Consider the following 115,343-nt stretch of genomic DNA (forward strand, 5'->3'; position numbering starts at 1 on the left):
ATTAGTAATGGTACTTTGAATTATAGCCTTACAGTAATACGAGAGTTGCTCCCTGAGTCATTTACTGCGTTCAGTATCCATGACCTGCGCAGGACAATGCGAACTCACTTATCAGCATTAGGTGTTGAGCCACAGATAGCTGAAAGGTGCTTAAATCACAGGGTAAAAGGTATTGAAGGGGTGTATAACCGCCATGATTACTTTGATGAACGAAAAGCCGCATTATCACAATGGGCTGATTTGCTTACAGCATTAGAAAGCGGTTCTGACTATAATGTTGTACCAATGAGTAAGAAAGCATAACAAGTTTAAACCGTATCTAGCTCGACGGGGCGAAAAGTGGGAAACCTTACCTATCTGATACGGTATTCTTTAAGGCGCGTTAAAGGTGACGTGATGAGCCATATAATTGAGATAGAAGATTATCCAAATGTAGATCACTGGCGCACAGTGCAAGAGTTTACAATCGAACAAGCCTCGCTATTACTAGCGGGTATTGACCCTATGGATTTAACAATAAATGAAGCAAGAAACAAAGGTCATGCTAGATGGAAGAATGCGCTTGGTTATGCTAGAGGAATGGAAACATCAATAAGGCGAGGTATTTTAACCGCTGTTGTTTGTTATGGTGAAAAGACCATTGATGCGCCGTGGGATGTTGAGATAGTCATTATTAGACCAACAGATAGAACTTATCCAATATCAATACATCATACAATAATCACTAGGGAATCTCTTTATGATTGGGCTAAAAAAGAAAGGGTACGCTTTTTTGCTCCTATAAGAGAAAAGGAACCATCAGTTATCACAGTAATTAACAGTGATGAGTTAATCGTGGAAGAATCACATATAAAATTACTACCCACCTTTAATCATAAATCTGATGGTTTAGAGCTTGTCGAGGAAGCTATTACCGAACTATGGTCTAATTATGATGAGAAAAACCCCGATACAGCACCGACAAAGAAACAAGTCATAGATTATTTGAGGAAAAGAGGGGCAAGTATTAACATGGCTGAGGCTATAGATTTAATTTTACGCCCCTTCGATTTAAGAAAGAAAGGCAGACCTAGAAAAAACTCACCAACCAATAACCACATTGATAATTAAAGATTTTTATTATTGGTGGGTGCTATTACTCAGAATTAAAATTAAAGTACCCACTATTACAACCTATTAAAAATATTAAAAAATTTTAAATATTCCCATCTATTATTAACTTTTCATTACGTTTTAATGTGTCTACACCAATTAGCAGAAGGTAGACACATGAAGAAGCAATCACCGAAGCGCAAACCTCGCGCTAAAATCAGTACACCATACCCTATGGACGGTTACGCCCGTCTACGTCATACAGCCGACTTTCTAGGTATTTCTGATGCTACTCGTTATCGCTGGGAGCGTGACGGTAAATTACCTAAGTCATTTGAGATTGAAAAAGGTTTTTTTGTCTATGATGCGAAAGAAATTCGCGCATGGGCTGAAGCTAAGAAATCACAAAGCGGGGTAGCATAATGGAAAAGAAAAACCGCCCTTGCGGAGGCGGCTTTGATATCAGTAATGATATTGGAAATTGCCCCGCCATTATAACCAAACGCACGCCAAAAGCACAGGAAGCATTTATTTATATTTCTGCTACTGGTGAATATGGTTCAACTGAAAACGATATTTTAAAACATTGTCGCTTATCGTCAGGCCGCAACTACTATTCAAAGCTAGAACGTACGTTAAATATTACCTTTGAACGTATCAGTGACCCAAACCCAGACGGTATTGGCTCACACTATCGTTATCGTATTCGCAACCAAACTGACGCACTAAAAATCATCAATCATATTAACTATCGTGCTTGGCACGGTAATTACAAAGGTTTGTCGCAAGAGCAAATCAATTCAATTTTGAGCTTATACCCGACCGAATAACGGAGTAATAAATAATGAAACTAAAAAATAACAGCTTAAGTGCTGGTGGATTCGCTCACCCTAAATTCAGCGACGAGCCTATTTTAATTCAACACAGAACTGAGCCGAGAATAGATAGCCGTCTGTTTGCTAAACGCATCGGAATTAAACATAAGAACCTTTTTGAATTAATTAAAAAGCATATAAAACAGTTACGAGAGTTCGGCTCACTGCCTTCGTTTGAAACGGAGTCAGTGAAAGAAGTTGGGGCGCGAGGGGTTAAATATCATCGGTATTATCTACTGAATGAGAACCAATTTGATTTTATGTGCCGTATTGTTCGAGGTCGTAACCATGAGCAGATGACACAATTCAAGCTGGACGTTACCAAAGCATTCAGCAAGAAACGCGCCGCTGAACCTATCCGCCGCGAATATTTGCCGCATTACCATGAGTCACGCGACGCGCTCAGAGACTTAGGCGCAGAGAAATATCATTACATCAACCTAGCCCGTACAGAGAACCGATTAACAGGCTTACTCACTGGCGAACGTGCCAGCGCAGACGAGCAACAATTAGGTTTATTAGTCTGTATGCAAAAAATCGAACAGGCAGCATTTCAGGACGCGATTGATTCGGGGTTATCAGCTACTCAGGCATTGCGTGAAGTCAGTAAACGCATTGAGCAGTTCGCTAGTTTAATGAGTCCTACAGTGCGGATTGGTGGCTAATATGATGAATGTCGTAGCTAATGCCTACCAAGAGAGTGATTCCCTACTGGCAGGTAATAACGTAAGTTCAACTTACACTAATCAGCCGATTACCGTAGCTTTAAACTACGGTATTACTGGCAACCAATCAGACAAACTTTCGTCTGGTTACTCGGTCAATATTTTGGCTCAGTGCTCAGCTAATATTTTAGCTCAGCAATTGGCTAAAACTTTAGCCGATGTATCAGCGAAAATTTACGCCAATCAATCACCCAAATTTACGGGATATCAATCTGGGAAATATTTCTCAGGTTATAAATCCGCTGGTATTTTGCGCTACTCAAATTTGAGTCACTCAAAAGATGGGAAATTTACACCATTTGCTAAAGGTGATTTTTCTCACCTTTCTAAAGAGGAGAATTATCCTCATTGGCAAGGTTTAATCGGGGTCACTACACAAGGCAGAATTGAGTTTTTTGAGTCCATAAAAAACGAAAGAATTGAGTTTTGTCAGTCCATAAAAAAGGGCAGCCAATTGGCTACCCTTGGGAACGTCGATATTAAATATCGAGCAAGTGAGAACTATGAGAATAGTATTCATCTTGTTATCGGTAAAGGTAATAACCTTGAGTTAATACAAAAATGTGCAATACATCACTTGCGCTTATGGGTGATTGTTGGCTATAGTAAAAAAGCACTAGCAAAATCTAGTGTCAGGATTTGCACCCTGAATCAGTTACTGGCGACACATGACGCGCCTTGCGTCTTTTTTTGTGTCAATGCCTACGCACACCTATTAAATGCGGTATTATATCGCGCTTATTCAATGGTGGCGTTGGTGAGGCAGCTTTCGGGCTGGCTGGATTCCAGTAACTCCAGTAGTGCAAACCTTGCCAACGTCATCACCCCTATAGAGATTTGCACCTCTGGTGATGACTCCTTAGTTAAGTTACTGGAGATCATCGTTATGATGGCAACCCCTACCCAAACTCAATTCAAATTTCTGTTTTTGAGCATTAAACGCTCAGATACTACCGCTAAACCTTGTCGCATTGCTGTTACAGCATCGAACGAACACGATGCAAGACTGATGCTTGTACGTGATTACATGCTGATATTCGCTGGTCGCTTACCTGCTATTGGAGGTAAACATCATGCGTAACCCTCAACCTAATGATTTCTACACTCACAAAAATAATGGCGAAACCGTCAGAGTTCTATCGGTTCAATTCAACCGTGTAACCTTTCAGCGAGACGGCTTTGATAGCCCTGTCATTGTTCCATTAAGCCAGTTCAGCAACGAATACACCTATGCAGGGAGGGCTTAATCATGGCAGATATCAATATTCATCAAGCCGCTGAAAAGGCGCATCAGGTTGAGTTAATTAACCTACTCATTGAATCACACCCTCACCAGTTACAAGACAGTGAAATATCCACTTTGGCTTCTCTTATGGCGAAGTTATCAGGTGATGTTTGTGTATTTCTTCAAGAGGAAATTGTGGCACAGGAGGCGAAAGCATGAGTATTTCACGCCTATCTGACGCATTGAACAAAATCCAACGCCTAGCAGAAGCCGCTTTGTCTTTATCGAACCAACGTGATGAAGCAGAACTTAAAATTCAGCTAATTGAAATTATCAGCAAGACAGCAGAAGAAGCCGTATCTGAGGGGGAAGCATGAGCAAGCCAATTCCATTAGACAAAACCAAACATAATGAGCCACCAAGCGATCATCTACTCGCTGTTGTCTTGGAGGTAACTGTTGGTCACTTATCTACCTTTGAAGAAATTGGGCATATCAACGAAGAACTCCAATCGTTACTAATCCCACTGCTAACGGCTGTAGAGAATGAAGCTGATACCGATACGCATTTTATGCTAAGGGCAGTTAACCGTCTTATATGCGCTCAGCAGAAAGAAATCAATCGATTGGCGGAGGTGATGAAATGAGACAAGTCACTATCAATGCCACCAGCCTAAGCCCATTCATGTACCAAGGTAAGCGAGTTGTCACCTTTGCCATGATTGACGAGGTACACCAACGCCCGAAAGGTACAGCAAAGCGCACATTCAACACGCATAAAAAGCACTTCATTGATGGGCTAGATTACTTTTTGCTCACTAAGTACGTAATACGTACCGAGTTACCCGAACTAGAGATAGGCGGCAAGGCGAAAGAGTTAATGCTTATCACTGAGTCAGGTTACTTGATGGTTGCCAAGCCATTTACTGATGATTTGTCGTGGCAGGTTCAACGCTCAATGGTTAACAGTTATTTCCGTTTATCTGAGTTTCCAGAAATTAAACACATTCAAATCCCCACGCTGGCGGAACTTGAAGCCATGCCAATTGGTGAGGCTCAGAACTTGATTAGCCGTTTAGAAGCTGACTCTTATCAAGGTCACGGTAGGCGCGGCAGTTATGCCATGAACCTACGTCGCAAGGAGAAGAAAGCACTTAAACCAATGGTAATGGCCATTGAACAAGCCTCACAGCTACACATTCAGGATATGGGGGATTATCGCTCATGAGAACGTTTCAAATCGCAGGGTATGGCACAACACCGAAAGGCTTAACGCTAGGTATTAGCAAACGTGTGATATCAGCCACCCAGAAAGACGCTCAATCGCAAGTGATGCGAGAAGCGCAACGAGACGGTTTAACCAGTATCCGAATTAACTATGTGCGTGAGGTGAAGTAATGACTCAGGAACAGAAACGCGAAGTGGAAATGTTACTAGAGCCGCACAAAGCAAAAGTATTAATGCTAATTACTTTACTTTCTACGTGGCTGGAAGCTGAAGAGTGTGGCGAAACCAGAAACATGATCTGGGCGGTGTTGATTGTTGTTTATTCGATTAGGGATGAAATGAACGAAACGGCAGGGAGCAAATAATGAGCTTATTTATCAAACGTAACGTTGCCAGTTTTGGTTATGGTGCCACAGGTGTATTGGTTGTTTATCGTGAGAATGGTCAGCTTAACGAGGTAATTAGCTACGACGATGCGCTTAAATCCCTTGATGCTGGTGATTTTGACACGGATTTGCTCATGGGGTTTGAGCTTGTATTGGCAATCTCAAAAGGTGAACGAGAACGCTTGTTTAACCCAACATTAGAGCAAACGTTGATTTTATGCCGTTGGGTAGTAGCAGCGTCATTTGTTCAAGAGTTAAGAGATAAACATGGCGTTATTGAACTCGACAATGAGCTAGGCGGCAAAGACATTGCCACGCTGTATTACAGCGATAACGGTTCGGGGATATCGGTTTATCCATCGGGCGAACGAGCGTTGTTAACTACGCATATGGAGGACTTTGTTTGTGAGCAATACGGGCAGGAAATGGGGCGGCAGTTAGTTATCAGGGCTTACATGGACTTTATCAATATGCAGCCAGAAGTGGGAAATCGTCTCTCTGAAAAAGGGCGAAAGGGGCTAACTATCTTGCATGATGGCCTTATGAAAATCGCTCGTTCTAGTGAAGTTGGCACTATGCCAGTGTTTCACTGATAGGGGGGATCATGATTAACAATTTAAACCATTTACTGGCGAACAAAGGAGCATTTCAATGAGCAACATTATTCCATTCAAAACCAAAGCGAACTCGCTTGATGATGCGCTGAAAGCCTTTGCCTTTGCCGTATTTAAAAGCCGCCCTAATGACTTTGAGGAATGTTACACCTACACGGAAACATGCCAAGGCCGTACTAACAAGCAACAAATTTCACCGATTGAGTACCTTTGTTTCTTAACTGAGGTTTGTTTTATTGAGCCGTTAATAGACCAGTTTGAAGAATACGAAACGGCCGCACTGGAAGCCTTAACCAAAGCGGTAGATTGTGGACGCCTTACTCTGGATGGCGAGGCGTTATATCAATCGATTTTAAGTGTGTCGCATGAAATGGCTGAACCTGCAGGAGGCGAAGAGGATGAAACCAATTGATGTTATCCGTGATGTGAAGCTGAAAGCTAACGGACAATGGCAAAACATATTATCTAACCTTGGGGCAGAAGTGCCCCTAAATACTCACACAGCTTGTCCTCATTGTGGCGGTAAAGACCGTTTTAGATTCGACGACAAAGACGGCAACGGCACGTTTATTTGTAGTCAGTGCGGCTCAGGGGATGGGTTGGACTTAGTTCAGCGTGTTCTGGGTGGTAGCGTGACAGAAGCCGCTTATGAGGTGGCTGGCATGATTGGAATTGATACCCGTTCAGATAATCCACCAGCCTACCGTAGCCATGAGGTAAAGGCGCAACAGGACGCATTGAAAGCGCAGCAAGCCCAGAACCAAGCTAACGAGCAGATAGAGAAGCATAAACGCTTTACAGAGCGATACAGCCGCACTATTGCCAATGCTAAACAGGGCGAGTCCGATTATCTCAAGGCGAAAGGCTTTGATAGTACCACCGTGACCCTATTAACCGATGGATCGTTGATTATTCCATTGATGGACGCTGACGGCACAATTACAGCAGCACAAACCATTAAACCTAATGGCGATAAACGGCTATTACTCGATAGTGCGAAGAATGGCAGCTATTACCCCATTAATGAGCCTGTAAACGTTTCTACGGTGATTATCGCCGAGGGATTAGCAACCGCCATGACGTGCCAGTTAATCCAGCCAGAAGCGCACACAGTAGCGGCAATTGATGCGGGTAACTTAATTCATGTGGCTAAAGTGATGAGGACTCAGTACCCAGAGAGCAAGATTATCATTGCGGGTGATAACGACATTAAGCCCGACCAATCAAACATAGGAAAGCTGGCGGCAGAAAAGGCAGCTAAGGCAGTCAATGGTATTACGGTTTTACCGCCTACCGAGGATAAAGCTGATTGGGATGATTACCGCCTATCACACGGCATTGAGGCAGCAATACAGGCATTTAATGAGGGGATTAACGCCATGCAGGAAGCAAACACAGTCATCATTAATACCACTAAGGCTAAAAAGAAAAAGCGCGGTATTGATACTGATACCGATATTGCCAAATTAGCCCCGAATCAATTGGCTATGTTGCTGATTGAGCGATACGGACAATTAGCCGTTAACACAGAGTCATTGACGGTATACACCTATAGCGGGGTGATGTGGGAGCCAATTAAAGATAGTGAGCTTTCCCGCGAAATGGCTGACTTTTTTATTGAGAATGAAACCCACTTTAGTATGAGGCGGATCACTGGTGTCATTGATGTATTGAAAGTCATTGCTGAACCCATGGGCGAGTCTGACATTGATTTAATCGGTTTCACTAATGGCGTATTGAACACGAAAACCCATGAATTTAGACCTCACAACGCTAACGATTGGTTATTACATCAAAATGGGATCACCTATACCGAACCCGCAGCAAGTGAAAATCTGAAAGATAACGCGCCAAACTTTACCGCATGGTTATCTCATGTATCGGGGGGAGATGAGGGAAAAGCAAGACGTATCAAGGCTGGATTGTATATGGTGTTTGCTAATCGTCATGACTGGCAATTGTTTATCGAGGCAACAGGCGTAGGCGGTAGTGGTAAAAGCGTATTCGCACATATCGCTGAGTTGTTAGCGGGGAAACACAACACATCAAGCGGTGATTTAAAGGCCTTGGACGATGCGAGAGGCAGAGCGCAATTTGTGGGTAAAAAACTGATTTTACTCCCTGACCAACCTAAATATGTTGGTGATGGTGCAGGGTTAAAGGCGATTACGGGCGGTGATCCAGTTGGCATTGACCCCAAATACGAAAAGCAATTTTCTATGGTGATGAAATCCGTTGTATTCATGACGGGCAATAGACCCATGCAATTTACTGAGCGTAGTAATGGCGTTGGTCGTAGGCGCGTTATTTTTCATTTCAATGAAACGGTGAGCGAGGATAAAAAAGATAAGAACCTGCCAGAAAAGATACAGGCAGAAATTCCTGTCATTATCCGTGACTTGCTGCGCGAGTTTCCAAACCCTGATACAGCCAATAAATTACTGATTGAACAAAGAGGCTCTGGTGAGGCGGTTGATGTGAAACGTGAAACTGACTCATTAATTGATTTTTGCGCCTATCTTGTCGCACTCGAAAGGGTTGAAGGCATGTTTATGGGTAACGCGAATATCTCACCACCCGCACCGAGAAAGTACCTTTATCATGCTTATATGGCCTATATGCAAGGGAACGGCAACAGGAACCCATTAACACTCACAACCTTTGGGCGTTCTATCGACGGTGCGCTCAAAGAGTTAGGAAAAAAATACATTAAAGATCGCTTTACTCAGGGAGTCAGAACAAACCTCGAATTAAACGAACTGGAAGCCGAGGACTGGCTACCACGAGTACCGACAAAATAACGTAAAAGTAAAGTTTTAAGTAAAACTGTTCATAGTGTTCATAAATGAAAAATAGGTATAGATATCAATAGGTAATTTATGAACACTTGATATTAAAGTATTCATTAAGTGTTCATGAGTGTTCATTGTTGATATGTAGACTCTACATAAGTCTTCATAGGTGTTCATTGAAGTGTTCATATTTAATTGATTGTTATATATGGAAAATAACTTTTTATGAACACATGAACAGTTAGCGCATAAAACTTTTCACACCTTGCAACGAAAAATAATTAAGAGCATAAAAAATGACAAATCAATCGGAAATAGCGAAACAAAATTACATTACTTCACTGGCTGGCTTGAAAGCCGAAGGCCTCAGCAGCGAGGAGGCAATAGCTTTTTTGCTTATTCGAGAGCTGCGAAGTGTAGCCACTGAACTAGAACGCTTAGAATCGACAATATCAGAGAGGCTGTAATCATGGATCAGAGAACAACATTAACGCTAAAGCGTAAAACGCCACAGGAAGCCCCTCAGCAACCGAAAAAGAAAAATAAGGCAGATATTCACGCGAAGAAGAAACAACACCGAATCGACCGTATAGCGCAGCATTGGACGCTATTCAGTGAGCCAGAAGTCAAGCCGCTAATGATTGGCATCAAGGAAGCTATGATTGCTGAGGTTAAAGATAAAGGGCTGGATATCCCAGAGAGCCACATTAAACAGGGATTACACTCATACATCAGCCGCAAGGCATATTTGAAAGCTCTTACTCTGGGTGGCAATCGTTTTGATATGTACGGGCAACCTAACGGAGAGGTTACGCCAGAACAACAAAGCATAGCGGAGCAAAAACTGATAGAGTGGCTAAAGAAATGATACAGGAGCCTTATGAAAATTATTTACAGAAGCAAAGGTGATCAAGATGTAATTGAATTGGCTTATACAGTCTTTGAGCTTGATAAAATTAAATATGCCATGCAAGCCGTCAGGCGTATCGCTGACGTTAATGTCAAAACTTCAGGATTTATTTTTAGACGCATGGTTATTACAGGTACGCCAGATCAAATCAAAATTGCTAGAAAGGCTCTGATTAGGCGTTACAGATAGTTATTAGTTGAACACCGCCAAAGCATAAGCCGAGGCGGTTATGTATAATTGGCCTTATCAACTAAAGGGATCATCAAATGAAAAAAATCATGATAACGGCTCTATTGGCTTTGTTTCTATCGGGATGTGATAACAGTCCGCCAGCACCTTATGGATTTAAGTGGGGGCAATCGGTGGAGGATATCCAAAAGTTAAACTTAGATGGGATAATATGCTATGAGGGGGCTGTTTGTAATGTTGAAGAAATGCCAGACCACGCCCGCGGACAGGCCGTGCTAATGTTTAACAAAGAATCAAAGTTAGTTGAAATACTTTATACAAATACGCTTGAAATCATGAATACCAGCGAAGAGCAGGCGCTTAATGAATATGAACGGGCAATCACCAATTTGACTGCGGTTTATGGTAGCCCAATACAAAATATAAAAAGATTGGATGATGCCTCTAATTTGTTTGGGTGCTTACAAAAAGCTGGCTGTGCTGAATTTGCCACCAAGTTTAATAAAGATGGATATGCCGTAAACTTGTATATGGTAGATGGTAAAAATGACGCCGTATTTATACTAACAGAGTATACAATCCCCAAAAAATGACTATTTAAAACTTAGAAATGAAAGCCGACCTTGAGTCGGTTTTTTGTTGTCTTAAATTTCAATTAAATCAAATTAAGTAGAAAATATTTCTATATTTATATCTTTTTATAGCAATATATTATTGTTTATTTTTCACTCTGAATTATAATTGTGGTGTATATAACAACAGGGTGGATAAATAATCATGGATAAGCAAAAAAGAACCTTCAAGGCAGTGTCAATTGAAAGCGACATAGTAGACCGTGTTAAAAAATTTAAAGAAAAACAGGGTGAAAAAGATGTTTTCATTCAACGAGCGCCTATTGGTCAATTAATTCAAGGTCTATTAAGTGATGCCTTACAGCGTGAGGGGTTCTAATGGAAAAGTTACAGCAGTTAGCAAGTACCATAGCTCAGATTTATGTTGATGGGCTAAAAGCGGAAACGGGAACAACATTAGTGACTTATAACGGCATTATAGGCGAGGTGATCCCTGAATTGCTGGCGGCAGGGCTATTTGATAATGCGGTGTATATCGTTAAAACGGATGGAGAGCAAATTGACGTTGAAGGTAAGGCGTTTAATTTACTGTCACCACTAATTAACCTTTCAACAAAGCCTTACTCACTAACAGAGCGTGCTTATGACGTGATTAATTTTTTAAATGCGAAAGCATTAAAAGCGCGAAATATTTTATCCAATAAAACGAATTGTAATTAATAGGTGATGATATGGCTGACAGTCAAAGTGTAGGTGGTATTCATTATGATGTAGACATGAATATTGAGGGGTTAGTCGGAGGTGGAAAGGCTGTAGAAAAAGAACTAACCAAGCTTGAGAAAGGGTTTGATGGGGCCAGTAAGGGGATTGCCCGATTAGATAAAGCAGCAATGGCAGTATCTAACTCATTAAAAATGCCCGAGCTAAATAGGCTATCCAGAGATATGGCTCAATTATCAGGGAAGATGGGGGCTAACTCCATCGCAACAGATAAGGCCATGCAGTCACATAATAGATTTACAGGTGTACTTAGCACCGTATCAAGCCAATTAAGCGCTGGATATATTGGTAATGTAGGTAGCGCTACGGCATCACTAATCAATCATACTAAAGCAGCCTTAGAAGCGACACAGGCGGAATTAGCGAACGCTGAAGCCAACAAGAAACAAGCTGAGACCTATCAAGCATCAGCGGCGCAAATGGTGTTAAATGCCAAAGAAGAAAAAGCAGCCGCACAATCAGCAATTGAACTCGCTAAAGATAAAGTGGCGGCAGCAGATAGCTTGACGATATCGTTAGAAAAACAGCGAGTAGAGCTAGAGCAGCAGGTAAAAGTCCAAAGGCAGATATTAAGGGACGCTAAAGAAACATATAAAATAGCGCCAAAAGATGAAAATTTTCAAGATGTTGTTGTCGCTAGAAATAAAATGATGGCTACCGAAAAGAAAATACAAGCCATCGGTAATCAGATAGACAAAGAGCAAGTTTCCGCATCACAGGCCCTGAAAAAAGCTAAAGAAGCAGAAATAGCGGCAAGCGCAAAAGTAACAGCCGCTACAGCGCTTGAACAGAAAGCTAAGGCGACACTGGCAACCGCCAATGAAGCAGTTGCTACAGCTAGCGCAAAAGCGACAGCGGCAACCAAAGCACAAGCTATAGCGATGAATGGCTTGCGTGGTGTAATGGCTTTGCTTGGCGGGCCTACTGGTTTATTTCTTTTGGCAGCCGCAGGAGTTTATGCTCTCTATGAGGCAATGACTGATGACACAGCAATAAAAGAGTACAACGCTAAAATCGATGAGATGATCACTAAGATTGACTCTCTGACATCTAAGCAGGCGGAGGTGGTATCGAGGGAGCTAGGCGTTAGGATAGCTAAAACAAAAGAGGAATTAGTAAAAAGCGTTAATGAAGTCAAAAAGCTAGAAGGTGCCCTAGAAAGGATGAATGCCATCCCCAATAAGAACTCGGATGTATTACAATCTATCAAGTTGGCTACTAAACAGTTAGGGGAATACAATCTTGTTATTGTTGAGGGAACAAGAAGAATAAGAGAGCAAGAAGCCCAACGAAAACAACTAAATAAAGTTGAAGCAGATAGGAAAGGACTTAAAGATGAACGCGTAGATGCGATGAACATCTTTAACGATGCTGCTAAAGGTGCTATTGAATCCAACAAAATGCTAGCTAAAACTATAGAGCTAGGCTCTCCTGCGCTGGCCAAGATGGAAATGGAAGTTTCCGCACTTGAACTAAGTTTATCTGCGGCTGGAATTAGCTCAGAAGAAGCTGAAACTCAAATTTCCAATTTAAAGCAAACATTAGAAGCTGGAAGGGCTGACAGCTTTGAATTAATGCTTCAAGGCATTGAGGAAAACGTCCAAGCCTTAAAGATAGAGATGGAAGAAGGCAAAGACGCTGCTATAGAGTATTTGGCTACTGTCCAAATGGCTAAGGCTGGCGTTAGCGATGATGGTATGCTTGATCGCTTAATTAGTGGATTAAGAAAGCAGCATGAACTTCAAACGCAAATATCTAACGGAAAGAAAAAAGGCAGTGGCGGCAAAAAAGATAAGGCAGGAGACGAGCTTAAACGCCAACAAAATGAAGTCGCCGCACTTAATAAAAGGTTTGAATTACTTAGCACTGGTGTAGCTGATGCTAATAGAGATATGGCTATGTTTGAAGCCGTCCAGAAGCTAGGCGCTAAGGCTACAGATAAGCAAAAAGAAGCCACTGAAAAAGAAGCAGCAGAAATATATGACCTTACTCAAAAGGTCAATGACTTCATCCAAGCGCAAGAAGCCACACCAGAATTAAAGCTGGCTCGTGAGTTCGGAGAGGAAGCTAAAACTATTCGCCGCATGTTTGATGAGGGATTCATCGATAAAGAAACGTTTACGCGATTAGGCCGTGAAGCAACTCAGGCATTTGAGCAGGGCATGTCTGATATTCGCATAGAAACAACCTCAAACAATATCATCACAGATATTGGTGAAAACCGCGCTAAATTCGACCCTATCCAAGCATTGGATAATGAAAACACCCGTAAGCTTGCAATGATGAAAGAGTATTACGATCAGGAACAGAAGCTACTGGATGATTCATACGCTAAGCAGCAAATGACCCACGAGCAGTACACAGCGGCTAAATCTGCAACCGATATGCAATATCACCTGTTAATCACAGCAATGGATAAACAATATCAACAGCAGCAATTAGCGGCACAATGGGAGCTAATGAGACAGCAGAACCTAGGCTATGAAATGTTAGCTTCAGCGGTTGATTCTCTGGCTGGAAATGCTTCAAACGTTATCACTGGGTTAATGACGGGTACTATGTCAGCGGCTGATGCTATGCGCTCGCTGGGTAATACGATTCTAAACAGTGTCGTTAACTCAATCGTGCAGGTTGGCGTTGAGATGCTGAAAAACTTCATCATAGAGCAGACTATTGGTAAGGCCTCTCAAGTTGCCAATGCCTTAGCAGCCAAAGCTGGTGGAGCAGCAGCATTAGCAGCATGGACGCCAGCAGCAATAGCCGCTTCAATTGCCACGGGTGGGGCCGCTTCAGCGACAGGGTTAGGCGCTTTCCAAGCATCAATGCTATCTGGTCAAGCTCTTTCTATCGGGTTAGCCGGTGCGAGATATAACGGTGGGCCCGTAAAAGGTGGTTCAGCCTATGAACTTGGTGAGAAGAACCTGCCAGAATTGATGCAAATAGGAAACAAGCTCATCGGCATACCCGGTAATAACGGGAGGGTGTTCAGTTATGACGAAATAACAGGCGCACCAGTGATACCCAAAGCGCCTACAGGTAAGCAGTATCTGAACCACAAGAATAATGAGCGAGCAATACAGAATAAAGATTTATTGGGTACTGGCAACGGTGGTGCTTCTCTTCAAGTGATAATTGAAAACCATGTGGCAAATGCCGCTATCGAACCAAGAATGGAAAAAGGGCTTACTGGTGAGGATGTGGCGAGGATCATTATCACTGATATGAATGAGAAAGGGCCTATACACCGCTCTGTAATCAACAACACAACAGCAGGGCCAAAGTTATAAAGTTAGCATGGGTGAGAAATCGCCCTTAACTTTGATGATTTAGATACCAGTACGCGCGAGGGGGAAATATGCAGAAAACAATCAAAAAGAAAACCAACCGTTATTTTAATGATGTGCCAACAACGCGCCTAATCGTGACGTGTGAGCAGTCAGTTATTGATATGGTAGATATTCACATTAGAGCCGATAGAGTGACTAGGGGCAATCGTGCGGAGTTTGTGAGGCAAGCAATCATTGAGAAGCTACAGCGCGAACTTTGATGATTTATGCAACATTACGTGCGCACGCGCGAGGCTGCAAATCTTTGACGATTTAGTGACACGTTAAGAATGATGATTTTCGGGCACGTTAGCAAAGATAGTTAGATAGTTTTTACACATCGTAGGACGGGAGTTTTTACACACGCTAGACGGAATTATCGGACACGTTAGCGGTTAGTTTTCGGGCATCGTAGCAAGAGTTTTCGAAGTCCATAAAAAGGGTTGAATTAGCGACAAATATAGACATTAAATCTTAACAATTCTTAACGTTTTTCTAATGCCAAAATCTTAAGAAATCCTAAGATTATTACTGGCTGAATGTTAACAATTGTAAACGTTCAGATGCTAACATTTGCTAACGTATTTCAGTGAATACCACCTCACGAAACCTCACGCATTAATCCTAACAAATCCTAACGTTTTAGACTGATTGATATGGCAGCTAACATACCGATAAATAGATAATATTTAGTGAAATATCACACTGCGAATTGATATCAAAATTGCGCACTAAAACTGCGCACAAAATTGCGAATTCGCAGTTGGCCATGAAGTGGAAATGTAGCGTTAAAGCCGCTTTCTGTCTGGTTTTGTTCAATGATGACCTGTTATCAATTGTTATGGTTCATTGTTGAGAAATGTTAAGGTTGTTCGCAATTTGCTACTACAGAAAACTACAGGTTGAACTTAGTAAAACTTAGTAATCATTTGCAGTTTGATATGTATCGGAATGTATCGGTAAATTGCGCACTAGATGATAAGTTTTGATAAGGTCTCGTGCGCAAGTAAATTACTATCTTTGATGTTAATAAACGCAATTACGGATGTTGATTTTATTTAAAAAAGATGGCGTAAATTCCATAAGCAGCTAAAGCAAGAAATAAGTAAAATACAAATTTAACTTTCTTTTGTGTGACCCTTTTATTGATAACGCAAGTTTCATCAAAAAAATAGTTAATAAATTCAGGCTCACTTATTCCAATATCACCGTCATTTAGCTCAATTGATTCCATATACTTTAAACTGGCTATTTTATCAGTTGAAGAGTTAGTATCATCTAATCTAACTTGGTCATTGATAAAAGCATTCCAAGCCATTATCCGAGACATTCTCTCCCCCGAAGTATGGCAAGACTCAATCTCTTGTAGGCGTAAACGATAGGCTTTATTTATTTTTTCAATCCCATAGATTTCAGTATTGTTCATTTTGAATCCCTTAAGTTGCTACAAGTAGACAAGTGACAGATGTTTGATATAAATATTTACTTATAACAATCAGAAACTCAACTTGTTCGAAATATCTTTGTGACGCTTCCACGCTGAATAAATATCCTTATCCCACGCTTTACCGCCTTTAGTTTGATAGCCAGCCTCGTTAATTCGTTCAGCGATAATGCGCCCGTTATCTATGCCCTCTGATAGCACCAAATTAACCACAGAAACGACAGCAGACTCATTATAGGTATACGGTGGGATATCTGCCTTACCAGCAATTAAAGATGCCACAGACGATTCTAGGCGTTCCACTAGCGATAACATACGAGCATCAGGATTACTGTCTGGTCGATTTAGTTTCTCTTTGATAGCTGAGACTATCCACGCTGTTTTATCAGTACCAGAGTTCGATACAGCATCATTAAACAGGGCTTGCAGTTCAGCAGGTAAACGAAAGGCAATAAGGTTAGATTTACTCATGATAATAGTCCGTTATTAACTCAATGAGTACTTATTATATCAGCGTATAACGTTGTTATACAGGTTAGAAAATGTAAAATTGCTGGTGGATTTAACGAGTAATTGTATAACTTAATATAACAAAATTAAGGTAACTCACTGTAAAACAAGTAAAGCGTATTATTGCGCCTTGTAACTGACTGAATACATGGCAAAGCTCAAATTTGAGCACAGTCTAATTTTACTAATAGAATCAATCAGCTCATTTTTGAGCCTGTATTTATCAATAAAAACAGTGCCCTCAAAATTGAGGAGGGTTAAAGATTGTGATTATGGCCATAGTCGGAAAGGGTGACAGTTGAAATGCTATCCTTGGTACTAAGGACGGCTTGAAATGAAGCTCTCATATAAAAACCACAAATTAGTGCCTTTAGCCAAAGTAGCTAAATATTAGCCAGTACAGCTAACTACTCGAAAATCACGGTGTAGCTATTTTGATATCAAAAAGAATCGCAGCAATAACGTACCAAAATGGTACTAATATAAACCACGGTGGTACTATGGTGTTGTTATAGTGATTCTAAGGTATCCGTTTTGGTATCCACAGAAAAGGCTATATTTTACTGGATACTCCATCCGCTGAATGTTGACAATTGTTGACATCAGAACCAGACAAAACCAGACATGGGAACCTGACAAAACCTGACATGAGAACAAAGTAAATGTTGTTAATTGTTGTGGTCGAAAACTTGTCAAAACTTGTCATCACGCCAAAGAAATTTATAAGCCCCGTCCAAAATCAAATAGGTACGCAGTAGGTACGCACTTAATTCTAACGATTCGTTATAATTAAATAAAATCATGATGTTGCATAAAAGTACGCAGAATGGTACGCAGCAAAACAAGGATAATAAGTTTGGACTAGTTTTGACGGATATAACTTGGTTGCTATCTTGACGGTTGCCACTCTGGTTGCCAGCAAAACAGCATGTTTTATGCTAGTGGATTGATGGGCTTTGATTGTTCCAATTCAGCACAATCAAGGTATAACGATAATCACAACACCTTTGAGGTATAGCCATGTTACAACGTGAAGCAATAGAAGCCGTTATGATGGAGTTAGCCCACCAGCAAGGGCAATCACTTAACGGACGCGATAGGTTAGCAATTAGAACAGGTGTAGCGCAGACAATGCAGGCTAAAGAGCGTCACAGGCGGAGAATGACAGCACCTACCTACCAATGGACGAAGCCAGCACCTAAACGATAATAGGTTGCCTTGATATCAAGGGTACTTAAGGCGGTTAAATAGGACTCCTTGAGATTAAGGAGTCATGAGGCTCTGAAATTGGAGGCTCGTCACTGGCTGGCAATATTCTAATCATGGCCATGAGATAAAAGTAACCACTTTGGTAACCACCAAAAGTAACCACAATGCAAATAAGCATTGCGATACCCACAGGACAATTTTGTCCTCTGAATATTAATTTCATACTGATAATAAAAACATCTCATAACGATAAATGTAATCATCTTAAAAGGATGGTCGTAATTAATTGGTAGATGTGAACTATATTTCATATAAAATATTCTACGCTTAGGACTTAAAGCCATAAACAAGAGTGTTATAAGCTATTAAATTGTGTCTGTGAGAAATATTATAAAAAAGGTGAAGCATTGTGAGCATATTAAAATCGATTTGGGATTTTTTTGGGCTTTATCAGACTAAAAAAATAAGAATTTTACATGCGTTAATTCTACTTTTGGTAATATCACAAATCATTGTGAGTAATTGGATGACGGGAACTAAGTCAGTAGTTGTTCCGTTTTTTGACGAGACTTATTTATTCACTTGGATTCATATCGTTTCAGGTTTTGTGCTTTTTTTCTTAACGTTCTTTTTAGTCGTGTTATGTTTTAACCAGCGAGGGTTTAGATATTTTTATCCCTATCTCTGGGGGGACTTTAAGCAAATCAAAGAAGATATAAACTCTCTTTTAGCTAAAAAGCTACCAGACAGCTCACCTAAAGGGCTTGCCGCGACAGTTCAAGGGTTAGGGTTAGGTGCTTTATCAATTGTTATTTTGTCTGGTATTGCATGGTTTATTCTATGGTTACAGCAGTCACCACTTGCTTTAGAGGCTAGAAGTATTCATAAATCACTCACAATTTTAATTGAGATTTATATTTATGGTCACGGTGGTTTAGGGATTATTCATTTTATAATTTGGAAAAAAAGTAAAAATAAATAGGTTTGCTTGATACCTCATTGGCAATATGGGTGATTAGTCGCCCATATTCATTAAATGATATTTTGTTGCAATCTGTAGATGCTAATAAGTTACCGTGACGCAAATATGCGTTACTTAGTAAATCAATAGGTTATCTACTCTGAACATGAATGACTAAAGCTAAAATAACGGTCCTATTTCGGCCCGTATAATGTGATTGAACGGTAAGGTTACGGTAAGGTTAAACGGGGATGTTACGGGGAGGATTAAGCCGATAACGGTGAGATTACGGTGAGGTTTCCACAATGGTTTCCAGTGAAAACGCACTTTAGGAAATGGAAACTAACACTAAGGTTACGCTAAGGTTTCAGGCGGTCAGTTGTATTTTGATTCCGTCGATTTAACGAAATTAAGTATAATCAATAACTTATAGTTACATACGGGATAATCCCGTATCATCATGGTTAAATTAACGTTTAGATCTACCCTAGAAATTGGAATTATTACCTAATATTCCAGAGTCCCATTAGCATTTTATTTTAACCGATGGCTTGTATTGTGATGGTATCAAGATGAATAAACCAGAAATGAGAAAAGTAAAACCAATCAGGATCACCACATCAGGAACGGTAATAAAAGCCCCTGAGAGAGTTAAAACAGCCACAGGTAAAGTTATGGCCACAATGACTATTCAGGCCGAGAGCGACAAGCGTAGCTCGTACCCATTAAAGATAGTAGCATTCGATATTAACGCGCTGGAGCTAATGACCTGCCAGAAAGGAAATAAAGTAACCGCGACAGGTCGCTATGAATGGTTTAATGGTTATCAGCTAACAGGGGCGCAGATAGTTAATTATTAGGTTTGTACTGGTTACTTTTGGAGAAAATATGTTTAAAACTGGAGTGATTAGAGGGAGCATTAAATCCCCTACGGTAAGAAAATCGGCGAGATTTCAGATATGGGAAAGGCTAGATAAAGGAGAGTCATTAAAAAGCATTAAAGAAAATCCCCCACTGATGCAAAATGGAGTAGCTACAAAAGACAGCAATATTGATATAGAGCATTATCAATGGGATGTTTGGTCTAAATTATAGAACAATACTAGATATTGCGTTTTATAAATATTAACAAATCACTTTCTTGTATAAAGTAAGTTGCTAATTTCGTAACTAGACATAAGGTTATAATATGCAATTATTTCAGTATGTAAAACTGCTATACCCTGAATTTGAAGTAAGTAAAACAAAGGTTCATTTAGCTAGATGGAATGGCAAAGACAACCCTTTAGATCAATATATAGAATCTAAGTTTGACGAATGGCAGTCATACCAAACGAGAAAAAATTTTGAACGTAAATTTGTTATATCTCTTATACAAGCAGGACGTTCTGGAAGGTGGCTTTTTGCTGGTTTGTATATTAGCGATGGATGTAATTCGTACGAAAAGAATGGAAAAACAAAGTATAAATATAACTTGGTGAAAGTCAGCTCCACAAGTGAGTATGAAGGGCGTTTATATGTTTATTCGGCATACAAGGCTAGAAATTCTTATCCTGAAGCAAAAACATTATCAGAAGATTTAGCCATACATGAGATAACACCGCAAAAAATAGGATTTAAGAAATTTCAAAGTTATAAGACAATCAACTTAACGCGAAACGAACTAGGTAAGATAATTGAAAATGACTTAAGTTCTTGGAAATTTGCTTTAAAATCTGTGAAAGGTATTTATGTCTTAACTGATACCAAGACGGGGCGTTTGTATGTTGGTAAAGCTGATGGGCAAAGTGGAATTTGGGGGCGCTGGTGTCAATATTATGATAATGGTCATGGAGGCAATAAGGGGCTGAAAGAAGAGTTTAACATTACAAATGAAGAAAGATTAAATGATATAAAATTTGCAATACTTGAAGTTCTAGATATTAATTCTAGTGAAGAAGATGTATATGAAAGGGAATCATATTGGAAAGAAATATTAGCTTCTCGTATTACTGGATATAATCTGAACTAGATAGTATTAAAAATAAGCAATTCTCATTTGTTGGCGTATATTTATCTCTGTTCTCTAATTAACCACATACCTTAAAGATAGCAACCTATAAAAATATTTTTCGGTTGCTATTGATCCGTTTGAAACGGAGTCCTGAAAAGATGGGCAGGGTTATTTCTGGTTGGTGTTTCATTATCTGCAATGATTGGGCTTACCATCCCAAATATAGCAATGTACTAACTTGGCATGCACGGCTTAGAATAGAAACATCGATTTTAACGGTTTCGTTTTTCTTGTACCTAAATTGTACCTAATTTAAAAGTGTTATGATTGCAGTTCATTTAAAACAATGACTTAAGATATAATTACATATTTAAGGTAAGAGTATGCAGCAGAAAGTAGTCAATATTGGTGATATCAATGTCGCGAACGACTTGCCGTTTGTGTTATTTGGTGGAATGAATGTATTAGAATCTCGCGATATGGCGATGAAAGTGTGTGAGCATTATGTCACTGTGACCCAAAAGCTGGGGATCCCTTACGTTTTTAAAGCATCATTTGATAAAGCAAACCGCTCATCAATCCACTCTTACCGTGGCCCAGGTCTTGAAGAAGGAATGAAAATTTTTCAAGAGTTGAAACAAACATTTGGTGTGAGAATTATTACTGACGTTCATGAACCTGCGCAAGCAGCTCCTGTTGCCGAAGTTGTTGATGTTATTCAATTACCGGCTTTCTTGGCTCGTCAAACGGATTTAGTTGCAGCCATGGCTAAAACAGACGCAGTAATTAATATCAAAAAACCTCAGTTTATCAGCCCAGGACAAATGGGAAATATCGTTGAGAAATTTATCGAAGGTGGCAACGATAAAATTATTCTTTGCGACCGTGGAGCAAACTTTGGTTATGACAACCTAGTTGTTGATATGCTTGGTTTTAATGTCATGGTTCAAGCATCAAAAGGCTGTCCTGTCATTTTCGACGTAACCCATGCACTACAATGCCGCGACCCGTTTGGTGCAGCATCTGGTGGTCGTCGTGGGCAAGTTGCTGAATTGGCAAGAGCTGGAATGGCGGTTGGGATAGCCGGGTTATTTCTTGAAGCTCACCCAGACCCAGATAATGCACGCTGCGATGGCCCATCAGCATTACCATTAGATAAGCTGGAACCATTCTTAAAGCAAATGAAAGCAATCGACGAAGTTGTAAAAGGCTTCCCTGAGTTAGATACGAGTCGCTAAGTTAGGCGGTTTATGCAACTCACTGAAGTCGTTTCTATGTTCGGCGCTGATTTGCAGCGCCGATATGGTGAAAAGATTTATAAAATTACCTTACATGGTGGTTTTAATTGCCCAAACCGTGATGGCACCCTTGGGCGAGGAGGCTGCACTTTTTGTAATGTGGCTTCTTTTGCTGATGAAAATCAGTCATCTCAAACTATTAGTGAACAAATTCACCAACAGATCACCCGAATTTCCCGCGCAAAACGTTACTTAGCTTATTTCCAAGCCTATACCAGCACTTATGCCGAAGTGAGCCTATTAAAACAACTTTATGAAGAAGCCTTACTGCAAGCCGATATTGTTGGATTATGCGTAGGTACCCGCCCTGACTGTGTTCCTGAGTCAGTGTTATCCTTGCTAAGCCAGTATCAACAGCAAGGCTATGAAATATGGCTTGAGTTAGGTTTACAAAGTGCCCATGATAAAACACTACATCGTATTAATCGCGGCCATGGTTTTGATGCATACCAACAGACGACACAAAAGGCTCGCAGCCTTGGATTAAAAGTTTGTACACATTTGATTTGCGGGTTACCCGGTGAAAATGCCCAAATGAATATGCAAACACTTGATAAAGTCCTTGAGTGCGGAACGGATGGTATCAAACTTCACCCTTTACATATTGTCGAAGGTAGTGTTATGGCCAAAAGTTGGCGGGCAGGGCGCTTGGCAACGCTTTCTCTCGATGAATATACTGAAATTGCAGGTGAAATGGTGCGCCATACTCCGGCTGATATTGTTTATCACCGTATTAGTGCCAGTGCAAGAAAACCCACATTACTCGCCCCGAGCTGGTGTGAAAACCATTGGGTGGGAATGAATAATTTATATCAATATTTCTTAAAATGGGGCGGGCAAGGCTCCGCACTTTGATATATTCAATGAGAATACATATGAAATCAACTTTCTATAAAGCTATTATCGTTTCGTCTCTAATTACGTTTTCTTTTCAAGCGATAGCTCAACTTGATATTACCCCAGAAGATAAACAGAAATTTGTACAAACTCACCAAAAAGCAACCAAGAAAGATGCTCAGGCCCAGTATCAGCTTGCCCAAATGTATTTTTCCGGTTTAGGTGTTCTTCAAAATCTTAATAGTGCGCGTTTATGGGCAAACGAAGCTGCAAAAAATGGTAATGGGGATGGTTATGCATTATTGGCAGATATCAATCTATTAAGTGATAGTTATTTTTCACAGGAATTGATTGATGCTCGTAAGTACGCGACGAAAGCTGTTGAAATGGGCAGTACGCGTGGCAAAATCAGTTTAGCAGAGTCATTGATAAACCCAATTGCGGGTAAAACGGATTATCAGCAGTCTATAGAACTTCTTAATGAGGTTAATGCGTTAAATAACCCAGATTATTTTATTGCGCCTATTTTGCTTGGTGTTATTTACTTAGATGGCAAAGGTGTTGCAAAAGACGAAAAGCAAGCACAACAATGGTTTGATAAGGCAAATGAGATGACTTATCCGGGCTATGCAGAGTGGATGGCAGCGTTTAAATTTTCTGAAGATAATACAGGTACGGTGACCATCGACCAAGTGAAAGCAAAAAAATTAAGGGAAATAGCCTGCGAAAAAGGAAAAAGTGCAGGGAATGAGATGTTTTGCTTCAGCGAGTGATACTAAACCGCCATGTAAAATAACATGGCGGTTTGGTTTGATACTTAAGTTAAGGTGTTGTTATTGGCTTTTCTGTGTCGATAGAACCCGCTTGTTCGATAGCTTTAACGGCTTCAAGCGCATGATCCATTGAATTATAAAAACTCAATACGCCTTCAATAGGTGCCACTTTTGCTCTCGCCAATGTTTTTAATGGCTGGAACGGAATATCACAAACTAAGATATGGGTATCTTTGCGAACGGCATCTATGAATTTTTCGAAAGCTTCTAAGCCCCCCGCATCCAATACAGGTACTGCGTCCCATTGCATAATAATAGTTTTATAGCCAGCGCTTTTGACACGTAACTCATCAAAAATACGTTCAGCAGCAGCGAAAAACAACGGGCCATTTATTCTTACGACTAAGCGGCTTTGTTCTTCATCTGTTTCTGCTAGTTGTGTTGAACGGGTCATATTGGCAATACGGCGCATAAACAATAATGATGCGAGAACAATCCCGACAGTGATGGCAATAACCATATCAAATAGAACGGTTAGAGACATACATAACACTAATACAATAATGTCATCTTTAGGAGCACGTTTAATTAGGTAAACGACCTTACCTGCAGCACTCATGTTCCAAGCCACAATCAATAATAATGCAGACATAGCGGCTAATGGCAGATAAGAGAGCATTGGAGCAAGAACCAATAATGTGAGTATCACCAGTATTGAGTGAATAATCGCAGAAATAGGGGATGTTGCACCTGCTCGAACGTTAGCTGCGGAGCGAGCTATTGCAGCGGTTGCGGTGATCCCACCAAAAAAAGGCGCTGCAATGTTCCCCACACCTTGGCCAATAAGTTCACTATTAGAATGGTGTTTGGTTCCCGTCATGTTGTCCAATACTACGGCACATAACAGTGACTCAATTGCGCCCAGTACCGCCATAGAAAATGCTGCAGGCATTAATGCGGTGATCATCGCCCAGTTAATTGGTGCACTTCCGGGGAGTTCCCACGGCAAAATAAACTGCGGTAGAATAGGGGGAATACCATTACCTTCAGTGCCATCAGGCAATAAATAGCTAAATTCAGAACCGATAGTCGCGACTTCCATACCAAATAATGAAAGCACCCACATGACGAAAGTCCCGACAATAAGGGCTGGCAAATGGCCAGGAAGTTTTAGTTTTAGTTTAGGCCAGAAGATAAGCACCAAAAGGGTTGAAAGCCCAATTAAAGTGTCACTGTATTGAAATGTGGGGAATGTATTGCCAATAGCAATTAGCTTATCAACATAGTTTTCTGGGACATGCGCCATTTGCAAGCCAAAGAAATCTTTAATCTGCATTGTGGCAATGGTGATAGCAATTCCCGAAGTAAAGCCTAAGGTGACAGAAACGGGAATGTATTCAATAAACTTACCAAAGCGAGCAAACCCCATCGCAAGAAGTATGATACCCGACATCAATGTGGCGACTAATAACCCACTCAACCCAAATTGTTGAGAGACTGGGTAGAGGATCACCACAAAAGCAGCTGTGGGGCCAGAAACGCTATAGCGAGACCCACCTGTTACTGCAATGATGATCCCTGCAATAGCCGCAGTATATAGCCCATATTGTGGTGGAACACCGCTAGCGATAGCCAAAGCCATTGCGAGGGGGATAGCGATAATACCCACGGTAATACCCGCGATTAAATCCTTAATAAAGCGGGTAGCCGTATATTTTTCTTTCCAACAAGAATCTATTAGCGCACTAAAAGGGCGCAACCTATTAATTTTTTTTGTACTCATTATACCCTACCAAATAACAGGGTGAAAAATAAACGAAAGATGTACCTATAAGGATACGCTTAGCAACCTGAAAAAAATCTGTTATGTATCAATGAATCTACAATTATCATAACGTTTTCAGTAACAAAAGTAAAAAAACGTTATATTATAAAGAAAAATAGTTAGAATATATTTTATATGGTTACGTTCCTGTTTTAGATGTGCATATAAATAATAGTCATTTTATTTTTTAATCGTAAATATAAATCATTATAAATAATAAATTGGTCAATACTTAATCGACTAAACTGCTATTATTGCTGCCAATAGCCCTATCCATTGAAGCAGCGCTATCCCAAGTGCTCGTGTGAAAAGGCGTTTAGTTCCAGACCATCTTTGTTGCATCGTACGATGTTTAATTTTGCTTGGAAATAAACAATTCAAAGCATTATCAAACTGTTCTGTTTCATTATGTGTGTAGATAATTTTAAAAAAGTGGTTATCTAACCAGAGACGATATATATAATACTGGCAAATTATAAATATAATTACATTGGCGAATAAAATATATTTAGAGTAATTAGAATAGAAAAACAAAGCGAATTGGCAAAATAGTGCCAATACAGACCCAGTAGCAAAATAACGCCAACTATGAGTCAAAATAGTGATGAGCTCACCTTGCTGTTTATTCATCAATGTATTCATTTTTCACTCGGTTTAGATGGTAATTGGTGTGCCAATCATTCAGTTGTTCTATCGTTGCTGTATTTAAAATAACTTGTGGGCGAGCTTGTTCAACTAACGTTACGGCATCTTCTATGTTTTTAGCATCGCCATGATGTACCAACCATGCAACAGCAACAGTCGCACTTCGTGAATAACCTAATTTGCAATGAATGTATACCGGACCCTGTTTTATCAGTTCATCCATAGTATGGACTGACTTTTCGATATCTTCCGCGCTTAGTGGTAACAAATCAATTTGCGGTTGGCTACAATATTTCAGTCCTTTGCTGTAAAAATTGCGAGGCCATTCGCAAGTCATATCTAAAACAGCTTGAGCTTGCAAAGCGTATAGTGGGCGGCCTCCCAAAACGATATGTTGATTAACAATACTGGGTTGTGCGCAGTGCTTAGCGAAGTAATGATAGGTTCCCCAAGCAATGAGCCGGTACGGTAGTAATAAAATAGCAGCAGAAGGGGAAATATTTCCTTCAGGTGTTTTTTGAAAGACGCTGGCGCCTGCCCCTAAATAGCCGAGGGTAATAAAAAAGAGGGCGATAGCGGGCCATAATAGTACCCAAGCAAATCCTTGGAAGATAAAAGCAAGAATAAAACAAGCAAGAGAACCTATTCCATAGTTTTTGCTCATTTTAAAACTGCGAGGGGACCCCGTGTAGTGCCATTGCCAACGAGTTTGTATAGGAAGCAAATAGCTAATTAATAGGCCAACTGCAAATCCAGTAACGACATCAATAAAATGGTGCTGCCATGTGGTCAACACTGAAATTAAAATTAAAATAGACCAGCTATGAATTAACCAGCGCCACTTTATTGGAGTATGGGCTCGAAAACGTAACCAGAGGATCCACAATAAAATAATATGTAATGAAGGGGCTTGGTTAAAAGGGAGGTCAAATAGTTCTAGGCTGTTAAACATCCAGCCAAATAGCCCATCAGTGGTTGGCCGAGGGAAACTAAACTTAAGTGGAAATAGCAAAAAACCAATACAGGCAACAAGAGAAGCTGTGATAAGCCGTAGGCCATGGATGGTTTGTTCTTTACGGGTCGTACAAATAAATAATGATAACCCATAGAATATGTCAATACTCCAATAGGGAATGATAGTCCAAGGAAGAAATGGAATATGTGTTTCCCAAGAAAAAACGACAGACGGAACCTGGTCTAACGTTGCAGTATACGTATTAACTTGGCCATAAGTTAAGAAGAAAAAAGGGGCTAAAAAAACTAACCATAGCAAACCAGACAATATTATTTTGTGTCGAGGTATAGTCTCTTGGGGCTCGCGGGTTGTAATCATCATCCTTTATTCTATTCCTTTAAATAGCAACAAACTGGTGGTGATATCAAAAAATAACTGGAAAAACAGAGAGTATTAAGCAGCATAGGTGCTTTACTCGCAATAAACAACGGGTATTAGCGATGGTTAAAATTAGTGATTGATGGCAATGGTTCACCATCAATCATTAACAACTAATTATTTACTGCCAATCATTCACTGCTAATCATTCGTTGCTAATTACATAGTATGTTGAATGCATTAACGTCGTCTGGCTATAGATACGCTGAATATCCCCCAGTTATCAATAGATTGATTCAATTTTTCAAAGCCCGCTTCTTCAACTAAGCTATCCATTTCACCTTGGCTGCGGCAACGCATAACCCATGCTTGACCACCTTGGTGGCTTGGTAGTACACGGGCAATCATCTCAACTTGGGGGTGCCATGGTTGGCAGGTATAAATTAATAGCCCACCAGATGGAATTGCCCGAGAAAGCCCATTTAATGACGCCTTTATCATTTCATTATTGGGGAACAGTTCATATAAGCCACTAACGATACCAATAGTTGGTGATGGTGAAACGGCAGCTAAATCATCAGCGTCAAAAGCATTGCCTTCAGTGAATTGAATTTTGTCCTCAAGGTAACGCTGTTTGATGTGTAGGCGGCCTTGTTCAACGTTGACAGGGCTATAGTCTCTTAGTAGGACAGATTCGACTTTGCCATAGTCATTGATTGCGTCAAAAATGTAACGGCCTTGGCCTGCGGCAATATCCATAATTCGCACAGGTGTCCCTTTATCAGTGAGGTCACGAATAGCCTGTCGAATGATATTTTCAATGTTAACTTTACGTTGGCGTATTCCTTGCCAGCCGATACTGTTGAGATACTGTCTATCAATAACACGGCCAAATAAGCCTTTACCCTGGGCTTTATCGCGGTATACGTAATCAAGGGTTGAGCCTGAATCAAACCCTTTGTCATAACCAATACGAATACCTTCAGAAGCTTTGCCTAGTGTACTCATTGATTTGCTCATAATTTTATAAGCAAGATTTTTAGGGCACCATTTAGGCAATGGAGTCATGAGTGAACGATATTTTTCAGCGCTGGCACTCCATATATCTTCATATTGATAATTATATTGGTAGCGCGGTAAGGCGAATAATTTGTCGATAAAATCACGGATTTTCTCTAGCGGGATATGACGATCTTTTTCTCCTAAAGTGTCGTGATAAAAACCGGGTAATATATGTTTTTCTTTTATTGGGGTATTTAATTTATCAAAAAATTGATGTTGAGGCCGATGGTGAACAACGTGGTCGCTACCTGAAATAAATAGTTGGGTGGGCAAAGTAATTGCGCCCGCATCAGCAACGATGCGATCAGCCGTTTTATACAGTTCAAGTAAAATATTGACGGCAATAGGGCGAGTAATCAATGGGTCGCGATTAAACGAATCAATGCGTTGTTCATCATGAGTGAGATACTTGGCTTTGACATACGAATTTACATAGAACAAGCCGCGCGTTTTTTGCATTAAAGCAAGCCCTGTTCGGGCAAATGGGACGTACAATTTAACTTTAAATGCAGGGGAGGCGAGTACCATCCCTCGAATTTTTGGGGCGTAGTCATGAACCCAAGCGGAGACAAGAACGGCACCAACACTTTGCCCGATAACAATGATATTTTCTAACGGAATAGTATATTCAGTGGAAATGTAACGTACAAACTCATCGACATCATTGATGGATGTGCTGAGTGAAGGGCTATAACCTCGAGGGCCATCATTTCTGCCATGTCCACGGGCATCCCATGCAAACATAGCATAGTCAGGTAGATTAAGTTCATCGACTAAATGGGCGACACGGCCGGAATGTTCGTGGCCACGATGAAATAAAATAACCGCTTTGTTGGTCGAAACCTCTGCTGGCCAATGTCGATAAAAAAGAGAAGTATGGTCACTGGTGGTAAATTGGGACTCAATAACGGGACGTTGCGTCAGATAATCTGTTTGAACGTTCATAATTCTTCCTTAATTATTATTCTCATGTGCAGATAATTCACAAAGAGCACGGCGAATACGGTTATAGCAAGTATAAAACAGCAACAAAGTTAAAAGGATAAACAGATAACTTACCCAACTAGACAATATGATCTGTGGAAAAATGCTAATGAGAAGCCCTAACGCACCGAAAAAAAATGCACGGTCACTTTTACCTATTGGGCCATCATAGCGGCGAGACGCACCAATAGCTTGAGCGATAACACCAATAAATTCAGTCAGTAGCGTAAGAAATAGAATGAATAAAATAAGCCAAAATACTTGAGGGAAAATAACCGCAAATGGCAAGTACAGAGCAATATCTGAAATGACATCACCGAGCTCATTCAATATAGCACCAAGGTGGCTTTTTTGGTTGTGCTCCCTAGCTAACATGCCATCAATCGCATTGAGTGCCATACGAATAAACAGAACGAAAGGTAATAAAATAAACAGGTGTGGATTTGGAATGAAAAGTAATAGCATTCCGCTGATAACAGATAGAAGTAAAGCCGCCAAAGTGACTTGGTTGGCGGTAACACCCGCACTAAATAGCTTATGAACAATTGGACGAAGAAGATCTTGAAATTTAGGTTTCAGATCGTAAATGGTCATTGAGTATTCCTTTCCCATCACTGCACTATGACGCAGCATTGGGATATATCAATACGCGATTGATTGATTTCTGCAATAAGAGCTATCTCAAGTTAGGAGATAATCAAAGGAAGCTACCCTATAATTTTAACGATAAAATTACGGCAATTACTTGAATAATCGAATAAAAAACATTTAGTGGCAGTGAAATAGAAGGGACTTATCAAAATTAAGGAAAAACAGATTAACCGATATGATACCCGATCACGCCAATACTTTTTGTTTATCAATTCGTGAACGCATTCGTTTGAATTGGCTAGGTGTCATTGTGGTCATTTCTTTGAATTTTCGACAAAAAGCGCTGTGATCAGCATATGCACATTTACTGGAAATTTCAGTAATTGAAAAATCATCTTCGAGCAGTTCAATAGCATGTTCCAGACGCATCTTTTGAATATATTGTTGGGGGGTTATCAAAAAAATCGCTTTAAACTGGCGGTTTAATTGAGAAAGCGAGAGGCCAGATATTTCAGCAAGAGTTGTCATTTTTATCGCAATATCAAAATGTTCACTAATATAGCGCTCAACACGGCTAAGCTGGTTATTCAGTTTAGGGCTGACCGATTTGACATCTTGTAAATCCACTGAAATTCCTGCAACCCCAATAACTTGGTTACGTGTATTAAAAATAGGAACCTTAGTTGTTAAGCACCATCCCAACAAGCCTGCTTTATACAGGTGCAGTTCAAGCTTATTAATGACGCTAATTTTCTTTTCCATCACTAAATAATCTTGAGAGCTATAGCTTTGGCCGAGTTCTGAATGAAAAATATCTTCAGCACCTTTACCTACTAAATGGTTAACACTATCGATTTTACAGCGGGTGGCTAAATTATCATTGGCCAAAACATACTTTGCATTATGGTCTTTCACAAAAAAGGTTACATTCGGCAAGGTATTAATGAGTGGCATAATCAAACCTAAATGGTTTAATAAAATATCAATATTATCAACGGGAAATAGCATGTTCTCCTGACTAATCAACAGCAATTTATTTAGATTGATCATGCCGCGCTCCGAAATATTAAATTAATTTTATTAATTCTGTTAAATATTTTTAGATTGTGCTGAAAACCGCATAAGTTTGTTAGAAAGATATCAAGAGTTGTTAACAAAAATCAAGCATTCTATTAACAATGATAATAGATAGGATGCTAACCAATGCAATCTCAATATACCAAAATTGAAGTTATCGACTCTCATACCGCAGGTGAACCAACTCGGCTTGTTATTGATGGATTTCCCGATTTAGGGCAACAAAGCGTGGCCGTTCGCTTAGATATTTTGCGTAATAGCCATGATATCTGGCGTCGTACAACGATTTTAGAACCTAGAGGTAATGACATTCTAGTGGGAGCCCTATTGTGTAAACCACAAAACCCAGCGGCAACAGCAGGCGTGATTTTTTTTAACAATCAAGGTTACTTGGGAATGTGTGGTCACGGCACTATCGGCTTAGTGGCCTCGTTGCACTTTATGGGGCATATCACTTATGGCAACCATCTTATCGAGACGCCAGTTGGAGATGTAACAGCACAATTACATCAAGATGGTAGCGTGAGTATTCAAAATGTGTATTCGTATCGTTATCGCAAAGCGGTACGAGTTGATGTCCCCGATCTCGGCACGGTTATTGGGGATATCGCTTGGGGTGGAAATTGGTTTTTTCTTGTTGAACAGTCGCCAGTTGCCATTGATTTCCAAAACATTAAATTACTGACAGAAGTCAGTTTAAAAATCAAGCAAGCCTTAGTTGACCAAAGTATCTACGGTAAAGATGGCCAAGAAATTGACCATATCGAATTATTCGGTTCACACCCCAATGCCAATAGCCAAAGTTTTGTGTTATGCCCAGGTGGCGCATATGACCGCTCGCCTTGCGGAACAGGGACTAGCGCTAAACTCGCCTGCTTAGCTGCAGATAAAAAGCTGGCGGCAGGGGAAATCTGGCATCAAGCCAGCGTCATTGGCAGCCAATTTCAGGCTAGTTTTCAACAGGCTGATGAAAACGGCATTATTCCGACTATTCGCGGGCATGCCTATATCAGCGGAAAAAATACCTTATTGATAGATGAACAAGATCCATTTCGTTTTGGGATCTCGGTGGCATAGGGGTATGAAATGGAACATAAATATCCAGTGATCGTGGTGGGTGGTGGCATTATTGGTTTGAGTATCGCACTGACAGTGCAAGCGAATGGCTCACAAGTGTTGCTGCTTGATAAACAGGAAATTGGCCAAGGTGCCTCATTTGGCAACGCAGGGCATATTGCGACAGAACAGGTTTTCCCGATTGCTGATCCGAGTGTTTTAACATCAATTCCAAAAATGCTCCTTGACCCATTGGGCCCTCTGCGTCTGGATTGGCGTTACTTATTACCGTTAACACCTTGGTTAATCAAGCTGTTAGGTAACATGCGCCATAAGCCCTTTACCCATATCCATCATACATTGATGACATTAAACAGTGCCGCTTTCGATTCATGGCAAGTATTTATTCAGAAATGGCAATTAAGTGATCTTGTCAAAATGAAGGGTTCACTGTTGGTGGCCGAGAAAAAAGAAACGCTCGATAAGTTAAGCCAGCACAGTGAGTACTTGCAAAGTGTTGGTATAGCTAATCAATTGATTGATCAAGATGCGCTACTAACACGCGAACCCGCTTTATCCGAAAGCCAAATCGGGGGCATTTTTTATCCAGATACCGGCCATGTTGTGGATTTATGTGCATTACACCAAAAGCTGACTGAGGCGTTTTTACACGCGGGTGGACAAGTATTAACCCACTGTGAAGTAACAGAAATTACATCGACGTCGAATCAACAAGCGGTATTGACAACGACCCAAGGCCAGTTCACAGGACAAAAAATTGTTATTGCAGGCGGCGCATTTTCCAAATCACTAGTGAGAATGGTTAGTCGCATCAATGTGCCGTTAGAAACTGAGCGCGGTTATCATTTGATGTTGCCCCATGAATTGGGACGATTATCAATACCCGTATCAAGTATGGATAGACGTTTTATTATGACGCCAATGTCTCAAGGGTTACGCCTCGCGGGAACCGTGGAGTATGCGGGGCTAAAGCGTCCAGCCAATATGCAACGCGCTCAACATTTTCTACCGTTAGCGCAGCCGATGCTGAAAACGCCATTGAACAGCCAACAATCTACACCGTGGATGGGATTTCGCCCATCAACGTCTGACTCTTTACCTGTGATCGACCATAAAGGTCCTTATATTTTTGCTTTTGGTCACCAACACTTAGGGCTAACCCAAGCAGCGATCACCGCAGATATCGTTAATAGTTTTATTCATCAGCAACCGACAAGTATCGATTGCATCCCTTTTTCCATTGAGCGATTTCTTTAATATTGAGGAGAATTCAAATGAATTTCCATGGCATTCTTGTTCCTTTAGTCACGCCATTTCATGATGATTTAACATTAAATATCAGTGCGCTTGCTGAGTTAACTGAAAAACTTATTGAGCGCGGAGTTACCGGTTTAGTGGTCTGCGGGACCACGGGAGAGTATTACGCATTAAATGAAGATGAACGTAAAACCGTGCTGTCTACGGTTTGTAAAATTGCAAAAGGGCGAGTGACACTAATTGCGGGTATTAACGACTTATCAACTGAAGGTGCCATTGCACGAGCGAAACAAGCTCAAGAACTGGGCTATGAAGGATTAATGTTATCGCCACCACCGTATAGTTTACCGGATCAGCAAGGGGTGTACGCCCACTATGAAAAAGTCGCAAAATCAACACCATTACCCATTATTATGTACAACTTCCCAGCTCGGATCGGTATTGAAATTGACATTGAAACGGTTATTAAGCTAGCTGAAATTGACAATATTGTCGCTATCAAAGAAAGCAGTGGAAGCTTTAGCCGAGCACTGCATCTATTACAAACACCATTCAAAAATTTTGAGGTCATTTGTGGTTGTGATGACCAACCAGTGGATTTCTTCTTTTGGGGTTCAAAAAGTTGGATAGCAGGAGCTGGGAATGTATTCCCAGCAGAGCAAGTTGCTATTTTTAATGCGGCGCAAGCGGGTGACTGGCAACTCGCTAAGCAGATTATGAATGAAATTTATCCTGCAATTTACTCAATGGAATCAGGGAACTATAACCAAAAAGCCAAAGCGGGTTGCTTGAATGGCACATTTAATGTAGGCCCGGTCCGTTTGCCTCTGTCAAATATAGCGTCTCAAGAACGCGATGAATTCATTAAATTGATTAAACGCTAGGGGGAAATATGACCATGACCCAACAGCAGGTATTTGAACGAGCAAAACAAGGAAAACTGTGGGCTGGCAATTTAATTGCAGGGCATGCAGAGCAGCAAAATAAATTAGAAAACCGTACCCCAATCGATAATAGCGTTATTGGTTTTATTACTGACGGTGATGCGAACGATATTAATGTCGCTGTACAGGTAGCACGTGACACGTTCAATCAAGGTGAATGGCGAGGGTTATCACCTCAAGAACGTAAAGCTATCATGCTTAAGTGGGCTAGTCTCATTGAACTGCACAGTGAAGAACTAGCGGCACTAGATTGTATAGATGCAGGTAAGCCTATCACTGAATGTTTAAATACTGATTTACCCGCAACCATTGAAACCTTTTATTGGTATGCCGAAGCGATTGACAAGCTGTTTGGCAAAATTGCACCGACAAGTCATCAAGAATTGGGGCTGATAGTGCACGAGCCTATTGGCGTGGTTGGGGCGGTGTTACCGTGGAATTTTCCTGCTCAAATGTTTGCATGGAAAGTGGCTCCCGCGCTTGCTGTAGGAAACTCGGTGATTGTGAAGCCTGCCGAATTAACCTCATTAAGTGCCTATCGTATGGTGGAACTGGCCTATGAGGCAGGTGTCCCTCAAGGTGCATTAAGTTTAGTTTGTGGATTAGGTGAAAAAGTCGGGGAAGCCCTTGGTCGCCATCATGATGTTGATATGGTGTCATTCACCGGCTCAACAGATGTGGGACGCTTATTTTTAAAATATTCCGCCGAAAGTAACTTAAAGGAAATTGTGCTCGAATGTGGCGGTAAAAGTCCTCAAGTAGTGTTTGAAGATGCAAACATTGACGCGGCAATTCCACATATTATGGCGGCTGCCTTTTGGAATATGAGTGAAAATTGCAGCTGCGGTTCTCGTTTAATTGTGCATGAAAGTATCAAAAAAACACTATTAGACAAGCTTGCTGTAGCGGTTAAAGAATGGAAAGTGGGTGACCCAAGGCAAGCGGATGTTTCAATTGGGCCAATGGTCGAACAGGCTCATTTTGAGAAAGTAAAATCCTTTTTAGATACCACGGTAAAAGAGGGAGGAACATTAATTGCGGGTGGGAAAATCCATCATGAATTAGGTGCTGGGTGGTACATCGAGCCGACAATTTTTGATGAGGTCACACCTGACATGTCGCTATTTAAGCATGAAGTTTTTGGCCCTATCTTAGCCGTTACATCCTTTAAAACAGATGATGAAGCGGTCGCTTTGGCCAATGACACTCAATATGGTTTAGCGGCTTCATTTTATAGTCAAAATATTCACCGAGCCATGCAAATTGCACAGCGCATTAACGCAGGCACTGTTTCAGTCAATGGCTTTAGTGAAGGTAATATCACAACACCGTTTGGTGGCTTTCGTCAATCAGGTTTTGGCGGTAAAGATAACGGCTTAGAGGCATTTGAACAATATACTCAAACCAAGGTTATCTGGTTTATCCATCAGTAAAAACGTTGACCTGAGTGCCCAAGTGGACTCAGGTTTTTTTACCCTGCAAATACAAATAAACAATTACAATAACGAAGGAGTACAAAATGGAAGCCATCGTTAATACAATCGTTGGTTACATCTGGGGTAATGCATTAGTGGTATTATCGCTAGGTGTTGGGCTCTATTTTACATTAGCGACTCGCGGTGTACAGTTTCGCTACCTTATTAAAATGGTGTGTTTGTTAAAGGAAAATAAAGCGTCAAAAGAAGGCATTTCCTCCTTCCAAGCATTCTGTTTAGCGTTGTCAGGACGTGTGGGGGTGGGGAATATCGCGGGGGTGGCGACAGCCATTGCCGCAGGTGGCCCCGGTGCGATTTTTTGGATGGTTGTCATGGGGTTATTAGGCGGAGCAAGTGCATTTATCGAATCCACACTCGCTCAAATATACAAACAGCGCTCTGATGACCAATACCGTGGAGGCTCCCCTTACTATATCGAGAAAGGGTTAAAATTGAAGCCATTTGCCATTATGGTGGCTGCCGTTATTTGCCTATCTTATGGTGTACTGGTTCCGGGTATTCAAGCCAATACCATAGCGGATTCCTTCCAATCCTCATTCAACTTACCCCCAATTGCGACAGGCGGCATTGTGACAGTGCTGATGGCATGGCTAATTTTTGGTGGTATAAAACGTATTGCGAGTGCAGCAGATAAGATTGTACCAATTATGGCTTTGGCTTATATCGTCATGATGGTGATCATCTTGGGTAGCCATTACGAACAAGTGCCGGCTATGTTCAGTTTAATTTTCCGCAGTGCGATGGGAATGGACGCTGTATTCGGTGGTATTATTGGTACGGCTGTTTCATGGGGTGTGCGTCGTGCTGTTTTTTCCAATGTGGCCGGTGCGGGTGAAGCCACATTTAGCTCTGCAGCCGCTGAGGTAAGCCATCCTGTAAAACAAGGGCTGATCCAAGCATTTTCGATTTATATTGATACTGTCGTTGTATGTACAGCATCGGGTCTGATGATCCTTGTCACGAATATGTATAACGTTTTTCCCGATGGTTCGGCAACGGCCTTAGTTGAATATGTCCCCGGGGTTGCAGCAGGAACCGCATGGACTCAGATGGCGGTATCAACCGTCTTTACTTCCGCAGGGTCAGGATTCGTCTCAATCGCTGTATTTTTATTCGCATTCACAACATTGATGGCTTATTACTATATCGCAGAAACCACAATTGTTTATCTTGATAGAAAATTGCGTTACCCCATTCTCAAATTGATACTGAAATTTGTATTTTTGATTATTGTTTTTATAGGAAGCGTGCAATCAGTCAGTTTAATGTGGAGTCTTGGTGATATCGGGTTCGGTAGCATGAGCTACCTCAATCTTATCGCCATTGTCTTCCTATCAAAACCTGCATTACGGGCACTGCGTGACTTTGAGCGGCAGGAAAAACTCGGTGTTGACCCAGTGTTTGACCCAAAAGTAGCAGGAGTAGAAAATGCAGAACTCTGGGAAGATATTAGCCGTGAATACCATGCACAAGGAGTAGGTATAGAACCGAAAGAGAAACAAAACAAAGGGATGGAATATCAAGAAAGAGAGGGTAAGAACTAGAAGAAAAATGGCGGTGAGGGAGGGATTCGAACCCTCGATACGTTGCCGTATACACACTTTCCAGGCGTGCTCCTTCAGCCTCTCGGACACCTCACCGTTTTTCTAAATCTGTTGTGGAGTAGGGAATAAAAACCTGCTCTGCAACGGGGCGCTACTATAGGGAAAATAGCGTCTTACGTCAACTCCCTATTTCTCCTTTTTCCGACTTTTGTTGCTGTTTAGCTAAATAAAAAACAATTTGATTATTATCTAATCTTAAATGTGACCGACTAAGGTAAATAATACTTTTGATGTTAATTTAAAACGGCAAGTCGTGGAGGTAAAAACCGTTAGCTAGTTAACAAAATTCTGATTGAGTAGCGTGTATAGGCTTGATTAACTTGAAAAGAAATGCCATTCGGCACACTCTGTTAGAAACCAAAGAGGAGTTGCCATGAATATTTTATTTTACCATCCATTTTTTGATTCAAAACAGTGGATTGACGGTATGAAAGCGCGATTACCACAGGTGAATATTCGCCAATGGGAAAAAGGGGATAACCAAAGTGCGGATTATGCCATGGTTTGGTTACCGCCTTATGAATGCCTTGCTGGCCGAAGTGATTTAAAAGGTATTTTCGCGTTAGGTGCAGGTGTGGATGCTATTTTAAAGCAAGAACAAGACAAACCTGGCACCTTACCAGCAGGCGTTCCTGTCATGCGTTTGGAAGACACGGGTATGGCGATCCAAATGGAAGAGTACGCTTGCGCGAAAGTGTTAAGCTATTTTCGTCGCATGGATGAATACCGGCAGTTGCAATCACAGCGCCAATGGAAGCAGTTACCAGCTTATCAACACGAAGATTTTGTTATCGGCGTGATGGGGGCTGGTGCATTAGGGCAAGCCGTTGCAAAGCGCTTAGTTAGCTTTGGTTTTCATGTAAGAACATGGAGCCGCTCTGAAAAGCAACTAGATAACGTGAAAAGTTATTTTGGTAATGACCAATTAGCCAGTTTTCTTTCTGGTACCCGTGTGGTTATTAACCTTCTGCCAAGTACACCAGAAACGGTGGGAATTTTAAACCAGCAGCTGTTTAGCCAGCTACAGCAAGGGGCATATGTCATTAACCTTGCACGTGGAGCCCATTTGGTTGAACAAGATTTGCTTGTAGCGCTTGAATCAGGGCAAGTTGCAGGTGCTGCACTGGATGTTTTTGCGAGTGAGCCGTTATCGCAAATGCACCCGTTCTGGACACATCCACGTATCGCTATCACTCCCCATGTTGCGGCCTTTACAAAACCGAAAGAAGCCATGGATATGATTGTCAGTAATATTGAACGCATTGAAGCAGGCCAAGCCCCTGTTGGTGTGGTTGATATGCAACGCGGTTATTAGCCACTTCTTTGTTGCGAGTGGTCTTTGTGATCACTCGCAATCATCACCCCTAATATCTTTCCTATTTTTTCGATATACTGAAAGTAACTGCTTCGGTCACGAGGTGTGACTACTGAATCTGTAAAATAGGATAATATATGAACGAATTTTCAATCGTCTGCCGTATTTTGGGGACACTATTTCAACGTAGTCCCTCTGATAGCCTCGTAAAGCCGCTTATTGATATGATTGCTCAAGATAAATTAAAAGCATCATGGCCATTGGAACAAGATGAGTTGTGGTCACGCATGGCGAAAGATCTCGATATCAATGCGGTTAATGCGGATTACCAAGCTCTGTTTGCAGGTGGATCCCCAGCAGTTTCAATGTTAGCGAATGATTACGATTCTGAAATTACAGAAGCAGAGGTTCGCGAATTTTTAACTGTGAGAGGAATGTCTTTGACGAATGCGCCAGCCGATGCCTTTGGTGCTTTACTACTCGCAGCTTCTTGGTTGGAAGACCAAGCGGCGGAAGATGAAACTGCAGCTCAAGAAGAACTATTTGATAGCTATATTCTTAGCTGGTATGGCAGCTTTTTAGGGAAGGTTGAGGCCCATGCCACAACCCCATTTTACCGTACTTTAGCCCAAATTACCCGTGATGCAGTTATCGCACTGCGTGATGAACTTGACTCAGATACGGAATAATTGTGACGCTGTCACTTTTGATTCTGGGTATTACTCTACTTTAGTGTCAGTGTTGATTAATAATTTTGATTGAGTTTGAATGAATAAGAAAGGCAACAGATTTTCCTGTTGCCTTTAATGCTTTTATCAATCGAAATTATTTATGGTTAAAATCAATCGACTAATGGAATGACCAGTTTGCCCGGTTTGATTTCCAGCCCTTTAGCGAGTTTCTTCGCGGTTGCTTCGGCAGCACCATTATCTGGATTCAACACATAAACAGGCTGAGTTTCAAAGAAAGTTTCAAGTGAACTGTTTAAGTAAGGAATAACAGCTGACATAGCGGTATCCATATTTTCTGGAGTCACTTTGTAATTGCTAATATTCAATTCTTTTAAGTAAATTGAACCTGTTTTGGCGTCAAAGTAAGGACGCGCAGTGAGTGTCAGGTTAATTTGTGCTTCCGCTTTACCAATCAGCGAGTCTAATTTAACGGTTGCATCCCCCGTTAACGCGACTTTTCCTGGTTCACTACGGCCGATTTCTGATTTTAAATTCGCGAGCTGAATATCTGCATCAGCAAAACCCGTAATGCCGACTTTATGGTCATATTTTACTTTATTAGCAAGGTAATTATTAATTTGTGACTCACTAATACTAAACTCAGATAATTGGCTACAGCCCGATAACAGAGTGAGAAAGCCCACCATAGCAGCGATTAAAAACTTCTTCATAAAGACTCCTTTTACAGTAACACCGCTAGTTTAGCGCATTACTGCCCACTCAACATGACTGTTTCAATTTTTTTACGGTTAAATTGCTTATGAAGAGCCCATAAAGTGATAAAACCGATGATCCCTAATAAGAACCAAGGTAATTGTGGCATATTCCATTGGTGGCCAATATCGTACATCCAGCCGCCACCGGTATAACCGACAGCTCCGCCTAAAGCAAGGCCTAAGCGGCTAAAACCCATATAGCTGCCTCGGACTCTAGGGTCAGCAAGTGACGCGCTTAATGTTTCTCTAGCAGGGTCAGCGGTTATTGTGCCGAGATAAAAGAGGCAAATAAGAGCAAATAACGTATTGAGAGAGGTTGTCATGCCAATTGGAAACATGCTGAGACTCATTAAAAATAGCCCGGCCATGAGTCGGTGTTCAAGGCGAAAATGTTTTTCGCTCCAACGAGCAATAGGGTAAAGCAATGTTAATGATATCGCGGCTTCAATCGCATACATCCATTTGACGGCAGTTGGTGTCCCCGCTAACTCGTTGACAACAATCGGAAACATAAGCATCACTTGAACTGACAACATAAAATAGCCCGCTAAAGTGACAACGTAAGTTACAAAACGTTTGTCTTTTAGTACGCGCCCCATACCTTCTTTGATAGGGGTTCTGACGGTTGAGATCCGATAAGCGGGTAATAACCAAGCATTGCAGATGGCCGCAATGATAAAAACCGCAGCGCCAACCCAGCAGACATAATGAAAGTCATATTGCAATAACCAACTACCAATCAACGCGCCAATAACGGCTCCAGCACTGTCTTGCATTAAGAGTAAAGAATAAAAACGGCCGCGTTCATACGGGCGGGTCAATTTAATCACTAATGCGGTTCGTGGAGGGTCAAATAAGGTGCCACCCAGTGCTGAGAGGACGCAAGATAACCATAATATCCAAGGGTCATGGGCCACGGCCATCACCGCAAAACCACTGGCGCGTAATAACATCCCAATGACAATCATGGGTTTTGCGCCAAATCGGTCAGCAATAGCACCGCCAAAAATCCCCAAGCCCTGTTGAACAAACTGACGAATTCCTAAGGCAAAACCCACCACCACGGCAGCCCAACCCAGCTGATCAACAAACCGAATAGAAATAAGTGGAAAAACGACAAAAAAGCCGAGGACAACCAACATGTTGTCAAATAGGAGAAAATACTTACCAAGGCTTCTTGCCCGTGACACCTGCGCCATGAGACACCATTAGAAAAATAGCAAAGAGGGAATGTTTTTAAAATTACGTATCAATAATATCAGTATATTGCGGGGTAATAGATGATATATTTTTATCGATAAATATTCGTCATACTTCACTCTGTGACGGTGTTGACTGCGTTCGGCTACTTGGGTCACATACTCGTGCATGCTCCCCAATCTATCCTCTCTAGTCGCCTAGTCACAGAGCGAATTATTTAGAATATTATTAATTATCAAAGCATAGACTGTTGGTGGCTTTAGTGATGTATTGGTATTTTAATTTACATAATATGTTTTTCGTCAACGCATTGTAAGCTACACTTTAGCGTTCTAAGTTATTGGCTTGGAAAGAGAGAAAATATCTGGCTTTTTATTAATTAAGGGTTAACGATGTTTGGTTATCGTTCAAATGTACCGAAAGTGCGCCTTGTCACTGATAGAATGGTTATTCGTTTGACTTATGAACGTGATAACTATCGACTAGCTGATTATTACAGCCTGAACAAAGACTTTTTAATTCCATGGGAACCCATCAGGGACAAATCTCATTATCAGCCAGCAGGTTGGCAGAATCGGTTACAAGTCATGAATGAAATGCATCGAGAAGGGAGCGCTTTCCATTTCGTACTATTAGATAAAGAAGAAAACGAAGTGATGGGAGTAGCGAATTTTAGTAATGTATTGCGCGGCTCATTTTATGCATGTTATCTAGGTTATTCACTAGGTGAAAAATGGCAAGGTCAAGGCCTAATGTATGAGGCACTAACCCAAACTATCCGTTACATGCAGCAACACCAAAAAATACATCGAATTATGGCAAATTATATGCCTCATAATATGCGTAGTGGTAATTTATTGACCAAGCTTGGCTTTGAGCGGGAAGGCTATGCAAAGCAATACTTACAAATCAACGGTGAGTGGCGTGATCATGTATTGACGGCGCTGACAGATAACACTTGGGCACTGAATAAAGCCTAAATTCCTAATTTACTTTTCAATCGTAGTCAGTTGCAGTGCACACTGTTAAACTGATGCGATTGTATTCTTTTAGTCTATCAATCATGAATTTATTAAAATCATTGGCGGCAGTAAGCTCCATGACCATGATGTCTCGTGTGCTTGGGTTTATTCGTGACGCTATTATCGCCCGAGTGTTCGGTGCAGGAGCCGCGGCTGACGCCTTTTTTGTCGCCTTTAAATTACCGAATCTTTTACGTCGAATTTTTGCTGAAGGTGCCTTTTCACAAGCCTTTGTCCCGATATTAGCGGAATATAAAAACCAGCAGGGAGAGGAAGCCACCCGTACATTTGTCGCTTATATTGCAGGGATGCTAACCCTCGCTTTAGCGATTGTGACCATCCTTGGTATGATTGCAGCCCCTTGGATCATTTATGTCACCGCACCTGGCTTTACCGATGACGCTGATAAGTTTGCGCTGACGACGGATCTTCTACGGGTTACATTTCCTTATATTTTTCTGATTTCACTGGCCTCTCTCGCAGGCGCAATCCTGAATACTTGGAACCGTTTTTCGGTCCCTGCATTTGCGCCAACGTTACTCAATGTCAGCATGATCATTTTTGCTGCTTTCGCCGCGCCTTACTTTAACCCACCCATTATGTCATTGGCGTGGGCTGTGTTGGTTGGCGGTGTTTTGCAACTTGTCTACCAGCTACCCCATCTTAAAAAAGTGGGCATGTTAGTGTTACCACGCCTGTCATTTCGTGATAGCGGGGTTTGGCGTGTAATGAAAATGATGGGGCCGGCAATTATCGGGGTTTCAGTTGCGCAAATTTCTTTAATTATCAACACAATATTTGCTTCTTTTTTACAATCTGGTTCAGTGTCATGGATGTATTACGCTGATAGGCTAATGGAATTGCCATCAGGGGTGCTTGGTGTGGCTCTTGGCACTATTTTATTACCATCATTAGCGAAAAGTTTCACGAGCGGCAATCAAAATGAATATCGCCAATTAATGGACTGGGGATTGCGTCTTTGTTTATTACTTGCTCTACCCTGTGCGTTAGGGTTGGCAATACTCGCAGAAGCATTAACGGTATCGCTATTCCAATACGGTAATTTTACAGCGCATGACTCATTAATGACTCAATATGCCTTAATTGCCTACTGTGTAGGGTTAACAGGCATGATTTTGGTGAAAATTTTGGCACCAGGCTTTTACTCGCGCCAAAATATTCGCACGCCAGTGAAGATTGCGATTGTCACTTTAATTTTAACCCAATTGATGAACTTAGCCTTTATTGGTCCTTTACAACATGCAGGTTTAGCCTTATCTATTGGGTTAGCGGCGTGTTTTAATGCGGGAGTTCTCTATTGGCAACTGCGCAAGCAAGATATTTTTCAGCCTTTAGCTGGCTGGAAAGGGTTTATATTTAAATTATTGATAGCGTTAATTGTAATGGGCGCTGTGCTGTTTGGTGTTTTACACTTTATGCCTTCTTGGCAAGACGGTAATATGCTGATGCGTATGCTACGTTTAATAGGCGTCGTGATTATTGGTGCAGGAAGTTATTTCGTAGCTTTATATGTACTCGGGTTCCGCCCTCGTGATTTTATGAAACGTAGTGTTGCCTAATTAATAAGCCGTCAATAACCTTTAAAGCCCAATTTTAATGAGAAGAGCTCATAAAATTGGGCTTTTTTTATCTCTGTAATCTGCGTCGTTAAGGAAAAAATAACCATAGATCTGTTCCCTTCAATTTCTAGTGAGTTCTTAAATTAATTCCAATAGTAACTGAATTATTAATTTCAAAATTATTTTATGAAATTTCAATTAATTGTTTTCATTGATAAAAATAATAGCCCACTCTATTTATGGGGTACATTGACTGGGTTGTTGTTACAACAATCAAGTGATAGGGAGATATTCAATTCATTGAATATTATTTGTTGACCGATGTCAACGGAATGATTATGTTATGTATCTCGGGGGTCAATGAAAAAACATCCGAACAAGCATATTCAGGCTGCTATTGAATATGCGATAGAAAATGGCTGGCTCTGGGTTAGTGCAGGGAACTCATCACATACTTTTTGTAAGTTACGCTGTGGTAACGCAGTAGATGAACACAAAACACATATGATGAGTGTCTGGTCAACGCCGAAAGTCATGGAAGTGCATGCTAAACAGATTATACGTAAAGTTAATCACTGCATTGCTCTTTTCAGGTAATCAAAGCGGCTTAGGCCGCTTATTCATACTATATGGGATAATTATGGCACTATTTACTTTCACATTAACACTATCTGGTGTGACTGCAGATACTGAAGGTTTAGTTGATACCTTATTTGCTGCAGGCTGTGACGATGCATTGGTGTGTTTCTATGGTAAATCGGTTTATTTAGAATTTGATAGGGAAGCGGAGTCTTTAGATCTTGCCATTGAAACAGCGATCACAGACATCGAAAGTACATCGATGAATATAAAAGTGGAATCTATTGATTCAACTTTAGTTGGGTTAAGTGATATTGCCGAATTGACAGGACTAACTCGTCAGGCAGTGGCTTTATTGAAAGATGGGGCTCGAGGTAAAGGCCATTTTCCAGCACCCGTACAACGCTTGAATGGCGCATCCCCGTTATGGGACTGGGCGAGCGTTGCTCATTGGTTACAACAGAATAACAGGTTGGTGCATAGCCCTGAACTTTATGAACAAGCAAAAACACTTTGCAAATGGAACTTAGTGCTTCGCAATTGTGCAAATGAACATGTTGAGGAATTGCAAAAATTAACATCAAAGTTAGTAAAGCAACGCAAACAAAAACGGCTCACCGAAGTGAACCGCTAATAGGCTATTTATTGATTTGAATTACATTCTTTCAACGGTTTCAATGCCCAGTGTATCTAGGCCCGTTTTTAATGTTTTTTGAGTTAATGCCGCTAATTTCAAGCGGCTTTGGCGCTGGGCTTCGTCATCAGCTGACAAGATAGGGCAGTGCTCATAGAAACCAGAGAATAAACCGGCTAACTCATACAAATAAGCACACATCACATGAGGTGTACCATCACGTGCAACAGTGAGAATGGTTTCTTCAAACTGTAATAAACGTGTTGCAAGCGCAATTTCACGCGGGTCTTGTAATGAAATAGGCAGAGTTAGGTCTGTGTGGGTTAAATTAGCTTTCTTGAAAATAGAGGCCACACGGGTATACGCATATTGCATATACGGTGCGGTATTTCCTTCGAAAGCTAACATGTTGTCCCAATCGAAAATATAATCAGTCGTTCTATTTTTGGATAAGTCAGCGTACTTAACTGCCCCAATACCAACCACATTCGCAACGTTAAGCAATTCATCTTCAGACATATCCGGGTTTTTCTCACGGATTAATGTTTGAGCGCGTTCAACCGCTTCATCAAGCAAGTCTGATAAACGGACGGTACCACCTGTACGAGTCTTAAACGGTTTGCCATCTTTCCCTAACATCATCCCGAACATATGGTGCTCAAGCGCCATCGATTCAGGGATGTAACCTGCTTTACGGACGATGGTCCATGCTTGCATCAAATGTTGATGTTGGCGTGAGTCAATATAGTAAAGAGAACGGTCAGCGTGCAGGGTTTCGTAACGGTATTTAGCACAGGCGATATCGGTTGTTGTATATAAGAAGCCACCATCTTTTTTCTGGACGATCACGCCCATTGGTTCGCCTTCTTTATTTTTGAATTCATCAAGGAAAACAACCGTTGCGCCTTCACTCTCAACGGCTAAACCTTTGGCTTTTAAGTCAGCAACAATGCCTGGAAGCATGCTGTTATATAAGCTTTCACCCATCACGTCATCTTCGGTCAATGTGACATTTAAGCGGCGATAGGTTTCTTGGTTCTGCTGCATAGTGATATCGACTAATTTGCGCCACATTTGGCGGCAATATTCATCACCGGATTGCAATTTTACAACGTAGCCACGAGCACGTACTGCGAACTCTTCATCTTCGTCGTAGTGTTTTTTAGCTTCGCGATAAAACTCTTCGAGGTCAGCAAGCGCCATATCGGTGGCATCTTCATTTTGCACTTTTTCAAGATAAGCAATTAACATACCAAATTGCGTACCCCAATCACCGACGTGGTTGGCACGAATGACTTTATGACCAATAAATTCTTGGGTACGTGCAGCTGCATCACCAATGATGGTTGAACGCAAGTGACCCACGTGCATTTGTTTTGCGACATTAGGCGCTGAATAGTCAATGACAATCGTTTCAGGCTTGACTGGTGCGACGCCTAGGCGTTGTGATGCTAATGCCTCTTCAACGTGTTTTTCAACCCACGTTGGTTCAAGGAAAATATTAATAAAGCCAGGGCCGGCAATTTCAACTTTGCTGGCAATCCCTTCCAAATCTAAGTGATTAACAAGCTGTTCAGCCAGTTGTCGCGGAGCTATCCCCATCTTTTTAGCCGCGCCCATCACTCCATTCGCTTGATAATCACCAAACTGAGCTTTAGCGGACTGACGCACAAGTGCATCACTGCCTTCTGGAGCACCCGCTGCTAACATCGCAGCACTAATTTTATCTGAAAGAATCGCCTGAATATTCACCGAATTACCTTAAATTACGAACCATAGTTACCGCATTGTGCCATCACATGCGTATAACTAAAAGGTTGAAGAGAAAAATCGGCAGGTTTTATACCACATTTTGGGGCTCTCATGCTACAGTCTGCGCCATTGTTTAGCAGATAAGTTTTTGTAAAGAGAGGGCTTTAGATGCCACAATTTAGCAAAATTTCGCAATTACAAGATTTATGGGATGACCTACCTGTGTTTATGGGTAAATTACAACAGTTGGCGCAGGAATTGAACTTATCATTGTCATCTTTTCCGATAGATCATATTTCGGTGCGTTGCCATCATATGGCAACTGCAGAACGTTGGCATCAAGGGTTAATGGGATGCGCTGAGCTTTTATCTGACAATGTTATCAATGGCAGGCCAATTCGTTTATATGAGTTAAAAGAGCCATTAAACGTCGCGGGTCAAGATGTATTTATTATTGAATTGCCTTTCCCAAAAGACAAAATTTACCCGAAAGAAAGTTGGGAACATATCGAAATGGTGATTGATGTTGAGCCGAGTCAGCTAGAAACCGCAGCATTCCAGTTATTACCTGATCCTTTACCCCAAGGGTATCGTATTAAAGTAAGCCAACCCAAAGGGCAGCAAGAAAGGTTGCCAAATCCAACATTAGCAGTGTCAAATGGTGAAATAACGGTTAAATACCATCCTTTCACACTAAAAAAGATAATTGAAAGTGAAAAATAAGTGATGCAATTAACGTTATTGATTAATAGTACACGTTAACTTTTAGTGCTGTGATGTCTATCCGATAACATTTTCCAATAAATGGCATTATTAAGCGAATTGTTAACGTTTAACATTAAATTTTTTTCATTATTTTGGGGCATATAAAACCCGTGTTTTATTGCTCTATTTCGGAGGTCGTAATGGCAAAACTGGAAATCTGTTGTTTCGGAATTGAATGTGCCCAAGTGGCTCAAGAATATGGTGCAGATCGTATCGAACTATGTTCTGGTGCTGCAGACGGTGGCCTGACCCCCAGTTATGGTTACCTGAAATTAGCCAAAGAGAAACTACATATTCCAGTTCATCCTATTATTCGTCCTCGTGGTGGCGATTTTTGCTATAACATCAGCGAATTTGACGTGATCCGTGAAGATTTAATTATGATTAAGGATATGGGGTTTTCAGGTGCCGTTATCGGTATATTGGATAGTGAAGGGCGTATTGATATCAACAGGATGCATACGTTGATGGAAATTGCACAAGGGATGAATATTACCTTCCACCGCGCATTTGATATGTGTATTAACCCATTATTAGCTTTAGAACAATTAAACGAACTCGGTGTTGCGCGTATTTTAACTTCTGGGCAGCAACAAAGTGCGGAGTTGGGTTTACCGCTTTTGAAAGAACTCCATGAAAAAAGCCAGCAAATTAATGGCCCACAGATTATGGCAGGTGCGGGAGTACGTTTAGCTAACCTAAGTAAATTTATGGAAATCGGTTTATCTGAGGTACACAGTTCCGCAGGGAGAACGGTGCCATCAACCATGAGTTACCGTAAAGTAGGGGTAACAATGGCCTCTAATAGCGAAACGGATGAATTCACCCATTACTGTGTTGATGGCCCTACGGTAGAAGCGATGAAGGACTTTATTTCTATTACTGAAAAAGTTTCCGTTTAATTGCCGCTAGCCACAATAGGCAGCTTGACGATAGAAATTTTAAATAAATTGTTATTCTCTAAGGAAAATCAACTAGTTGGTTTTCCTTGTTATTTTTCAGCTAACCCATGGTTAGTTACCATTAAAATACCAAATAAAGAAACTTATTATATTGTTTATTTATCATTAATAGCTCAATTATTGCTTGTGTTGATACACGTCAATTAACCCTTATTTTTATAAGGCTACTATCTAATTACTATAAGAATACTAAGTAATTCAATTTATAATAATTAATGAGGTAGCAATGTAATGATCAATAAAATCAGGGAAAAAGCGCTGAGTCGGAGACAGTTTATTCAAGCCTCTGCCTCTGTCGCCACGACAACAGCTATTGCCAGCTCCATCTCTCTACCTTTTTCCGCTCAAGCAACACCCACTATCACAATCCAACCCGACGAAGTCAGCGAAAAAATCAAATACAGTGCATGCTTAGTCAATTGTGGTAGCCGCTGCCCACTCAAAGTGCATGTAAAAGATGACGTTATTACTCGCATATCGAATGAAACCATGTATGACGACACCCAATTTGGTTTACATCAAATACGCCCCTGTTTGAGAGGGCGCTCTGTTCGTTGGAAAACCTATAACCCAGACCGCTTGAAATACCCATTATTGCGTACAGGTAAACGGGGGGAAGGAAAGTTTAAACGGATCAGCTGGGACGAAGCGACGACGATTGTGGCACAAAAACTGCGCTCAACCATTGATACTTATGGTAATGAAGCGATTTAATACCAGTATGGCTCAGGGTCTACCGGTGCTAATTTACAAGGGCGTAATGCCTGCAAGCGTCTATTAAACCAACTAGGTGGGTTTCTTGATCAACATGGAACTTACTCAACTGCACAAATAAACGGTGTTATTCCGTATGTCTATGGCAAGTTAGATGATTCATTACTGTCTGAAATAGCGAATAGCGATTTAGTCGTGATGTTCGGCCATAATATTGCGGAAACGCGTATGTCCGGTGGTGGTCAGTTCTATGAAACCTTAAAAGCATTAGAAAAAAGCCAAGCCAAAGTGATTATTATTGACCCGCGTCGTACTGATAGCGTGACAACGCTAGGCGCTGAATGGATCCCAATCTATCCGGGCACTGACGGTGCGCTTGTGGCAGCGATTATCCATACATTAATTAAAGAACAATTAACGGATGAGGCTTTTTTAGCGAAATATTGTGTGGGCTGGGATAGCCAGACACTTCCTGAGTCTGCACCACAAAATGGCTCATATAAGGATTATATTTTAGGGCTCGGTGATGATGGTGTTGAAAAAACACCTCAGTGGGCTAGCCAAATTACAGGTGTTTCGCCAACCCGTATTGTTCAGTTGGCTCGTGAGCTGGGTAATGCAAAAGCAGCGTGGATTTCTCAAGGCTGGGGATTACAAAGAACCGCATCGGGAGAGCAAGCGGCCCGGGCAGTGATGATGTTACCGATTGTCACGGGGCATATTGGACGCCCTGGGACGAATGCGGGAGGATGGGGAGGTAACGTGGCGTATTCTGTGCCTGGTTTTGCTATTCCAAACCCAGTTAAAACCAAAATCCCGTGTTTTATGTGGACCGATGCGATTGCGCGCGGAACCGAAATGACCGCAACAAATTCAACATTGCTCGGTAAAGAGCGTCTTGAAACCAACGTGAAATTTTTATGGCACTATGCGAGTAATGTCACGGGTAATCAACATTCTGATTTGAACAAAACCCATAAAATTCTAACAGATGAATCCCTATGTGAATTTATTTTAGTTTGGGATACGCATATGACACCATCGACTAAATATGCGGATTTGATTCTACCCGATGTGACCAGTGTTGAATCGAATGATTTAATTAATAATTCGTATGCAAGCGGTGCTTACCATTATGCTATTCGTCTACAAAATGCGATTACGCCATTATGGGAGTGTCGCCAATCTTATGATGTTTTAACGGATATTGCTGAAAAGCTGGGTATTAAAGACCAATTTACCGAAGGTCGTACTCATGAGCAGTGGATAGAACATTGCTATAACCTAATGCGAGAAAAAAATCCCCATTTGCCAACATTTGAAGAAACGAATGACATGGGAATTGTTGATAGGAAATTGGCAAACAGTGCAGATTATATTGCATTAAAACCATTCAGAGACTCACCTGAAACTGCGCCATTACCAACCCCATCGGGTAAAATTGAAATTTATTCAGAAAGGCTCGCTAAGATAGCGAAAGAGTGGGAATACCCTACTGACCAGCGAATTCCTGCTGTGCCTGAATATTGTGTGAATACGGAAGGTGTTGAAAACAAAAAAACTAAGCAAAAATATCCGCTGCAAATGACGGGCTATCACGATAAAGGCCATGCGCATTCATCGTATTTTAATATTGCTGTGTTACGTGAAGCCGTGCCTCATCAATATTGGATTAACCCAATTGATGCATCAACTCGTGGTATTCAAGATGGTGATATGACTGAAATTTTCAATGACCGCGGACGTATGCATATTAAAGCGAAAGTGACTGAGCGCGTATTACCGGGGGTGATTGCGGTTCCGCAAGGTACTTGGCGGGAAGTCAATGAGGAAGGGGTCGATATCGGTGGTTGTATCAATACACTAACCACACAACAGCCTTCAGCTCTCGTTAAAGGGAATCCACAACATACTAACTTAGTTGACGTGAAACGTGCATAAGGAGCGACAAATGAAACAGTATGGTTTTTATTTCGACTCAACAAAATGCACAGGATGTAAAACGTGTCAGGTGAGTTGTAAAGATGAGAAAGACCTTGATTTAGGGCCTAAATTTCGTCGGGTGTATGAGTTTGGTGGTGGTAGTTGGCAGCAGCAAGAGGGGATATGGCAGCAGAATGTTTATAACTACTATCTATCAATTTCCTGTAATCATTGTTCTAACCCAACATGTGTTGAAGGTTGCCCAACAGGGGCGATGCATAAACGTGAGCAAGATGGGTTAGTCGTGGTAGACCAAACCATTTGTGTTGGATGCCGTTACTGCGAGTTACGTTGTCCATACGGTGCACCGCAGTATGACGAAAAGAAAAAATTGATGAGTAAATGCGATGGATGCTATGAACGTGTCGAAAAAGGGATGAAACCGGTTTGTGTTGACTCCTGTCCACAACGTGCATTGGATTTTGACGATATCAATATTCTACGTGAACGTCATGGCAATATTAGTGGGGTCGCCCCCATGCCAAATCCGTCTCTTACTAATCCTAATATTGTGATTAAACCGCATAAAGATGCCAAACCTTGTGGTGAAAAGAGCGGTAAATTACAAAATCCAGCAGAGGTATAATATGCACGAACTTCCACTCGTTTTTTTCACTGTATTGGGGCAGTCAGCGGCAGGTTTATATTTGTTGGCGTATGCAAGCCGAAGACTGGGTATGTTGAGTGAAAACCAATTACGTCATGCCAATATAGCTGCATTCGTCATTATGATCATTGCACTAGTGATTGGTGGTTTGCACGTTGGGCAGCCACTGCGCTTCTTCAATATGCTTTTAGGCGTCGGCCGTTCACCAATGAGTAATGAAGCCTTACTCAGTGGTATTTTTGTCGCTTTTGGGGCTGCAACTTTATTATTTACCTTGTTTATTAAAAATAAGGTGCTGAGTGAACTGTGTAACGTTGCCACGGTTATTTTTGGTTTGGCATTCGTATGGTCAATTCCTCAGGTTTATAATATTGCCACAGTAGCGAACTGGTTTACTGTTTTCACGACATTACAAATGTGGATGACACTGCTAGTTGCTGGTGGCGCATTAGCGATTTTATTCGGGGCTCAGCGGTTGGGGGCGATGGCATTTTTGATTGGCTCAATTATGATTTTTGCCACTCGTGCAGCTTATGTGGCATTCTTAGGCGAAACAGGGCCTGAGATTAGTGCCGAACAAGCGGGTTTTTGGAGCTTCCAGTTAGTCGTCTTAGCGGTGATGCTGTTTGTTTATCCTGCTCTGTTATATCGCGGAAGAAATTCATTCGCACTATTAGGCCTATGTGCGCTAGCGGTTATTTTAGCCGAGTTATCTGGCCGAATTGCCTTCTATAATTTATGGCAAATAACAATGTAATCGCTTGTTTACTAGTATGATAATAAATGCCTATGACTTGATTGCCATAGGCATTTTATCTTTATGGCTTACGAGCAACTAAAATTGCACGTAGTGGTGCGGGGTAACCTTCGATAGTTTTAGTTTTATCATTTGGGTCTAAAAATTCAGCCAGTGAATCTGTTTTCATCCACTGTGTGCGGCGTTGCTCTTCCAAAGAGGTTACTTCTTGGTCAACAATTCGCACATCAACAAAGCCGCATTTTTCCAACCAAACTTTGAGCATTTTAGCGGAAGGAATAAAATAGACATTACGCATTTGGGCGTAACGGTCACCGGGGATCAAACACTGAAATTCATCCCCTTCAATAACCAGGCTCTCTAATACCAATTCGCCTTCACTCACTAATTGGTTCTTAAGTTGCCATAAATGGTCGAGCGGTGAACGGCGGTGGTAAAGTACACCCATTGAAAATACGGTATCAAATGCCTTCAATTCTGGCAGTTGTTCGATACCTAAAGGCAATAAGTGGGCACGTTGGTCATCACCTAGTAGCTTTCTGACGGCTTCAAATTGGCATAAAAATAGTTCAGTTGGGTCGATACCAACAACAAATTTGGCATCTTGCCCTAACATACGCCACATATGGTAGCCACTGCCACAACCAACATCTAAGACATAGCGGTCTTTGAGTGATGAAATATGGGGTAGTACGCGATCCCATTTCCAGTCTGAGCGCCATTCAGTATCAATATTCACGCCATAGAGAGAAAAAGGGCCTTTACGCCATGGCATTAATTGTTCAAGAATATTATTCAGACGTCGCGTTTCGCCCGCAGTGAGTTCGGGTTCGCGCGTTGCTGTCACGCTATTGCGTAAATCCAAATGGGTAGGAACCATAACGGGTAGGTTATCTAGCATTTTCTCCCATGAGGAAAATCCACCGTGTAACCCTTGTTTTTTCCATTCTGAAAGTTGTGCCGGAAGCGTTTCAAGCCAATGACTTAGAGGGCCAACCGCAATTTGTTGGTAAAAACGACCAAAATCAATCATGCCTAGGCCTCTTTAACCGCTAACAGTGAACCAAAATTAAAGCACTGGAACCAAACTTCACAGTGAGTAAAACCGACATTTTTTAAACGCGCTTTATGTGCTTCAACAGAGTCTGTGAGCATCACGTTTTCTAACATACTGCGTTTTTGGCTAATTTCTAATTCACTATAGCCATTTGCCCGTTTGAAGTCGTGATGCATATTGAACAATAATTCACCGATTTCGTTGTCTTCGAAATTGAATTTCTCAGAAAGCACTAAAATACCGCCGGGTTGTAGCCCTTGATAAATTTTACTGAGTAATAATTGGCGGTCTTCCGGGTTGAGAAACTGTAAGGTGAAATTGAGCACAACCATGGAAGCATTTTCAATATTTACATCGCGAATATCGCCTTCGATAACGTCAACCGGTGTGTCGGCACGATACGCATCAATATGGCGGCGGCAACGTTCAACCATTGCAGGGGAGTTATCAACAGCAATAATTTTGCTTTTTTCTACTGTAATATTACGCCTTATCGATAAGGTTGCTGCACCTAAAGAGCAGCCTAAATCGTAAACATGGCTGTTGGGTTTGACAAAACGACCCGCTAGCATGCCAATCATCGTAATAATATTAGAGTACCCTGGCACGGAGCGTTGGATCATATCAGGGAATACTTCAGCAACTTTTTCATCGAATTGCCAGTCACCAAGGTTAGCGATAGGCGCAGAGAAAAGGCGGTCTTTTGAGGTTGGATCCGAATTTGACATAAGTTCTGTATTAAGCAAAAACAAAAGTAGTGGAGGATTGTATCAGAAAGGCAGTCTACTGAAAATCAATCCATAAGCAATGAAATAATGAGCGGCACATTAATAACTCGTGCCGTTACAGAGAATAAAAACTAAAGATTAAATGAAACGATTTGCAGCCAAGGTAGGTAATAAGTATTGGCGATAACCATTAGTGCCATAGCAAGGTAAGTGGCTACCATACCTGAACGGCGATATGAATAATCGTGATTTTTCAAGCCGTAAGAGTGCAGTAATCGGCCTGCTATTAAGATCAGACCACAAATATGAATCATCCACACTTGCGCGCCATTCATTTCCATTAAAAGCAGTAAAATTAATGAGATGGGAATGTATTCGATGGCATTACCATGAACGCGGATAGCGGTTTGCAACTCATAAAAACCGCCATCACCATAGGCTATACGGTATTGATTACGCAACTTCACAACATTTAAAGATAATCTAAGCAGCAGTAAGGCACCCAGTACAGCATACAAAGAGCTGACCATTTTTTACTCCACCATAAAACGAATCAAACTATGAAAACACCTAAAAATATAAGTTATAGTAATGGGTATTGACAATATTTTGTGAATTGTAAATCCTAAAAAGCCGTTAGACAAATGAAATCACAACTTTTTTGAGTCAGTCTTACACTCTATTTAATCAAACCTTCTTTTTTTAAGCGAGTTAAAATAGTCACCGCTGTGCTTGAGCAGCGAGGTAAATCGTTAATGCTAAACCAATCCAATTCAGCAATCTCAGCGGCGGGTTGTGGCTCCCCTGTATAGTCCGCAAAGTAACAACGAATACGGACTTGCGTTCCATCTGATTTTCCATCAGCAGGGCCAATGAACTCACCATAAAACCGGATAGAAGCGGTATCTAGCTCAAGTTTTAATTCTTCGGCAATCTCACGGCAGAGTGCTTGTTCGTCAGTCTCACCTTGCTCACGTTTTCCACCGGGTATATAAAATAAACTTTTATTATGGGAACGCACCATCGCAATTTTGTGGTCTGATAAGGTGATCAACCCAAGCTTATCAATGATTTTAACACTCATAATAGGGACACCCTGTTATTTAACGATGATAAGAGAATTATTGCTGTAAGTGAGTCATTAAGTAAACTGATAAAATTACTTAATGACTTAAATTATATTGTTTAAAAATTATTTTTTCTCAACGATTTTTACCAATTCATAACGAATACTTGGGGCATCAGCCGGTGGGTTTGGTACATCGAATTGCTTCACTTGTATAGTATAAGAGAAGCCTGGTTGATATTCGAAGCCTTGAATTGAGCTATAAAAAAGTTGCCAGTCATCACTTGGGTTTTCTTTCACTTTCATACATTTCATTGGGGCAACGCCCATACAATCAGCAAGTGAAGAATCAATATAAAAAGTTTTTGTATTATCAGTCTCTGCGGGTTTCATGTTCTGGCATCCAGCAAGTAGTACGAACATGGAAGTGGCAAGTATAATTTTTTTCATGGGTAGTCCTTAAACTGCAGATGGTGATTAATTCAGCGTTATATCTGTCTGTTGTGATTATAGCAAACTGAAAAAGGTAACGATTCTGAAATAGAAAGATTAATGATTAAAGCGATATTTATTAACCAATAATTGAATTGGAATACATTAAGTGGTGATTTTTCACTCAAAAAGGTATCGAACTGATGAAATAAACCTTTGCTGCAATATGTACATGGTGCGGATAGTCACTTAAAATCGATAGGATCATCGTGATAGACGTCTATCTCGCTATTCAATTTTATTGTTGTTGATTAGAAAAACAATAATTGATGAAAATATGATTAAAAACAAAATGGTTTACGCGTTATGTAGAATACGTAACTATTTGTCTAACAGAATTTCCTGTATAATGTCTGCCTTTTTGACATTCTGAATTTTCAGCCCGTGTTTCGCAGATAAATAGGGTTCAGCAAAATGCCAAAATCCCGCAGCAAGCAAAAGCACAACAGCTGAGTAAAAGGATATTGTATGCGTACTAATTATTGTGGGCAGTTAAACATCGCTCACGAAGGCCAAAAAGTCACTCTTAGTGGATGGGTAAACCGCCGTCGCGATTTAGGTGGTTTGATTTTTATCGATATGCGTGACCGTGAAGGGATCGTGCAAGTTTTCTTCGACCCCGATCGTAAAGACATATTTGAAAAAGCGTCAGAACTGCGTAATGAGTTCTGTATCCAAATCACAGGGACAGTACGCGCACGTCCAGATAGCCAAAAAAATAAAGATATGGCAACGGGCGAAATTGAAGTTTTTGCTGAAGAACTGAATGTTTTCAATAAGTCAGAGCCACTACCATTAGATAGCAACCAAACGAATACAGAAGAGCGTCGTTTAAAATATCGCTATTTAGATTTGCGCCGTCCAGAGATGTCTGAGCGTCTGCGCACGCGTGCCAAAATTACCAGCTTTGTTCGTAACTTTATGGATAACGAAGGGTTTTTGGACGTTGAAACGCCAATGCTAACCAAAGCAACACCAGAAGGTGCTCGTGACTATTTAGTGCCAAGTCGTGTTCATAAAGGTAAATTCTACGCATTACCTCAATCACCGCAACTGTTTAAACAGTTGCTGATGATGTCAGGCTTTGACCGTTATTATCAAATCGTAAAATGCTTCCGCGATGAAGATTTACGTGCAGACCGCCAGCCTGAATTTACCCAAATCGATGTTGAAACCTCTTTCATGACCGCAGAGCAAGTGCGTGAAATTATGGAACGTATGATCCGTAATTTATGGTTAGAGGTAAAAGGGGTTGATTTAGGCAACTTCCCAATCATGACTTTTGCGGAAGCTATGCGTCGTTATGGTTCAGATAAACCAGACTTACGTAACCCAATGGAGCTGGTGGATGTGGCGGATATCGTAAAAGATGTTGAATTTGCGGTGTTCTCAGGCCCAGCAAACGACCCGAAAGGCCGTGTTGCAGCTCTGAAAGTTCCTGGTGGCGCAGCTATGACGCGTAAACAAATCGACGAATATGGTCAATTTGTTGGTATTTATGGTGCGAAAGGCTTGGCTTGGATGAAAGTCAACGAGCGAGCTAAAGGCCTTGAAGGCATTCAAAGCCCAGTTGCAAAATTCTTGAGTGAAGATGTGATTAACCAGTTATTAGACCGTACTGGTGCTGTTGATGGCGATATCTTGTTATTCGGCGCGGGCGCAAAAAATGTGGTGACCGATTCAATGGGTGCGTTACGTTTGAAAGTCGGTCGTGACTTTGAATTAACCGATTTAAATAGCTGGCAACCACTGTGGGTGATTGATTTCCCAATGTTTGAAGATAATGGTGAAGGCGGGTTAACTGCGATGCACCATCCATTTACTTCACCTAAAGATTTCTCACCTGAAGAACTGGCGAGTAAACCTGAAGAAGCCGTTGCTAATGCGTATGATATGGTCATCAATGGTTACGAAGTTGGTGGTGGTTCAGTACGTATTCACCGCAATGAAATGCAACAAACAGTATTTAGCATTTTAGGTATTAATGAAGAAGACCAACGTGAAAAATTTGGCTTCTTATTGGATGCATTGAAATATGGTACACCGCCACACGCAGGTTTAGCATTTGGTCTTGACCGTTTAGTCATGTTGTTAACAGGCACTGATAATATTCGTGATGTTATTGCTTTCCCGAAAACAACAGCAGCTGCGTGCCTAATGACGAATGCACCGAGCCATGCGAATCCTGATTCATTAACGGAACTCGCTATCGCGGTGGTTGCGAAAGACGAAGAGTAAGTTCAATGAAAAAATATAAGCGCCCGGAATCAGTATTAGTCATTATTGTGGCTCAAAGTAGTGGGCGGGTGCTTATGTTACGACGTAAAGACGACCCAAACTTCTGGCAATCAGTGACTGGAAGTTTGGAGCCTGATGAAAAGCCGTACGAAACGGCGTGTCGTGAAATTAAAGAAGAGACAGGTTTTGAGGTTGAACAAAACCAGCTACAAGATTTGTCGCACAGTATCATCTTTGAAATTTTCCCGCATTTCAGGCATCGTTATGCACCCGATGTTACGCATTGTAAAGAACATTGGTTTAAAATGGTGCAAAGTGAAGAAAAAATGCCATTACTGACGGAACACAGTGAATTTCGTTGGCTAGCCCCCGATGAAGCAGCGAGCTTAACGAAATCCTGGAGCAACAGTCAGGCTATTTTAGAATTTGCTGTTTAATTATTTATTGACGTTTTTTGGAGATATTTCATGGCAGGTCATAGTAAATGGGCCAACACCAAACACCGTAAAGCGGCACAAGATGCTAAACGCGGTAAAATTTTCACTAAAATTATCCGTGAATTAGTGACTGCAGCTCGTTTAGGTGGTGGTGATCCCGCAACTAACCCGCGTTTACGTGCGGCTATAGATAAAGCATTATCTAACAACATGACTCGTGACACTTTAAACCGTGCTATCGCACGTGGTGTTGGTAATGATGATAATGATAATATGGAAACCATCATTTATGAAGGTTATGGCCCAGGTGGAACGGCTGTTATGGTTGAATGCTTAAGTGATAACCGTAACCGTACTGTTTCTGAAGTGCGTCATGCATTTACTAAAACGGGTGGTAACTTGGGTACAGACGGTTCCGTTTCTTACTTATTTACTAAACGCGGCGTGATCACTTATGCACCTGGCGTTGATGAAGATGCCATAATGGATGCGGCATTAGAAGCAGGCGCTGATGATGTTGAAACTTATGATGATGGTGCAATCGATGTTTACACAACGCCAGAAACGTTTGGTGAAGTGAAAGATGCACTAGATGCTGCAGGTTTCACCAGTGAAGCCGCAGAAGTATCGATGATCCCATCGACTAAAGCGGAGTTAGATGCAGAAACGGCTCCTAAATTATTACGTCTTATTGATATGTTAGAAGATTCAGACGACGTACAGGAAGTTTACCACAATGGTGATATTTCTGACGAAGTCGCTGCCACACTGTAAGTCGTGAGGCACTAAGTGGCCATTTAGTCATTTAGCATAATCCGCGTAGAGAAAGCCGGCTGGCGCAGCCTGCTTTCTCTAACGCCTTCTATTCTTTCCTTTCCTTTATCCGCTATACTTTCTTTGAATCGACGAGCTAACTAAAACAGTTTAATTAATATAACGAGGAATAAATAAACGTATATGGCGATTATTTTAGGTATTGACCCCGGTTCTCGTGTTACGGGATACGGTGTTATTCGCCAGCAAGGCCGGCAATTGCTGTATTTAGGCAGTGGATGTATTCGTACCCAAGTTGATGATTTACCAAGTCGTCTGCAACGAATTTATGCGGGTGTCTCGGAAATTATCACCCAATATCAACCTGATGTATTATCCATTGAACAAGTTTTTATGGCGAAGAATGCGGATTCAGCATTAAAACTTGGTCAAGCCCGAGGGGTTGCAATTGTTGCTGCTGCAAACATGAATATACCCGTATTCGAATATGCGGCTCGCCAAGTGAAACAGACGGTTGTAGGCACAGGAGCTGCAGAAAAAAGCCAAGTACAACATATGGTTAAATCTATTCTGAAGTTGTCGGCGAGCCCACAATCTGATGCGGCAGATGCTTTGGCAATTGCGATTACACATTGCCATTTCAATCAAAACCTTTTAAAAGTTGGCGACCCACGGTTAGTTTTAACTCGCGGCCGTTTAAGATAGCGAGTTTATCTTAAACAGAATTACTTATTAATAAATAGCGCGTAGCTGGATATGCATCCAGCATTTTTTGTGGTATAAACAACGGTATTAATGATAATAAACCAACCTGTTCAGGGTTTAGATAGTATGTTCAGGGTTTAGATAGCAATAGAGGGCTTCAATGTGATAGGTCGTTTACGTGGTATTGTTTTAGAAAAGCAACCTCCAATCGTATTATTAGAGCTACAAGGTGTCGGTTATGAAGTCCATATGCCGATGACTTGTTTCTATGAATTACCCGAAATTGGTCAAGAAGCGATTGTTTTTACTCATTTTGTTGTTCGTGAAGATGCCCAATTATTATATGGCTTTAACGACAAGCAAGAAAGGGCGCTATTTAAAGAACTGATCAAGGTTAATGGGGTTGGTCCAAAATTAGCTCTAGCAATTTTATCAGGGATGTCTGCTCAACAATTTGTTTCTGCGATTGAACAAGAAGCTATCGCATCACTGGTCAAATTACCTGGTATTGGTAAGAAAACGGCAGAACGTTTAGTGGTCGAAATGAAAGACCGCTTCAAAGGCCTAAATGGCGATTTATTTAATCAAAATAGTGACATTAACCTACCAAGTGTGAATAGCAAAGTACCAAGCATGGCTGATATTGAGGCAGAAGCAGCTGCTGCATTGATTGCTTTAGGGTACAAACCACAAGAAGCAAGCCGTATGGTGAGTAAAGTCGCAAAACCGGATAGCGACTCTGAAACATTGATCCGTGATGCCCTTCGTGCCGCACTTTGATTGAGAGACGTTGAATATGATTGAAGCTGATCGCCTAATAACGGCTGAAGTATTACAGTCAGATGAAGAAGCTATTGACCGTGCGATCAGGCCAAAGCTATTGAATGAATACATTGGTCAGCCCCAGGTTAAAGACCAAATGGAAATATTTATTCAGGCGGCAAAAATGCGGGGCGATGCGCTTGACCATTTGCTAATCTTTGGTCCTCCAGGGTTAGGTAAAACAACTCTGGCTGGGATTGTTGCAAATGAACTAGGCGTTAATCTGCGTACAACTTCAGGGCCCGTATTAGAAAAAGCAGGCGATTTAGCGGCCATGTTAACTAATTTAGAACCTCATGATGTCCTATTCATTGATGAAATCCATCGATTATCTCCAGTTGTTGAGGAAATACTTTATCCCGCAATGGAAGATTACCAGCTAGATATCATGATAGGAGAAGGGCCTGCTGCGCGTTCTATTAAAATTGATCTCCCTCCTTTCACATTAATTGGTGCAACGACTCGGGCTGGGTCACTCACATCACCATTACGTGATAGGTTCGGTATTGTGCAACGCCTAGAATTTTATCAAGTTAATGATCTACAACATATTGTCAAACGTAGCGCCCGATACATGGGGCTAGACATCACCGAAGAAGGGGCTCTACAAGTTGCTATGCGCTCGAGGGGAACTCCACGTATTACCAACCGTTTGTTGCGTCGCGTGCGGGACTTTGCTCAAGTAAAAGGCGATGGTTCAATTGATGGGCTAATAGCTAACCAAGCATTAGACATGTTAAATGTTGATGCTGCAGGCTTTGATTATTTAGATAGAAAGCTTCTGGTGGCTATTATTGATAAATTTATGGGCGGCCCAGTTGGTGTTGATAACCTTGCAGCAGCCATTGGGGAAGAGCGTGAAACCATAGAAGATGTTTTAGAACCTTATCTTATCCAGCAAGGCTTTATTCAGCGCACCCCTAGAGGCCGAATGGCGACGGTTCATGCATATAACCACTTTGGTTTAACCCCTAAAGAAATTTAATTATATTAAATAAAAATGGCCCCAACATTGAAAGCAATGTTGGGGCCATTTACATCAAAAATTGTATGTAACAACTGAAATTATGTAGCTCATAGCTTAAATTAATTTTTCGCTTTTATTACTAAACTAAATACGAACAGAATAGCGGATACCAACACCACAGACGGCCCTGCAGGGGTATCGTAGAAAGCAGAAAGTGTTAGCCCACCAGTCACAGCAATCATACCAATTAAGACAGCGATAGAAGCCATTTGCTCAGGCGTTCGAGCAAAACGCCGAGCCGTTGCCGCGGGTATAATTAATAAAGACGTAATAATTAACGCCCCGACAAATTTCATTGCAATACCAATTGTTAGTGCGGTAACTAGCATTAGTAATAAACGCAGTCTTTGAATATTAATGCCATCAACAAAAGCAAGTTCAGGGCTAACCGTTATGGACAAAAGTGCCCGCCAACGATAAAAAAGCAACCCGCAAACGACAATAACGCCAATAAAAATCGTTATAATATCCTCATAGCTGACTGAGAGTAAGTCACCAAATAAATAAGCCATTAGGTCAACACGGACATTAGCCATTAAGCTAACAACAACTAGACCTAAAGAGAGTGAACTGTGCGCCATAATACCCAGTAGAGTATCAACAGCAAGTTGTGGCCGCTTTTCTAGCCAAACTAAAATTAAGGCCAATAACAAAGTGACAGCAATAACAGCATAGAATGGGTTGATATTTAATAGAAGCCCAAATGCGACGCCTAGCAATGAAGCATGGGCTAGTGTATCGCCAAAATAGGACATACGGCGCCACACAACAAAAGAGCCTAGAGGACCTGCCGCAATGGCAAGTAGCATACCTGCTATCCAGCCGGGTAATAGTAACTCAATCATGTTTGCAGTCCTTGCTGTGTTGGTGGCCAACAATAATATTGCCTTCTAAATCGTGTTGATGATTATGTTGATGGCGGTATACACCGAGTTGTTGAGCACCGCGATAACCAAACATTGCCACAAACTCAGGGTGGTTTGAAACAACGTCTGGCGCGCCAGAACAGCAAATATGGCCGTTAATGCAAAGTACTTTATCTGTTTTTGCCATTACGAGATGTAAGTCATGGGAGACCATTAATACGGCGCAGTTAAGCTCAGTTCTTAACTGATTAATTAAGTCATATAGAGCAACTTGACCTGTGATATCAACGCCTTGAGCGGGCTCGTCAAGCACTAGCAAGTCAGGTTTATTGAGTAGGGCGCGAGCCAGTAAAACACGCTGAGTCTCACCGCCTGATAACTTTTGCATTGGTTGTTCGAGTAAATGCGTTGCCTTGACCCTCTCGAGGGCGGGTAACAAATGCTCTTTACGAACACCAAGCTTTAATAACATAAACCGTTTAACCGTAAGAGGAAGCGTCGTATCTAAGTGAAGTTTTTGTGGAACATAACCAATAGCGAGAGAAGAAGGACGCGTAATGGTACCTGATGTAGGGGCAAGTAACCCGAGTACAACACGTACAATTGTTGATTTTCCAGCGCCATTCGGGCCTAAAAGGGTCACGATATCACCTTTATTCAGTTCAAAGGTAACATCGTTGAGAACCTGTTTTTCGCCAAATGAAACAGAAATCTTATTTAAAGTTAGTAGTGGTTGCATGTGAAAAACATCTTGCAGAATTCATGTTGTGTTATATTATAACATTTCAAAGTTAAAATCACGGAAAAAGACTGCTATGATACATAAATCGAAAAACATTGCCTGTAAATTTCTTTTTGGGGCAGTGGCAAGCTCGGTATTAAGTGCAACAATGGTATCAACCGCGAATGCTGATGTTGTGACTTCAATTCGTCCACTGGCCTTTATTGCAGCTGGTATTGCTGATGGTGTCACTGAGACACAAGTTTTATTACCAGATGGCGCTTCGCCTCATGATTATGCACTTAAACCTTCTGATTTGAAAAAAATTAAACAGGCTGATTTATTTGTATGGGTTGGGCCTGATATGGAAATGTTTTTACAGAAGCCAATCAATACATTACCACAGAATAAACGCCTAGCATTAGCTGAACAGAAAAATATTAAGCCGCTACTTATGGCAGAGTCCCATGAAGATGAACATGACCATGAACATGGAGATGAGGCTAATCATGACAAGGATCACGAACATCATCATCATGGTGAGTATAATATGCACATCTGGTTATCACCAGAGATCGCAAATTTTGCTGCGCAAGACATTTATGAACGTTTAGTAGAGCTTTATCCTGAACAAAAAGATAAGCTAGACGTAAACCTTCGTAAATTCAAAGAAAATATGACGCAAAATGATCAGAATATTGCTAATATTTTGCAGCCAGCTAGAAACAAGGGTTATTTCGTTTTTCACGACGCTTATGGCTACTTTGAAAAACACTATCAACTCGCTCCTTTAGGGCATTTTACGATAAACCCAGAAATACAGCCAGGCGCGCAAAAATTACATCAAATACGAACACAATTGGTTGAGCATAAAGCGCAATGTGTTTTTGCTGAGCCACAATTCAGGCCTGCTGTGATTGAAAGCGTAGCACGTAATACGGGGGTGAAAATGGGAACTCTCGACCCACTAGGAATTGGGCTGGCTATAGAGCCGGATAGCTACATGAAGTTTTTGACTCAACTATCAGAGCAATACGCCAGCTGCCTGGATTAAAAATAGAAGGAATTGTTTAAGTGCAGCAAATGGCCAAGAGTCTGGTTCAGGTATACGGTAGCCTGTCTAGAACACACAAAATTGTATTAAGTGCGCTCACTGTAGCGACTATGGCCGTCGCAATTTGGCGGCCAGTTCATATACCAACAACGACTGAAAATGACGGAACACCAGATACCATCATTCCGCTCTCATTATTACCTGCAAGTGATGCTACCGACGATATAATTCAAGATAGTAGTGAACAGCTACCTGATGAAGGCCTCGCTGATACTGACGCTGAAGCTGCAGAAACTGGTGGGGCAGCAGCACCTCTCGTTCATGAATATGTTGTTGCAAGTGGTGATAATTTAACGACTATTTTAACTCAATTCGGTATTGAAGCGGGTGATGTTGCAACACTATCCAATCAACATAAATCGCTGAGAAACCTGAAAATAGGCCAATCTTTAAATTGGTCGTTAACTGATCAAGGCGAATTAGAATCATTGACATGGGAAGTTTCTCGCCGTGAGACCCGTGTATTTACCCGCGTTGGAACGACAAACAAATTTGAAGAAGCCAAACAAATTCGTGAAGGTGAGTGGACTAACAGTGTATTAAAAGGCACGGTTGACGGTTCATTTGCACAAAGTACAAATAAAGCTGGCTTAACACGCAATGAAGGCCGTGAGGTGATCAAAGCCTTGCAATGGCAAGTTGACTTCAAAAAATTGAAGAAAGGCGATAAATTCAGTGTGTTAATGAGTAGAGAAATGCTGAATGGCCGTAGTGAACAGAGCCAACTCATTGGTGTTCGTCTACAAACAAATGGAAAAAGCTATTACGCTTTTCGTGCTGAAGATGGGCGATATTATGATAGCGAAGGGAATGGCTTAGAACGCGGTTTCTTACGTTTTCCAACTGCTAAACAATTTAGAGTTTCTTCACAATTCAACCCTCGACGAGTTAACCCAGTTACTGGGCGTGTAGCACCGCATAAAGGTGTGGACTTCGCAATGCCAGTTGGCACACCAGTGCTTGCTGTTGGTGATGGTGAAGTCATTGTTTCAAAATACAGCGGTGCTGCAGGTAACTTTATTGCGATCCGTCATGGGCGTCAATATACCACGCGTTACATGCACTTACGCCAGCTATTAGTTAAGCCAGGTCAAAAAGTTAAGCGCGGTGATCGAATTGCGCTATCGGGCAATACTGGGCGTTCGACTGGGCCTCATCTACATTTTGAAATGTGGGTTAATCAACAAGCGGTAAACCCACTCACTGCGAAATTACCTAGTTCTGGTGGCTTGACAGGGAAAGAGCGTAAGGAATACTTAGCGCTAGTTAAAGAAACTAAACCACAACTTAAACTACAATAACTTAAGTTTCTATTTTTATCGCTGGCAGGTACTTGTATCTGCCAGTTTTCTTTGTAATGCTCCCGTAAACTATTATTATAAGCTATAGAAAGATAGCTATTATTCACTTGAGTACAGCATGAATAAAGATCAAGACACTGATAGTAAAAAAGGCTATGTGCCAACGTTTCACCGCTCTTACCTTTTACCTAAATATTGGGGAGTGTGGCTAGGGGCCGGTGTTTTAGCCGGATTGGCTTTCATTCCGGTTAAAATACGTGATCCTTTACTGGCTAAAATAGGAAAATGGGTTGGACGACTAGCAAAGAGTGGTCGCCGTCGCGCTAAAATTAACTTACTTTACTGTTTTCCTGAATTGACAGAACATCAACGAGAAGAGTTAGTTGATCGCATGTTTGAAACCGCACCACAATCTTTTGTCATGTTGGCTGAGCTATGTCTGCGTGGTGCGAGTAAAACGCTAGCTAGAACGCATTGGCATAATCAAGAAATTATAGAGCGTTTAAAGCAGCAGCAAAGTAATGTTATTTTTATGGTACCTCATGGGTGGGGCGTTGATGTCCCTGCGATGTTATTAGCAGCCAAAGGCCAGCAAATGGCTGCCATGTTTCATCACCAAAAGAACCCCGTTGCAGATTATTTATGGAATAAAGCAAGATACCATTTTGGGGGGCGCTTACACTCAAGAGAGGCGGGTATTAAGCCTTTTATTGCTTCTGTTAGGCAAGGTTATTGGGGCTTTTATTTACCTGACCAAGATCATGGTGAAGAGCATAGTGAATTTGTCGATTTTTTTGGCACATATAAGGCAACATTACCTGCAATCGGTCGGCTAATGAAGGTATGTAAAGCGAAAGTTGTGCCACTGTTTCCTGTTTATGACCATAAAACGCATCAATTGCATATTTATATTCGTGAACCGATGGATGATATTGATGGAAAGGATGATAAGTATATAGCACGAAGAATGAATGAGGAGCTGGAGTACCTGGTTGCTCCGAATTTAGAACAGTACACATGGATATTAAAGCTATTGAAAACGCGAAAAGAGGGTGAAATAGAACCTTATCAGCGAAAAGACCTCTATCGTTAGTGTACAGATATACAGAATAAATTTTAAGCCATTACTTTTTAGTAATGGTTTTTTTTATTTAAAAGTGAGTATTTATAGAAATATACGTTTGATGATTGGTAATTTTAAAAAACTGTACACGATTATTAATAACGAAAATTTAGGATAGTACATTAATGATTTATGGATGTTTCATTCATTTTTTGAGCTGTATCTAATTTTTGTAAAGTCTTGATAAAAAGAAGAAGAGCAAGGCTTAATTTAACTTATTGATTTATATGCTTATTATAAATATTGCATTGTATATTTATAGCTTACATGACAGATAGTTAAGTGCAATATAAGGAAGATATGCTTAATGAACACGATAAAAGAGCAAAAAAGCTTATGTATTCGTTCGATTGATAAGAGTTAATCTAAGGTATGCTAAAAAGTTTTGGACGGTAACATTTAATCCTAAGCTCAGAAGTCAATTTTATACATGGGTAAGGAAATGAGAACAATTAGATATTTTTTTTAGAAAAAATGTTAGTAGCCATTCAAAGCATTAATTGTAGAATGAACGAGGGTTAAGATTATTACTTGCCGAAGATCAGATAAGCTAGAACTGATAAATATCATACCGTATCGTTTTAAGTAATTATTATTCTAATCATATTATTATTAGCTGTAATTAGCCTGTGTTGCATCAATCATAAAATTAAATCTTAGTATAAATACGAGGTGACTTTATTTCAATGTTTGTATTGTGATATTCCTCTTTATTTATCTAATGCAAAGCCAACTATCCAGTAGATAATATTATAAAACCATCATTAAATGACTAACCAATTATAGTTATTATTTGTGTACTTCACCATGATTATAATTGAGTACTGTTTTTTTTATTCTAAAATTATTTTTTGTTTAATTTTTATAAGATTGTTAGTTTTTTATTTAATAAAATAATTTATTCTTATTTGGTATTAAAAATGCTATGGGTGTTTTTTTTGTTTACATTCTTACTTTGTTATTTTTTTAATTTAAAATTGAAATTATTTATAGGTTATTTCTATTCATGATGTAGTCAGTGTGAAATTATATTTTATATATAAAACGGATCTTCATGTTAAAAATTATTCCTTACATACAAAAAAAAGAACTTAAATAATTTTAAACATATGAGTAAATACTAAGCGTTATGTATAATCACTTATTAACGACTATAAAATATATTGCTATATTTTAATTATATAATAAAAATAACTCCCAGATTAATACTTGGAGACTCTATGGAAAAAACTCGAACAACGTTAGATCAATGGATAACTCTACAGGCAGTGGTTGACTGCGGTGGTTTTGCTCAAGCAGCTGAAATTTTGCATAGGACACAATCATCAATTAGTTACACCATTAGTAAATTAGAGCAAACATTGGAAATTGAAATATTTTCTTTAGAAAAACGTCGTGCAGTATTAACTAGACAAGGAGAGCAGCTATTAGCGCTATCGAGAGAGGTAACAAATAAAGCAATTTCATTAGAAAAGGTTGCTAAATCATTAAATTACGAAGGAAATAATAAAATTAATATTGTTATTGATTCACTATATCAAAGTGATGAAATACTGAAAAAAATTGGGGATTTAAGTCGGTCTAGAAAGGATTATGATATTGATTTAAAACGTTTATTATTAAAAAAAACAGATATTTTTGGGGTTAAAAATTATGATTTATTAATTACTCACCATTACGTTGAGTCGTTAAACCCTATATTCCTTGAGCAAGTTGAGGCGGTGTTTGTAACCAATCCAAATCATAAACTTCAACATTGCCAGGCTGATAATATATTGAAATCAATGGAAAAAACAACATTGATTGCTTTGGAGTCTACAGAGATAGATGGTATGAAAAGTATCCAAACTATTCATGTTCCTAATGTGGATTTAGCAATTCAATTAACAGAGAATTCGATTGGGTATTTATGGTTACCAAAGAATTTAGTCCAGAAGGAATTGAATAATAATTCATTAAAAGAGCTGAAAACAGCAAATAAAAAATCATTCTATAATTTCTACATGTATATGAATAAAAATTCAATGGATAATGAAATTTTAAGATACTACCTTATTGATAATGAAAAAATTAAATGAATGAGTCAATTAATGAATAATTAAAATAAAACATAAATATTTTAGATGTCATTTTAAAAAATTCAATGTATCCATTAGTTAACTTAACTAAAGGTAAATGGTATATTTCTTTCGTACACCCAATATGAGTAATTTATTTATTCATATAGTAGCAATTAATAATTAAAGATTTTTATTATAGGAACTATTATGAGTATTCTAAAAAAATCCCTAGCAGTAATAGGGGTTGCTTTAGCTGTAACATCTGCACCAACTGTTTTTGCTTCAGGTACAATTAATTTTACCGGGGAAATAACTGACATTGCTTGTACAGTTGATAGTAACTCAAAAAATTTAAATGTTGACCTTGGAAAGGTATCAGCTAAAAGTTTAGCTGCACAGGGTGAAGTTGCAGGATTGAAAGACTTCACGATTAAGCTTGTTGATTGTCCAGCAAACTCGAAAGTAACCGTACGCTTTGGTGGTACACGTGATACTGCAGACCGCGATATTCTTGCAATTAACCAAGGTGCAGGTGTTGCAAATAATGTCGGTATTGCTTTATTTGAAAAAGACGCAACAACACAAATCAAATTATTTGATGATTCAAAACAAATTGAATTCGATGGTGCAACAGTAGACTTAGATTACGTAGCTCGTTATAAAGCAACAGGCGTAGCAACTGCTGGTCCTGCTAATAGTAGTGCAGTATATAGCATTCAATATCATTAATTAGTTGGAGGGTGACAATGGTTGCCCTCTTTCTCACATCAATATCATGGCTGTTTTATGAAAAAAATATTTTTTTCAATCTGTATATGTTTATTTTCTATTTCTAACATCTCTCAAGCGTCAGGTATTAGTGTAGGTGGAACGCGTTTTGTCTATGAAGAAAACAAACGTGAAATTGATATCCCGATTTTTAATAGTGATAAAGAAAAACCATTTTTAATCCAAAGTTGGGTTTCTCCATTTAATGGTGAGGGTAAAGCACCATTTATTGCGACGCCACCATTATTCCGAATTGAACCAGATACAAATGGTTCAGCGAGGATCTCATACATAGGTGAACCTATAAATTCAAATGAAGAAAAAATCTATTTGCTTAATATTAAATCAATACCACCTAAAGATAATAGTATTGAAAATGAGCTACAGATAATTATAAACTCACAATTTAAACTGTTTTTAAGGTCGAAAGATATTGAACCTTTTGATTTTGAAAAGGTTAATTTAATTGAGAAATCAGATGGAGTTATGATTGATAACCAAACACCATATCATTTATCAATCAAAAATATCCTTATCAATGGCAAGGTCATTGATGGTGCTAGCTTAATATACCCATTTAAAAATGATTATATTCTTAAGAAAAAAACAAATAATAGTGATTCAATAGTTGTTCAGTTTATTAATGACTATGGCGCTATCATAGAGAAAAAAACCAAGTAAGAGTATCTAAGATGTCAGTTCTCTATACCAAAAATAGACTTATGTATTCTAAAGTTTTTACTACGATCAGCTTAATATTGTATGCCAATAATACAATTGCTGAAGATATATTTGATATCAATGCTATTAATACTGGAATTGAAAGTCAAGTTGCTGATGTGAATAGCTTGGGCTACTTATCATCCGCAGGTGGGCAATTACCAGGTGATTATTTTGTCGATATTTATATTAATGATCAACTTGTGGATAATAAGAATATTACATTTTTATTTGATGATAAAACTAAAAAACTACTCCCTAAAATAACAAAAAATATGCTACTAGAGTGGGGGGTAAAAAACTCAGCAAGTGAAAAATTCTCATCAATTGAAGGTGATGAATATTTGAACGATATTGCTCAAGTTATTCCTAGTGCTAATTATCAATACAAATTCGAAATCCAACAACTACAAGTAAGCATTCCTCAAATTGGATTAGAAAATACTAGCCGAGGCTACGTTGAGCCAAAAGAATGGGACGATGGAATTAATGCAGCATTTGTTAATTATACTGCAAGATTTAATAAACATTGGTACCAAAATAGAGACAACAGAGATAATACATTCATAGGTTTAAGAAGTGGCATTAATATAAATGCTTGGCGTTTACGTAGCTATAACACATATAGTAATACAACAAATGAAACAAACTGGAATAATTTACAAACCTATATAGAACGAGATATTAGAAGCTTAAAAAGCCGATTAACGATTGGTGAAACATCCTCTGATAATGGTGTGATGGAAAGCAACCCTTATCGTGGGATAAGGTTAGCCTCCGATGAAAGTATGTTACCTCAAAGTGAAAGAGGTTTTGCACCGACAGTCACAGGAATTGCGCAATCAAATGCGATTGTTACTATCAGGCAAAATGGTAATGTGATTTATCAAACAACTGTACCACCTGGTGAGTTTTCAATTAATGATTTATATCCAACTTCATACAGTGGTGATCTTGAGGTCTCCATTGAAGAAGCTAATGGAACAATCAGATCTTTTATTCAGCCATTTTCAGCGGTACCAATGATGCAAAGAGCTGGTGCATTAAAATATAGCGTGGATATTGGTAAATATAATGTTGATAGTGCACGGCGTAAACCAAATTTTGCGCAAGCATCAGCAATTTATGGGTTACCATATAACTTATCCGCTTATGGAGGTTTTTTAGTTTCCCAAGACTATCAAGCTTACACAATAGGTACTGGAGTAAATTTAGGTAATATTGGTGCGATATCGACAGATATTACGCAAGCATCAACACAATTGATTGATAAAAAGAAGGCAGAAGGGCAATCGTACCGAATTCAGTATTCAAAATATATTCCAGACACAGGCACTTCTTTTTCTTTGGCATCATATCGCTATTCAACAAAGAATTACTATGATTTCTCTGATTCGAATAATTATTTCTATAATATCGGTCGGAAAAAACAACAGTTTCAAGCATCAGTATCTCAATCGCTTAACGGAATAGGTTATTTATCAGTGAATGGTTACCAGCAATATTACTGGGATAAAAGTGGTTCTGATAAAAATTTAACGATGAGTTTTAGTTCTAATTATAATTCGATGAATTACAGTGTTGCTTATTCTTATACAAAGCAAGATTATTCGAATACCAATGACCAAATGCTGTCATTAAATTTAAGTATTCCTTTTGATTTAGGACGGAAAAATAATTGGATCAATTATAGCTATAATACCAGTAAAAATGGCGACTCTATTAGCTCATTGAGTTTTAATGGCACGCAATTAGAAGATAATAATTTGCAGTATGACCTTACGCAAAGATATAACCATAGCCATGACGAATATAGTAGTTCCGTTAGTGCAAACTATATAGTTTCATCAGGGGAATACAGTGCAGGCTATAATTATGACCCTAAATATCATTCTGTCGATCTCGGTGCAACAGGAGCATTATTACTGCATTCTGGAGGGCTAACGACATCACGTACTATTTATGATTCTGCAGTACTCGTAAAAGCTGAAGATATTGATAATTTAAAAGTGAATAATGCGCAGTCGCTCTATACTAACTCTTCAGGCTTTGCAGTGATTCCTACGGTCACACGCTATGAACGAAATAAAATTAGTATCGATACTGCAACATTAAGTGGTAACAATGATGTTGCTATTAATACAACAACCGTCGTTCCTACCCAAGGTGCTATTGTATTAGCCAATTTTCAAGCAAAACGCGGTGCTAGAGTATTACTAAAACTGCAGCATGCAGGCAAACCCATTGCATTTGGCACTCAAGTTTCTGTGATAGAAAATGAAGAGCAAGTGACTGGAGGTATTGTTGCAAATGATGGGGAAGTTTATTTAAGCGGTGTTCCAGAGCAAAGTAGCATCATTGTAAAATGGGGTAATAGTCATAATCAACAATGTACAGTTCCACTTTCATTATCGTTAGAAAATGAAAAAATTCAGTTTATAGAACGAACTTGTGAATAGGGGTCGTCATGAATAATTTAGGATTAAAAATCGGCATTCCATTACTTTTATATTCACAATTTGGTGTTGCAGAATTTAGGGCTGAATTTACTAACCAACTTGTTAATTCGAATAAAACACTTTATGTCTCACGCACATTACCGGTAGGTAGTTTTATTGGTTCAGTTGATTTAGGTACTCATTCCCCTTGGGTGTGGTGGAATGTAACTGGTAATACAGAAGTTGGCATCTATTTACCAAGCGGATATGGGAATTCAAGGTATATTTCTGGTGTAGGTTATGTGAGAGAAGTTAATAGCTCAGGTGTGGGTTATGCTTTACATGGTACAGTATTAAGTCCTTGCTCTGGTTCTGCGTATGTTGATGGAGTAAATACGAAAGATGGAAATATTAGTAATAGGTTAATTTGTGGTTCTAGTGCATCATCAGCAACATATACTGTAAAGTTAAGAGCAGATTTTTATAAAGTTGGTAACAATGTTAAAAGCCAAACTTTACCAACAACTAATGCTGCAATGTTAATTTTATTCCATAATGGTTTTATTACGTCAGATTTATATGGAAGAGTCGAACCCAAAGTAAATATGGGGCCAATTAATGTTATTTCGAGTGGTTGTGAAGTTAAAAATAAGTCAATAGATGTGCCGTTCGGTAAAGTCAGCAAATCGTCGTTTACAGGTGTTGGTTCAACGAGCTCCGAGAGTAAGAAAAACTTTCAAATTCAATTAGATTGTGACCCTATATCGCCTATAAAAATTACATTTATTGGAACTCAAGATGCAAGCCAAACACCAGGGGCAATTGCACTCAATAATTTAGCCGATGAAAATACAGCGAAGGGCTATGCAATCCAAGTGAAATATAAAGGAGCACCAATTAAGCTTAACCAGTTAATGCCTATTGTTGAACAAAATAACGTAGGGCAATATAACATTCCATTGGAAGCTGCTTATATCCAAACTCAATCTACAACAACAGCAGGGAAAGCAAACGGTACGCTACAATTTAATTTGCAATATCACTAAGTTCTATTTGCTCTGCACGTAACAAGAAGTGAACTGCAGAGCTTTACTGTCTTGCATTACTTCTTATTTAGCCATCATTTTGTACTTTATCTTAATTCATCACTAACCTGAAGTAAGTTATAGTTAGTTTTTATTGATGCATAAATTGAGGAAGACTATGGCATTTGATCGTATGGATTGGCACTACGGTGGTGATTATCCTTCAGAGTTACCTACTGAGAATGGAGGCACCCATATTGGCTTTTATTTGACATGGATTATTCATAATAATTTAGTCGGAGAATTTCATGTTGAAGAATCAGAGGAAGAGCTCGCATTAGTCAAAGCTCGAAAGCTTGATGGCCGTGAATTTTTGATGACAATGTGTGATGAAAAATTTATAGATGAAGATTTAAGTGATGAAGGTAACGCTTTTACTCAGTTTTATTATGCAGCAGAAGAGAAAGGCTACTTTGAAGATTATGAACGTGTTCTTAAAGGTAATTTACCGACAACTTACCATATAGAAAACTCATGGGAAAATTACGATAAAATTGCACCTGTAATTAGCGAAGCATATATCAAATGGAAACAGGCTCAAGATTAGATAGAGCATCAATATAAAAGAAAGCCCCCACCCATTAGGTGAGGGCTAAAAGATTATTCGACTTCTAGAATACGACAAGTGTTCGTACTACCGACAGTACCCATTAAGTCACCTTGGGTGACAAGAACCACGTCGCCACTCATTAAATAGCCGTTATCACGCAAACGCGTCACTGCCTCGTTCGCAGCCGCAATGCCATCTGTGTGGGTGCTACAGAAAACGGGAGTAACACCACGATAGAGAGAACACTGATTAAGCGTTTTTTCATGGCGAGACATTGCAAAAATCGGTAAGCCAGAGCTGATCCGAGACATCATACGAGCAGTACGACCAGACTCAGTCATTGCAATGATAGCTTTAACCCCTTTAAGGTGGTTAGCCGCATACATTGTTGACATGGCAATCGCTTCTTCTGGGCTACTAAACTCTGCCTCTAAACGGTGTTTAGATACATTCAGGCCAGGCATTTTTTCTGCACCAAAACAAACTTGTGCCATTGCAGCGACAGTTTCTGCTGGGTACTGGCCTGCAGCTGTTTCAGCAGAAAGCATAACGGCATCAGTACCATCCAACACCGCATTCGCAACGTCCATAACTTCAGCTCGCGTTGGCATTGGGTTAGTGATCATGGATTCCATCATTTGTGTTGCAGTTATAACAACACGATTTAATTGGCGAGAACGGCGGATCAATTTTTTCTGGACAGCGACTAATTCTGGGTCGCCAATTTCCACACCGAGGTCACCACGAGCAACCATAACGACATCAGAAGCGAGGATAACTTCGTCCATGACTTCATCATTGGCTACGGCTTCTGCTCGTTCTACTTTAGCAACAATTTGGCATTCACAGCCTGCATCGCGAGCCAAGCGGCGTGCATAATCTAAATCTTCACCTGAACGAGGGAATGAAACGGCTAAATAATCAACATTAATTTTTGCTGCGGTTTTTATATCTTCTTTGTCTTTATCTGTTAATGCCTCAGCAGAAAGGCCGCCACCGAGTTTATTAATACCTTTATTGTTAGATAATTGGCCACCAACAGTAACTTCTGTAAATACTTGTAAGCCTTTGACTTCGATGACTTTTAATTGAACTCGCCCATCATCAAGAAGTAAAATATCGCCTGGAACCACATCAGCAGGTAAACCTTTATAGTCGATGCCCACTTTATCTTGGCAGCCTTCACCTTTGCCTAAGTTGGCATCAAGAATGAATTTATCACCAATATTTAGGAAAACTTTACCATCTTTAAACGTGGAAACACGAATTTTAGGACCTTGTAAATCGCCGAGGATCGCAACATGACGACCTAAACGAGCGGCAATTTCACGTACTTTATTAGCACGTAATTGATGGTCTTCTGGAGTTCCGTGGGAGAAGTTAAGGCGAACAACGTTGGCACCAGCATTGATAATTTTTTCAAGATTATTATCGCGATCGGTTGCTGGACCAAGAGTTGTAACAATTTTAGTTCTTCTAAGCCGTCTAGACATGTATTACTCCGTTGACCTGTAATGGTGTTGATAAAAGAGTGAAACCATTTCACTCCATTTCGAAACCTGTTTACTGCAAATAGGGATGCTGACACGAGCACAGCTATTATATACAGCCAATTTCTTAATGCTATCAGGTCTGTAAAACTATTAAAGCCCGAAAGCAAAGAAAAGCATTTATACTGTCAATTTATTGCCTTTAGATGCTATCAAACCGCGAATCACGTAATGCTTCTTTGACGCGCTTCAAGTTATCTCTAAATTTTTCACCTCTTCTTAACGTAAAGCCCGTAGTTAATACATCAATTACAGCGAGCTGAGCCATTCTTGATACCATTGGCATATAGATATCCGTATCTTCAGGAACATCAATAATAATAGATAAGGAAGCGGCTAGAGAGAGTGGTGAGCTTTCTGAGGTAATTGCGATGACTGTAGCGTCGTTTTCTCGAGCTAAACGTGCCATGTCAACTAATGCTTTGGTTCTTCCCGTATGGGAAATGAGCACAATAACGTCTCCTTCAGTACTATTGATACAGCTCATACGTTGCATGACAATATCATCGAAGTATATGACAGGAATATTAAAGCGAAAAAATTTATTCATTGCGTCATGAGCCACAGCGGCTGAAGCACCAAAGCCAAAAAAACTGATTTTTCGAGCTTGAGTTAATAAATCGACAGCACGGTTAATTACCCCGATGTCTAGTGTGTGTTTTACATTATCTAACCCAGCCATAGCAGATTCAAAAATCTTGTAGGTATAGGTATTTACTGTATCCGTTTCTTCTATATGGCGGTTTATGTAAGGAGTACCATTGGCTAAATTTTGTGCTAATCGTAATTTGAAATCAGGGAATCCTTTCGTGTCCATTTTTCGACAAAATCGGTTTACTGTTGGTTCACTAACATCGGCCAATTGCGCTAGTGTGGCGATGCTAAGATGAATGGCATTTTGTGGCATACTTAGAATTACTTCAGCCACCTTTTTTTCTGATTTACTTAAAAAATCGAGACTAGTCTTCATTTGTTCTAAAATATTCATATAGCAAAAGCGCCTATTTCATCGAAAGGAGAAATTTTTGAGTCATCACGTTATCCTATTGTTGATTTTAAATTTCTTACTGTGATGCTGTAATAAAGAGTGAAAATATACTATGTATGATAGGTAAGCTATCTGAATACAGGTGATAAATAGCAGCTTTTTGTGAAACTTTGACCCGTATCTAATTTTCAGATTAGTAAACAACCTACTTATTTTGTTATTTTTTTACGAAAGCTGTCTCCATTCAGTTAAATCGCATCTTTTTAATACACTAAAAATTATTCAGTGTGTAACATAAGATTGAACAGGCAATATGTTGTTTTTTTCATCATAAAAACTGTGATCGGTATCATGAACATTTACTGGGCACTAGCAACAGGGTACATTAGCGGAATTAGGGCTAATTTTAACAAAATTACAATAAGGCCTATCCTAGTTAGGTCTTACATTCCGCAAATTGAGGAGAACCAATATGGCGGTACATAATGCTGCTCAAGCTTGTGACTTAATTATTTTTGGCACCAAGGGAGACCTCGCTCGTCGTAAGCTGCTGCCATCGCTTTATCAATTAGAGAAAGCAGGTTACATTCATCCTGATACGCGCATTATTGGCGTCGGCCGTGCTGAATGGAGTCAAGATGATTATGTTCACTTTGTCAAAGAAGCGTTAGAGAAGTTCTTAAAAGAAGATCTCGATTCAGCCTTATGGGAAAAACTGAGCGCGCGCTTGGATTTTTGTAACTTAGACGTTAATCAGACTGAAAGTTTTGTGCGCTTAGCTGAAATGTTAAAACAAGATGCACAACCTGCCATCCATTACTTTGCAATGCCACCGAGTACTTTTGGTGCAATGTGTCAGGGCTTGGGCCATGCTAAATTAAATAAAAAGCCAAATCGTGTTGTCATGGAAAAACCACTGGGAACGGATTTAGCATCGTCACAAGAAATAAATAATGAAGTGGCTAAGTATTTTGATGAAAGCCAAGTCTATCGTATTGACCACTATCTTGGTAAAGAAACCGTTTTAAACTTACTCGCATTGCGTTTTGCAAACTCGTTATTTATCAATAACTGGGATAACCGCACTATCGATCATGTCCAAATCACGGTTGCAGAAGAAGTGGGAATCGAAGGTCGCTGGGGGTATTTCGACCAAGCTGGCCAAATGCGTGATATGGTACAAAACCACTTATTGCAAATCTTAACGATGATTGCCATGTCGCCACCGGCAGACTTAACCACTGACCGTATTCGTGATGAAAAAGTGAAAGTCTTGCGTTCTTTACGTCGTATTGATCATACCAATGTGCGTGAAAAGGCTGTACGTGGGCAATATACCTCTGGTTTTGTTCAAGGCAAAAAAGTTCCTGGATATTTAGAAGAAGAGGGTGCGAATAAGCAAAGTATGACTGAGTCATTCGTTGCTTTGCGTGTTGATATTGATGATTGGCGTTGGGCAGGTGTACCTTTCTATTTGCGTACGGGGAAACGCCTACCTGCTAAATGTTCAGAAGTTGTGGTTTATTTTAAAAAACCTGCACTGAATATTTTCTCTGAAAGTTATCAAGACCTGCCTCAGAATAAATTAACTATTCGTTTGCAGCCTGATGAAGGGATTGATATTGAAATTATGAATAAGGCACCAGGCCTTGATCATAAACACCGTTTACAAACCACTAAACTGGATTTAAGTTTCTCTGAAACTTTCAACCAGACTCATCTTGCAGATGCTTATGAGCGTTTATTACTTGAAGCCATGCGTGGCATTCAAGCATTGTTTGTTCGCCGTGATGAAGTAGAAGAAGCATGGAAATTTGTTGATTCTATTATCGATGCATGGGCAATGGACAATGAAGCGCCTAAACCATATCAAGCAGGGACTTGGGGGCCTATTGCATCTGTAGCAATGATCGCACGTGATGGCCGTTCATGGAATGAGTTTGAATAATAGTATCAACATATGAAATATTAGTTAGCGTATTGATTTAAATGGCGGGATGACCCGCCATTTTTCTATGTTTACGATATTTTTATCTTTATTACATAGGGAACTAAAGGATTAGTTCACTACGTCCTGTCGCTGCCATATGAATAATCGCTTGTTCGATGCGTAAACATGCCATTTTAGCGGCATCAGGAACGGATAGCCCTGCTAATAACTGGGCGGTGAGTTCTGCACCAAATAAATCCCCCGTTCCTTTTGGTGTGACAGGGTAACGTTTATGACGGATCACGGCTACGTTATCTTTGGTAACACAAACCACTTCAATATTATCGTCATCAGGCTGGAAAGCACTTGTGATGATTACCCACTGTGTATTTCCCTTTAATAAGCTACGGGCTGCGGCTGTCGCATCATCCAAGTTATTGACTTGTTTACCACTTAAGGTCATGAGTTCGAATTTGTTTGGAATAATTCCTGTAGCTAAAGGTATGACTTTATCGCGGTATACCTCGGCAATTTCGGGTGGAATATAAAAACCACTATCTTCATCACCCATGACTGGGTCGACAATAACCGGTAGCGCTGTTCGTTCTTTACGGACTAAGGTTAACCAGTTAGCTAAGTCTTGGGCTTTTTCTGGGGAGCCTAGATAGCCTGTCAAAATAGCTCTCACTGAATTTAAGCTACCACGCTCAACAAAACCGTTTAAATAACCACGAAACCACTCACCAGGTAACTCACCACCATAGCAAGTTGTATAATGAGGCGTATTACTGAGTACTACAGTCGGTACTGCCGCAACACGTAAACCTTGTTTTGTCAGGGCTGGAACGGCAATGCTATTTCCAACACTGCCATAAATAACTTGTGACTGAATTGAAACAACATCATAAGGTAATGGTGTTGCATCAGCAGAATTTTGGAAACTATTAGAGGTAAGGCTAAAGGCGTTCATGGCTCTCTCTTCGGCATATTACAATCATATAGCTACTATAAGAAGCTTGTTCAATCAGGTTGTCAATGCTAAAAATCGAATAGATTATTTAAGGCGTGATGAGAGTATAAAAAGTGGGAAAAAGCATTTTTTTTAAAAAGTAATTCCACTGGAAAATTTATCATTGTCGCTTGTTTATTCGTGTAACATCCGACATATCAAGGGTTAATTAGCATATTAATGAATAGTTATGCATATTTCTATTCAATATAAAAAATGTTTATATTCATTGACTTAATAAAATTGGCATGCTAAAAATAAGCTGAAATTAACTATCAACATGAGGGTTCGGAGTAAATTGGGTAGATGTCTACCTGATGAAAAGAATAAGATATCATGCTTAGCTCAACTAGCGGCAAGATCAGCAAGTCCCAAAAAAGAACGACACACAGGCTTTTCCTTTCAGCTATCCTTTCCAGTGAACACTACTGGTGTGGTGCATTATAGCGTCTCTCTCGATTATTCATTTCGCTGAATAAACTCAGCAACACGTTGTTATTTATTTGAATTTTCAACAACCGCGCAATAGTTATTTGTATTATTAACTTGTACAAAAAATAGTCTATTACGTGGCTGTATATAGAGAGATATTATAATGATTTACTGGATATTTTTAGTATTAGCTATCATAACCGAAGTTATCGGTACCCTATCAATGAAACATGCGAGTGTAAGTGGTGATTTCACCGGTATGGTGGTGATGTATGTCATGATAGCAACATCGTACATTTTACTTGCTGTCGCAGTTAAAAAAGTGGCATTAGGTGTCGCCTATGCACTATGGGAAGGTATCGGTATCCTTTTTATCACAACATTTAGTGTCATGTGGTTTGGAGAAACGCTATCGCCAATGAAAATCGGTGGGTTAGTATTACTGATCACCGGTATTGGGCTGATTAAATCAGGCACCAAAAAAGCCACTGTTCGCCAATCTGCACAGAAAGTAAAACAAGTTACACAAAACGCGGTCAATGCAGCCAAAACAAATGCTTTAGTTGGGCGCGAAGCTAAGTCGGAGGCGTAATATGGCCAGTCATTTTGAATGGTGGCATGCTGCGTTTTTGATCCTAGCAGTTATATTAGAAATCGCAGCCAACATTTTGTTAAAAATGTCGAATGGATTTAAACGGTACTGGATAGGCATTCTTTCTCTCATTGCGGTACTCGGAGCCTTCAGTGCATTAGCGCAAGCAGTAAAAGGCATCGAGCTTTCAATTGCCTATGCATTATGGGGGGCATTCGGGATTATCGCGACAGTAGCAGCAGGTTGGATACTTTTCAATCAACGGCTAAATTATAAAGGCTGGGGGGGGATTGTGTTATTGCTACTAGGTATGGTTCTCATCAAGATGTCGTAATGCTCGTCATATTTTGCACTGTCGCGTTGTTGGCTGCATTCGTTAACTCTAGTCGCATACTTATGTATGCTCCAAGGGATTAACTCACTTGCCGCCTAGCGACACTGCAAACTATTTAGAGCATGAATGGGAAGCCTATTTTGCACTGTCGCGTTGTTGGCTGCATTCGTTAACCCTAGTCACATACTTATGTAATTGGTTATATTCTCAAATTATAGCTATTCAAAATAAAATGGGCGCTCATAATTGGCGCCCATTTTAATTAAGTTAAAATTTGCCTAATCAATCAATTGCAGCAACAATCTTAATTTCGACTTTATATTCAGGCTTCATCAGTAATGCTTGGACAGTACAACGGACAGGCGCACTTCCAGCAACAACCCATGCATCCCATGCTTGGTTCATACCTGCAAAATCGGCTTTATCAGCGAGAAAAATAGTCGCATCAAGGATTTTACTTTTGTCTGAGCCAACACGCTCAAGCATGACATCAATCGCTGCAAGCGTGTTTGCTGTTTGGGCAACAATGTCAGCATCAAGGTTTTCAGGAACACTGGTGTAGTAAATTACATCATTGTGAATAACAGCTTCCGACCAACGATTATCTGGGTCAATGCGTTTGATAGTCATAATTATTCCTTATTATACATGTAGCTCAAGAATAACAGTTTGTAGGTAGGATGAAAATCAGTTGTTCAACGAAACAATAATTACCTCAGCAGGGTTAATAAACTCATGGTAAAGTGTGAGCCCTCATTATTACTCATAAATAGGTCTTGTAGTGCACGACGATTTTTCTGCGGATGGCTTTTTAGCCAGAACAATTCCCGGTTTTCAGCCTCGAGAAGCACAAGTTACTATGTCAAACGCAGTAACCGAGTCGATTGAGCAGCAGCATGTGCTAGTGGCGGAAGCTGGTACTGGAACAGGAAAAACTTATGCGTATTTAGTTCCTGCATTGCGTAGCGGAAAAAAAGTTATTGTTTCAACGGGCTCAAAGGCCTTACAAGATCAACTGTATCACCGGGACTTACCAACAATTATTGAGGCCATGAATTACACTGGGCGCACAGCCTTGTTAAAAGGGCGTTCGAATTATTTATGTCTAGAGCGATTAGACCAACAATCCCTCGGGGGTGGTAGTCTTGAGCCTGAGATATTGTCAGCGGTTGTGAGGCTACGCAGTTGGTCCATCGAATCTGAGCTAGGAGATACAAGTACTTGCCATGATATCGCTGAAGATAGCCCAGTTTGGCCATTGGTAACCAGCACTAATGATAATTGCCTTGGTAGTGATTGCCCGCGTTATCAAGACTGTTTTGTTTTAAAAGCACGACGCAAAGCATTAGAAGCCGATATTGTTGTTGTGAATCACCACTTATTTATGGCTGATAGAGTGGTGAAAGACACAGGTTTTGGTGAGCTAATCCCCCAAGCAGAAGTCATGATTTTTGATGAAGCGCACCAAATTCCTGATATAGCCAGCCAATATTTTGGCCAGCAACTTAGTAGTCGCCAATTGCTGGATCTGGCGCGCGATATGATTATGACCTATCGAACAGAGCTAAAAGACCAAGTGCAGCTACAAAAAAGTGCAGATAGACTCACGCAAAGCACGTTAGACTTTCGGCTCAATTTGGGTGAAAATAGTTTTCGTGGCAATTTACGTGATTTACTGAAACGTCCTGAAGTACAAAGGGCGTTGACGCTCCTTGATGATTCCCTTGAACTTTGTTACGAAGTGATTAAAACCACTTTAGGCCGCTCACAGAGCTTAGACTCTATTTTTGAGCGCGTCACAATATACCGAAATCGTTTAAACCGTTTAAAAGATGTGACAATTGCGGGTTACAGCTATTGGTTTGAAAGTTATGGTCGCCATTTTTTATTGGCACTAACACCCTTAACGGTTGCAGATAAATTCAGTGAAATGATTGCAAGTACGCCGGCCAGTTGGGTATTTACATCAGCGACGTTGTCAGTAAATGAGAAACTAAGTCACTTCACTGACCGTTTAGGTTTAGTTACTGCAAAAACGTTATTATTAGCCAGTCCATTTGATTATCAAAGCCAAACTTTATTATGCGTTCCTCGCTTTTTACCAGAACCCAATCAACGAGGTTTAGCACAAAAATTGGCAACAATGCTACGACCTATGATTGAAAAAAATCAGGGGCGCTGCTTCTTTTTATGTACCTCACATCTGATGATGCGCGAATTGGCGGAAGAATTTAAATCTTCATTGACATTGCCGGTCTTAATGCAGGGGGAAAGTAGTAAAAATAAACTATTGTCTCAGTTCATTTCAGCGGGGAATGCCGTGTTAGTCGCGACGAGTAGTTTCTGGGAAGGGGTTGATGTGCGAGGGGATGAACTCACTTGTGTCATTATTGATAAACTCCCATTTACGGCACCGGATGACCCGTTATTAAGAGCCCGCATCGAAGATTGTGAATTACGGGGGGGAGATCCATTCTCGGATGTTCAATTACCCGATGCCGTTATTACTTTAAAACAAGGTGTGGGCCGGTTAATTCGTGATACCAGTGACTATGGTGTCATCGTCATTTGTGATAACCGTTTAGTGACTCGCCCTTATGGTGAGGTTTTTTTACGTAGCCTTCCGCCATCACCACGGACAAGAAGTATACAAAAAGCAATTGCATTTCTTGAAGAAAAAAGGCAAGAAGCAGATAGAGCAAGCTAAATCCTATCTTGTTTTTCTGCTATTCCTACAGCCGTTTGTGCTAATATAAACGGCATCTTTTAATCAAAAACTATTAATTTGCCGGAGTTTAGGCATGTCGAGTCGTATTCTTGCTGTTGATACAGCAACAGAAGCCTGTTCAGTCGCGCTTTGGTGTGATGGTGACATTATTTCGCGTTTTGCTATTTCTCCTCGCGAGCACACGCAAAAAATTTTACCAATGGTTGAGGACGTTCTTGCAGAAGCAGGAATGGGGTTGAGCCAGTTAGATGCATTGGCTTTTGGGCGTGGTCCTGGCAGTTTCACGGGTGTTCGTATTGGTGTTGGGATCGCACAAGGGCTAGCATTAGGGGCTAATTTGCCTATGATCGGCATTTCCTCTTTAATGACACTTGCAGAAGGCGCCTTTCGTATTGAGGGCCATGAACAGGTATTAGTGGCTATAGATGCACGGATGTCAGAAATCTATTGTGCCCAATATCAGCGAACAGCTGAAGGTCAATGGTTAGGTGAAGACACTGAAGCCGTTTTACTTCCCGATGATTTTGAAAGTAAATTTGCTAAACTTTCAGGGCGTTGGGGTTATGCAGGCACAGGGTGGGAAGCTTATCCTTCATTATTGAATGCATCAGCTACATTAGCTAACAGCCATATAACGCTGCCTGATGCGCAAGATATGTTACCCATTGCAGCTCAATTATGGCAACAGGGAAAAGTGGTTGCCGTTGAAAATGTCGAACCGACTTACTTACGTAATGAAGTTACATGGAAAAAATTGCCTGGTCGTGAATAAGATACAGGAAGTTAATTGATGTCCAATTGGCTATATCTTGTGCTTGTGATATAGCCAATTTTTTATATTAAACATAAAACAAATCAAATATTGATTATAAAAAATACAAATCGAATCATTTAATAATTTAGGGTATTATTAGGCAGTAATAGAACTATTATGGCGACTTTTAACATATCGTGTTTTTGTTTGCTAAATGCTATTTAAAACTGTATTACCTGAATTTATAATATAGCTAATCGGAGGTGGTCTATGAATATTGAATTAAACTGCCGTAATGCACTTAAAGGCCTTTTTGTTGCAAGCGTATTAGCACTAACAGGGTGTGTTTCTATACCAGCTTCAATTCAAGGTTCGGTTCAAAACCCAACAGATAACTTAACATCTGTACAAAATGCCCCTGAAATGTATATTGGTCAGGAGGCGCGTTTTGGTGGAAAAGTCCTTGCCGTTGAAAATGAAGCTGCAAGAACACGTTTAGAAATTGCGGTGATGGCATTAAATAAATATGATGCAGCGCCAGAACTTAATGCGCCTTCTATTGGGCGTATTTATGCTTATCTAAATGGCTTCCGTGAACCAAGTGATTTTACTAATCGTTATATCACTGTAGTGGGGAAAATCACGGGTGAGCAGCAAGGGAAAGTAGGGCAAGTTCCTTATAAGTACGTCACGTTAGATGTTACTGGTTTCCAACGCTGGAATGTTGCTCAAAGTGTTATGATCCCACCATCTGGCCCGTGGGGTTATGGTTATTACGGAGACCCATATTTTTATAATCACCCATGGGGTTATGGTTATGGATACGGTTACCCTGGGGGACCAGTACCCGTACAAACTTATTTAACAGAATAACACTCCCGTATCTGTTTAAAGGCCCTGCTTATAGCAGGGCCTTTTTGCTAGCACAAAAAAGAATATCCAAATAAGCGTTAATAGATAAAAGTACGCAATAGAAACATTAATTAAAATATAACTCCAATAAAAGTGACTTCGGTTAACGTAATAGGCTAAATCCCTTCTTAAGTGGCTAGATAACCACTCCAAAAATCACGTAACATCATGTATAATTGCGCAATCTTGTACAGATTTACATCTGTTTAACTAATTTAAGACAAACTAGGCGGCTTAGTCCGCCTAGTTTTTTCTTGAAGGAACAAAATTTATTTAGTGATAGACCTCTCAACCTTGACATTGTCTGTTTTTCAAACTGGTACGCTGAGTTAATAATTTGTTAAAAGAGATGTTGAGTATAATAACTTCACTAAATTCAGGAGTAACATTTTGGAAAAAATCTGGCTAAAAAATTACCCTGCTGATGTGCCGGAAGAAATCAATCCTGATAGCTTCGCTTCTCTAGCAGAGTTACTTGAAAATGCGGTCTCTCAATTTGCCGACCAACCTGCATTCATTAACATGGGCGCAGTGATGACTTATCGGAAACTTGAAGAGAGAAGCCGCGCTTTTGCTGCCTACTTACAAAATGGACTTGGCCTTAAAAAAGGGGATCGTGTCGCGTTAATGATGCCAAACCTATTACAATATCCGATAGCCTTGTTTGGGATATTACGTGCAGGTATGGTTGTCGTAAACGTTAACCCACTTTATACCCCAAGAGAATTAGAGCATCAATTAAATGATAGCGGTGCAACAGCAATTGTCATTGTGTCGAATTTTGCGCATACATTGGAAAAAATTGTTTTCAATACCAAAGTGAAACACGTCATTTTAACTCGGATGGGTGACCAGCTTTCACGCCCTAAAGCTACAATTGTTGATTTTGTCGTCAAATATGTAAAACGCTTAGTCCCTAAATATAATTTACCCGATGCGATCTCCTTTCGCCGTGCCATGCATTATGGCTATCGTATGCAATATATTAAACCTAATATTACTGGCGATGACTTGGCCTTTTTGCAATATACGGGTGGAACGACGGGGGTTGCTAAAGGAGCGATGTTAACTCATCGCAACATGCTAGCAAACATTGAGCAGGCAAGGGCAGCTTACGGGCCTGTATTGAAATTTGGCGCTGAATTTGTTGTCACTGCGTTACCGTTGTATCACGTTTTTGCATTGACAGTAAACTGCTTACTGTTTATCACTGTAGGGGGCGTTAACTTATTGATTACCAACCCTAGAGATGTGCCCGATACCGTAAAACAATTAGGACGTTATCCCATTACATCAATTACGGGGGTTAATACCTTATTTAATGCATGGCTGCACAATGAAGAGTTTAAAAAACTGGATTTTTCACGTTTACGCCTTTCAGTTGGTGGCGGCATGCCTGTTCAAAAAGCAGTTGCAGAAAAATGGCAAAAGCTCACAGGAAAACATTTACTCGAAGGATATGGTTTAACAGAATGTGCCCCACTAGTAACCGGTAATCCTTATAATTTAACCAGTTATAGTGGAAGTATTGGTTTACCTGTTCCGTCAACAGATGTTAAATTTCTTGATGATGAAGGCAATGAAGTTGCTATTGGTGAGCCAGGTGAAATGTGGGTAAAAGGTCCTCAAGTCATGAAAGGCTATTGGAACCGGCCTGATTCCACCGCTGATACGATAGTGGATGGTTGGTTAGCAACGGGGGATATCGCTGAAATAGATAGCGAAGGGTATATCCGCATTGTTGATCGTAAAAAAGATATGATTATCGTTTCGGGTTTTAACGTCTATCCTAATGAAATCGAGGATGTTATTTCTGCACATCCTGATGTTATAGAGTGTGCTGCAATTGGCGTACCAAGTGAAAGTACCGGCGAAGCGGTTAAAGTTTTCGTTGTAACGAAAAATGCGAATTTAACGGGTGATGAGCTAAAAACCTTTTGCCGTCGTTCATTAACCGCGTATAAAGTCCCTAAGATATTTGAATTTCGTGATGAATTACCAAAATCTAATGTGGGTAAAATTCTGCGTAAAGACCTACGTGATGAAGAAAAATTGCAAAGAGAAAAATCACAAGTATGATTGTGGTTTAGTCTTAAACTATGAATAGATGACGCCGGTTTTAGCCGGCGTCATTGTGATGAAAATAAAAAAAGAGAAACTTGTTTTGAATTATCGTTTAGTAACTACAGATAGCGAATTAGCCCAAGTATGCCAAGAGGCGAGTAATGCACCATGGCTCGCTTTGGATACCGAGTTTGTTCGTACCCGAACATATTACCCACAACTAGGTTTGCTACAACTATATGATGGAAAACAAGTTTCGTTAATTGATCCATTATTAATGACGGATTTTAGCCCGTTCAAAGCACTTCTGACGAACTCTGCGCAACTTAAATTTTTACATGCAGGGAGTGAAGACCTTGAAGTGTTCATGCATGATTTTGATTGTGTTCCTGAGCCGATGATCGATACACAAATTGTAGCGGCATTTTTAGGTTATCCAATTTCTTGTGGCTTTGCGTCATTGGTTGCTGAGCATTTAGGCATTGAACTAGATAAAAGTGAATCACGGACAGACTGGCTTGCGCGCCCACTGAGTGAAAAACAATGTGATTATGCTGCTGCTGATGTGCTGTATTTACTACCATTAGCTGAAATTCTGATGGAAAAAGTGACTGAAGCGGGCTATTTGGAAGATGCTAAAGATGAGTGCCAACGTGTTGTGGCCCGCCGGCAAAAAGCGTTAAAGCCTGAAAAAGCCTACATGAATATTCATAATGCATGGCAGCTACGTGATGAGCAGCTCGCCTGTTTGCAATTATTAGCCCAATGGCGTTTAAATCAAGCAAAAGCCCGCGATATGGCGGTTAATTTTGTGGTAAAAGAAGAGCACCTGTGGAAGGTCGCCCGTTATTTACCGGGTTCGCTCGGTGAACTCGATGCGCTTGGTTTAACGGGGCAAGAAATTCGTTGCCATGGTAAGCGCTTATTATCAATTGTCGAACAAGCTAAACAACTCGATGAGAGCCAATACCCAGCTCCTGTGTCGAATATTACTGAACAGAGCCAATACAAAAGCGTATTTAAAGAAATTAAAACAGTAGTCAAAGATATTGCTGAAAACGAAAAGTTTAATGCAGAGCTATTGGCCTCTAGGCGGCAAATTAACCAATTACTGTCTATTCATTGGGGATTAAAGTCTTCGGCTACACCTCCTGAGCTGTTGGTGGGCTGGAGAGGGCGGTTACTTGCAGAACCCATCGCAAAGTTATTAGCGAACGTATAATGCATTCAGGTACAAGAAGAGTGCTTCTTGTACCTAATTTAAATACCTGAGTCTATTTATCTTTATCTTTATCTCCATTATTCATTCAATAAACTTATAAAAACATATATCTTATTTGTTTTTAAATATGTTTATTTGTTTTTTTAATTAAAAACTGTAATTAGTCTTAAAAATCAAATCAATTATTAATGTAAAAAGTAATAAATAAAACCACTTATTCCAGGGTTTTTAATTAACCAATTAAAAAATAAAAAGTTATTTTATTTTAATGCTTTAATAATGAAAGGTTGAATTATATTTCTTACATTTGTAAATGAAAATTATTTTTATATACTGAATCTCGAGCATTAAAGGAAAGAGTAATCTTTTATTTAATGTGTTCCTTTAATAAACCAACCTAATTCAAACTTCTATTTAAGAGGGTGAATAAATGAAAAAATTATCACTAATTACAGTCGCAGTATCTTTCTCTATATTCTCTGTTGGTGTTATGGCAGAAACGGAATCAGCGCAAAGCTTAAGTTACGTAGATAATGAAACAAATATTATTGTTGATAAAACCCAATCAACCATGGGGCCACACGGCGGTAGTATTGGTGCACCGGGTATCGGTTCTCGCTTTATGAGAGATGGGAAAACGATTTCATTTTCAGGTTTAAAAAACTTAGTCACGCAAAAGCCAGACAATGTTTATGTTTTGGAAAGTGGCGGTAGCCCGCACGGCGGAATGGGTAAGTTCCAATTTAGCCAGGTTGCAGATGCTGAGGTATATTTCGGTGATTGGTCACAAACTGGGGAAGCCGATGACGCAATGCACACGGTTTATTTCTCCGGTGAAAATGCAACGACAGAAGTGCCAACCAGTGGCCAAGCGACTTATACTATAGCGGGTATTAACCAGTTTGCAGGTGAAGCAAAACAGACGGGGTGGTTTAATGCTGATTTTACAGATAAATCATATACAGGTTCATTAGAAGGAACGAATAGCCACTCCATGGCGGGGGATATTAAAGAAGACGGTAAATTTAGCGGTACTGCCATTGCCAATGGAATACACCAAGGTGATAGTATGGGGCAACTCTTTGGGGATAATGCAGAACAAGTGGCGGGTATTATCTCTTATGAGAATAACCGTGAGTTAGACACGGCATTTGGTGGCCAGAAAGACGAATAATTACTGAACATATAATAAGCTAAAAAAAGTAGGCAAAAGTGATTTTGTCTACTTTTTTATTTTTGTCATTAAAATGGTAGCCTAATCATGTTAATTTTTAATAAAAAAACAGATTTAATATATTTGAGTTTATTATTATTTTTTTCTCTTCCTTCGGTATTGTCAGCTCAAGAGCTAAAAGGAGGCGTTATCGGTAATTTAAAAGATTATAGTAACGAAAAACTTCAATCAGAAATAAATAATGTTAAATATAGTGAAAAAAACATCGACGAACTTGGTTTTATTCTTTATGATCTCATTCAGAAAAAAGATTTCGATAAAATAAATGGAATTATTGGTAATTACGTTAACCACAAAGACCACGATAAAGAATTGGTTAAATACATTCAATCTGAGAAGGCAATGTTAAATAAGCAGTATGATTTAGCAATTAGCCTATATAATGAGATTTTGATTCACAAGCCTAATATGTTGTTGGTTGAGTTAAAGTTTGCACAAGCACTAATCTATGTTAAGCATTATGAATCAGCATTATCAAAATATCAAAATATCAAAATAAAATATAAAGGAAGAATATCAATTCGATTAACTGAATTTATTAAAAATAAAATAATAGATTTAGAAAATAAAAATCATTGGCAAGGTACAATTAAGCTAGGCTCAAGTTATGATTTTAATTTAAATGAAGCATCAAATAGCCGTGAGATGTACTGTTTTCGTCGTAAATGTATGAATAGTAGTAACCAGTCTATCGCTGGTGGAAAGTGGCATTATTATACTAAATTATCAAAGCGTTTTCCTCTAGTAGGAAACCACTCAACGGTACTCTCATTAGGTATGGTTGGGGTAGAGCCAATGAAAACAGTCGCGGTTAGAAAAACAAATATATATGTTACAGGGGAGTATCAATTTGATAACGCGGATACAACGTTCCATATACAGCCCACCCTTGAGGCTAAATGGCATGATAACCAATACTATAATTTAAGCCTAGGAGGAAAAATAACGACAGAATACACGTTAAATCATCGGGTAACCTTGTTAGGTAATATTGAATATAAAAATAAAACTTACCCTTATAAGTATAGTTTTAATAACGGCGATAAATGGGTTTATTCAGTTACTGGTACCTATTTAATAAACCCTCGATTAATGGTTTTTGGCAGTTTTTATGGAGCCAACAGGAAAAAGCAATACGATAGTGATAGCTATGTACAATATGGGGTTAGAGCTGGTTTTTTAAAAGTAACCGAACTGTGTGACCTACTTATTGCAATAGGTTATAAGCAAACAAACTTTGAACGGTTTGATGCATTTTTGAATGTAAAAAGAAAAGATCATAATGGGTATTTAAATAGCCAATTAACTTTTGATAAAAATAAGATATTAACTTTTACGCCTTCTATTTATTTTAATAGCCAAGTGAATAAGAGTTCGGCAGATATTATTTATTCTTTTAAGCAAAGTGAAGTCGGTGTCAATTTCACCAAGAAATTTTAATTTTCACCGGAACAGATAATGAAAATCAAAACAGTGATAGCCATTAATATCGCGACAGGGTTATCTATTGGTAGTATTGCAAATTTAGTCTATGGACAACAAAGTGCAAATATTGGCTCTATTGTAGTTAATGATAAAGCAACAACTATCAAAGAGCGTGATAGAAAAGGGGCGGATGACCAATATGATAAAGACGAATCAAATATTTATATTAGTAAAGAAGAAATTGATCGTTATAAAGGCACTAACCCTGCAGACACCATTAATCATGCAGTAGGGGTATATAGTGGTGACGCCCGTAATAGCGGGGCAATAGACCCCAATGTACGAGGGATACAGGGGCAAGGGCGTGTCCCGGTGACTGTAGATGGTACAGAGCAAGCTATCACTGTTTGGCGTGGTTATAATGGCGCGAATAATCGTAACTATATCGACCCGAATATGATTAGTAGCATTAAGGTAATGAAAAGTGCAACGCTAGACCGCAATGTGCGTACATCGACAGGCGGTGGAGTTGCCATAACAACGCTAGGCATTGATGACGTTGTGGATAAATACAGCAAGTTTGGTTTTGATATTAAATTAGAAACATCGAGTAACTCGACAAAACCGAGGGTTAATCAATTAAGCCACGGTATAGATTACCGTGATGATAAGCGGCTATTGAATACGTTAGACATGCAGAAATTTCGTGGGATTTATTTTAAAGATCACGAAATGCTTGTTGATCCTCGCAGTAAAGGTAACGCTAATTTCTTTAATCTGCAAGATAACGCAGCGCGTATTGCCATTGGGACACGGCAAGAAAAGTTTGATTTGATGCTGGCATACAGCTATCGCAACCAAGGTAATTATTTTGCTGGGCGCCGAGGGGCGGGTAAATTTTATGACGACATCATTACTTATGACCCTAATAGCCCAAATAAAGCGATAGACCCATATATGCCCTTCGTTGCTAGGATTTATGGGCCAAACAAAGAGGTGGCGAATACATCAAATGAAATGTCGACATTGTTGGCTAAATTAAACGTGATGCTACCTAATTCACAGGACTTATCCCTTGGTTATATGCATACATCAAGTCATTATGGCGAAATCATGCCATCGCAAATTCGGTATCATGATTTAGAGGGAAAAATTCCACAATGGCCTTTAGCTAACTTGGCGCTAAATACTTTTTACGCCAATTATTCGTTCAAACCTGAGTCCATTGGTTGGATTGACTTTCGATTAGGCTATTGGTTGACAAAAACGGATTTAAATTCAAATACCGCAGGTGGCCAACCTAGGGAACCAATGGAAAGGGATTGGAATTATGAATTTGGTCGAGATAAAAATGTAGCTAAAAATCCTGCTATCAATGGCACCTTAGTTGATGGGATTAAATTAAACCAACTAAACGATCGCTATGGTGTTTCATTATCTAATAAATTTCAAATTACACCTGAATTTAAAGTAACGTTAATGGGGAGCTTAATTGATGAAACCATTGGTAGCCGTGAAGATATCTTTAATTCGGATTCTAGCCCAAAGGGTAACATGTTCCGAGCTATCCCTAGGGAAGGTAAACGTCGGGAATATAATGGGACTATTCGCTTTGATTGGCAGCCTACTGATTGGTTAAGTCTGAATGCAGGGGCTCAATATATTAGCTACTGGTCAAGGGATTTATTAAAAGAGAGACGCATTGCGGCTAAAGATATAAATTATGCACCTTATAGCCATATAACGGCGAGAAATTTTCGACTCTCTCGTGTATTAAGTGAGAAAGAGTACCAAGTCATACAAGAGTATGTTGATGATAAAGGGAAGACATTTAAAGATACAGCAGAAAGACCTTATGAAAGGCGAATTTTTATCGAAAAAGCACTAAATATGAAAGCAGATTCATTAATGTATGCTCGTTATCGAATGGATGTAAATAGAAAAAATTCAGAGTTTAGAATTACAGAAAGAAACAATATAGTAAAATGGAAGGTGGATGAAAATAACCGGTTTATACGAAAAAATAATCCATTCTATAACGGCGAGATTGATTTAAAAGAAGAAATAATTGACCCCGTAACAGGCTTAAAAGCAAAAAAATACCGAAAAGCAGATATTACTAATAACGGGTATGATGAAGTGAAATATTCCAATAAACAAAAATTTAAATCGCCGAAAAGAAATGAAGAATCAGCTTGGGCTCCGGCATTAGGGGCAACAATTTACTTAACAGAGAACGATCGAATATTTGGGCGTTATTTAGAAACCGTTAGGATGCCAAGTATCTTTGAAGACACTATTGGTTTTTCGGGGGGAAGAGAGCCGAATTACACACCACCGGTTTATTTGCCAGAACGCAGCCATACGATAGAACTGGGATATGTGCGTAATTTCCAAGGTCTCGTCGCAGCAGAAAACCATGCTGATTTACGCATAAACTACTATAACACGGTTGTCACAAACGCATTTGATAGGAACGACAGATTAGTCTTTACGCAGGTTGATAAACATAATACGGCCGGTTTGGAACTGTTGGCGCGTTATGATAATGGCTGGGTATTCGGTGACTTAGGTGTGGATTACCGCTTGAAAAATGAGGTTTGTGATGAAGTTTCACTGATGGTAATGGACCCCTATAACAAATTTGGTGGCTCAGAGTGTACAACAGCAGGGTTCCCTGGTGGCTATTTGCGTACTCAACTGCAGCCTAAGTACAGCATCCATGCCAACCTTGGTCTGCGTTTCTTAGATGAACGTTTAGAAGTGGGGAGTCGTTTGCGTTATCACAGCAAAGCAAAAAATGAAGATGAAGCGGAAATGATGGATAAATACCCGTACCAGTATGCGCCATTAAACAATGACCCGATGAGTTGGAATGCTGTTTTTACCGCTGATGCTTATGTTAATTATCAGTTTAATAAAGACCTAGCATTTGAATTATTAGCCACCAATTTATTTGATGAATATTATATAGACCCATTAACCCGCAGTATGATGCCTGCACCGGGTAGGACTGTGCGTTTCAATATCACCAGTCGTTTCTAAAAAGGATCCCCCTTCGCTGATACTGTTGCATTTATGTATTGGTGAGGGGGCTATTAGGGATATTAAAATGATTACTTTACGTTTTAATTTTGCTGTGATGGTTTCTTTATTATTTCATTTTGGCATCGTTTTTTATTGTTTAAATATAGAGAAAACACGCTCTGCACAAATTTACACGCCAATATATGCGGCTATCGTCTCTGTTGCATTGACACAAAATGTAATTGAAAAACAAACAAATGACGTCACATTAAATAATAAGCTAGTGGGAGGCTTACTTGCAGAGTCACAACAAAATGAAAATGCTGTAATTAAAGTTGCTAATAAGAAAAATATACATAGTGATGAAAATAAAGCGTCAGAAAAACAAAAAAAAATTATCGAGAAAAAAGAACAAAAACAACCAAATAAAAAAGTGATTAAGCAGAAAGAACAGAAACAAAAAAGTGATGATGTAAAACAAGAACAGCGTGTAGGTAAAAACGATAGCCAATCTTATGCAGCAGGCCAAGCGGGAGCACAAAGGACGACCTCGGTAGGAAACGCAACAGATTCAAACTACCAAAGTTATATTGATAAACTACGTAGTGAAATTGAACGACATAAACGTTACCCAAGAAAAGCGAGAAATACCAATGTTCAAGGAACGGTTCTGGTGAATTTTACGCTTACGCCATTGGGGGAGATCACAAAGGTGAGTATTGAAAAGTCTTCTATGCATGTTCAACTGGACGAAGCCGCATTAGCTGCAACACTAAAGAGCCGCTCTGTTGGAGTGCCACCGGAAGGTCTAAGAAAACAGCACACGTTGGAAATTAAATTTAAGCTATAAAAGGATTAAAACATAACTTCTGGCTAATCAGGGCAAATTACATAGTAAAAAAGCAAGCCGCCATAATGTATAGCGGCTTCTTTGCGAATTATTTTTCTACTGTCGTGGTTTTAATTTCATCACCTTCAGGAAGTGTGACATTTAATTCCAAAACAGAAATATCATCGTCTTTTTGTTCAAATTGCAATGACAACATTTCAGGGTCAATTTGCACATATTTACAGATAACCTGCAAAATATCGCGTTTCATATCAGCAAGATATGGGGGCTCACTATCACCACGGCGACGTTCAGCGACGATGATTTGTAATCGCTCTTTTGCGATATTCGCTGTCGTTTTTTTTCTCGACAGAAAGAAATCCAATAAAGCCATTATTTACCCCCCAAATAGGCGTTTTAAGAAACCTTTTTTCTCTTCTTCAATGAAACGGATAGGGCGATCTTCACCTAAAATACGCGCAACACAATCATCATAGGCTTGGCCTGCATCAGATTCTGTATCTAAAATGACCGGCTCACCTTGGTTAGAAGAGCGCAGTACAGATTGGTCTTCAGGAATAACGCCAATCAAAGGAATACAGAGGATCTCGAGGACATCTTCCATGCTTAGCATATCGCCACGAGTTACACGTCCAGGGTTATAGCGTGTCAATAATAAGTGTTCTTTAATTGGCGTATCGCCTTTTTCTGCGCGACGTGATTTTGACGCTAAAATACCTAAAATACGGTCAGAGTCACGAACGGAAGAAACTTCTGGATTGGTAGTAATAATGGCTTCATCAGCAAAATAGAGTGCCATTAAGGCACCACTTTCAATACCCGCAGGGGAATCACAAACAATAAAATCGAAACCAAGGTCATCACTCAATTCGTCAAGAATTTTGCCAACGCCTTCGCGAGTTAACGCGTCTTTATCGCGTGTTTGTGAAGCAGGTAAAATGAATAAATTTTCGGTGCGCTTATCTTTGATTAAAGCCTGATTAAGGGTTGCATCACCTTGAATAACGTTTACGAAGTCATAGACTACTCGACGTTCACACCCCATGATAAGGTCAAGGTTACGTAGGCCGATATCAAAATCGATCACTACCGTTTTGTTCCCTTTTTGTGCCAGGCCAGTAGCTATGGCCGCGCTTGAAGTGGTTTTACCAACGCCACCTTTACCTGAAGTCACTACAATTATGCGTGCCATGAATAATTCCTTGTAAATAAGGTCTAATTTAAATATTCGATGTTAAGTTTATTATCAACTAAACAAAGTTTAGCTGCTTTGGCGAGAAATTCAGCAGGGATTTGATCGCTCAGCCAATATTCACCGGCAATTGAGACCAGCTCAGCTTGCAAATGAGTACAATAAATCTGACTTTCAATATCACCAGAGGCTCCAGCTAAAGCACGGCCTCGCATCACGCCATAAATATGGATATTACCATCTGCTAACAGTTCTGCACCTGCACTAACATTGCTTGTGACGATCAGATCACTATTTGGTGCATAAATACGTTGCCCAGAACGAACAGGAGTATTGATAATGCGAGTTTTACGATATAAAGGTTCAGTTTGAACTGTAGCAGTCTGAGGTTCAGGCTGAATTTCAACAGGCTTTTGACTTTTACCTTCATTTAATATCGGTAAACCCGCATCGTTTGCTTTTTGCCGTATCTGTGGGTCAGTACATCCACTGATCCCTACAATACGTAATCCCGCAGAAATAACAGATTTATGAATACTCTGTAAATCGGCATTTGGGGATAATTCAGCAATGTTAATCACGACAGGGGCATTTTTAAAGAAATCAGGAGCCTGATTTACTTTATCTTGCAGCGCTTTTTTGATGAGTTTAGGCTCTTCACTGTATAAGTGAATAACTGAAAGAGTAAAACTGCTGCCTTTAAGTTCTATTGGCGATTGTGGCATCTATCCAGACTCAGCAAATTAAAATTTCCGAAACAATCCTCGGGTGAAGATATTCTGTAAAACAATAGCATGTTATAGTTACTATATACTTCAAGCAAGCTAATGAACTAAGAAAAAGAGTTAAATATAATGATTTGTGCAATTTATAGAAGCCCTAAGCGTGACCAAACTTATCTTTATATTGAGAAGAAAGATGATTTTTCACGTGTTCCTGATGAATTATTAGCTCAATTTGGAACACCTCAATTTGCCATGCTTATCTCATTAGATAAGCGTGAAAGGCTCGCCAATGCTGACTTGGCAAAGGTTAAATTAGACCTCTTAGAAGTTGGTTATTACTTACAATTCCCACCTCCGGTGGAGGATTTGCTTTCAGAACATAAAGAACTGAATAACTAAAGCAAATTAAGAAAATCCTGAAAAGCAAAGATAGTCTGGAGGAGACGAATGAAACCAACGTTATTATATACATTAGTCGCTGGCTTATTTTTAACAAGTTGTTCTGCAACACGGAATGAATCAGTTGTTACTCACCCGATTACCGCAGAACAAAATGCGGCTATAGCCCAAGAAGTCGCTGCTTTAGATAAAGCATTCCCTATTGAACAACGTGAACCATCACAATTTCCTGCTTATGTGGAATTACTGAAAGAACATGCTATTGCTCAGGGAATTAAACCTGCCACCATTGAACGCGCTTTTGCTAATATTCATTTTATTGAGCGTGTTGTGAAAGCAGATAAAGGCCAACCAGAGAAAAGGGCGACGGTTACGTTAGCAAGCTATCTAAAAAATGTACTCCCACAATCGCGTATCAATGCTGGCTATAACAAATATTTAGAAAATAAATCCACTCTAGATGCTATCAGTGATAAATATGGCGTCCCACCTCAGTTCATTGTTTCGTTATGGGGATTAGAAAGTGGTTTTGGGCGCTCGCAAGGTAAAGAAGATGTTGTTTCTGCACTTGCAACACTTTCATTTGAAGGCCGTAGAGAAGCGCTTTTTAGCAAGCAATTATTAGCTGCACTTGAGATAATGGACAAAGGTTATATTCCAGAAGATCAACAGCTCAAAGGTTCATGGGCTGGTGCCATGGGCCAAAGCCAATTTATGCCAACCTCTTATTTGTCTTACGCAGCAGATGGCGATGGTGATGGTAAAATGGACATCTGGAATAATAAATCAGATGTGTTTGCATCTATTGCTAATTATTTATCAACAGAAGGTTGGCAAGCTCAATTACCATGGGGCTACCAAGTTAATTTACCCACAGGTTTTAATAAAACGTTGGAAGGCGTAAAAGCGGAACAAGGGAAATCTGTTCGTGAATGGCAAGAGTTAGGCGTTACATTACCTGCATTTGCTCAATTATCTTCAGACGTAAAAACCTGGGTGGTTATCCCTGATGATCCTGAAGGTAGAGCATTTTTAGTGACTGAAAATTTCCGTACCATTATGCATTGGAACCGCTCATATTATTTTGCATTGAGTGTATGCATGATGGCAGATGGTATCGCTAATAAAATACAATAACGATAATAGGAGTACTATTATGTATCAACATCGTGACTGGCAAGGTGCGTTACTTGATTTCCCTGCAAATAAAGTTGTTTGTGTTGGTAGTAATTACGCAAAGCATATAAAAGAGATGGGGTCTGCGACACCAGAAGAACCCGTTATTTTTATTAAACCAGAGACTGCTTTGTGTGATATTACTCAATCAATTGTTATTCCAAAAGATTTTGGTGCTGTGCATCATGAAGTTGAGATGGCGATTTTAATTGGTATGCCATTAAAAAATGCAGATGAAGACCGCGTATCACGCTCTATTGCAGGTTATGCAGTTGCATTGGATTTAACCTTACGTGATTTGCAAGCTAAATTTAAAAAAGCAGGTCAGCCATGGGAAAAAAGCAAATCATTTGATGGTTCATGCCCAATTTCCGGTTTTATTCCTGTTAGTAGCCCGAATGACTTACAAAATGTTCAGCTTTCACTGGAAATTAATGGTGAAGTTCGCCAAGAGGGCTCGACGCGTGATATGATCACACCAATTTTACCGCTGATTAGCTATATGTCCCGCTTTTTCACATTACGAGCAGGGGATGTCATCTTAACGGGAACACCTGAAGGTGTTGGCCCATTAGCTTCTGGTGATATGCTAAAATTATCAATTAATGATCACTCGCTGACTACACGGGTTATTTAAGTATAGGATTAATAAGTATTATGTCGCAGTTCTGGCAAGTTAAAACTTTAGATGAGATGACAGATGAAGAATGGGAATCTCTCTGTGATGGTTGCGGGCAATGCTGCTTGCACAAATTAATGGATGAAGATACAGATGAAATCTATTTTACTAATGTCGCCTGTAATCAGCTAAATTTAAAAACTTGCCAGTGTAAGCATTATGAAGACCGCTTCAGCTATGAAGCGGATTGCATAAAGCTTAACCGTTATAACTTAGAAACATTTGAATGGTTGCCAAGTACTTGCGCTTACCGTTTGTTATTAGAAGGAAAATCGCTTCCTGCCTGGCACCCATTAAAAACAGGATCTAAAGCGGCAATGCATAATGAAGGTGTGTCTGTTCGTCATATTGCTGTTAGAGAAATTGACGTGGTGGATTGGGAGGAACATATAATGAATAGACCCATGATAGGAAGAGGCTAGTAGTAATATCTCAAATATACAGTAAATCATTATGGAAATATCTTTGCCAACAGTAGGCTTATTTGCCATTTTAAATATTGCCATTTTGCCTGCAATATTCTCTTTTTTTGAAAAATTTAGCCAAGCTGCATTGATGATGGTCTATACATTTTAATCGCGGTATCATGCTGTTTTATACGAAAGTAAATAGTAATAATAATCACACTCAGACTGGGTGTGGTTATTTGCGTTATTAATAATAAGAATTATTTCTAATAAATACTCGATGTTAACCCTCTAATATTATCGTTCCTGACATAAAGTTTGAGTATATGAAAATCTATCTTTAAAACTGTCCACCCACTAATTCTTACGCGTTATAGGCTAAGCTGCAAAGTTTTCATTTAAGAAAATATTATAATTTGTGACTTCTCATTTTGCTTTTCTCAAAATACTTGGCTAATCTGTTTTGGTAAAAGCGACATAAGGGGATAGAAATGAAAACATTTGGGGTGGTGCTCACAATTATTGGTCTCGTTACTGCAATTATTTCTTACAATATGGATGTCAGCATTCCTATTGTATATGGGGAGAGTGTGAAAGATACAGGACTGGCATTTGATAGACAGAATTATATCATTGGTAGTTTGTTAGTCGCATTTTTTGGCGTTCTAATTGTCCTATTTGACAATAAACGACGCAAGTAAAATGGGGGATGTCTTGCCAATAGACGGATGGGCATAATACGTTAGCTAATATGGTTAATATAATCCAGATATTGATAGATATAAGCAGAACACCAATAATTACTCTTAAAAATAAATAAAGTAGCTGATAGCAAAAGCTCTAGGTAATAATGCGGACAAGCTCCAGTATGCTAAACCAGATAAAACTAAGACAAGCAGTAACAAGTAATGAAATAAATCATATTTTTTAGGGTGTTGAAGTAATAAATAGCTGCTAATGATAAAGAATTTTAGGCTAAAGTAATTTATTAGCCGTTGCTGATATAATATTGAACACTTAATGCGATATTGTTTTATTTTCGAATAAAATTGAGTTTATATTAGTTTCACTCAGTTATAATAAATAAATATTTTAATTTAACCTAGAGAATATTTCTTATGAAAAAAATACTTGTGTTAGCTGGTTTGGCTATTATTTCTGGATGTGTTTCCAATGAAACTGAAATGGAGTCAAAGAGTGTAGGCATAGCAAATCCTGCATCAGTATATTGTGAGCAAATTGGGGGGACAGTAGAAATTGAAAATACAGCGGATGGGCAAGTAGGGTACTGTATTTTACCATCAGGTGAAAGAGTAGAAGAATGGGCTCTATACCGCCAGAACAAACACTAGTCAATCTTTCACCTCTTAACTGCCATCAGCAGAAATATTTTGTGAGATTTTTGCTGTAGTTCCCCTCTAATAATTTTTCTATTCTATATTAATCATTTCTCGAAATTAGCCGATATTACTATTATCCAGTATAACTGCCAGTGTTAAGTGTGTTTTCATAGTTTGATCAACGAGATAACTATGTTTATATACATGTAAAATACTTAGTAGACACATCATAAGGCTTTTTTGCGATATTTTGATGGCCTCATATGGATTTGGTAAGGGAGTCATCGTGTTTTTATGGTAAATTATTGATATAAAATATTTTTATCCTTTAATGTCACATAATCGGTAATTTGTAGTACGAAAACAGAAACAGCTACCTTATGTTATGTGATTGCTAAATAAAGTGGGCTTATTAGAACGATTGATTCACTAAAAAGACGCTAAACTGCCTGATAGTAGAAAAATAGCAGAAGGAAAAAGCATCTTTTATTGATGACTTTTTGTATTAGATCACACTTTAACACACGGAATGAGTGATTTAGGAATATTCCTAATGTCAAAATTTGTAATGTAGATCACCTTTTTATAAAGTGTTCGTTTTAAGAAAATATCATTGATTTCATATGGTTATAAAAAGAGAAAATTGACGTAACGCAGTTTATAGTTTGTACAGTTAATCAAGTTTTCTTATTCTATATCAAAAATAATGATAATTTTTTTTAACATAGGCTCAACTAAATAATTTGATATTTCAGTTTTCACTTCAATATCAAGTTGAATGAGTAAAGAATTATATTGCGATTTTATCACTAATTCTTCTATCAGATTTATTTCGTCCGTTTCATTTATTTTGAAATTTTGATTAAAATAGATATTTACCTCGTTAAAAAGCATATTTTAAAATTTTAATAACAACCAAAGCTGACTGTTAATACAAAAGAGCATATATACACTCTTGCTGTGTTATTTTGATATTCAAGCATAATAATTCGGAATTCAATATTTGTCATTTTTAGATATGTCATACTCTTATTAAGAATGAATCATTAATTTAATTAATGTTAGTCTCTTGAGTTGATGTTCAGTAATTGATGAATTTCATGGTCATTCTGCAACAAAAAGTATCAAAGTATGAATGAAATTATATATTCAATATAAATATAATGATTTTTGTTATTTCTAATAATCTGTAATTTCTATTTTGTTAGTTTTTAATGTTATGCAATGGCCAATTTCAATACATTAAAATCTAAATATTAATCTTAGCGCGAGTAAGTTAGTTAAATCTAAACATCAAGCAACCCAATCAATAGATTGCTTTTGATAGCTTATACCTATCAAAAAATAAATAAGTGATGGAAAAAACGATTTAATAAAACTTAAGTTATTATGTATCCTCTCTTCGAAATCATATAGAGCATATGATTATAAATTCTAAATAGGACTAATTAAGAAAGACATTTACTTGCATTAAATAAATGGTTTAAAAATGAAACATAAATAACTAACTGTATTCAATATACGGTAGAACATCTATTTTCCTTATTTACCAAAATGAAAGCTTAATAAGTTCGTTTAAATGTAAGAATAAAAATCTCATATTAGGAAATGAAAATGAAGAAAGTACTACTGACTGCGGTTGCTACAACAATCATCGGCTTATCAACAGCTAACGCAGCAAATAAAGTTGGCGGTGGCCAAGTTAACTTTAACGGTAAAGTAACTGATGTTTCTTGTACTGTTTCTGTTGACGGTCAAGGTAGCGATGCAAGCGTATACTTAGCACCAATTTCATTAGAAGAAGTTCAAGCAGGTGGTAAAGGTACATTATTAAAACCAAAAACATTTGCAATTGATGTGACTAACTGTTCTGCAACATCAGTTGGTGGCAATGCTAAAACGATCGGTGTGGTGTGGACTGGTGGTAACTTATTAAGTGGTAGCGAAAAATTAGGCTATTTAGCGAATACCGATTCTACTGGTGCGAAGAATATCCAATTTGTTTTATCGGCTGATGACGCTAAAAAATTCATCGTACCAGGTGGTGACAAACAACAGCCATCTGAGCTTATTACTCAAATTGACCAAGGTTCACGTTTCCAATATTACGTAGGTTATATCACCGATAAACCAACAGAAGTTACTGCGGGTGAAGTAAAAAGCTACGCAACTTACGAAATCACTTACCAATAAGAATAGGTTGGTTGTTTTAAATTAGTGTTATTAACGTTGTAGTGAAACACTAATCGATATTATTGCAATAAGCGGTAGAACACTGCCGCTTTTATGTTTTGAGGTTTAAATGAAAGCTATCGTATTAGCATGTTGCTTTATCTTCAGTATTAATTCGTTTGCTAACAATATAATTGTTAATGGTACGAGGTTTATTTACCCTGGAGATGAGAAAGAGATCACAGTACAACTTTCAAATACGGCAGCACGTCCAGCGGTTGCTCAAGCTTGGCTTGATACAGGTAATGCATCAGAAACACCTGATACGATAAAAACCCCATTTCAAATTACCCCTCCTGTTTCTCGAGTAGAAGCAAAGGGTGGTCAAAATTTACGCATAAAGTTGATGGATAAAGGGCAAATTCCTCAAGATAGGGAAAGCTTATGGTGGCTCAATATTCTCGATATTCCGCCTACCGTAAAAGGCAAAGATGGAGAAATGCAGAATGTTTTACAACTAGCAATTCGCTCTCGTTTTAAGTTCTTCTACCGACCTGTTGGGCTAGGTAGCCGAGAATTAGCACCTGAACAGTTAGTTATCAAAACAAATGGTAAGAATATTGTTATTGAAAATCCAACACCTTTTTATATTACGGTTACAAAAATATCCACCGATGGGAAAGTAGGCCTCACAGATAAGACTGTTTTGATAGAACCCAAAAATCAGACATTAGTTGAATTAAAGCAGGCAATTAAGTCAGGTAGTAAGGTTGTTGTTAACAATATTAATGACTATGGTTCAGATGTTGCGGTGACTCTAACTGCAAAATAGGAATATATAATGAAACAGCGAGAGTTAAACAATAAATATAGCAATACACTCTCTGTAGTCTGCTTTATTACGTCATGGATTGTTCCCATATTCTATGCATCAGCGGAAGAAGAAACCTATGAATTCAACAGTGGCTTTATCATGGGAAGTAAAGACAATGTTGACTTAGATCGCTTTAATGCCACAGGGATTAGCCCAGGAAAGTATTCAGTTGATGTATACACGAATAATGATTGGAAAGGGCGTTACGAACTTAATTTTGAAGAACAAAAAAATAAACAATTAGGGGTTTGTTACACCCCAGAGTTACTTTCAAACTTAGGTATTGATACTGAAAAATTTAATCCATCAATTGATAAAAACAGTGACACTTGCCTGCCATTGGATGAGTGGAACAGTGACAAAGAAGTTAAAGATATATTTCATACGTCGACACTTCGTTTAGATATTTCTGTACCGCAAATATATGAACAAAAAATTTCTCGTGGTTATGTCTCTCCCCAATTTTGGGAAACAGGAATTCCTGCGTTAAATATTGGTTATATGGCTAATTACTATGATAGCCATATCAGTGGAAACCAAGGCTCAGACAGCTCTAGCGCTTATTTAGGCGTTAATGCTGGCTTGAGCTATGATGGTTGGCTACTGAAACATATAGGAAATTTGAGTTGGCAGCGCTCTGCGGGGTCGGACTGGAACAGTAATCAAACCTATCTTCAGCGACCCATTGCTGCATTAAAATCAAAAGCGACGGTTGGGCAGTTTTATACGGATGGTAACCTATTTGATAGTTTTGGCTTGAGAGGTGTAAAGCTAACAACTGATGACAATATGTATCCAGATGGGATGACAACTTATGCGCCCGAAATTCGAGGGATCGCTCAAAGTAATGCCTTAGTGACGATTCGGCAAAATGGCAATATTATTTATCAAACAACCGTGTCTCCTGGGCCATTTAGTTTGAATGATGTTTATCCATCCGGCTATGGTAATGATTTGAATGTTACAGTAAAAGAGGCTGATGGTAGTGAGACTAATTTTAGTGTGCCATATTCTTCGTTAGCACAATTATTACGTCCAGGGTTTACGCGTTACCAAATAGCGGGTGGTAAATCTGATTCTGAAAATTTAAGAAATCGTCCTTTTGTTATGCAAGCGACTCTTCAGCATGGGATTAATAATACATTTACTCTTTATGGTGGGGTCACTGCTTTTGATGATTACCAAGCTTATTTGTTAGGAAGCGGTATTAATACTGGGATTGGTGCGGTTGCAATTGATGTAACGCAATCTCGTATTGTATTTAATCATCGTACAGATTATGGGCAAAGTTATCGTTTTACATTTAATAAGTTATTCACTGAAACAGACACAAACCTTGTGTTAGCAGCATATCGATATTCTACGAAAGATTATTACAATATTAATAATGCACTTTATGCCATTGATAACGATAAACGTGGCGTTGTCGATACATTAGGGCGTGAAAAAAATGGTTTCAGTTACACTATTAACCAAAATTTACCTGAAGGTTATGGTGGAATTTATTTCATGGGGCGTATTTCAAGTTATTGGGATAAGTCAGGAACAGAAAAACAATACCAACTAAGTTACAACAATAGCATCAATCGCCTTTCATATGGTTTGTCATTTATGAGGGTGTATACACAAAATAGTCATGATAAAAAAGATGACAGGATCGGTGTGAACTTGAGTATTCCTCTTTATTGGGGAGAGAATCAGGTATCTACCTTAACGTCAAATACTACATTTAATAATGAAAAGTTCGGAAGTAGCCAAATAGGAACCAGTGGTACGTTTGACCGTGATAACAATTGGACATACGGTATCAATACCTCAGTTGCAAATGGTGGTGCGAAAAATATCGGTCTTAATACTAGTTACCGTACATCGTCAGCCAATACAAATGCGAATTACAGCCAAGGTGAAGGTTATCGCCAATATGGTGTAGGCGCAAATGGGTCATTAGTTTTGCACTCTGGTGGAATAACGCTAACGCCGAATAATGCAACCACAATTGCATTGATTGAGGCGAAAGGCGCAGAAGGTGCATCAGTGGTAGGGGCGATGGGGACGACAATTGATAGTCATGGTTACGCTATTGCGCCTTATGTAAGGGCTTATCGCACTAATAAAATCGAAATTGACCCGAAAGGCAGTTCCGAAGATATTATTTTTGAAAATATGTCATCACAAATAGTTCCTTATGAAGGTAGTGTTGTTAAGGTTAAATTTGGTACTAAGATTGAAAAAAATGTGATTTATAACGTTAAAAGGCCTAATAACAAACCTCTACCATTTGGCGCTAATGTGACAGACCAAAAAGGTGAGTCAATCGGTATTGTTGGGCAAGGTGGTATGGTGTTCATTAGCAGTGAAATTGCAACTAATGCCATTATTACGTGGGATAAAGGTCAATGTACATTCTCATTAGCTGCAGGAAATAGTAAGGAAGTTCTATGTCAATAAAAAATCAATGGTTTTGGTATATTGGGGTAGGGTTACTATTTACCGCAAATGGAGTATCTGCAAACAATTGGTGGACAGAACGTATCAATAGGAATAGTTGCGAAAGAACGAACCAGCCTGCATATAGAGTAGATATGAGGCTAGGAAAAATAGTTGTTGATCCTAACCTCCCGGTTGGTAGTGTAATTAAAACGCAAGATTATACAATGAATACCAATCAAACTTACCTCTGGTGCCGTGGAAAGGTGAATATTGAGGCTGAAGTCGTGATGCCTGACCTACGTGATATTGGTGGAAAAGTGTATCAAACGAATGTTGAAGGTATTGGTTTAAAATTCCACCGCTCATCGGGTCGGCAGCATTCTATGACTTACCCAAGTACTTTTCCTATAGATGTGGGATATTATAGTACCCCAATGTCATTAAATGATTCTACTTTTACGTTAAGTATAATAAAAACGGCTAAATATACAGGAACCGGAACACTCGCAAGTGGTATCTATACTACTTATGGATATAAACCTAATAACAGTCCAATCTTAGTTAGTTATTTAGATGCAAATGCTATTACTATCGTTTCGCCATCCTGCCAAGTGACAAGTGGTGAAAATCAAAATGTAATGTTAGACCCTATAAAACGAGTTCAATTAACAGCGCGAGACCAGCCTGCAGGTGAAAAAGATTTTACAATAAAATTGAAATGTAGTGGTGGTACTAGTTTTACAGGAAAAACTAATATTGATGTGACTTTTAGCGGAATTAAAGCAACGGGTACTCAAGTCAATGGTGTTTTAGCAAACCAAAGCACATATAGCCCAGCAAAAGGAATTGGTGTTCAAGTTATACAGCGAAAAGATAAAAGCCCAATCAATTTTGGCCGCCCATATCATGTAGCATCATTAAATAATAATGATACTAAAGATATCGATATAGAACTTACTGCTCGTTATTTTCAATATGAAGATAGAACTACACCGGGAGAGGTTTATGCTCAAATGCGCTTTGATATTACATATGATTAATTATTAAAAATATCTTATTCAATAATAAAGGTTGATTTCATATTTAGACTCAACCTTTATTCTGTCATTCAAAATGATAATACGTAATTATTATAGGAAAATCATTTTAAATCAACGATTATGCTTTCTGCAGTATACTGTCGCTCTTTATTTGATTGTTCAAATTCATCATTTTTTTCAATTTTTAGTCCGCTTGTATAACCTTGAAAAAACCATTCAATCGGGCAATTTAATGCTTCAGCGATATCAACTAAATGATTAATTGGAATTTTGTTAATACCATTTTCATAACGTGATATTTGTTGTTGGCTTAAATTTAATTTCTCAGCTAAATTAGCGCCTGATAGACCGAGTTCTTTTCTCCGGTTTTTTATTTTAATACCAATTATAGTATGAATGTCCATATGACATCCTCAATTTATAGGAAAGATTATTATTTAATGCACTTAATTTAAATTACGCTCGATAGTATATTAAAAAACAAATGAATTTAAAAGTTTTTATGAACATAATTGTGATGAGAATCTCTATTTATAACTTGTTCATTTGCAGTATAATAACATTATTTATGATGTGGTTATTATAATTACATAAGTAAAAATATCTATATTTATTATTCCCCACGGTGAGGTCTTTAAATTTAATTTTTAATATTTTATTTCTGCCTCTCAATCTTTCTGAAATTTTTATTTAAAATCATTTGGTTACGGTTTTTGTTATAATGCTGGTGTTATAGTGATAAAGTTAATATATCGTTTTAAAATGTTAATTTTTTGTTTTGGCTGATTTAATCTAAATAATCGTTTTTTAAAAATAAAGGTACAGATCAATAATATTAATCATATACCAATTTAATTGATATTAAATACAATCTTAAATCATCTTAAATGATTACTTAGAGAATGGATCATGTTTAGCATTTTGATTCCATATGTATTCCATTTTAAGTGCGATATTACTTGCAATACTTTGGTCATAAAAATCGCAAATAATCTGTAATGACATATCAATACCTGCACTAATGCCTGATGAAGTATAAAACTTATTATCATGAACCCATCTAGCTTTCGGTTGCCATAACACTTGGTTATTAAGAGAAGTTACCCACTGATAAGATAGCTTATTTGTCGTAGCTTTAAAGCCATTTAAAAGAGACGTTTGAGCAAGAAGTGCGGAGCCAGTACAAACGGAAATGACAGTCTCTGCAAACTCGGCTTGTTTTTTTAGCCACTGAATATACTGATCATTTTTCGATAATGAGCGAGTACCTTGCCCTCCAGGTATCAAAATACATTGATAGCAAGGGGTCTGAATAGGTAAGGTATTAAGTGTAACTCCCTGAGAACTGCGCATGGGCTCTCCTGAAGGTGAGATAAATACAATTTGGCAATCTTTTAAGCTACCAAATACTTCAACAGGCCCCATGACATCAAGGGTTTCAAAATTATCAAAAAGGATAATTGCGATAGAGTTTAGCGACATATTTTTCTCAGATGTTGTCATTGTTGAGTATATTGTGCCACGTTATATATTTTATGATTGGGATTTTGTGCACTCTAATATACTTATATTACTTAGTGATAAACAAAATTTCATAAGCGTGATAAAGCATAAATATGGGCACTGAAGTATACTGTATAAAACCTATTGGGCTTTTAATACCAAACTAGCGAGGTTAACAATGAAATTATATATTTATGATCACTGCCCATTTTGTGTCAGAGCAAGAATGATTTTTGGTTTAAAAAAGTTAGCGGTAGAGCAAATTGTGTTATTCGATGATGACATCGAAACACCGACAAAAATGATTGGTCGGAAAATGCTGCCTATTCTACAAAAAGATGATGGGAGTTATTTACCTGAAAGCTTAGATATTGTGCATTATGTAGATAGCATTAATGAACCTAAATATGCAGGAGGAAACATAACCCCTGAAATAGAGGCTTGGTCTAAAGCGGTTTCTGCTGTGGTATATAAGCTTGTGACACCACGTTTTACACAAACTGATTTCCCTGAAATTAGTACAGCAGAAGCCAGAGCTGCATATATCGCTAGAACATCAAAATCTTATGGTGATTTAAACGAGCTTAAAAAAGAAACGCATACGCTGCTAGTTGAATTAGAGCCCCAACTGTCGTTATTAGATGCGTGGCTAGAAACACGGGGGGAGGTCATTGATATTAATGATTTTATTATTTTTCCAACTTTACGTAGTTTGAGCATAGTTGAGCACTTAGCATTTAGCACAAACATTCGCAACTATATGGAACGAATTGCAAAATCTTCGAATATTAATTTGTTATTTGATAAGGCTAAATAGTCTATCTAGCTGCCAGTTTAGTGTTTTTTGGCAAACGTTTACCGCCTCTAAAAGAGGCGGGTTGTATTCGTTAATTGACGTAGTCGCGTAGTGTATATACTAACTTGTAATGGCCTTGAGTTAACACTAGTTTGTTGTTTTTCAATGAAATTATCGCACCTTCAGACAGTGCTCGATTTATCATTGAATCCCATTTGGATAAATCTTCATCAACGCATTCGAGTTCAGTCCTACTTAAATTTTTTACGGTAATTTTTGCGTTTTTGATATTGCCAAATCCGTTGAAATCATTACACATTGATGCAGAAACAAACATTTTTTCGCCAAAAGCAAGGAAAGGGGCGGTCTGTTTACTGTTAATCGTCTTACCATTTACTTCAGTTAAAATAAAACGGTGGTGCATCAATTTATTTTCAAGTGCTTGGTCATCATTACGCGCATTGACTTGATGAGTTTGGCATGCTGCTAGCAATAAACCCAAAATAGTAAGTGGAATTAGGCGTTTCATAATCCCAGATCCAACTATGCGTTAACAATATTAGGGCAAGTTTCCCCACAACTAATTTGACGGATATTATTTAGCGTAGTTTGACTGATACTTGTTAATGCTTCTTCTGTTAAAAACGCTTGATGCCCAGTAAATAACACATTATGACAAGAAGAAAGTCGACGAAAAACATCATCCTGTATTACGTCATTAGATTTATCTTCGAAGAATAAATCACGTTCATTTTCATATACATCCATACCTAATGCGCCAATTTTTTGTGATTTTAGTGCATTAATGGCGGCAACAGAATCGACTAACGCACCTCGACTTGTATTGATGATCATGACCCCATTTTTCATCTTCTTGAATGCATTTTCATCGAGTAGGTGATGATTTTCAGGTGTTAATGGGCAATGAAGAGAAATAATATCTGATTGTTCATATAGAGTATCTAAGTCAACATATTCAGCACCCAAATCTAAAACAGCTTGGTTCGGGTATGGGTCATGTGCGAGTAAACGCATTCCAAAGCCCTTTAAAATACGTAGCGTCGCTTGGCCAATTTTCCCGGTACCGATAATGCCAGCAGTGCGGTTATGCATATTAAACCCCGTTAATCCCTCGAGAGAAAAATTTGCATCTCGCGTACGCTGGTACGCCCGGTGGATCCGGCGATTAAGGCATAGCATCATCCCAACTGCGTGTTCTGCAACGGCTTCAGGAGAATAAGCAGGGACTCGAACAACTTGGATACCTAATTCTTTAGCTGCTTGTAAATCAACATTGTTAAAGCCAGCACAACGTAAAGCTAAAATTCGAATATTGAGTGCGGCAAGTTCTTCTAAAACAGCACGATTAGCTTCGTCGTTAACGAAAATACAGATAGCGTCGGCACCAACAGCATTTTTCGCTGTCTGAACCGTCAATGGAAAATCAAAATATTCAATACTAAAATTAAATCCAGAATTTTGATTAACTTGTTCCATGTGCTTGCGGTCATACTGTTTGGTACTATAAGAAACAATTTTCATCATAAAGACTCCAATTTTTAGGAACCAATTAGAAAAGAGTAGGTAAAAAGGTGTACCTACAAAATATAAACTCAGAATAAGACAATTAAGTTTGTAAATCACCTATAAATTAAGAAAATAGGTATCTGTTTACGATTGAATGTGGTTTATCTTTGTTAGTATCGCGTTTAATGAGACGATTTTGCTGAAATTTATCATTTGCGCTACAGAACAATTCAAACAAGGGACGTAGTAATGCAGTTAATGAAAAGAGCATTCAGAATATTACTCTGCTTTTTGGGTGGAAGCATTGCTCTCTTAATACTTTTATGGATAACGATATCCCATTGGGCTCCTGTTGTTGCATCATACTATCTTCCTAAGCCATTTAAACTGTCGTTTTCAGAACCAAGAATTAGTCATGGCCAATTGGGTATAGCAAATATCAGTATAACAGCAAATGATTGCACATTAGTTCAGTTGAATAGCACAAGGCTTTCAATCTTTCCCTTGCATGCTATTGTGGATGCCCTTGATGTTAAAACTGAATGTTTGAGTGCTCTTGAGCCAACGAATGAAACAGATAATGATCCGATTAATATTGCAGATATTATTGATAATATTCCTGTTTTTTCATTAGTCATAAATAATGCCAATATACAGCCATGGAGTGATTACCAAGGCAGTATCTGGTTACGTAAAAATCAGGCTAACCCTCTAGAATTTGATTTTAGCGGCGACAATTTAAGGTTGTCATCTTTAATAAACAGGGAACACCAATTAGTCATTCAAAATTTTTTAGCATTTCTACCAGAACAAAAGCAAACAATAGAATTATTTGGTGATGTGCAACTCCCCTTAATGGCAAATCAGCTTCCAGAAAAAGGCGAGCTGAATGCTTATTTTAAGTTAATCAACCCAGAAAAATTCTTACAAGCTAAATTCAGTTGGTTGAATGACCAAGGCGTCCTTAGTGTCATGGATACAGACACTAAGGAAGAATTGCTTTATTTACCATGGTTACTATCGCCTTCTAGAATACAAATAGCGCAAGGGAAGTGGCAATGGAAAGAAGCAGATATTCCTTTACAAGGCGGTATCAGCCTTCAAGTTGATAACTGGAATAATACATTAAGTGAAATGGTATTTTCTGGGCGTATTAATATGCTCACACAAGCAAAGAAAGGGAAAGCCAATATTGTCTTAGCGGTGCCATCTACCCAGATAAATTTACTCGATGCTGATATTAACTTTAGGTTACATGGCCAAGTTAAATATGATGATATGGTGCTGGATATTAATTTACCAGCCAAGGTTTCAGGCCAGTTAGCCACGCCAAAAGTTTCTTTTTTATCCAGTTCATTATTAAGAGCTTATGGCCGTCTCTCTGAAACACTGGTTCTTAACGAAGTTAGATTACCACTCGCGGGGACATCGTTAGGTGAAGATGGCATTTCAGGGCGTTTGCAAGCTATTCTAAAAATTAAAGAGCAATATTGGGGGGATTTTGATATTCATTTGGATGGTAAAGCTGATAAATTCACCTTGGATAAAGGAAAATGGTTTTGGAATTATTGGGGAAATGCCAACTTACCGTCATTATCGGCTAATTGGGATATTAAAGGTAATGGGAGTTGGCAGGACACTTTAATCACATTAAATAGCTTAAATACAGGGTTTGACCAAATACAATATGGGCTCTTATCGATGAGGGCTCCGCGTTTACAACTAAGTAAGCCATTAGTTTGGCAACGTGATCAGAATAAAGCCAATTTTAATGGACAATTACAGCTTACCAGTGAACGAATGCAATTTGGTACTGAAAGTTATCTACCAAAAATTACATTAAATGCGGATCTTAGTGGAAAATCTCCCGCTGAATTTCAACTTAAAGGTGATTTAAGCACTAAAGATGTCGGGCCAATCGTCATATTTGGGCGCTGGGACGGAGAAAGATTAAGAGGGGAAGCGCGTTGGCCTGAACAGTCAGTCACGGCTTTTCAAACATTAATTCCTGCTGATCTTGGAATTGAATTAAAACAAGGAAAATTATTTTCTCAAGCTGCTTTTTCAATAACACCAGAAGATGGTTTTATTGCAGGAGGACACTGGCGTGTAGAAAATACTAGCCTTTGGTTAAAAGATGGTGAGTTATCAGGATTAGACTTTGTTTTACCATGGCGTTTAAAACAAAGTACTTGGACTTTAGGGGGGAAGGCGCCCGTTGAGTTACGTATTAAACAGCTCAATAATTTATTTGAATTGACGGATATTAAAGCCGATCTTTCTGGCTCATATCCACCAACGGAAAATATGCCGTTAAAACTGACTAATGTGGGCTTTAAAACCTTAGGGGGTGAGGTATCGATGGATTTACTGCGCTGGCCACAAATCCATGCCTCCTCGATAAAATTAAGACAGATTGAACTTAGTCAGTTATTTACCATATTAAAAGTGTCACAATTTGCTGTTTCAGGTAAAGTTAATGGTGAGTTACCTTTTTATTTAAATAATCCAGAGTGGATAGTTAAAGATGGGTGGTTAGAAAATAGTGGGCCATTAACGTTACGGTTAGATACTCAATTTGTTGATTCCATCCGAGAGGATAATATATCTGCGGGTTCCGCTATGGGGTGGCTACAATATTTGGAAATAAAACGCAGCCGTACAGACGTTAATGTTACAAACTTAGGGTTGTTAAATATGAAAACAATCCTTGAAGGGTATAACACGCAAGAAAAGAAAAAACGTGAAGTTCATTTGCATTATCAACATGAAGAAAATATCTTTCAATTATGGCGTAGTTTACGATTTGGTAGCTCCTTAGAAGAGTGGTTGGAAAAAAATTTATAATGAGCATAAGAATGAACGTGAAAATATTAAAATTTACTACAGCTATATCGATTGCGTTATTGTTATCAGCTTGCTTACGAGTTGAGGTCGCAACACCGGATAAGCCCATCAATATTAATATGAACGTAAAAATTGAACATGAAA

The 115,343-nt window shown here is 39.3% G+C and carries 115 protein-coding genes, 1 tRNA gene and 2 pseudogenes (1 of these 118 running past the window's edge); 88 read left to right on the forward strand and 30 right to left on the reverse strand.

Annotation, left to right across the window (positions count from 1 at the left end):
• The 23 genes and pseudogenes from PR809_RS01910 to PR809_RS02020 all read left to right on the forward strand — a co-directional run.
• A pseudogene (locus PR809_RS01910) lies at nt 1–303 on the forward strand (tyrosine-type recombinase/integrase); the annotation flags it as partial.
• A 93-nt stretch (nt 304–396) separates the two neighbouring features.
• Nucleotides 397–1,110: a hypothetical protein gene (locus PR809_RS01915; RefSeq protein WP_207951468.1), complete on the forward strand. Its 714-nt coding sequence runs from the start codon at nt 397–399 to the stop codon at nt 1,108–1,110.
• A gap of 159 nt (nt 1,111–1,269) precedes the next feature.
• A complete protein-coding gene (locus tag PR809_RS01920) occupies nt 1,270–1,515 on the forward strand; it encodes a helix-turn-helix transcriptional regulator (protein WP_004264148.1) in 246 nt (81 codons plus the stop codon).
• A complete protein-coding gene (locus PR809_RS01925) occupies nt 1,515–1,922 on the forward strand; it encodes a hypothetical protein (RefSeq protein ID WP_165880173.1) in 408 nt (135 codons plus the stop codon). The genes PR809_RS01920 and PR809_RS01925 overlap by 1 nt, the downstream gene beginning before the upstream one ends.
• 14 nt (nt 1,923–1,936) lie before the next feature.
• Nucleotides 1,937–2,632 (forward strand): Rha family transcriptional regulator, encoded by a 696-nt coding sequence (locus PR809_RS01930; RefSeq protein ID WP_165880171.1) that lies wholly within the window; start codon nt 1,937–1,939, stop codon nt 2,630–2,632.
• Between the two features lies 1 nt (nt 2,633).
• Nucleotides 2,634–3,773 (forward strand): host cell division inhibitor Icd-like protein, encoded by a 1,140-nt coding sequence (locus PR809_RS01935; protein ID WP_241098757.1) that lies wholly within the window; start codon nt 2,634–2,636, stop codon nt 3,771–3,773.
• Nucleotides 3,766–3,939 (forward strand): DUF4222 domain-containing protein, encoded by a 174-nt coding sequence (locus PR809_RS01940; RefSeq protein WP_137019081.1) that lies wholly within the window; start codon nt 3,766–3,768, stop codon nt 3,937–3,939. The genes PR809_RS01935 and PR809_RS01940 overlap by 8 nt, the downstream gene beginning before the upstream one ends.
• 2 nt (nt 3,940–3,941) lie before the next feature.
• Nucleotides 3,942–4,136 (forward strand): hypothetical protein, encoded by a 195-nt coding sequence (locus PR809_RS01945; protein ID WP_165880169.1) that lies wholly within the window; start codon nt 3,942–3,944, stop codon nt 4,134–4,136.
• Entirely contained in the window at nt 4,133–4,294 is a 162-nt protein-coding gene (locus PR809_RS01950) for a hypothetical protein (protein ID WP_004255433.1), read from the forward strand. The genes PR809_RS01945 and PR809_RS01950 overlap by 4 nt, the downstream gene beginning before the upstream one ends.
• The gene (locus PR809_RS01955; RefSeq protein ID WP_231068349.1) at nt 4,291–4,563 is read left to right on the forward strand and encodes a hypothetical protein; all 273 of its coding nucleotides are present in this window, start codon (nt 4,291–4,293) and stop codon (nt 4,561–4,563) included. The genes PR809_RS01950 and PR809_RS01955 overlap by 4 nt, the downstream gene beginning before the upstream one ends.
• Nucleotides 4,560–5,144: an ORF6N domain-containing protein gene (locus PR809_RS01960; protein ID WP_165880167.1), complete on the forward strand. Its 585-nt coding sequence runs from the start codon at nt 4,560–4,562 to the stop codon at nt 5,142–5,144. The genes PR809_RS01955 and PR809_RS01960 overlap by 4 nt, the downstream gene beginning before the upstream one ends.
• On the forward strand, nt 5,141–5,314 hold the full coding sequence (locus tag PR809_RS01965; protein ID WP_165880165.1) for a hypothetical protein: 174 nt from the start codon (nt 5,141–5,143) through the stop codon (nt 5,312–5,314). The genes PR809_RS01960 and PR809_RS01965 overlap by 4 nt, the downstream gene beginning before the upstream one ends.
• The gene (locus tag PR809_RS01970) at nt 5,314–5,508 is read left to right on the forward strand and encodes a hypothetical protein (RefSeq protein WP_165880163.1); all 195 of its coding nucleotides are present in this window, start codon (nt 5,314–5,316) and stop codon (nt 5,506–5,508) included. Before PR809_RS01965 ends, PR809_RS01970 begins: the two co-directional genes overlap by 1 nt.
• Nucleotides 5,508–6,122, forward strand: coding sequence for a hypothetical protein (locus tag PR809_RS01975; protein ID WP_165880161.1), 615 nt, complete (start codon nt 5,508–5,510; stop codon nt 6,120–6,122). Before PR809_RS01970 ends, PR809_RS01975 begins: the two co-directional genes overlap by 1 nt.
• Nucleotides 6,123–6,180: 58 nt before the next feature.
• Nucleotides 6,181–6,555 carry a hypothetical protein gene (locus tag PR809_RS01980; RefSeq protein ID WP_165880159.1) on the forward strand — a complete coding sequence of 125 codons (375 nt, stop codon included), beginning with the start codon at nt 6,181–6,183 and terminating at the stop codon, nt 6,553–6,555.
• Nucleotides 6,542–8,944 (forward strand): primase-helicase zinc-binding domain-containing protein, encoded by a 2,403-nt coding sequence (locus PR809_RS01985; protein WP_165880157.1) that lies wholly within the window; start codon nt 6,542–6,544, stop codon nt 8,942–8,944. The genes PR809_RS01980 and PR809_RS01985 overlap by 14 nt, the downstream gene beginning before the upstream one ends.
• A gap of 460 nt (nt 8,945–9,404) precedes the next feature.
• Nucleotides 9,405–9,803 carry a ProQ/FINO family protein gene (locus PR809_RS01990; RefSeq protein ID WP_165880155.1) on the forward strand — a complete coding sequence of 133 codons (399 nt, stop codon included), beginning with the start codon at nt 9,405–9,407 and terminating at the stop codon, nt 9,801–9,803.
• A gap of 12 nt (nt 9,804–9,815) precedes the next feature.
• Complete coding sequence (locus PR809_RS01995) at nt 9,816–10,034, forward strand: tryptophan synthase subunit alpha (protein WP_165880153.1); 219 nt, start codon at nt 9,816–9,818, stop codon at nt 10,032–10,034.
• A 77-nt stretch (nt 10,035–10,111) separates the two neighbouring features.
• Nucleotides 10,112–10,627, forward strand: coding sequence for a hypothetical protein (locus tag PR809_RS02000; protein WP_105880961.1), 516 nt, complete (start codon nt 10,112–10,114; stop codon nt 10,625–10,627).
• 184 nt (nt 10,628–10,811) lie between these two features.
• Nucleotides 10,812–10,985 (forward strand): 3-hydroxybutyryl-CoA dehydrogenase, encoded by a 174-nt coding sequence (locus tag PR809_RS02005; protein ID WP_080641485.1) that lies wholly within the window; start codon nt 10,812–10,814, stop codon nt 10,983–10,985.
• A complete protein-coding gene (locus PR809_RS02010) occupies nt 10,985–11,326 on the forward strand; it encodes a hypothetical protein (protein WP_225832877.1) in 342 nt (113 codons plus the stop codon). The genes PR809_RS02005 and PR809_RS02010 overlap by 1 nt, the downstream gene beginning before the upstream one ends.
• Before the next feature lie 11 nt (nt 11,327–11,337).
• Nucleotides 11,338–14,673 (forward strand): hypothetical protein, encoded by a 3,336-nt coding sequence (locus PR809_RS02015; RefSeq protein WP_105880962.1) that lies wholly within the window; start codon nt 11,338–11,340, stop codon nt 14,671–14,673.
• Nucleotides 14,674–14,741: 68 nt separating this feature from the next.
• On the forward strand, nt 14,742–14,933 hold the full coding sequence (locus PR809_RS02020; RefSeq protein WP_004255159.1) for a hypothetical protein: 192 nt from the start codon (nt 14,742–14,744) through the stop codon (nt 14,931–14,933).
• Between the two features lie 833 nt (nt 14,934–15,766).
• Here the strand turns inward: PR809_RS02020 and PR809_RS02025 are convergent.
• Entirely contained in the window at nt 15,767–16,138 is a 372-nt protein-coding gene (locus PR809_RS02025) for a hypothetical protein (RefSeq protein WP_126436657.1), read from the reverse strand.
• A 69-nt stretch (nt 16,139–16,207) separates the two neighbouring features.
• Complete coding sequence (locus PR809_RS02030; protein WP_165880144.1) at nt 16,208–16,627, reverse strand: hypothetical protein; 420 nt, start codon at nt 16,625–16,627, stop codon at nt 16,208–16,210.
• A gap of 1,059 nt (nt 16,628–17,686) precedes the next feature.
• Between PR809_RS02030 and PR809_RS02035 the strand changes: the two genes are divergently transcribed.
• From PR809_RS02035 to PR809_RS02070, 8 genes are all read left to right on the forward strand, one after another.
• On the forward strand, nt 17,687–17,875 hold the full coding sequence (locus PR809_RS02035; protein WP_129765453.1) for a hypothetical protein: 189 nt from the start codon (nt 17,687–17,689) through the stop codon (nt 17,873–17,875).
• Between the two features lie 409 nt (nt 17,876–18,284).
• Nucleotides 18,285–18,857: a cytochrome b/b6 domain-containing protein gene (locus tag PR809_RS02040; RefSeq protein ID WP_102139341.1), complete on the forward strand. Its 573-nt coding sequence runs from the start codon at nt 18,285–18,287 to the stop codon at nt 18,855–18,857.
• Nucleotides 18,858–19,408: 551 nt separating this feature from the next.
• Entirely contained in the window at nt 19,409–19,696 is a 288-nt protein-coding gene (locus PR809_RS02045; protein ID WP_165880142.1) for a hypothetical protein, read from the forward strand.
• Between the two features lie 28 nt (nt 19,697–19,724).
• The gene (locus PR809_RS02050) at nt 19,725–19,931 is read left to right on the forward strand and encodes a hypothetical protein (protein ID WP_154632348.1); all 207 of its coding nucleotides are present in this window, start codon (nt 19,725–19,727) and stop codon (nt 19,929–19,931) included.
• Between the two features lie 94 nt (nt 19,932–20,025).
• The gene (locus PR809_RS02055; protein WP_165880140.1) at nt 20,026–20,847 is read left to right on the forward strand and encodes a GIY-YIG nuclease family protein; all 822 of its coding nucleotides are present in this window, start codon (nt 20,026–20,028) and stop codon (nt 20,845–20,847) included.
• A 365-nt stretch (nt 20,848–21,212) separates the two neighbouring features.
• A complete protein-coding gene (gene kdsA, locus PR809_RS02060; protein ID WP_102140452.1) occupies nt 21,213–22,067 on the forward strand; it encodes a 3-deoxy-8-phosphooctulonate synthase in 855 nt (284 codons plus the stop codon).
• A gap of 12 nt (nt 22,068–22,079) precedes the next feature.
• On the forward strand, nt 22,080–22,982 hold the full coding sequence (locus PR809_RS02065) for a TIGR01212 family radical SAM protein (RefSeq protein ID WP_102140453.1): 903 nt from the start codon (nt 22,080–22,082) through the stop codon (nt 22,980–22,982).
• A gap of 20 nt (nt 22,983–23,002) precedes the next feature.
• Nucleotides 23,003–23,737, forward strand: a complete 735-nt coding sequence (locus tag PR809_RS02070) for a tetratricopeptide repeat protein (protein ID WP_166265125.1) — start codon at nt 23,003–23,005, stop codon at nt 23,735–23,737.
• 49 nt (nt 23,738–23,786) lie between these two features.
• On the opposite strand, the gene dauA is transcribed toward PR809_RS02070, so the two are convergent.
• The 6 genes from dauA to PR809_RS02100 form a co-directional block, all read right to left on the reverse strand.
• Nucleotides 23,787–25,520 carry a C4-dicarboxylic acid transporter DauA gene (gene dauA / locus PR809_RS02075; protein WP_102140455.1) on the reverse strand — a complete coding sequence of 578 codons (1,734 nt, stop codon included), beginning with the start codon at nt 25,518–25,520 and terminating at the stop codon, nt 23,787–23,789.
• 282 nt (nt 25,521–25,802) lie between these two features.
• Nucleotides 25,803–26,192 carry a hypothetical protein gene (locus tag PR809_RS02080; protein WP_241098799.1) on the reverse strand — a complete coding sequence of 130 codons (390 nt, stop codon included), beginning with the start codon at nt 26,190–26,192 and terminating at the stop codon, nt 25,803–25,805.
• Nucleotides 26,185–27,540 carry a phosphatase PAP2/dual specificity phosphatase family protein gene (locus tag PR809_RS02085; RefSeq protein ID WP_422121519.1) on the reverse strand — a complete coding sequence of 452 codons (1,356 nt, stop codon included), beginning with the start codon at nt 27,538–27,540 and terminating at the stop codon, nt 26,185–26,187. Before PR809_RS02085 ends, PR809_RS02080 begins: the two co-directional genes overlap by 8 nt.
• Nucleotides 27,541–27,780: 240 nt before the next feature.
• Nucleotides 27,781–29,547: a bifunctional alpha/beta hydrolase/class I SAM-dependent methyltransferase gene (locus PR809_RS02090; RefSeq protein WP_206276993.1), complete on the reverse strand. Its 1,767-nt coding sequence runs from the start codon at nt 29,545–29,547 to the stop codon at nt 27,781–27,783.
• Nucleotides 29,548–29,556: 9 nt separating this feature from the next.
• Complete coding sequence (locus PR809_RS02095) at nt 29,557–30,180, reverse strand: CDP-alcohol phosphatidyltransferase family protein (RefSeq protein ID WP_166265116.1); 624 nt, start codon at nt 30,178–30,180, stop codon at nt 29,557–29,559.
• 243 nt (nt 30,181–30,423) lie between these two features.
• The gene (locus PR809_RS02100; RefSeq protein WP_102140460.1) at nt 30,424–31,227 is read right to left on the reverse strand and encodes a helix-turn-helix domain-containing protein; all 804 of its coding nucleotides are present in this window, start codon (nt 31,225–31,227) and stop codon (nt 30,424–30,426) included.
• A 153-nt stretch (nt 31,228–31,380) separates the two neighbouring features.
• On the opposite strand from PR809_RS02100, the gene PR809_RS02105 reads away from it, so the two are divergent.
• The 5 genes from PR809_RS02105 (at nt 31,381) to PR809_RS02125 (ending at nt 37,572) form a co-directional block, all read left to right on the forward strand.
• Nucleotides 31,381–32,331, forward strand: coding sequence for a 4-hydroxyproline epimerase (locus tag PR809_RS02105; protein ID WP_206276483.1), 951 nt, complete (start codon nt 31,381–31,383; stop codon nt 32,329–32,331).
• A 9-nt stretch (nt 32,332–32,340) separates the two neighbouring features.
• Entirely contained in the window at nt 32,341–33,588 is a 1,248-nt protein-coding gene (locus PR809_RS02110) for an NAD(P)/FAD-dependent oxidoreductase (protein ID WP_206276482.1), read from the forward strand.
• Nucleotides 33,589–33,605: 17 nt separating this feature from the next.
• On the forward strand, nt 33,606–34,472 hold the full coding sequence (dapA, locus tag PR809_RS02115; protein WP_102140463.1) for a 4-hydroxy-tetrahydrodipicolinate synthase: 867 nt from the start codon (nt 33,606–33,608) through the stop codon (nt 34,470–34,472).
• Nucleotides 34,473–34,480: 8 nt separating this feature from the next.
• Nucleotides 34,481–35,965: an aldehyde dehydrogenase gene (locus PR809_RS02120; protein ID WP_206276481.1), complete on the forward strand. Its 1,485-nt coding sequence runs from the start codon at nt 34,481–34,483 to the stop codon at nt 35,963–35,965.
• Nucleotides 35,966–36,051: 86 nt separating this feature from the next.
• Nucleotides 36,052–37,572: an alanine/glycine:cation symporter family protein gene (locus tag PR809_RS02125; protein ID WP_166265107.1), complete on the forward strand. Its 1,521-nt coding sequence runs from the start codon at nt 36,052–36,054 to the stop codon at nt 37,570–37,572.
• Nucleotides 37,573–37,580: 8 nt separating this feature from the next.
• Here the strand turns inward: PR809_RS02125 and PR809_RS02130 are convergent.
• Nucleotides 37,581–37,668, reverse strand: a tRNA-Ser gene (locus PR809_RS02130).
• Between the two features lie 337 nt (nt 37,669–38,005).
• On the opposite strand from PR809_RS02130, the gene ghrA reads away from it, so the two are divergent.
• The gene (gene ghrA, locus PR809_RS02135) at nt 38,006–38,947 is read left to right on the forward strand and encodes a glyoxylate/hydroxypyruvate reductase GhrA (protein ID WP_102140466.1); all 942 of its coding nucleotides are present in this window, start codon (nt 38,006–38,008) and stop codon (nt 38,945–38,947) included.
• Nucleotides 38,948–39,084: 137 nt separating this feature from the next.
• Nucleotides 39,085–39,636, forward strand: coding sequence for a TorD/DmsD family molecular chaperone (locus tag PR809_RS02140; protein ID WP_166265104.1), 552 nt, complete (start codon nt 39,085–39,087; stop codon nt 39,634–39,636).
• Between the two features lie 152 nt (nt 39,637–39,788).
• Here the strand turns inward: PR809_RS02140 and PR809_RS02145 are convergent, their stop codons facing one another.
• Both PR809_RS02145 and mdtH read right to left on the reverse strand, forming a co-directional pair.
• A complete protein-coding gene (locus tag PR809_RS02145; protein ID WP_102140249.1) occupies nt 39,789–40,349 on the reverse strand; it encodes a lipoprotein in 561 nt (186 codons plus the stop codon).
• A 38-nt stretch (nt 40,350–40,387) separates the two neighbouring features.
• Complete coding sequence (gene mdtH / locus PR809_RS02150) at nt 40,388–41,593, reverse strand: multidrug efflux MFS transporter MdtH (RefSeq protein WP_272524435.1); 1,206 nt, start codon at nt 41,591–41,593, stop codon at nt 40,388–40,390.
• Nucleotides 41,594–41,986: 393 nt separating this feature from the next.
• Between mdtH and rimJ the strand changes: the two genes are divergently transcribed.
• From rimJ to PR809_RS02170, 4 genes are all read left to right on the forward strand, one after another.
• A complete protein-coding gene (gene rimJ, locus PR809_RS02155; protein ID WP_102140251.1) occupies nt 41,987–42,574 on the forward strand; it encodes a ribosomal protein S5-alanine N-acetyltransferase in 588 nt (195 codons plus the stop codon).
• 83 nt (nt 42,575–42,657) lie between these two features.
• Entirely contained in the window at nt 42,658–44,196 is a 1,539-nt protein-coding gene (murJ, locus tag PR809_RS02160; RefSeq protein ID WP_195698639.1) for a murein biosynthesis integral membrane protein MurJ, read from the forward strand.
• 360 nt (nt 44,197–44,556) lie between these two features.
• Complete coding sequence (locus PR809_RS02165; RefSeq protein ID WP_195698640.1) at nt 44,557–44,793, forward strand: hypothetical protein; 237 nt, start codon at nt 44,557–44,559, stop codon at nt 44,791–44,793.
• A 43-nt stretch (nt 44,794–44,836) separates the two neighbouring features.
• On the forward strand, nt 44,837–45,409 hold the full coding sequence (locus tag PR809_RS02170; protein WP_102140253.1) for a helix-turn-helix transcriptional regulator: 573 nt from the start codon (nt 44,837–44,839) through the stop codon (nt 45,407–45,409).
• A 21-nt stretch (nt 45,410–45,430) separates the two neighbouring features.
• On the opposite strand, the gene argS is transcribed toward PR809_RS02170, so the two are convergent.
• Nucleotides 45,431–47,161, reverse strand: coding sequence for an arginine--tRNA ligase (gene argS / locus PR809_RS02175; RefSeq protein ID WP_102140254.1), 1,731 nt, complete (start codon nt 47,159–47,161; stop codon nt 45,431–45,433).
• Nucleotides 47,162–47,329: 168 nt separating this feature from the next.
• Here argS and PR809_RS02180 point away from each other — a divergent pair, with 168 nt between their 5' ends.
• From PR809_RS02180 to PR809_RS02200, 5 genes and pseudogenes are all read left to right on the forward strand, one after another.
• Nucleotides 47,330–47,884, forward strand: a complete 555-nt coding sequence (locus tag PR809_RS02180) for a VOC family protein (protein ID WP_102140255.1) — start codon at nt 47,330–47,332, stop codon at nt 47,882–47,884.
• A gap of 182 nt (nt 47,885–48,066) precedes the next feature.
• Complete coding sequence (gene cutC, locus PR809_RS02185; RefSeq protein ID WP_206276480.1) at nt 48,067–48,828, forward strand: copper homeostasis protein CutC; 762 nt, start codon at nt 48,067–48,069, stop codon at nt 48,826–48,828.
• Between the two features lie 291 nt (nt 48,829–49,119).
• A pseudogene (locus PR809_RS02190) lies at nt 49,120–51,543 on the forward strand (DMSO/selenate family reductase complex A subunit).
• Between the two features lie 10 nt (nt 51,544–51,553).
• A complete protein-coding gene (locus PR809_RS02195; RefSeq protein ID WP_102140257.1) occupies nt 51,554–52,171 on the forward strand; it encodes a DMSO/selenate family reductase complex B subunit in 618 nt (205 codons plus the stop codon).
• A 1-nt stretch (nt 52,172) separates the two neighbouring features.
• A complete protein-coding gene (locus PR809_RS02200; RefSeq protein WP_195698644.1) occupies nt 52,173–52,949 on the forward strand; it encodes a dimethyl sulfoxide reductase anchor subunit family protein in 777 nt (258 codons plus the stop codon).
• Nucleotides 52,950–53,010: 61 nt separating this feature from the next.
• Here the strand turns inward: PR809_RS02200 and cmoB are convergent, their stop codons facing one another.
• From cmoB to PR809_RS02225, 5 genes are all read right to left on the reverse strand, one after another.
• Entirely contained in the window at nt 53,011–53,982 is a 972-nt protein-coding gene (gene cmoB / locus PR809_RS02205) for a tRNA 5-methoxyuridine(34)/uridine 5-oxyacetic acid(34) synthase CmoB (RefSeq protein WP_166265080.1), read from the reverse strand.
• A 2-nt stretch (nt 53,983–53,984) separates the two neighbouring features.
• Nucleotides 53,985–54,734, reverse strand: a complete 750-nt coding sequence (gene cmoA, locus PR809_RS02210) for a carboxy-S-adenosyl-L-methionine synthase CmoA (RefSeq protein WP_102140260.1) — start codon at nt 54,732–54,734, stop codon at nt 53,985–53,987.
• A gap of 131 nt (nt 54,735–54,865) precedes the next feature.
• Nucleotides 54,866–55,264, reverse strand: a complete 399-nt coding sequence (locus PR809_RS02215; RefSeq protein WP_102140261.1) for an MAPEG family protein — start codon at nt 55,262–55,264, stop codon at nt 54,866–54,868.
• Nucleotides 55,265–55,413: 149 nt separating this feature from the next.
• Entirely contained in the window at nt 55,414–55,818 is a 405-nt protein-coding gene (locus tag PR809_RS02220; protein WP_206276479.1) for an NUDIX hydrolase, read from the reverse strand.
• A gap of 108 nt (nt 55,819–55,926) precedes the next feature.
• The gene (locus PR809_RS02225) at nt 55,927–56,250 is read right to left on the reverse strand and encodes a DUF4377 domain-containing protein (protein WP_166265074.1); all 324 of its coding nucleotides are present in this window, start codon (nt 56,248–56,250) and stop codon (nt 55,927–55,929) included.
• A gap of 510 nt (nt 56,251–56,760) precedes the next feature.
• Here PR809_RS02225 and aspS point away from each other — a divergent pair.
• The 6 genes from aspS (at nt 56,761) to ruvB (ending at nt 62,253) form a co-directional block, all read left to right on the forward strand.
• Nucleotides 56,761–58,530 (forward strand): aspartate--tRNA ligase, encoded by a 1,770-nt coding sequence (gene aspS / locus PR809_RS02230; protein ID WP_102140264.1) that lies wholly within the window; start codon nt 56,761–56,763, stop codon nt 58,528–58,530.
• A gap of 5 nt (nt 58,531–58,535) precedes the next feature.
• A complete protein-coding gene (nudB, locus tag PR809_RS02235) occupies nt 58,536–58,967 on the forward strand; it encodes a dihydroneopterin triphosphate diphosphatase (RefSeq protein ID WP_125891079.1) in 432 nt (143 codons plus the stop codon).
• Nucleotides 58,968–58,997: 30 nt separating this feature from the next.
• Nucleotides 58,998–59,741 (forward strand): YebC/PmpR family DNA-binding transcriptional regulator, encoded by a 744-nt coding sequence (locus PR809_RS02240; protein ID WP_102140266.1) that lies wholly within the window; start codon nt 58,998–59,000, stop codon nt 59,739–59,741.
• A gap of 183 nt (nt 59,742–59,924) precedes the next feature.
• Nucleotides 59,925–60,446 (forward strand): crossover junction endodeoxyribonuclease RuvC, encoded by a 522-nt coding sequence (ruvC, locus tag PR809_RS02245; RefSeq protein ID WP_004910683.1) that lies wholly within the window; start codon nt 59,925–59,927, stop codon nt 60,444–60,446.
• A 162-nt stretch (nt 60,447–60,608) separates the two neighbouring features.
• Complete coding sequence (gene ruvA, locus PR809_RS02250; RefSeq protein WP_102140268.1) at nt 60,609–61,226, forward strand: Holliday junction branch migration protein RuvA; 618 nt, start codon at nt 60,609–60,611, stop codon at nt 61,224–61,226.
• A gap of 16 nt (nt 61,227–61,242) precedes the next feature.
• The gene (gene ruvB, locus PR809_RS02255; protein ID WP_206276478.1) at nt 61,243–62,253 is read left to right on the forward strand and encodes a Holliday junction branch migration DNA helicase RuvB; all 1,011 of its coding nucleotides are present in this window, start codon (nt 61,243–61,245) and stop codon (nt 62,251–62,253) included.
• 101 nt (nt 62,254–62,354) lie between these two features.
• On the opposite strand, the gene znuB is transcribed toward ruvB, so the two are convergent.
• Together znuB and znuC are read right to left on the reverse strand one after the other, a co-directional pair.
• Nucleotides 62,355–63,140 (reverse strand): zinc ABC transporter permease subunit ZnuB, encoded by a 786-nt coding sequence (gene znuB / locus PR809_RS02260; RefSeq protein WP_102140270.1) that lies wholly within the window; start codon nt 63,138–63,140, stop codon nt 62,355–62,357.
• Complete coding sequence (znuC, locus tag PR809_RS02265; protein ID WP_004910688.1) at nt 63,133–63,900, reverse strand: zinc ABC transporter ATP-binding protein ZnuC; 768 nt, start codon at nt 63,898–63,900, stop codon at nt 63,133–63,135. The genes znuB and znuC overlap by 8 nt, the downstream gene beginning before the upstream one ends.
• A 76-nt stretch (nt 63,901–63,976) precedes the next feature.
• Here znuC and znuA point away from each other — a divergent pair, with 76 nt between their 5' ends.
• From znuA to PR809_RS02310, 9 genes are all read left to right on the forward strand, one after another.
• Nucleotides 63,977–64,936 carry a zinc ABC transporter substrate-binding protein ZnuA gene (znuA, locus tag PR809_RS02270; protein WP_102140271.1) on the forward strand — a complete coding sequence of 320 codons (960 nt, stop codon included), beginning with the start codon at nt 63,977–63,979 and terminating at the stop codon, nt 64,934–64,936.
• A gap of 20 nt (nt 64,937–64,956) precedes the next feature.
• Nucleotides 64,957–66,297 carry a murein DD-endopeptidase MepM gene (gene mepM / locus PR809_RS02275; protein WP_102140272.1) on the forward strand — a complete coding sequence of 447 codons (1,341 nt, stop codon included), beginning with the start codon at nt 64,957–64,959 and terminating at the stop codon, nt 66,295–66,297.
• A gap of 118 nt (nt 66,298–66,415) precedes the next feature.
• Nucleotides 66,416–67,390 (forward strand): lauroyl-Kdo(2)-lipid IV(A) myristoyltransferase, encoded by a 975-nt coding sequence (gene lpxM, locus PR809_RS02280; RefSeq protein WP_102140273.1) that lies wholly within the window; start codon nt 66,416–66,418, stop codon nt 67,388–67,390.
• Nucleotides 67,391–68,640: 1,250 nt separating this feature from the next.
• Entirely contained in the window at nt 68,641–69,498 is an 858-nt protein-coding gene (locus PR809_RS02285; RefSeq protein ID WP_102140274.1) for a LysR family transcriptional regulator, read from the forward strand.
• A 189-nt stretch (nt 69,499–69,687) separates the two neighbouring features.
• Nucleotides 69,688–70,209, forward strand: coding sequence for a fimbrial protein (locus PR809_RS02290; protein ID WP_166265065.1), 522 nt, complete (start codon nt 69,688–69,690; stop codon nt 70,207–70,209).
• A gap of 57 nt (nt 70,210–70,266) precedes the next feature.
• A complete protein-coding gene (locus PR809_RS02295; RefSeq protein WP_102140276.1) occupies nt 70,267–70,929 on the forward strand; it encodes a fimbrial biogenesis chaperone in 663 nt (220 codons plus the stop codon).
• Between the two features lie 11 nt (nt 70,930–70,940).
• Nucleotides 70,941–73,427: a fimbria/pilus outer membrane usher protein gene (locus PR809_RS02300; protein WP_206276862.1), complete on the forward strand. Its 2,487-nt coding sequence runs from the start codon at nt 70,941–70,943 to the stop codon at nt 73,425–73,427.
• Between the two features lie 8 nt (nt 73,428–73,435).
• A complete protein-coding gene (locus tag PR809_RS02305; RefSeq protein WP_102140278.1) occupies nt 73,436–74,452 on the forward strand; it encodes a fimbrial protein in 1,017 nt (338 codons plus the stop codon).
• 157 nt (nt 74,453–74,609) lie between these two features.
• The gene (locus PR809_RS02310; protein ID WP_102140279.1) at nt 74,610–75,038 is read left to right on the forward strand and encodes a DUF7832 domain-containing protein; all 429 of its coding nucleotides are present in this window, start codon (nt 74,610–74,612) and stop codon (nt 75,036–75,038) included.
• 53 nt (nt 75,039–75,091) lie between these two features.
• Here the strand turns inward: PR809_RS02310 and pyk are convergent, their stop codons facing one another.
• Together pyk and PR809_RS02320 are read right to left on the reverse strand one after the other, a co-directional pair.
• The gene (gene pyk / locus PR809_RS02315; protein WP_102140280.1) at nt 75,092–76,534 is read right to left on the reverse strand and encodes a pyruvate kinase; all 1,443 of its coding nucleotides are present in this window, start codon (nt 76,532–76,534) and stop codon (nt 75,092–75,094) included.
• 199 nt (nt 76,535–76,733) lie between these two features.
• Nucleotides 76,734–77,579 carry a MurR/RpiR family transcriptional regulator gene (locus tag PR809_RS02320; protein WP_102140281.1) on the reverse strand — a complete coding sequence of 282 codons (846 nt, stop codon included), beginning with the start codon at nt 77,577–77,579 and terminating at the stop codon, nt 76,734–76,736.
• Nucleotides 77,580–78,051: 472 nt separating this feature from the next.
• Between PR809_RS02320 and zwf the strand changes: the two genes are divergently transcribed.
• The gene (gene zwf, locus PR809_RS02325) at nt 78,052–79,527 is read left to right on the forward strand and encodes a glucose-6-phosphate dehydrogenase (RefSeq protein WP_102140282.1); all 1,476 of its coding nucleotides are present in this window, start codon (nt 78,052–78,054) and stop codon (nt 79,525–79,527) included.
• A 103-nt stretch (nt 79,528–79,630) separates the two neighbouring features.
• Here the strand turns inward: zwf and pdxK are convergent, their stop codons facing one another.
• On the reverse strand, nt 79,631–80,479 hold the full coding sequence (gene pdxK, locus PR809_RS02330; RefSeq protein ID WP_102140283.1) for a pyridoxine/pyridoxal/pyridoxamine kinase: 849 nt from the start codon (nt 80,477–80,479) through the stop codon (nt 79,631–79,633).
• Nucleotides 80,480–81,113: 634 nt separating this feature from the next.
• Between pdxK and mdtJ the strand changes: the two genes are divergently transcribed.
• Complete coding sequence (gene mdtJ, locus PR809_RS02335) at nt 81,114–81,542, forward strand: multidrug/spermidine efflux SMR transporter subunit MdtJ (protein WP_042843885.1); 429 nt, start codon at nt 81,114–81,116, stop codon at nt 81,540–81,542.
• A gap of 1 nt (nt 81,543) precedes the next feature.
• Nucleotides 81,544–81,876 carry a multidrug/spermidine efflux SMR transporter subunit MdtI gene (gene mdtI / locus PR809_RS02340; protein WP_004254980.1) on the forward strand — a complete coding sequence of 111 codons (333 nt, stop codon included), beginning with the start codon at nt 81,544–81,546 and terminating at the stop codon, nt 81,874–81,876.
• 282 nt (nt 81,877–82,158) lie between these two features.
• Here mdtI and PR809_RS02345 read toward each other — a convergent pair whose 3' ends face one another.
• Nucleotides 82,159–82,506 (reverse strand): RidA family protein, encoded by a 348-nt coding sequence (locus tag PR809_RS02345; protein ID WP_102140284.1) that lies wholly within the window; start codon nt 82,504–82,506, stop codon nt 82,159–82,161.
• A gap of 151 nt (nt 82,507–82,657) precedes the next feature.
• Here PR809_RS02345 and PR809_RS02350 point away from each other — a divergent pair, with 151 nt between their 5' ends.
• The 9 genes from PR809_RS02350 to PR809_RS02390 all read left to right on the forward strand — a co-directional run bounded on the left by PR809_RS02350 (nt 82,658) and on the right by PR809_RS02390 (nt 96,092).
• Entirely contained in the window at nt 82,658–84,583 is a 1,926-nt protein-coding gene (locus PR809_RS02350) for an ATP-dependent DNA helicase (protein WP_102140285.1), read from the forward strand.
• Nucleotides 84,584–84,677: 94 nt separating this feature from the next.
• Nucleotides 84,678–85,376: a tRNA (adenosine(37)-N6)-threonylcarbamoyltransferase complex dimerization subunit type 1 TsaB gene (tsaB, locus tag PR809_RS02355; protein WP_102140286.1), complete on the forward strand. Its 699-nt coding sequence runs from the start codon at nt 84,678–84,680 to the stop codon at nt 85,374–85,376.
• Nucleotides 85,377–85,628: 252 nt separating this feature from the next.
• Nucleotides 85,629–86,231, forward strand: a complete 603-nt coding sequence (locus tag PR809_RS02360) for a Slp family lipoprotein (protein WP_102140665.1) — start codon at nt 85,629–85,631, stop codon at nt 86,229–86,231.
• Between the two features lie 429 nt (nt 86,232–86,660).
• On the forward strand, nt 86,661–88,349 hold the full coding sequence (fadD, locus tag PR809_RS02365; RefSeq protein WP_166265050.1) for a long-chain-fatty-acid--CoA ligase FadD: 1,689 nt from the start codon (nt 86,661–86,663) through the stop codon (nt 88,347–88,349).
• An 85-nt stretch (nt 88,350–88,434) separates the two neighbouring features.
• Nucleotides 88,435–89,556, forward strand: a complete 1,122-nt coding sequence (rnd, locus tag PR809_RS02370; protein WP_166265404.1) for a ribonuclease D — start codon at nt 88,435–88,437, stop codon at nt 89,554–89,556.
• A 430-nt stretch (nt 89,557–89,986) separates the two neighbouring features.
• The gene (locus tag PR809_RS02375; RefSeq protein ID WP_206276340.1) at nt 89,987–90,730 is read left to right on the forward strand and encodes a Slam-dependent surface lipoprotein; all 744 of its coding nucleotides are present in this window, start codon (nt 89,987–89,989) and stop codon (nt 90,728–90,730) included.
• Between the two features lie 87 nt (nt 90,731–90,817).
• Complete coding sequence (locus PR809_RS02380; protein WP_206276341.1) at nt 90,818–92,230, forward strand: surface lipoprotein assembly modifier; 1,413 nt, start codon at nt 90,818–90,820, stop codon at nt 92,228–92,230.
• A gap of 18 nt (nt 92,231–92,248) precedes the next feature.
• The gene (locus tag PR809_RS02385; RefSeq protein ID WP_272524436.1) at nt 92,249–95,260 is read left to right on the forward strand and encodes a TonB-dependent receptor domain-containing protein; all 3,012 of its coding nucleotides are present in this window, start codon (nt 92,249–92,251) and stop codon (nt 95,258–95,260) included.
• 67 nt (nt 95,261–95,327) lie between these two features.
• On the forward strand, nt 95,328–96,092 hold the full coding sequence (locus tag PR809_RS02390) for a TonB family protein (RefSeq protein WP_206276343.1): 765 nt from the start codon (nt 95,328–95,330) through the stop codon (nt 96,090–96,092).
• An 88-nt stretch (nt 96,093–96,180) separates the two neighbouring features.
• Here PR809_RS02390 and minE read toward each other — a convergent pair whose 3' ends face one another.
• Genes minE through minC form a run of 3 tightly spaced genes read right to left on the reverse strand, consistent with a single transcriptional unit; the run spans nt 96,181 to nt 98,009 of the window.
• Nucleotides 96,181–96,465 carry a cell division topological specificity factor MinE gene (minE, locus tag PR809_RS02395; RefSeq protein ID WP_102140659.1) on the reverse strand — a complete coding sequence of 95 codons (285 nt, stop codon included), beginning with the start codon at nt 96,463–96,465 and terminating at the stop codon, nt 96,181–96,183.
• Nucleotides 96,466–96,468: 3 nt separating this feature from the next.
• The gene (minD, locus tag PR809_RS02400) at nt 96,469–97,284 is read right to left on the reverse strand and encodes a septum site-determining protein MinD (protein WP_125894818.1); all 816 of its coding nucleotides are present in this window, start codon (nt 97,282–97,284) and stop codon (nt 96,469–96,471) included.
• 23 nt (nt 97,285–97,307) lie between these two features.
• On the reverse strand, nt 97,308–98,009 hold the full coding sequence (minC, locus tag PR809_RS02405; RefSeq protein ID WP_102140657.1) for a septum site-determining protein MinC: 702 nt from the start codon (nt 98,007–98,009) through the stop codon (nt 97,308–97,310).
• Between the two features lie 129 nt (nt 98,010–98,138).
• On the opposite strand from minC, the gene PR809_RS02410 reads away from it, so the two are divergent.
• From PR809_RS02410 to PR809_RS02460, 11 genes are all read left to right on the forward strand, one after another.
• Nucleotides 98,139–98,408, forward strand: a complete 270-nt coding sequence (locus tag PR809_RS02410) for a YcgL domain-containing protein (protein ID WP_102140656.1) — start codon at nt 98,139–98,141, stop codon at nt 98,406–98,408.
• Between the two features lie 48 nt (nt 98,409–98,456).
• Entirely contained in the window at nt 98,457–99,545 is a 1,089-nt protein-coding gene (locus tag PR809_RS02415) for a lytic murein transglycosylase (RefSeq protein ID WP_206276344.1), read from the forward strand.
• A 19-nt stretch (nt 99,546–99,564) separates the two neighbouring features.
• Nucleotides 99,565–100,221: a fumarylacetoacetate hydrolase family protein gene (locus tag PR809_RS02420; RefSeq protein ID WP_195698659.1), complete on the forward strand. Its 657-nt coding sequence runs from the start codon at nt 99,565–99,567 to the stop codon at nt 100,219–100,221.
• Between the two features lie 20 nt (nt 100,222–100,241).
• Nucleotides 100,242–100,685, forward strand: a complete 444-nt coding sequence (locus tag PR809_RS02425; RefSeq protein WP_102140653.1) for a YcgN family cysteine cluster protein — start codon at nt 100,242–100,244, stop codon at nt 100,683–100,685.
• Between the two features lie 31 nt (nt 100,686–100,716).
• Nucleotides 100,717–100,839, forward strand: coding sequence for a hypothetical protein (locus PR809_RS02430; protein ID WP_256372924.1), 123 nt, complete (start codon nt 100,717–100,719; stop codon nt 100,837–100,839).
• Nucleotides 100,840–101,161: 322 nt separating this feature from the next.
• A complete protein-coding gene (locus PR809_RS02435; protein ID WP_102140652.1) occupies nt 101,162–101,371 on the forward strand; it encodes a hypothetical protein in 210 nt (69 codons plus the stop codon).
• Between the two features lie 417 nt (nt 101,372–101,788).
• Nucleotides 101,789–102,022 (forward strand): putative hemolysin, encoded by a 234-nt coding sequence (locus tag PR809_RS02440; RefSeq protein WP_102140651.1) that lies wholly within the window; start codon nt 101,789–101,791, stop codon nt 102,020–102,022.
• A 1,602-nt stretch (nt 102,023–103,624) separates the two neighbouring features.
• A complete protein-coding gene (locus PR809_RS02445; protein WP_195698661.1) occupies nt 103,625–104,203 on the forward strand; it encodes a fimbrial protein in 579 nt (192 codons plus the stop codon).
• A 109-nt stretch (nt 104,204–104,312) separates the two neighbouring features.
• Nucleotides 104,313–105,014 (forward strand): fimbrial biogenesis chaperone, encoded by a 702-nt coding sequence (locus tag PR809_RS02450; protein ID WP_206277074.1) that lies wholly within the window; start codon nt 104,313–104,315, stop codon nt 105,012–105,014.
• Between the two features lie 9 nt (nt 105,015–105,023).
• Complete coding sequence (locus PR809_RS02455; protein ID WP_206277075.1) at nt 105,024–107,504, forward strand: fimbria/pilus outer membrane usher protein; 2,481 nt, start codon at nt 105,024–105,026, stop codon at nt 107,502–107,504.
• The gene (locus PR809_RS02460) at nt 107,495–108,526 is read left to right on the forward strand and encodes a fimbrial protein (protein ID WP_206277076.1); all 1,032 of its coding nucleotides are present in this window, start codon (nt 107,495–107,497) and stop codon (nt 108,524–108,526) included. The genes PR809_RS02455 and PR809_RS02460 overlap by 10 nt, the downstream gene beginning before the upstream one ends.
• A gap of 101 nt (nt 108,527–108,627) precedes the next feature.
• On the opposite strand, the gene PR809_RS02465 is transcribed toward PR809_RS02460, so the two are convergent.
• Nucleotides 108,628–108,930 carry a helix-turn-helix domain-containing protein gene (locus tag PR809_RS02465; protein ID WP_102140367.1) on the reverse strand — a complete coding sequence of 101 codons (303 nt, stop codon included), beginning with the start codon at nt 108,928–108,930 and terminating at the stop codon, nt 108,628–108,630.
• 487 nt (nt 108,931–109,417) lie between these two features.
• Nucleotides 109,418–110,008, reverse strand: a complete 591-nt coding sequence (locus PR809_RS02470; protein WP_166267495.1) for a DJ-1/PfpI family protein — start codon at nt 110,006–110,008, stop codon at nt 109,418–109,420.
• 199 nt (nt 110,009–110,207) lie between these two features.
• Here PR809_RS02470 and grxB point away from each other — a divergent pair, with 199 nt between their 5' ends.
• Complete coding sequence (grxB, locus tag PR809_RS02475; RefSeq protein ID WP_195698664.1) at nt 110,208–110,846, forward strand: glutaredoxin 2; 639 nt, start codon at nt 110,208–110,210, stop codon at nt 110,844–110,846.
• Nucleotides 110,847–110,916: 70 nt separating this feature from the next.
• Here the strand turns inward: grxB and PR809_RS02480 are convergent, their stop codons facing one another.
• Entirely contained in the window at nt 110,917–111,354 is a 438-nt protein-coding gene (locus tag PR809_RS02480) for an META domain-containing protein (RefSeq protein WP_102140370.1), read from the reverse strand.
• Between the two features lie 14 nt (nt 111,355–111,368).
• Complete coding sequence (locus PR809_RS02485) at nt 111,369–112,367, reverse strand: 2-hydroxyacid dehydrogenase (RefSeq protein WP_102140389.1); 999 nt, start codon at nt 112,365–112,367, stop codon at nt 111,369–111,371.
• A 234-nt stretch (nt 112,368–112,601) separates the two neighbouring features.
• On the opposite strand from PR809_RS02485, the gene PR809_RS02490 reads away from it, so the two are divergent.
• Together PR809_RS02490 and PR809_RS02495 are read left to right on the forward strand one after the other, a co-directional pair.
• A complete protein-coding gene (locus PR809_RS02490; RefSeq protein WP_241098768.1) occupies nt 112,602–115,199 on the forward strand; it encodes a YdbH family protein in 2,598 nt (865 codons plus the stop codon).
• A gap of 11 nt (nt 115,200–115,210) precedes the next feature.
• On the forward strand, nt 115,211–115,343 hold the 5' portion of the coding sequence (locus PR809_RS02495; protein WP_102140371.1) for a YnbE family lipoprotein. It continues 80 nt past the right edge of the window; the window shows 133 of its 213 coding nt (coding positions 1–133); its start codon is at nt 115,211–115,213; its stop codon lies off the right edge, out of view.

It is taken from the genome of Providencia sp. PROV201, assembly GCF_028479545.1.
Lineage (GTDB): Bacteria > Pseudomonadota > Gammaproteobacteria > Enterobacterales > Enterobacteriaceae > Providencia > Providencia huaxiensis.

Bases quoted from the DNA above. Each gene is read 5' to 3' on its own strand.
- PR809_RS01995 (WP_165880153.1), top strand. From the start codon at position 9,816: ATGAAAATTATTTACAGAAGCAAAGGTGATCAAGATGTAATTGAATTG.
- minE (WP_102140659.1), bottom strand. From the start codon at position 96,465: ATGGCTTTATTGGATTTCTTTCTGTCGAGAAAAAAAACGACAGCGAAT.
- PR809_RS02095 (WP_166265116.1), bottom strand. From the start codon at position 30,180: ATGACCATTTACGATCTGAAACCTAAATTTCAAGATCTTCTTCGTCCA.
- PR809_RS02015 (WP_105880962.1), top strand. From the start codon at position 11,338: ATGGCTGACAGTCAAAGTGTAGGTGGTATTCATTATGATGTAGACATG.
- grxB (WP_195698664.1), top strand. From the start codon at position 110,208: ATGAAATTATATATTTATGATCACTGCCCATTTTGTGTCAGAGCAAGA.
- PR809_RS02360 (WP_102140665.1), top strand. From the start codon at position 85,629: ATGAATATTGAATTAAACTGCCGTAATGCACTTAAAGGCCTTTTTGTT.
- tsaB (WP_102140286.1), top strand. From the start codon at position 84,678: ATGTCGAGTCGTATTCTTGCTGTTGATACAGCAACAGAAGCCTGTTCA.
- PR809_RS02035 (WP_129765453.1), top strand. From the start codon at position 17,687: ATGTTACAACGTGAAGCAATAGAAGCCGTTATGATGGAGTTAGCCCAC.
- cmoB (WP_166265080.1), bottom strand. From the start codon at position 53,982: ATGATTGATTTTGGTCGTTTTTACCAACAAATTGCGGTTGGCCCTCTA.
- PR809_RS01925 (WP_165880173.1), top strand. From the start codon at position 1,515: ATGGAAAAGAAAAACCGCCCTTGCGGAGGCGGCTTTGATATCAGTAAT.
- PR809_RS02050 (WP_154632348.1), top strand. From the start codon at position 19,725: ATGTTTAAAACTGGAGTGATTAGAGGGAGCATTAAATCCCCTACGGTA.
- PR809_RS02085 (WP_422121519.1), bottom strand. From the start codon at position 27,540: ATGATTACAACCCGCGAGCCCCAAGAGACTATACCTCGACACAAAATA.
- mdtJ (WP_042843885.1), top strand. From the start codon at position 81,114: ATGATTTACTGGATATTTTTAGTATTAGCTATCATAACCGAAGTTATC.
- PR809_RS02240 (WP_102140266.1), top strand. From the start codon at position 58,998: ATGGCAGGTCATAGTAAATGGGCCAACACCAAACACCGTAAAGCGGCA.
- mdtH (WP_272524435.1), bottom strand. From the start codon at position 41,593: ATGGCGCAGGTGTCACGGGCAAGAAGCCTTGGTAAGTATTTTCTCCTA.
- PR809_RS01950 (WP_004255433.1), top strand. From the start codon at position 4,133: ATGAGTATTTCACGCCTATCTGACGCATTGAACAAAATCCAACGCCTA.
- ghrA (WP_102140466.1), top strand. From the start codon at position 38,006: ATGAATATTTTATTTTACCATCCATTTTTTGATTCAAAACAGTGGATT.
- PR809_RS01980 (WP_165880159.1), top strand. From the start codon at position 6,181: ATGAGCAACATTATTCCATTCAAAACCAAAGCGAACTCGCTTGATGAT.
- minC (WP_102140657.1), bottom strand. From the start codon at position 98,009: ATGCCACAATCGCCAATAGAACTTAAAGGCAGCAGTTTTACTCTTTCA.
- PR809_RS01985 (WP_165880157.1), top strand. From the start codon at position 6,542: ATGAAACCAATTGATGTTATCCGTGATGTGAAGCTGAAAGCTAACGGA.
- PR809_RS02390 (WP_206276343.1), top strand. From the start codon at position 95,328: ATGATTACTTTACGTTTTAATTTTGCTGTGATGGTTTCTTTATTATTT.
- aspS (WP_102140264.1), top strand. From the start codon at position 56,761: ATGCGTACTAATTATTGTGGGCAGTTAAACATCGCTCACGAAGGCCAA.
- lpxM (WP_102140273.1), top strand. From the start codon at position 66,416: ATGAATAAAGATCAAGACACTGATAGTAAAAAAGGCTATGTGCCAACG.
- PR809_RS01920 (WP_004264148.1), top strand. From the start codon at position 1,270: ATGAAGAAGCAATCACCGAAGCGCAAACCTCGCGCTAAAATCAGTACA.
- minD (WP_125894818.1), bottom strand. From the start codon at position 97,284: ATGGCACGCATAATTGTAGTGACTTCAGGTAAAGGTGGCGTTGGTAAA.
- PR809_RS02215 (WP_102140261.1), bottom strand. From the start codon at position 55,264: ATGGTCAGCTCTTTGTATGCTGTACTGGGTGCCTTACTGCTGCTTAGA.
- PR809_RS02070 (WP_166265125.1), top strand. From the start codon at position 23,003: ATGAAATCAACTTTCTATAAAGCTATTATCGTTTCGTCTCTAATTACG.
- PR809_RS01945 (WP_165880169.1), top strand. From the start codon at position 3,942: ATGGCAGATATCAATATTCATCAAGCCGCTGAAAAGGCGCATCAGGTT.
- PR809_RS02045 (WP_165880142.1), top strand. From the start codon at position 19,409: ATGAATAAACCAGAAATGAGAAAAGTAAAACCAATCAGGATCACCACA.
- PR809_RS02080 (WP_241098799.1), bottom strand. From the start codon at position 26,192: ATGAATAAACAGCAAGGTGAGCTCATCACTATTTTGACTCATAGTTGG.
- PR809_RS02485 (WP_102140389.1), bottom strand. From the start codon at position 112,367: ATGAAAATTGTTTCTTATAGTACCAAACAGTATGACCGCAAGCACATG.
- PR809_RS02310 (WP_102140279.1), top strand. From the start codon at position 74,610: ATGGCATTTGATCGTATGGATTGGCACTACGGTGGTGATTATCCTTCA.
- PR809_RS01975 (WP_165880161.1), top strand. From the start codon at position 5,508: ATGAGCTTATTTATCAAACGTAACGTTGCCAGTTTTGGTTATGGTGCC.
- znuB (WP_102140270.1), bottom strand. From the start codon at position 63,140: ATGATTGAGTTACTATTACCCGGCTGGATAGCAGGTATGCTACTTGCC.
- kdsA (WP_102140452.1), top strand. From the start codon at position 21,213: ATGCAGCAGAAAGTAGTCAATATTGGTGATATCAATGTCGCGAACGAC.
- PR809_RS02220 (WP_206276479.1), bottom strand. From the start codon at position 55,818: ATGAGTGTTAAAATCATTGATAAGCTTGGGTTGATCACCTTATCAGAC.
- PR809_RS02425 (WP_102140653.1), top strand. From the start codon at position 100,242: ATGTCGCAGTTCTGGCAAGTTAAAACTTTAGATGAGATGACAGATGAA.
- PR809_RS02435 (WP_102140652.1), top strand. From the start codon at position 101,162: ATGAAAACATTTGGGGTGGTGCTCACAATTATTGGTCTCGTTACTGCA.
- znuA (WP_102140271.1), top strand. From the start codon at position 63,977: ATGATACATAAATCGAAAAACATTGCCTGTAAATTTCTTTTTGGGGCA.
- zwf (WP_102140282.1), top strand. From the start codon at position 78,052: ATGGCGGTACATAATGCTGCTCAAGCTTGTGACTTAATTATTTTTGGC.
- PR809_RS02285 (WP_102140274.1), top strand. From the start codon at position 68,641: ATGGAAAAAACTCGAACAACGTTAGATCAATGGATAACTCTACAGGCA.
- pyk (WP_102140280.1), bottom strand. From the start codon at position 76,534: ATGTCTAGACGGCTTAGAAGAACTAAAATTGTTACAACTCTTGGTCCA.
- PR809_RS01990 (WP_165880155.1), top strand. From the start codon at position 9,405: ATGGATCAGAGAACAACATTAACGCTAAAGCGTAAAACGCCACAGGAA.
- PR809_RS02020 (WP_004255159.1), top strand. From the start codon at position 14,742: ATGCAGAAAACAATCAAAAAGAAAACCAACCGTTATTTTAATGATGTG.
- PR809_RS02000 (WP_105880961.1), top strand. From the start codon at position 10,112: ATGAAAAAAATCATGATAACGGCTCTATTGGCTTTGTTTCTATCGGGA.
- PR809_RS02420 (WP_195698659.1), top strand. From the start codon at position 99,565: ATGTATCAACATCGTGACTGGCAAGGTGCGTTACTTGATTTCCCTGCA.
- PR809_RS02345 (WP_102140284.1), bottom strand. From the start codon at position 82,506: ATGACTATCAAACGCATTGACCCAGATAATCGTTGGTCGGAAGCTGTT.
- mdtI (WP_004254980.1), top strand. From the start codon at position 81,544: ATGGCCAGTCATTTTGAATGGTGGCATGCTGCGTTTTTGATCCTAGCA.
- PR809_RS01970 (WP_165880163.1), top strand. From the start codon at position 5,314: ATGACTCAGGAACAGAAACGCGAAGTGGAAATGTTACTAGAGCCGCAC.
- PR809_RS02320 (WP_102140281.1), bottom strand. From the start codon at position 77,579: ATGAATATTTTAGAACAAATGAAGACTAGTCTCGATTTTTTAAGTAAA.
- PR809_RS02110 (WP_206276482.1), top strand. From the start codon at position 32,341: ATGGAACATAAATATCCAGTGATCGTGGTGGGTGGTGGCATTATTGGT.
- PR809_RS02295 (WP_102140276.1), top strand. From the start codon at position 70,267: ATGAAAAAAATATTTTTTTCAATCTGTATATGTTTATTTTCTATTTCT.
- PR809_RS01940 (WP_137019081.1), top strand. From the start codon at position 3,766: ATGCGTAACCCTCAACCTAATGATTTCTACACTCACAAAAATAATGGC.
- ruvC (WP_004910683.1), top strand. From the start codon at position 59,925: ATGGCGATTATTTTAGGTATTGACCCCGGTTCTCGTGTTACGGGATAC.
- PR809_RS02010 (WP_225832877.1), top strand. From the start codon at position 10,985: ATGGAAAAGTTACAGCAGTTAGCAAGTACCATAGCTCAGATTTATGTT.
- PR809_RS02380 (WP_206276341.1), top strand. From the start codon at position 90,818: ATGTTAATTTTTAATAAAAAAACAGATTTAATATATTTGAGTTTATTA.
- PR809_RS02105 (WP_206276483.1), top strand. From the start codon at position 31,381: ATGCAATCTCAATATACCAAAATTGAAGTTATCGACTCTCATACCGCA.
- PR809_RS02180 (WP_102140255.1), top strand. From the start codon at position 47,330: ATGCCACAATTTAGCAAAATTTCGCAATTACAAGATTTATGGGATGAC.
- dauA (WP_102140455.1), bottom strand. From the start codon at position 25,520: ATGAGTACAAAAAAAATTAATAGGTTGCGCCCTTTTAGTGCGCTAATA.
- pdxK (WP_102140283.1), bottom strand. From the start codon at position 80,479: ATGAACGCCTTTAGCCTTACCTCTAATAGTTTCCAAAATTCTGCTGAT.
- PR809_RS02030 (WP_165880144.1), bottom strand. From the start codon at position 16,627: ATGAGTAAATCTAACCTTATTGCCTTTCGTTTACCTGCTGAACTGCAA.
- znuC (WP_004910688.1), bottom strand. From the start codon at position 63,900: ATGCAACCACTACTAACTTTAAATAAGATTTCTGTTTCATTTGGCGAA.
- PR809_RS02125 (WP_166265107.1), top strand. From the start codon at position 36,052: ATGGAAGCCATCGTTAATACAATCGTTGGTTACATCTGGGGTAATGCA.
- cutC (WP_206276480.1), top strand. From the start codon at position 48,067: ATGGCAAAACTGGAAATCTGTTGTTTCGGAATTGAATGTGCCCAAGTG.
- PR809_RS02065 (WP_102140453.1), top strand. From the start codon at position 22,080: ATGCAACTCACTGAAGTCGTTTCTATGTTCGGCGCTGATTTGCAGCGC.
- PR809_RS02430 (WP_256372924.1), top strand. From the start codon at position 100,717: ATGGAAATATCTTTGCCAACAGTAGGCTTATTTGCCATTTTAAATATT.
- PR809_RS02465 (WP_102140367.1), bottom strand. From the start codon at position 108,930: ATGGACATTCATACTATAATTGGTATTAAAATAAAAAACCGGAGAAAA.
- PR809_RS02090 (WP_206276993.1), bottom strand. From the start codon at position 29,547: ATGAACGTTCAAACAGATTATCTGACGCAACGTCCCGTTATTGAGTCC.
- PR809_RS02460 (WP_206277076.1), top strand. From the start codon at position 107,495: ATGTCAATAAAAAATCAATGGTTTTGGTATATTGGGGTAGGGTTACTA.
- PR809_RS02165 (WP_195698640.1), top strand. From the start codon at position 44,557: ATGAAAAAACATCCGAACAAGCATATTCAGGCTGCTATTGAATATGCG.
- murJ (WP_195698639.1), top strand. From the start codon at position 42,658: ATGAATTTATTAAAATCATTGGCGGCAGTAAGCTCCATGACCATGATG.
- PR809_RS01955 (WP_231068349.1), top strand. From the start codon at position 4,291: ATGAGCAAGCCAATTCCATTAGACAAAACCAAACATAATGAGCCACCA.
- PR809_RS02170 (WP_102140253.1), top strand. From the start codon at position 44,837: ATGGCACTATTTACTTTCACATTAACACTATCTGGTGTGACTGCAGAT.
- PR809_RS02305 (WP_102140278.1), top strand. From the start codon at position 73,436: ATGAATAATTTAGGATTAAAAATCGGCATTCCATTACTTTTATATTCA.
- PR809_RS02455 (WP_206277075.1), top strand. From the start codon at position 105,024: ATGAAACAGCGAGAGTTAAACAATAAATATAGCAATACACTCTCTGTA.
- PR809_RS02440 (WP_102140651.1), top strand. From the start codon at position 101,789: ATGAAAAAAATACTTGTGTTAGCTGGTTTGGCTATTATTTCTGGATGT.
- rimJ (WP_102140251.1), top strand. From the start codon at position 41,987: ATGTTTGGTTATCGTTCAAATGTACCGAAAGTGCGCCTTGTCACTGAT.
- PR809_RS02385 (WP_272524436.1), top strand. From the start codon at position 92,249: ATGAAAATCAAAACAGTGATAGCCATTAATATCGCGACAGGGTTATCT.
- PR809_RS02445 (WP_195698661.1), top strand. From the start codon at position 103,625: ATGAAGAAAGTACTACTGACTGCGGTTGCTACAACAATCATCGGCTTA.
- PR809_RS02410 (WP_102140656.1), top strand. From the start codon at position 98,139: ATGATTTGTGCAATTTATAGAAGCCCTAAGCGTGACCAAACTTATCTT.
- PR809_RS02470 (WP_166267495.1), bottom strand. From the start codon at position 110,008: ATGTCGCTAAACTCTATCGCAATTATCCTTTTTGATAATTTTGAAACC.
- PR809_RS02120 (WP_206276481.1), top strand. From the start codon at position 34,481: ATGACCATGACCCAACAGCAGGTATTTGAACGAGCAAAACAAGGAAAA.
- dapA (WP_102140463.1), top strand. From the start codon at position 33,606: ATGAATTTCCATGGCATTCTTGTTCCTTTAGTCACGCCATTTCATGAT.
- PR809_RS02200 (WP_195698644.1), top strand. From the start codon at position 52,173: ATGCACGAACTTCCACTCGTTTTTTTCACTGTATTGGGGCAGTCAGCG.
- PR809_RS02055 (WP_165880140.1), top strand. From the start codon at position 20,026: ATGCAATTATTTCAGTATGTAAAACTGCTATACCCTGAATTTGAAGTA.
- PR809_RS02450 (WP_206277074.1), top strand. From the start codon at position 104,313: ATGAAAGCTATCGTATTAGCATGTTGCTTTATCTTCAGTATTAATTCG.
- PR809_RS02195 (WP_102140257.1), top strand. From the start codon at position 51,554: ATGAAACAGTATGGTTTTTATTTCGACTCAACAAAATGCACAGGATGT.
- PR809_RS02490 (WP_241098768.1), top strand. From the start codon at position 112,602: ATGCAGTTAATGAAAAGAGCATTCAGAATATTACTCTGCTTTTTGGGT.
- PR809_RS02300 (WP_206276862.1), top strand. From the start codon at position 70,941: ATGTCAGTTCTCTATACCAAAAATAGACTTATGTATTCTAAAGTTTTT.
- nudB (WP_125891079.1), top strand. From the start codon at position 58,536: ATGAAAAAATATAAGCGCCCGGAATCAGTATTAGTCATTATTGTGGCT.
- ruvB (WP_206276478.1), top strand. From the start codon at position 61,243: ATGATTGAAGCTGATCGCCTAATAACGGCTGAAGTATTACAGTCAGAT.
- PR809_RS02225 (WP_166265074.1), bottom strand. From the start codon at position 56,250: ATGAAAAAAATTATACTTGCCACTTCCATGTTCGTACTACTTGCTGGA.
- PR809_RS02005 (WP_080641485.1), top strand. From the start codon at position 10,812: ATGGATAAGCAAAAAAGAACCTTCAAGGCAGTGTCAATTGAAAGCGAC.
- PR809_RS02375 (WP_206276340.1), top strand. From the start codon at position 89,987: ATGAAAAAATTATCACTAATTACAGTCGCAGTATCTTTCTCTATATTC.
- cmoA (WP_102140260.1), bottom strand. From the start codon at position 54,734: ATGTCAAATTCGGATCCAACCTCAAAAGACCGCCTTTTCTCTGCGCCT.
- PR809_RS01915 (WP_207951468.1), top strand. From the start codon at position 397: ATGAGCCATATAATTGAGATAGAAGATTATCCAAATGTAGATCACTGG.
- PR809_RS02480 (WP_102140370.1), bottom strand. From the start codon at position 111,354: ATGAAACGCCTAATTCCACTTACTATTTTGGGTTTATTGCTAGCAGCA.
- PR809_RS02140 (WP_166265104.1), top strand. From the start codon at position 39,085: ATGAACGAATTTTCAATCGTCTGCCGTATTTTGGGGACACTATTTCAA.
- PR809_RS01930 (WP_165880171.1), top strand. From the start codon at position 1,937: ATGAAACTAAAAAATAACAGCTTAAGTGCTGGTGGATTCGCTCACCCT.
- PR809_RS01960 (WP_165880167.1), top strand. From the start codon at position 4,560: ATGAGACAAGTCACTATCAATGCCACCAGCCTAAGCCCATTCATGTAC.
- PR809_RS02025 (WP_126436657.1), bottom strand. From the start codon at position 16,138: ATGAACAATACTGAAATCTATGGGATTGAAAAAATAAATAAAGCCTAT.
- PR809_RS02290 (WP_166265065.1), top strand. From the start codon at position 69,688: ATGAGTATTCTAAAAAAATCCCTAGCAGTAATAGGGGTTGCTTTAGCT.
- PR809_RS02100 (WP_102140460.1), bottom strand. From the start codon at position 31,227: ATGATCAATCTAAATAAATTGCTGTTGATTAGTCAGGAGAACATGCTA.
- PR809_RS01935 (WP_241098757.1), top strand. From the start codon at position 2,634: ATGATGAATGTCGTAGCTAATGCCTACCAAGAGAGTGATTCCCTACTG.
- PR809_RS02145 (WP_102140249.1), bottom strand. From the start codon at position 40,349: ATGAAGAAGTTTTTAATCGCTGCTATGGTGGGCTTTCTCACTCTGTTA.
- PR809_RS02415 (WP_206276344.1), top strand. From the start codon at position 98,457: ATGAAACCAACGTTATTATATACATTAGTCGCTGGCTTATTTTTAACA.
- PR809_RS01965 (WP_165880165.1), top strand. From the start codon at position 5,141: ATGAGAACGTTTCAAATCGCAGGGTATGGCACAACACCGAAAGGCTTA.